This window comes from Betaproteobacteria bacterium, assembly GCA_016709965.1.
Taxonomy (GTDB): Bacteria; Pseudomonadota; Gammaproteobacteria; order Burkholderiales; family Rhodocyclaceae; genus Azonexus; species Azonexus amarohabitans.
Window position 1 is genome coordinate 457481 of the sequence record JADJLT010000001.1, and the last position, 115343, is coordinate 572823.

The 115343-nt window shown below is 54.8% G+C and carries 103 protein-coding genes, 6 tRNA genes, 10 pseudogenes and 2 riboswitches (1 of these 121 cut by a window edge); of the genes and pseudogenes, 44 read left to right on the forward strand and 75 right to left on the reverse strand.

Annotated elements, in window-relative coordinates; translation table 11 throughout:
• The 3 genes from IPJ12_02260 to IPJ12_02270 all read left to right on the forward strand — a co-directional run.
• On the forward strand, window positions 1–236 hold the 3' end of the coding sequence (locus tag IPJ12_02260; protein MBK7646014.1) for a polysaccharide deacetylase family protein. Its footprint begins 724 nt before the window's first position; the window shows 236 of its 960 coding nt (coding positions 725–960); the start codon falls outside the window, past its left edge; it ends in the stop codon at window positions 234–236.
• Between the two features lie 87 nt (window positions 237–323).
• A complete protein-coding gene (locus IPJ12_02265) occupies window positions 324–1301 on the forward strand; it encodes a GNAT family N-acetyltransferase (protein ID MBK7646015.1) in 978 nt (325 codons plus the stop codon).
• Between the two features lie 41 nt (window positions 1302–1342).
• On the forward strand, window positions 1343–2206 hold the full coding sequence (locus tag IPJ12_02270; GenBank protein MBK7646016.1) for a GNAT family N-acetyltransferase: 864 nt from the start codon (window positions 1343–1345) through the stop codon (window positions 2204–2206).
• Between the two features lie 11 nt (window positions 2207–2217).
• On the opposite strand, the gene IPJ12_02275 is transcribed toward IPJ12_02270, so the two are convergent.
• The 20 genes and pseudogenes from IPJ12_02275 to IPJ12_02370 all read right to left on the reverse strand — a co-directional run bounded on the left by IPJ12_02275 (window position 2218) and on the right by IPJ12_02370 (window position 23573).
• Window positions 2218–2514 carry a polysaccharide biosynthesis C-terminal domain-containing protein gene (locus tag IPJ12_02275; GenBank protein MBK7646017.1) on the reverse strand — a complete coding sequence of 99 codons (297 nt, stop codon included), beginning with the start codon at window positions 2512–2514 and terminating at the stop codon, window positions 2218–2220.
• Window position 2515: 1 nt separating this feature from the next.
• Window positions 2516–3205, reverse strand: a complete 690-nt coding sequence (locus IPJ12_02280) for an oligosaccharide flippase family protein (GenBank protein ID MBK7646018.1) — start codon at window positions 3203–3205, stop codon at window positions 2516–2518.
• Window positions 3097–4326, reverse strand: a complete 1230-nt coding sequence (locus tag IPJ12_02285; protein ID MBK7646019.1) for an oligosaccharide flippase family protein — start codon at window positions 4324–4326, stop codon at window positions 3097–3099. The genes IPJ12_02280 and IPJ12_02285 overlap by 109 nt, the downstream gene beginning before the upstream one ends.
• Window positions 4327–4392: 66 nt before the next feature.
• A complete protein-coding gene (locus tag IPJ12_02290) occupies window positions 4393–5574 on the reverse strand; it encodes a hypothetical protein (GenBank protein ID MBK7646020.1) in 1182 nt (393 codons plus the stop codon).
• 14 nt (window positions 5575–5588) lie between these two features.
• Window positions 5589–6842, reverse strand: a complete 1254-nt coding sequence (locus tag IPJ12_02295; protein ID MBK7646021.1) for a glycosyltransferase — start codon at window positions 6840–6842, stop codon at window positions 5589–5591.
• A 279-nt stretch (window positions 6843–7121) separates the two neighbouring features.
• Entirely contained in the window at window positions 7122–8342 is a 1221-nt protein-coding gene (locus IPJ12_02300; GenBank protein MBK7646022.1) for a hypothetical protein, read from the reverse strand.
• On the reverse strand, window positions 8342–9886 hold the full coding sequence (locus IPJ12_02305; protein MBK7646023.1) for an MBOAT family protein: 1545 nt from the start codon (window positions 9884–9886) through the stop codon (window positions 8342–8344). Before IPJ12_02305 ends, IPJ12_02300 begins: the two co-directional genes overlap by 1 nt.
• Before the next feature lie 106 nt (window positions 9887–9992).
• Window positions 9993–11671: pseudogene (locus tag IPJ12_02310) on the reverse strand (asparagine synthase).
• 121 nt (window positions 11672–11792) lie between these two features.
• A complete protein-coding gene (locus IPJ12_02315) occupies window positions 11793–12191 on the reverse strand; it encodes a hypothetical protein (GenBank protein MBK7646024.1) in 399 nt (132 codons plus the stop codon).
• A gap of 249 nt (window positions 12192–12440) precedes the next feature.
• Window positions 12441–13175, reverse strand: a complete 735-nt coding sequence (locus IPJ12_02320; GenBank protein ID MBK7646025.1) for a hypothetical protein — start codon at window positions 13173–13175, stop codon at window positions 12441–12443.
• Between the two features lie 8 nt (window positions 13176–13183).
• On the reverse strand, window positions 13184–15652 hold the full coding sequence (locus tag IPJ12_02325) for a VanZ family protein (GenBank protein MBK7646026.1): 2469 nt from the start codon (window positions 15650–15652) through the stop codon (window positions 13184–13186).
• A gap of 210 nt (window positions 15653–15862) precedes the next feature.
• Window positions 15863–16714 carry a methyltransferase domain-containing protein gene (locus IPJ12_02330; GenBank protein MBK7646027.1) on the reverse strand — a complete coding sequence of 284 codons (852 nt, stop codon included), beginning with the start codon at window positions 16712–16714 and terminating at the stop codon, window positions 15863–15865.
• 171 nt (window positions 16715–16885) lie between these two features.
• Window positions 16886–17146, reverse strand: coding sequence for an acyl carrier protein (locus IPJ12_02335; protein ID MBK7646028.1), 261 nt, complete (start codon window positions 17144–17146; stop codon window positions 16886–16888).
• A gap of 53 nt (window positions 17147–17199) precedes the next feature.
• Window positions 17200–18048 carry a hypothetical protein gene (locus IPJ12_02340; GenBank protein ID MBK7646029.1) on the reverse strand — a complete coding sequence of 283 codons (849 nt, stop codon included), beginning with the start codon at window positions 18046–18048 and terminating at the stop codon, window positions 17200–17202.
• Between the two features lie 13 nt (window positions 18049–18061).
• Window positions 18062–18970, reverse strand: coding sequence for a hydrolase 1, exosortase A system-associated (locus IPJ12_02345; GenBank protein ID MBK7646030.1), 909 nt, complete (start codon window positions 18968–18970; stop codon window positions 18062–18064).
• Window positions 18967–19818, reverse strand: a complete 852-nt coding sequence (locus tag IPJ12_02350) for a hydrolase 2, exosortase A system-associated (protein MBK7646031.1) — start codon at window positions 19816–19818, stop codon at window positions 18967–18969. Before IPJ12_02350 ends, IPJ12_02345 begins: the two co-directional genes overlap by 4 nt.
• A 24-nt stretch (window positions 19819–19842) precedes the next feature.
• Window positions 19843–20112, reverse strand: a complete 270-nt coding sequence (locus tag IPJ12_02355) for an acyl carrier protein (GenBank protein MBK7646032.1) — start codon at window positions 20110–20112, stop codon at window positions 19843–19845.
• 15 nt (window positions 20113–20127) lie between these two features.
• Window positions 20128–21237 (reverse strand): 2-oxo acid dehydrogenase subunit E2, encoded by a 1110-nt coding sequence (locus IPJ12_02360; GenBank protein ID MBK7646033.1) that lies wholly within the window; start codon window positions 21235–21237, stop codon window positions 20128–20130.
• Between the two features lie 17 nt (window positions 21238–21254).
• Window positions 21255–23240: a 2-oxoglutarate dehydrogenase gene (locus tag IPJ12_02365; protein ID MBK7646034.1), complete on the reverse strand. Its 1986-nt coding sequence runs from the start codon at window positions 23238–23240 to the stop codon at window positions 21255–21257.
• A 78-nt stretch (window positions 23241–23318) separates the two neighbouring features.
• Entirely contained in the window at window positions 23319–23573 is a 255-nt protein-coding gene (locus tag IPJ12_02370; protein MBK7646035.1) for an acyl carrier protein, read from the reverse strand.
• Between the two features lie 138 nt (window positions 23574–23711).
• On the opposite strand from IPJ12_02370, the gene IPJ12_02375 reads away from it, so the two are divergent.
• Window positions 23712–25310 carry an acyl-CoA ligase (AMP-forming), exosortase A system-associated gene (locus IPJ12_02375; protein MBK7646036.1) on the forward strand — a complete coding sequence of 533 codons (1599 nt, stop codon included), beginning with the start codon at window positions 23712–23714 and terminating at the stop codon, window positions 25308–25310.
• 26 nt (window positions 25311–25336) lie between these two features.
• The gene (locus tag IPJ12_02380; GenBank protein MBK7646037.1) at window positions 25337–26581 is read left to right on the forward strand and encodes a pyridoxal-dependent decarboxylase, exosortase A system-associated; all 1245 of its coding nucleotides are present in this window, start codon (window positions 25337–25339) and stop codon (window positions 26579–26581) included.
• Window positions 26582–26589: 8 nt separating this feature from the next.
• Here the strand turns inward: IPJ12_02380 and IPJ12_02385 are convergent.
• Window positions 26590–26745 (reverse strand): annotated as a pseudogene (locus IPJ12_02385) (transposase).
• A 90-nt stretch (window positions 26746–26835) separates the two neighbouring features.
• Here IPJ12_02385 and IPJ12_02390 point away from each other — a divergent pair.
• Window positions 26836–27964: pseudogene (locus IPJ12_02390) on the forward strand (IS3 family transposase).
• Between the two features lie 305 nt (window positions 27965–28269).
• Here the strand turns inward: IPJ12_02390 and IPJ12_02395 are convergent.
• A pseudogene (locus IPJ12_02395) lies at window positions 28270–28539 on the reverse strand (IS3 family transposase).
• 86 nt (window positions 28540–28625) lie between these two features.
• On the opposite strand from IPJ12_02395, the gene IPJ12_02400 reads away from it, so the two are divergent.
• The 3 genes from IPJ12_02400 to IPJ12_02410 all read left to right on the forward strand — a co-directional run bounded on the left by IPJ12_02400 (window position 28626) and on the right by IPJ12_02410 (window position 30891).
• Window positions 28626–29000, forward strand: a complete 375-nt coding sequence (locus IPJ12_02400; GenBank protein MBK7646038.1) for a transposase — start codon at window positions 28626–28628, stop codon at window positions 28998–29000.
• A complete protein-coding gene (gene tnpB, locus IPJ12_02405) occupies window positions 28967–29326 on the forward strand; it encodes an IS66 family insertion sequence element accessory protein TnpB (protein MBK7646039.1) in 360 nt (119 codons plus the stop codon). Before IPJ12_02400 ends, tnpB begins: the two co-directional genes overlap by 34 nt.
• A gap of 62 nt (window positions 29327–29388) precedes the next feature.
• On the forward strand, window positions 29389–30891 hold the full coding sequence (locus IPJ12_02410; protein MBK7646040.1) for an IS66 family transposase: 1503 nt from the start codon (window positions 29389–29391) through the stop codon (window positions 30889–30891).
• A 24-nt stretch (window positions 30892–30915) separates the two neighbouring features.
• Here the strand turns inward: IPJ12_02410 and IPJ12_02415 are convergent.
• Window positions 30916–31832 (reverse strand): annotated as a pseudogene (locus tag IPJ12_02415) (IS3 family transposase).
• A gap of 378 nt (window positions 31833–32210) precedes the next feature.
• Between IPJ12_02415 and IPJ12_02420 the strand changes: the two are divergent.
• The 6 genes from IPJ12_02420 (at window position 32211) to IPJ12_02445 (ending at window position 41820) form a co-directional block, all read left to right on the forward strand.
• Window positions 32211–33593 carry a TIGR03013 family PEP-CTERM/XrtA system glycosyltransferase gene (locus IPJ12_02420; protein ID MBK7646041.1) on the forward strand — a complete coding sequence of 461 codons (1383 nt, stop codon included), beginning with the start codon at window positions 32211–32213 and terminating at the stop codon, window positions 33591–33593.
• 41 nt (window positions 33594–33634) lie between these two features.
• Complete coding sequence (prsK, locus tag IPJ12_02425) at window positions 33635–35746, forward strand: PEP-CTERM system histidine kinase PrsK (GenBank protein MBK7646042.1); 2112 nt, start codon at window positions 33635–33637, stop codon at window positions 35744–35746.
• Window positions 35743–37101 carry a PEP-CTERM-box response regulator transcription factor gene (prsR, locus tag IPJ12_02430; protein ID MBK7646043.1) on the forward strand — a complete coding sequence of 453 codons (1359 nt, stop codon included), beginning with the start codon at window positions 35743–35745 and terminating at the stop codon, window positions 37099–37101. The genes prsK and prsR overlap by 4 nt, the downstream gene beginning before the upstream one ends.
• 25 nt (window positions 37102–37126) lie before the next feature.
• Complete coding sequence (prsT, locus tag IPJ12_02435) at window positions 37127–39901, forward strand: PEP-CTERM system TPR-repeat protein PrsT (protein ID MBK7646044.1); 2775 nt, start codon at window positions 37127–37129, stop codon at window positions 39899–39901.
• Between the two features lie 234 nt (window positions 39902–40135).
• Window positions 40136–41056: a transglycosylase SLT domain-containing protein gene (locus IPJ12_02440; GenBank protein ID MBK7646045.1), complete on the forward strand. Its 921-nt coding sequence runs from the start codon at window positions 40136–40138 to the stop codon at window positions 41054–41056.
• Entirely contained in the window at window positions 41053–41820 is a 768-nt protein-coding gene (locus IPJ12_02445) for a trypsin-like peptidase domain-containing protein (GenBank protein MBK7646046.1), read from the forward strand. The genes IPJ12_02440 and IPJ12_02445 overlap by 4 nt, the downstream gene beginning before the upstream one ends.
• On the opposite strand, the gene IPJ12_02450 is transcribed toward IPJ12_02445, so the two are convergent.
• From IPJ12_02450 to IPJ12_02475, 6 genes are all read right to left on the reverse strand, one after another.
• Window positions 41817–42902, reverse strand: a complete 1086-nt coding sequence (locus IPJ12_02450; protein ID MBK7646047.1) for a nucleotidyltransferase family protein — start codon at window positions 42900–42902, stop codon at window positions 41817–41819. The two genes, IPJ12_02445 and IPJ12_02450, sit on opposite strands and share 4 nt — an antisense overlap.
• Complete coding sequence (locus IPJ12_02455; protein MBK7646048.1) at window positions 42895–43806, reverse strand: HprK-related kinase A; 912 nt, start codon at window positions 43804–43806, stop codon at window positions 42895–42897. The genes IPJ12_02450 and IPJ12_02455 overlap by 8 nt, the downstream gene beginning before the upstream one ends.
• Window positions 43803–44066 carry a hypothetical protein gene (locus IPJ12_02460; protein ID MBK7646049.1) on the reverse strand — a complete coding sequence of 88 codons (264 nt, stop codon included), beginning with the start codon at window positions 44064–44066 and terminating at the stop codon, window positions 43803–43805. Before IPJ12_02460 ends, IPJ12_02455 begins: the two co-directional genes overlap by 4 nt.
• Window positions 44067–44089: 23 nt before the next feature.
• Window positions 44090–44617 carry a hypothetical protein gene (locus IPJ12_02465; GenBank protein MBK7646050.1) on the reverse strand — a complete coding sequence of 176 codons (528 nt, stop codon included), beginning with the start codon at window positions 44615–44617 and terminating at the stop codon, window positions 44090–44092.
• Between the two features lie 321 nt (window positions 44618–44938).
• Window positions 44939–45015, reverse strand: a tRNA-Arg gene (locus IPJ12_02470).
• A gap of 23 nt (window positions 45016–45038) precedes the next feature.
• Window positions 45039–45115 (reverse strand) — tRNA-Pro (locus IPJ12_02475).
• A 138-nt stretch (window positions 45116–45253) separates the two neighbouring features.
• Here IPJ12_02475 and dksA point away from each other — a divergent pair.
• Window positions 45254–45679, forward strand: a complete 426-nt coding sequence (gene dksA / locus IPJ12_02480; GenBank protein MBK7646051.1) for an RNA polymerase-binding protein DksA — start codon at window positions 45254–45256, stop codon at window positions 45677–45679.
• Between the two features lie 94 nt (window positions 45680–45773).
• Here the strand turns inward: dksA and pnp are convergent, their stop codons facing one another.
• The 15 genes from pnp to IPJ12_02555 form a co-directional block, all read right to left on the reverse strand.
• Window positions 45774–47912, reverse strand: coding sequence for a polyribonucleotide nucleotidyltransferase (gene pnp, locus IPJ12_02485; protein ID MBK7646052.1), 2139 nt, complete (start codon window positions 47910–47912; stop codon window positions 45774–45776).
• Window positions 47913–48009: 97 nt separating this feature from the next.
• On the reverse strand, window positions 48010–48279 hold the full coding sequence (rpsO, locus tag IPJ12_02490) for a 30S ribosomal protein S15 (GenBank protein ID MBK7646053.1): 270 nt from the start codon (window positions 48277–48279) through the stop codon (window positions 48010–48012).
• Window positions 48280–48381: 102 nt separating this feature from the next.
• Entirely contained in the window at window positions 48382–49281 is a 900-nt protein-coding gene (gene truB / locus IPJ12_02495; protein MBK7646054.1) for a tRNA pseudouridine(55) synthase TruB, read from the reverse strand.
• A gap of 7 nt (window positions 49282–49288) precedes the next feature.
• Entirely contained in the window at window positions 49289–49660 is a 372-nt protein-coding gene (gene rbfA, locus IPJ12_02500) for a 30S ribosome-binding factor RbfA (GenBank protein ID MBK7646055.1), read from the reverse strand.
• Window positions 49660–52392 (reverse strand): translation initiation factor IF-2, encoded by a 2733-nt coding sequence (gene infB, locus IPJ12_02505; protein MBK7646056.1) that lies wholly within the window; start codon window positions 52390–52392, stop codon window positions 49660–49662. Before infB ends, rbfA begins: the two co-directional genes overlap by 1 nt.
• Before the next feature lie 17 nt (window positions 52393–52409).
• Window positions 52410–53882 (reverse strand): transcription termination/antitermination protein NusA, encoded by a 1473-nt coding sequence (nusA, locus tag IPJ12_02510; protein ID MBK7646057.1) that lies wholly within the window; start codon window positions 53880–53882, stop codon window positions 52410–52412.
• Between the two features lie 21 nt (window positions 53883–53903).
• Window positions 53904–54344 (reverse strand): ribosome maturation factor RimP, encoded by a 441-nt coding sequence (rimP, locus tag IPJ12_02515; GenBank protein MBK7646058.1) that lies wholly within the window; start codon window positions 54342–54344, stop codon window positions 53904–53906.
• 116 nt (window positions 54345–54460) lie between these two features.
• A complete protein-coding gene (locus IPJ12_02520; protein ID MBK7646059.1) occupies window positions 54461–55483 on the reverse strand; it encodes an rRNA pseudouridine synthase in 1023 nt (340 codons plus the stop codon).
• Complete coding sequence (gene scpB / locus IPJ12_02525; protein ID MBK7646060.1) at window positions 55473–56015, reverse strand: SMC-Scp complex subunit ScpB; 543 nt, start codon at window positions 56013–56015, stop codon at window positions 55473–55475. The genes IPJ12_02520 and scpB overlap by 11 nt, the downstream gene beginning before the upstream one ends.
• Window positions 55984–56835 carry a segregation/condensation protein A gene (locus IPJ12_02530; GenBank protein ID MBK7646061.1) on the reverse strand — a complete coding sequence of 284 codons (852 nt, stop codon included), beginning with the start codon at window positions 56833–56835 and terminating at the stop codon, window positions 55984–55986. Before IPJ12_02530 ends, scpB begins: the two co-directional genes overlap by 32 nt.
• Before the next feature lie 2 nt (window positions 56836–56837).
• Entirely contained in the window at window positions 56838–57128 is a 291-nt protein-coding gene (locus IPJ12_02535; GenBank protein ID MBK7646062.1) for a lipid-A-disaccharide synthase N-terminal domain-containing protein, read from the reverse strand.
• Window positions 57128–58330, reverse strand: a complete 1203-nt coding sequence (locus IPJ12_02540) for a tryptophan--tRNA ligase (GenBank protein ID MBK7646063.1) — start codon at window positions 58328–58330, stop codon at window positions 57128–57130. The genes IPJ12_02535 and IPJ12_02540 overlap by 1 nt, the downstream gene beginning before the upstream one ends.
• A 7-nt stretch (window positions 58331–58337) precedes the next feature.
• Window positions 58338–58985, reverse strand: a complete 648-nt coding sequence (locus IPJ12_02545; protein MBK7646064.1) for a site-2 protease family protein — start codon at window positions 58983–58985, stop codon at window positions 58338–58340.
• A 12-nt stretch (window positions 58986–58997) separates the two neighbouring features.
• Window positions 58998–59624 (reverse strand): threonylcarbamoyl-AMP synthase, encoded by a 627-nt coding sequence (locus IPJ12_02550; protein ID MBK7646065.1) that lies wholly within the window; start codon window positions 59622–59624, stop codon window positions 58998–59000.
• 2 nt (window positions 59625–59626) lie between these two features.
• Window positions 59627–60466, reverse strand: coding sequence for a PHP domain-containing protein (locus IPJ12_02555; GenBank protein MBK7646066.1), 840 nt, complete (start codon window positions 60464–60466; stop codon window positions 59627–59629).
• A 109-nt stretch (window positions 60467–60575) separates the two neighbouring features.
• Window positions 60576–60664, forward strand: a riboswitch (glycine riboswitch).
• A 6-nt stretch (window positions 60665–60670) separates the two neighbouring features.
• A riboswitch (glycine riboswitch) is annotated at window positions 60671–60758 on the forward strand.
• Window positions 60759–60835: 77 nt separating this feature from the next.
• Between IPJ12_02555 and gcvT the strand changes: the two genes are divergently transcribed.
• Genes gcvT through IPJ12_02575 form a run of 4 tightly spaced genes read left to right on the forward strand, consistent with a single transcriptional unit; the run spans window position 60836 to window position 65799 of the window.
• On the forward strand, window positions 60836–61927 hold the full coding sequence (gene gcvT, locus IPJ12_02560) for a glycine cleavage system aminomethyltransferase GcvT (protein MBK7646067.1): 1092 nt from the start codon (window positions 60836–60838) through the stop codon (window positions 61925–61927).
• Between the two features lie 23 nt (window positions 61928–61950).
• Window positions 61951–62337, forward strand: a complete 387-nt coding sequence (gcvH, locus tag IPJ12_02565; protein MBK7646068.1) for a glycine cleavage system protein GcvH — start codon at window positions 61951–61953, stop codon at window positions 62335–62337.
• Window positions 62338–62350: 13 nt separating this feature from the next.
• The gene (gene gcvP / locus IPJ12_02570; GenBank protein ID MBK7646069.1) at window positions 62351–65260 is read left to right on the forward strand and encodes an aminomethyl-transferring glycine dehydrogenase; all 2910 of its coding nucleotides are present in this window, start codon (window positions 62351–62353) and stop codon (window positions 65258–65260) included.
• Window positions 65257–65799 (forward strand): DUF2946 family protein, encoded by a 543-nt coding sequence (locus IPJ12_02575; GenBank protein MBK7646070.1) that lies wholly within the window; start codon window positions 65257–65259, stop codon window positions 65797–65799. The genes gcvP and IPJ12_02575 overlap by 4 nt, the downstream gene beginning before the upstream one ends.
• Before the next feature lie 7 nt (window positions 65800–65806).
• Here IPJ12_02575 and IPJ12_02580 read toward each other — a convergent pair whose 3' ends face one another.
• The 4 genes and pseudogenes from IPJ12_02580 to IPJ12_02595 all read right to left on the reverse strand — a co-directional run bounded on the left by IPJ12_02580 (window position 65807) and on the right by IPJ12_02595 (window position 69139).
• Window positions 65807–66736 (reverse strand): DnaJ domain-containing protein, encoded by a 930-nt coding sequence (locus IPJ12_02580; GenBank protein ID MBK7646071.1) that lies wholly within the window; start codon window positions 66734–66736, stop codon window positions 65807–65809.
• Window positions 66737–66822: 86 nt separating this feature from the next.
• Window positions 66823–67733, reverse strand: a pseudogene (locus tag IPJ12_02585) (arginase).
• Window positions 67734–67888: 155 nt separating this feature from the next.
• Window positions 67889–68494 (reverse strand): annotated as a pseudogene (locus tag IPJ12_02590) (YceH family protein).
• A 38-nt stretch (window positions 68495–68532) separates the two neighbouring features.
• A pseudogene (locus tag IPJ12_02595) lies at window positions 68533–69139 on the reverse strand (3'-5' exonuclease domain-containing protein 2).
• A gap of 107 nt (window positions 69140–69246) precedes the next feature.
• On the opposite strand from IPJ12_02595, the gene IPJ12_02600 reads away from it, so the two are divergent.
• Window positions 69247–69501, forward strand: a complete 255-nt coding sequence (locus tag IPJ12_02600) for a hypothetical protein (protein MBK7646072.1) — start codon at window positions 69247–69249, stop codon at window positions 69499–69501.
• A complete protein-coding gene (locus tag IPJ12_02605; GenBank protein ID MBK7646073.1) occupies window positions 69494–69757 on the forward strand; it encodes a GIY-YIG nuclease family protein in 264 nt (87 codons plus the stop codon). Before IPJ12_02600 ends, IPJ12_02605 begins: the two co-directional genes overlap by 8 nt.
• A gap of 52 nt (window positions 69758–69809) precedes the next feature.
• Here IPJ12_02605 and IPJ12_02610 read toward each other — a convergent pair whose 3' ends face one another.
• From IPJ12_02610 to IPJ12_02630, 5 genes are all read right to left on the reverse strand, one after another.
• On the reverse strand, window positions 69810–70250 hold the full coding sequence (locus IPJ12_02610; GenBank protein MBK7646074.1) for a YeeE/YedE family protein: 441 nt from the start codon (window positions 70248–70250) through the stop codon (window positions 69810–69812).
• Window positions 70251–70252: 2 nt separating this feature from the next.
• Window positions 70253–70714 carry a YeeE/YedE family protein gene (locus tag IPJ12_02615; GenBank protein MBK7646075.1) on the reverse strand — a complete coding sequence of 154 codons (462 nt, stop codon included), beginning with the start codon at window positions 70712–70714 and terminating at the stop codon, window positions 70253–70255.
• Between the two features lie 521 nt (window positions 70715–71235).
• Window positions 71236–71328: transfer RNA gene (locus IPJ12_02620), tRNA-Ser, on the reverse strand.
• A gap of 55 nt (window positions 71329–71383) precedes the next feature.
• Window positions 71384–72604 carry an aspartate kinase gene (locus IPJ12_02625; GenBank protein ID MBK7646076.1) on the reverse strand — a complete coding sequence of 407 codons (1221 nt, stop codon included), beginning with the start codon at window positions 72602–72604 and terminating at the stop codon, window positions 71384–71386.
• Between the two features lie 85 nt (window positions 72605–72689).
• Window positions 72690–73616 carry a histone deacetylase family protein gene (locus IPJ12_02630; protein ID MBK7646077.1) on the reverse strand — a complete coding sequence of 309 codons (927 nt, stop codon included), beginning with the start codon at window positions 73614–73616 and terminating at the stop codon, window positions 72690–72692.
• A 141-nt stretch (window positions 73617–73757) separates the two neighbouring features.
• Here IPJ12_02630 and IPJ12_02635 point away from each other — a divergent pair, with 141 nt between their 5' ends.
• The 4 genes from IPJ12_02635 to mltB are packed head-to-tail and all read left to right on the forward strand — an operon-like array spanning window position 73758 to window position 78641.
• Window positions 73758–74705, forward strand: coding sequence for an AAA family ATPase (locus tag IPJ12_02635; GenBank protein MBK7646078.1), 948 nt, complete (start codon window positions 73758–73760; stop codon window positions 74703–74705).
• A 5-nt stretch (window positions 74706–74710) separates the two neighbouring features.
• The gene (locus IPJ12_02640) at window positions 74711–75664 is read left to right on the forward strand and encodes a DUF58 domain-containing protein (protein ID MBK7646079.1); all 954 of its coding nucleotides are present in this window, start codon (window positions 74711–74713) and stop codon (window positions 75662–75664) included.
• Complete coding sequence (locus IPJ12_02645) at window positions 75661–77592, forward strand: DUF3488 domain-containing transglutaminase family protein (protein ID MBK7646080.1); 1932 nt, start codon at window positions 75661–75663, stop codon at window positions 77590–77592. Before IPJ12_02640 ends, IPJ12_02645 begins: the two co-directional genes overlap by 4 nt.
• Window positions 77592–78641, forward strand: a complete 1050-nt coding sequence (gene mltB / locus IPJ12_02650; protein MBK7646081.1) for a lytic murein transglycosylase B — start codon at window positions 77592–77594, stop codon at window positions 78639–78641. Before IPJ12_02645 ends, mltB begins: the two co-directional genes overlap by 1 nt.
• Here the strand turns inward: mltB and rpoS are convergent.
• From rpoS to IPJ12_02705, 11 genes are all read right to left on the reverse strand, one after another.
• Window positions 78604–79533: an RNA polymerase sigma factor RpoS gene (gene rpoS, locus IPJ12_02655; GenBank protein ID MBK7646082.1), complete on the reverse strand. Its 930-nt coding sequence runs from the start codon at window positions 79531–79533 to the stop codon at window positions 78604–78606. The genes mltB and rpoS overlap by 38 nt on opposite strands.
• Complete coding sequence (locus IPJ12_02660) at window positions 79530–80444, reverse strand: peptidoglycan DD-metalloendopeptidase family protein (GenBank protein MBK7646083.1); 915 nt, start codon at window positions 80442–80444, stop codon at window positions 79530–79532. Before IPJ12_02660 ends, rpoS begins: the two co-directional genes overlap by 4 nt.
• Complete coding sequence (locus tag IPJ12_02665) at window positions 80441–81073, reverse strand: protein-L-isoaspartate(D-aspartate) O-methyltransferase (GenBank protein ID MBK7646084.1); 633 nt, start codon at window positions 81071–81073, stop codon at window positions 80441–80443. The genes IPJ12_02660 and IPJ12_02665 overlap by 4 nt, the downstream gene beginning before the upstream one ends.
• 25 nt (window positions 81074–81098) lie before the next feature.
• Window positions 81099–81839 carry a 5'/3'-nucleotidase SurE gene (gene surE, locus IPJ12_02670; GenBank protein ID MBK7646085.1) on the reverse strand — a complete coding sequence of 247 codons (741 nt, stop codon included), beginning with the start codon at window positions 81837–81839 and terminating at the stop codon, window positions 81099–81101.
• A gap of 3 nt (window positions 81840–81842) precedes the next feature.
• Window positions 81843–82160 (reverse strand): H-NS histone family protein, encoded by a 318-nt coding sequence (locus IPJ12_02675; GenBank protein ID MBK7646086.1) that lies wholly within the window; start codon window positions 82158–82160, stop codon window positions 81843–81845.
• Window positions 82161–82449: 289 nt separating this feature from the next.
• Entirely contained in the window at window positions 82450–82764 is a 315-nt protein-coding gene (locus IPJ12_02680; GenBank protein MBK7646087.1) for a hypothetical protein, read from the reverse strand.
• Window positions 82748–83488, reverse strand: a complete 741-nt coding sequence (locus IPJ12_02685; GenBank protein MBK7646088.1) for a hypothetical protein — start codon at window positions 83486–83488, stop codon at window positions 82748–82750. Before IPJ12_02685 ends, IPJ12_02680 begins: the two co-directional genes overlap by 17 nt.
• Before the next feature lie 97 nt (window positions 83489–83585).
• The gene (locus IPJ12_02690; GenBank protein ID MBK7646089.1) at window positions 83586–85160 is read right to left on the reverse strand and encodes an alkaline phosphatase; all 1575 of its coding nucleotides are present in this window, start codon (window positions 85158–85160) and stop codon (window positions 83586–83588) included.
• A 358-nt stretch (window positions 85161–85518) separates the two neighbouring features.
• Window positions 85519–87027, reverse strand: coding sequence for a hypothetical protein (locus tag IPJ12_02695; protein ID MBK7646090.1), 1509 nt, complete (start codon window positions 87025–87027; stop codon window positions 85519–85521).
• A 238-nt stretch (window positions 87028–87265) separates the two neighbouring features.
• Entirely contained in the window at window positions 87266–88111 is an 846-nt protein-coding gene (locus IPJ12_02700; protein ID MBK7646091.1) for a D-hexose-6-phosphate mutarotase, read from the reverse strand.
• Window positions 88095–88436 carry a DUF3301 domain-containing protein gene (locus IPJ12_02705; protein ID MBK7646092.1) on the reverse strand — a complete coding sequence of 114 codons (342 nt, stop codon included), beginning with the start codon at window positions 88434–88436 and terminating at the stop codon, window positions 88095–88097. Before IPJ12_02705 ends, IPJ12_02700 begins: the two co-directional genes overlap by 17 nt.
• 88 nt (window positions 88437–88524) lie before the next feature.
• Here IPJ12_02705 and IPJ12_02710 point away from each other — a divergent pair, with 88 nt between their 5' ends.
• On the forward strand, window positions 88525–90051 hold the full coding sequence (locus IPJ12_02710) for a hypothetical protein (GenBank protein MBK7646093.1): 1527 nt from the start codon (window positions 88525–88527) through the stop codon (window positions 90049–90051).
• An 8-nt stretch (window positions 90052–90059) separates the two neighbouring features.
• Window positions 90060–90905 carry a 23S rRNA (adenine(2030)-N(6))-methyltransferase RlmJ gene (locus IPJ12_02715; GenBank protein ID MBK7646094.1) on the forward strand — a complete coding sequence of 282 codons (846 nt, stop codon included), beginning with the start codon at window positions 90060–90062 and terminating at the stop codon, window positions 90903–90905.
• A gap of 4 nt (window positions 90906–90909) precedes the next feature.
• Here IPJ12_02715 and IPJ12_02720 read toward each other — a convergent pair whose 3' ends face one another.
• Window positions 90910–91266, reverse strand: a complete 357-nt coding sequence (locus tag IPJ12_02720) for a nucleotide pyrophosphohydrolase (GenBank protein MBK7646095.1) — start codon at window positions 91264–91266, stop codon at window positions 90910–90912.
• A 254-nt stretch (window positions 91267–91520) separates the two neighbouring features.
• Between IPJ12_02720 and IPJ12_02725 the strand changes: the two genes are divergently transcribed.
• The gene (locus tag IPJ12_02725) at window positions 91521–92042 is read left to right on the forward strand and encodes a gamma carbonic anhydrase family protein (GenBank protein ID MBK7646096.1); all 522 of its coding nucleotides are present in this window, start codon (window positions 91521–91523) and stop codon (window positions 92040–92042) included.
• Window positions 92043–92091: 49 nt separating this feature from the next.
• Here IPJ12_02725 and fliW read toward each other — a convergent pair whose 3' ends face one another.
• Window positions 92092–92535 (reverse strand): flagellar assembly protein FliW, encoded by a 444-nt coding sequence (gene fliW, locus IPJ12_02730; GenBank protein MBK7646097.1) that lies wholly within the window; start codon window positions 92533–92535, stop codon window positions 92092–92094.
• 118 nt (window positions 92536–92653) lie between these two features.
• Here fliW and IPJ12_02735 point away from each other — a divergent pair, with 118 nt between their 5' ends.
• The 4 genes from IPJ12_02735 to IPJ12_02750 all read left to right on the forward strand — a co-directional run bounded on the left by IPJ12_02735 (window position 92654) and on the right by IPJ12_02750 (window position 97829).
• Window positions 92654–94975, forward strand: coding sequence for an RNA-binding transcriptional accessory protein (locus IPJ12_02735; GenBank protein ID MBK7646098.1), 2322 nt, complete (start codon window positions 92654–92656; stop codon window positions 94973–94975).
• A 261-nt stretch (window positions 94976–95236) separates the two neighbouring features.
• Window positions 95237–95581, forward strand: coding sequence for an arsenate reductase (locus IPJ12_02740; GenBank protein MBK7646099.1), 345 nt, complete (start codon window positions 95237–95239; stop codon window positions 95579–95581).
• Entirely contained in the window at window positions 95578–96459 is an 882-nt protein-coding gene (locus IPJ12_02745) for an Hsp33 family molecular chaperone HslO (protein MBK7646100.1), read from the forward strand. The genes IPJ12_02740 and IPJ12_02745 overlap by 4 nt, the downstream gene beginning before the upstream one ends.
• Window positions 96456–97829 (forward strand): hypothetical protein, encoded by a 1374-nt coding sequence (locus IPJ12_02750; GenBank protein MBK7646101.1) that lies wholly within the window; start codon window positions 96456–96458, stop codon window positions 97827–97829. The genes IPJ12_02745 and IPJ12_02750 overlap by 4 nt, the downstream gene beginning before the upstream one ends.
• A 20-nt stretch (window positions 97830–97849) precedes the next feature.
• On the opposite strand, the gene IPJ12_02755 is transcribed toward IPJ12_02750, so the two are convergent.
• From IPJ12_02755 to IPJ12_02765, 3 genes are read right to left on the reverse strand one after another with little or no spacing between them, the layout of a single operon-like run.
• Window positions 97850–99256, reverse strand: a complete 1407-nt coding sequence (locus IPJ12_02755) for an FAD-binding oxidoreductase (GenBank protein ID MBK7646102.1) — start codon at window positions 99254–99256, stop codon at window positions 97850–97852.
• The gene (rimO, locus tag IPJ12_02760; GenBank protein ID MBK7646103.1) at window positions 99231–100553 is read right to left on the reverse strand and encodes a 30S ribosomal protein S12 methylthiotransferase RimO; all 1323 of its coding nucleotides are present in this window, start codon (window positions 100551–100553) and stop codon (window positions 99231–99233) included. Before rimO ends, IPJ12_02755 begins: the two co-directional genes overlap by 26 nt.
• A gap of 57 nt (window positions 100554–100610) precedes the next feature.
• Entirely contained in the window at window positions 100611–101984 is a 1374-nt protein-coding gene (locus tag IPJ12_02765; protein MBK7646104.1) for an HD-GYP domain-containing protein, read from the reverse strand.
• Between the two features lie 192 nt (window positions 101985–102176).
• Between IPJ12_02765 and IPJ12_02770 the strand changes: the two genes are divergently transcribed.
• The 5 genes from IPJ12_02770 to IPJ12_02790 all read left to right on the forward strand — a co-directional run bounded on the left by IPJ12_02770 (window position 102177) and on the right by IPJ12_02790 (window position 105484).
• Window positions 102177–102252 (forward strand) — tRNA-Val (locus tag IPJ12_02770).
• Between the two features lie 186 nt (window positions 102253–102438).
• Complete coding sequence (locus tag IPJ12_02775) at window positions 102439–103653, forward strand: tyrosine-type recombinase/integrase (protein ID MBK7646105.1); 1215 nt, start codon at window positions 102439–102441, stop codon at window positions 103651–103653.
• A gap of 448 nt (window positions 103654–104101) precedes the next feature.
• Window positions 104102–104314: an AlpA family phage regulatory protein gene (locus IPJ12_02780; protein ID MBK7646106.1), complete on the forward strand. Its 213-nt coding sequence runs from the start codon at window positions 104102–104104 to the stop codon at window positions 104312–104314.
• 163 nt (window positions 104315–104477) lie between these two features.
• On the forward strand, window positions 104478–104789 hold the full coding sequence (locus tag IPJ12_02785) for a hypothetical protein (GenBank protein ID MBK7646107.1): 312 nt from the start codon (window positions 104478–104480) through the stop codon (window positions 104787–104789).
• 68 nt (window positions 104790–104857) lie between these two features.
• On the forward strand, window positions 104858–105484 hold the full coding sequence (locus IPJ12_02790) for a hypothetical protein (GenBank protein ID MBK7646108.1): 627 nt from the start codon (window positions 104858–104860) through the stop codon (window positions 105482–105484).
• On the opposite strand, the gene IPJ12_02795 is transcribed toward IPJ12_02790, so the two are convergent.
• The 4 genes from IPJ12_02795 to IPJ12_02810 form a co-directional block, all read right to left on the reverse strand.
• Entirely contained in the window at window positions 105435–106355 is a 921-nt protein-coding gene (locus IPJ12_02795; GenBank protein ID MBK7646109.1) for a hydrolase or metal-binding protein, read from the reverse strand. The genes IPJ12_02790 and IPJ12_02795 overlap by 50 nt on opposite strands.
• 106 nt (window positions 106356–106461) lie before the next feature.
• Window positions 106462–107469, reverse strand: coding sequence for a YqaJ viral recombinase family protein (locus tag IPJ12_02800; GenBank protein ID MBK7646110.1), 1008 nt, complete (start codon window positions 107467–107469; stop codon window positions 106462–106464).
• Between the two features lie 130 nt (window positions 107470–107599).
• On the reverse strand, window positions 107600–108568 hold the full coding sequence (locus tag IPJ12_02805) for a DUF932 domain-containing protein (GenBank protein MBK7646111.1): 969 nt from the start codon (window positions 108566–108568) through the stop codon (window positions 107600–107602).
• A 38-nt stretch (window positions 108569–108606) separates the two neighbouring features.
• Entirely contained in the window at window positions 108607–108933 is a 327-nt protein-coding gene (locus IPJ12_02810; protein MBK7646112.1) for a hypothetical protein, read from the reverse strand.
• Window positions 108934–109395: 462 nt separating this feature from the next.
• Between IPJ12_02810 and IPJ12_02815 the strand changes: the two genes are divergently transcribed.
• Window positions 109396–109470: transfer RNA gene (locus IPJ12_02815), tRNA-Thr, on the forward strand.
• Between the two features lie 23 nt (window positions 109471–109493).
• Here IPJ12_02815 and IPJ12_02820 read toward each other — a convergent pair.
• Window positions 109494–109691 (reverse strand): hypothetical protein, encoded by a 198-nt coding sequence (locus IPJ12_02820; protein ID MBK7646113.1) that lies wholly within the window; start codon window positions 109689–109691, stop codon window positions 109494–109496.
• Between the two features lie 214 nt (window positions 109692–109905).
• Here IPJ12_02820 and modB point away from each other — a divergent pair, with 214 nt between their 5' ends.
• The 5 genes and pseudogenes from modB to IPJ12_02845 all read left to right on the forward strand — a co-directional run bounded on the left by modB (window position 109906) and on the right by IPJ12_02845 (window position 114953).
• Complete coding sequence (gene modB, locus IPJ12_02825) at window positions 109906–110580, forward strand: molybdate ABC transporter permease subunit (protein MBK7646114.1); 675 nt, start codon at window positions 109906–109908, stop codon at window positions 110578–110580.
• On the forward strand, window positions 110577–111656 hold the full coding sequence (modC, locus tag IPJ12_02830; protein MBK7646115.1) for a molybdenum ABC transporter ATP-binding protein: 1080 nt from the start codon (window positions 110577–110579) through the stop codon (window positions 111654–111656). The genes modB and modC overlap by 4 nt, the downstream gene beginning before the upstream one ends.
• Window positions 111657–112057: 401 nt before the next feature.
• Window positions 112058–113555: pseudogene (locus IPJ12_02835) on the forward strand (IS21 family transposase).
• Window positions 113548–114345: pseudogene (locus IPJ12_02840) on the forward strand (ATP-binding protein). The pseudogenes IPJ12_02835 and IPJ12_02840 overlap by 8 nt, the downstream one beginning before the upstream one ends.
• Window positions 114346–114713: 368 nt before the next feature.
• The gene (locus IPJ12_02845; GenBank protein ID MBK7646116.1) at window positions 114714–114953 is read left to right on the forward strand and encodes a helix-turn-helix transcriptional regulator; all 240 of its coding nucleotides are present in this window, start codon (window positions 114714–114716) and stop codon (window positions 114951–114953) included.
• 203 nt (window positions 114954–115156) lie between these two features.
• On the opposite strand, the gene IPJ12_02850 is transcribed toward IPJ12_02845, so the two are convergent.
• Window positions 115157–115231: transfer RNA gene (locus IPJ12_02850), tRNA-Val, on the reverse strand.
• Window positions 115232–115343 lie beyond the last annotated feature (112 nt).

Sequence of the window (115343 nt, forward strand, 5' to 3'; positions counted from 1 at the left end):
TCCTGGCCGAACCCGTCAAGGTATTCGCCTATCCAAATGGCAATACACAACTTGACCTATCGTCTCAGCATATCGAAATGCTCCGTCAAGCAGGCTTTATTGCGGCAGCAACAACCCAACAAGCCATCGCAACGGTCCAAACCGATCCTTTCATGATGCCTCGCTTTACGCCATGGGATCGTACCCCCGCAAGATTCGGTATCCGTTGTGCTCTTGCCTTGGCAGGCAGAACCTAGGTGGGATCAAATTTGAAACAAATATCAGTACTAAGTACCGTTGATTCGACCCGCTGGAACCAGCGGATAGCATCGCAAAACGGTCCGATGCAATTGACTACCGAGTGGGCAGCCTTCGCCTGCAGCCAGAACAACTTGCGTCCCTTGTTTCTGGAAAGCAGCCAAGGAGACAATTCCTTTGCAGCCATCGTTTACCTCCCTGCATCAGGCAAATGGCCTATGTCTCGCTGGCCTAGCGCGTCGGCTGATTGCATTCCGCTCGCCATTGACCGGGCAGCGGCGATTGCCGAAATCGAAGAGGTCTTACACCGCCAGGGTGTCAGCGAGTTTCAACTCAACTCATTTGCCTATGACGGTGCCTCCCCAATCCAACTGGCACCGTTGGGATATGCTGAGAATGCAAGATTCGAGTTTGCCTTGTCGCTTGAACAGGGCCTGGAAGCAACCTGGAATGGCATGCGACCCACACTACGCAACGACATTCGACGTTTCGAGCGTTCGGGTGTCGAATGCCGGGTCAGATCAGATGACGGAGTAGTCTCCGCGCTGCATGGCATTGAACAGGAAACAGCATTACGACACAGGGCTCAGGGAAAACCGGGGAATCCGATGCGTGAGTCTACCTATAGAGCGCTCTGGGAACACCTTGTCAAATCGGGTCGTGCTCGCGTCTATCTGGCTGAAAAAAATGGCGCTGCCATTGCATCCGTGGTGATCGGCGTATTTGGCGCCAATTCTTACTATCTTTACGGTGGAGCAACACCTGATGGGCTATCACTGAACGCTCCGAAGGGTTTGCTCTGGTTCGCCATCCAGCAGGAATTTGCGGAAGGCGTTCGTGAATTCAATCTGGGAGGAATGTCAGCCACAGCAGCGCAACCGGATTCTGCTGATCACGGTCTTTATAAATTCAAGACTGGTTTCGGTGCTATCGAACGATCGTGCATCAGTGGGCAGAAATCGTTGCGACCGGGCTTGGTTGCAGCAAAAGTAGGATTGCGGACCCTCGCCCACCGTGTGCGGAATGTCGTACTCAGCGCCAGAGATGGACGCGACACACGTTGATGGTAGCCCCCCTCCATGATTTGAGTGTCAGGCGCCTTTCCTTGTCGTTTCGACGGGATTATTGGACGCGAAACGCTGATGAGCCTGATGCGCCCATTTTATGGTCAGGCATCCGGCAGGAAGTAGGGCGCTGGCTCGCTGGCGAGTCTACGATTGTGATTGGTGCGCTCGCAAATTCTGATAACGAAATCGTTGCATCGCGTTCGCTCTTCTCCCGGTCTCCTACTTGCAGCGATCTTTGGTACTACGGCTATTTCTACACCCTTCCGAATTTTCGCAGAATGGGTCTTGGCGAGCGTGTCATGCACGAGGGCTTGGCTGAAATCGCCAAGCTAGGGGCACGCAACTGTAGTTGCTACGTGGCCGAAAACAATCACGCTTCTGCCGATCTCGCAATCAAACTTGGTTTTAAGAAACTACCTTTCGTTCGAGTAGTATTCCGCGGCACTGAGGAGGGCATACCGAATACTGTTCATCATGAATTGGTGGAAACAAGTGACGTAAGGTTGTTGGCGGAGGCGATGACCTTGATTGATCAGGTTATTGATAGAACAGAAGGTGCTCCGGTGATCACGGACGAGTTATTTATTCGCCCCCCATGGCTTCCGTGGAAAATCGCCGATAGTCAGCTCATCAAGCTTGAGCATAATCAGATCGGAACACTTGGTATTGCAAGAATCGGACGCCACAAGGCGGTATTCTTGCCAAATCGAGACGTACTGACGAACGACCCAGCGACCCTGTTACTTTCTGCGGCATCCGCATTGAACGACAAGAAACAACGCCCCGTCTTTGCTTTTCTTTCTCGCCGGATTGCCAACTCGCTGCGAAAAACTAAGCATACCGGTCAGTATGAAATATTCAACATCTTTTGGCATGCCCGCTTGCAACAAAAAGGCTCCTAAAGTTGAGCATTTCAGCTTGCCTTGTACTTCAGCAACCCTCGTACTTCTTCTATTCCTTGACGATTAAAGATAAAGGTAAAAGTAATATAGGCGATAGCGCCGGCAATAATTAGTACGATCAGGTTACTGACCCCTCCTGACCAAGGAAATATCTGACGAACAAAAGCCACGACAGCATACATAAGCCCACATGACAAGGCTGGCTTACTTAAAGTTTTTGCAAGCTCTCTCGCCTTAAGATCCATGTGGTTACAGGATCTAAGCAAGTTGAATAAGAACGCGCAAGGGAAGACTAAAAGCCATGCCAAACTAAGTCCAATCAATCCAAATTGAGCCCCCACTACAAAAAGCGCTGCACATGGCTATTGCTGTTATGCAGGTGATCCGGAAACTGATATCAGCACGCCCCACTGCATGCAGGCCAGCATGTAATAATGGCGAAAGGACTCGCAATGGCATAATCAGGCAAAGAAGTGCGAGTGGAAGCACAGCCTCTGCCCATTTTTCACCCAACAGCACCTGAACCAGTTCGGGGGCAACACTCGAAATACCCCACATAACAGGGAACGACAGCAAGCTTACGCTCCTCACTCCTTTGAGAAGGTAAGGCCCAACCGAACCACCATCTCTTTTTACCTTTGACAGCGATGGAAAAACGATCTGATTCAGAATTGCCGAAACTCGTGAGGCCGGCAACGAGGCCAAGTCCATCGAAACAGAATAAATTCCCAGATCGTGCTTGCCAAGCAATTTGCCAACGATAAATGAATCGGCTTGAGAATAGAAAAACCAGACCAACTGAGCCGCTGCAACATTACGGCCAAAATTGAACATTTTGCCGCAACCGGCGAAGCTAAAAAGCGGGCGCCCCGGATACTTGCCAACAATATTCAAGCCGATGGACCGGAAAGTGACTGTGATATAACCCCACGCCAGAGCGAATACCCCATACCCCGGTAGGCCAAAAAGAGGGTTATAAATGCTCCTCCCACAGTTGATACAAGATCAGTAACGGCCCTGCCGCGAAATTTCATCTCACGTTCCAGCAAGGCGCCTGGCACCACAGCAAACGCGGCTGGAATAAATTGAAGCGCGATAACCTGAATGACCAACTCCAGACGAGCATCGCCAAAAAACAAAGCTGCAGCAGGAGCGACGAGCAGGGCCATCATCAGGCACACTGCGCCATTTGATAAAAGGATAAGTCCAAATATCTGTTGAAGTCGTTGCGGTGCCAAGTCCTTGCTCTGTACCAAGGTGGGACCGAGCCCAATTTCAGCAACCAAGGCAAACAGCGCACTAAATATGGTGGCAAGTGCCATCAGCCCGTAGTCCTCGGGGCTGAGCAAGCGAATGACGTAGATTGTAATTGTCCAAGTAACTACTTGCGAACTCAATCGCCCCAAGACAGTCCACTTTAGCCCGGCAAGAACTTGACTGCGAAGACTCACTAATGCGGTCCTTTTAGCTGATTTGCGTGCGTGGCCGAACAAAATCGACATCGCAAAATTGGCACCCTTGATGATATCTACAGAAACATCATCGAAATGTCGTTTGAGAAATAACTCAAAAGTCTTCCGGTTGTACTTGATGACATGTTCGGGCTCGTCAATCGGGCCAAGACAATCATTGGGGACGAAGATAAAGGCTTGCCCCCCCGGATTCATAATTCGTGAAATTTCGGACGCAAAAGTATTTCTCCGGATGATATGTTCGAGCACTTGGGATGCAATTACCGTGTCGAAACTCTGATTCGGCGCCGGAATGCGCGGTAAGATACCATGAAACATGGTAAAGCCTTCTTCTCGCAATCGATTGACGGCGTACTTGGAAATTTCAAGACCTGAAAGATTCTGGAACCCCAGCCCACGAAGATCCCTGAGAATGCTTCCGTTGCCGCAGGCGATATCGATGAGTGCCCCGGCCGGATCGCATCGCTCTGAGATAATTTTGGCCTTGGTTGGCCAGCGACGAACATCGTGCTCCCACCATTCAGCAAGATTTTTGTCCCAATATTCCTCGCCTTCACGTTTTCGGAACAGGTTTGATGTGAGGTGATATGCCAGCGGAAAGTGTTCTGAAATTGCAGCTCTCATACGCCAAGGAATAATATTCATCATTAAGCCCTCCGGAAATATAGTCCACAATATTGATATGCTATCCGACACCAAGACTAACGGTCTGTTCTAGACAACTGCTATTTCCATGAGTTGAGAATCTACGCAAAACTTCGCGGCCCAATTCAGGTACTCATACCGACCATATTCTCCATTGACGGGATAAGCTCCACGAACTCCGCCTATAACGTCTGGGCTGCCCGTCAAATAGACGGTCCGCCTGACATATCGGTTGGCAAGCTTTGCAGCTTTCAGATATTCGGTTTTCCCGGTAATCGAATACAGGATAAACCAGCAGGCGGCGATCTGAACGCTACCGGTCAGGCAAACCCATTCGACTGCGGGTTTCCATTCATGGTCAAGACGCCCGGCAATGCGGCCGTCTGGTTCAATCACCGTGAGCAGTGCATCGGCGGCTCGTTGAGCTGCCACTAGCAGATTGGCATCCCCGGAAAACTTGTAGGCCTCAATCACTCCGCGCAGTACATAGCCGATCGTGTGCGTGAGCGGCATGTCCGGTAATTCGAGGCAATTGCTGGCAAACCAGCCATTTTTTTGTTGCTTGGTCAGCGCCCAGCCAACCTGCTTTAGGCCAGCTTCGCCAAAACCTTGATCAGGCGTCAAACGTGCAGCTTCAAAAAGCCCCCAGGAGACATGCGTTTCATAAGCCTTTTCGCCAGGAGCCGCAAATGGCGTTGCGTACTTGCGCCAGCAACCATCTGCATCTAGGGTATCGCGTAGCCACGCCGCCGCCAAATTCATTGGGGCGCGATAGGCATCGCCAAATGTGCGAACACCTGCCGCCAAACCCATCAGGATCTGTCCCGTATTAAAGGTGACCGGAACATGCGGGTTGGCATCTACTTTTCCTCCCTGAAATCCACCCTCGGGGAATTGAATGGAAACCAACCAGTCGAGCATTCGTTTGGCTCGCTCCAGCAGTTCCTGATCGTTAGTCCTGTCGGCATAATCGATGAGCGTCGGGACGATATAGCCAGAAGTCTCGGGATATGAGCTAGCCCAGCCTTTGACCAGGCTGTAATCCCGCGCCGAACCTCCATCTTGGTACTGAGATTTATCTTGTGAGCGTTTCAGCCATTGGATGCCTGCAGCGGCGACTGCTTCAGGCCCGGCATCGCTCTCAGGCAAGCCTGAGCGATCTAGTTCCAGTTGTTGTTTGGCCTCATTTGGCAGCTGCCGTTCGTCGATGTAACGCTCTTTGAGGCGTGATGCAATATTCATGAGTCCCATGTTTGCTCCTGGCTTCAGGCTGTGAGTTTGTTCAATAGATTTGCAAGCTCCGCACTTCTTGACTTGCGTGAATTCTTGGCCGCCGCATCTCTTGCCACACCAACTCGCCGGCCCTCTTTCAGGGCTGCCATCAGGCCAAGCAGCGTGTCTGCGATATTTTCCGCACTGGCAATATCGGCAATATCCGGCACACCAACTTCTCTAAGCATGCTAGCCGAGATGCCCGCTGGGTCAACAAGCGCAAAAATCGGCTTGCCGGCGCGATAATATTCATAGATCTTGGCAGGAATTTGATGGTTGCATACACTCCCCTGCAACAAGAGTAAGCCATCGGCTCGCAACATTTCGCGTAGCGCATCCCGATAGGCAACGACCGGCTCAAGGCGAACAATATCGGCAATCCCCAATTCGGCAATCATTGGCTGGTAAAGTCCATCGCTACCCGTCGCTCGCAAAATGATCTGAAGATTCTGAGCGCCAATTTTTCCGGCACGCTTTAGCTTTGCAAGTGCAGCAAAAAATGGCCGGGGATCTCGCTCCTGAGGATATAGCACACCGCTATGGACGAGCGTTATCTGCCCATCTGCCCCGAGTGGGTTTGAATCGAGTTCTGTCTCTGCGTCGAGAAAATTCTCTTCATCGAAACCGTTCTCGATAACTGCCCAGCGTGCATTGTCGTACTCCGGGTAACGTTCCGCATACATCTGCCGAGTTGGCTCTGTGGTAAACACAGCTTTTGCACAGTGTTTTACCACCTGCTCTTCAAGTTTCCGCTGAATTTTCCACGTCACAGGGTCGCGCGGATAGCCAGGCTCTGTCATCGAGTCACGGAAATCAGCAACCCACGGAAGCCCACTTCGTTTCTGCAGGCTTAAGCCAATCCGATGTGCAGTAGCAATCGGGAATGTGGACATGATGGCCGCCGGTTTGTAGCGCTTGATCATTCGCATGCCAGTCCATACCGCACCGGGCCACCAACTGATCCAGCGATCTGGTTGGGCCATCCAATGGAAATATTTGCCTGCAATGGACAACTGGCGTGATGTATCTAAGCCAAATGCGCGTTCTACGATTACGTCATTCGGAATTTCTTGCAGTTGATCATAGCTGGTCATTTCATATGCAGAAGGTGCAATCGTAAGGACCAATGGGTCCCAGCCATACTCTCGCAGGTAGGTGCAAAACTTTAGGGTTCGCTGGATTCCGCTACTGACTTTGACTGGCGGAAAATGATACGCAACAATTAATACTCGCTTGTTTTTATGCATAATTCAGCAATTTATCCCTTGGCGTAAATAGGTCGCCACATTATCGATAACTTCAGCTTATTTAACGAAAGTAACGTTTATGACGAAATACAACCCAAAGTCATTGCTTTCCTACAATCCGTAATAAACCTATGAGTCATATATTTTATCTGTTCACAGACAAACTCTCTGTGCAATAGTTGTCACTTCTCAAAATTAACTGGTGGTAGCAAACCACCAGAAGGCGATGATGCCGAGATCGAGACGCGTCATTTGCCCTTGGATGGGCCCAACGCTCAGCTATTTTCTTTCGCGGTGCGCGAGCAGGTCGTCAACTTCTCCGGCAATGGGCGAGGGGCTGTCGAGAAGGGTTTGAACGCGACGGCGATCTTCAGCTAACCAGCTTTCAATATTTCCCTTGTCCAGTTTGATGCCAAAGTTGTTTTGCTTGCCAAGCAGGCGTTGGATCACCATGTCGCCGAGTTCCTTCTTGAAGTGGCCCGCTTCCCAATAATGGGTAAGATGGGTTTTTCGATCCCCCTTCACAGGAATGGCTTCGAGGGTTTCAGGCGCCACGCCGCTGAAGTCCCATACCTGTACTTTGCCGCCTCGATCCTTGTTTTTTTCGGCAATGCCAACGACGAGTCGCTTCCAGTCTGCGAATAGTTGCCCCATTCCAAGGCGTTCGATCATCATGCGAATCTCTGCATGGTAGGGGTAAATGATCAAGTACGTCATACTGCCGCCATCGGTTGCTTGCGTGAGAATGGCCTCGAGCATGGCCTCGTCATCAGAAATGCCACCTTGTTTTGGCCTGAGTTGCATCGGTTTTCGCATCCAATTCCGGACGTTTTCTTCAGCTCGTTGACGAAACAGGGCGTAGTGCCCGCTTTGTTCCACTTCAGGGATGTAGTTGTACAGCGGGTTGAATCCATGATCGGTCGAAGTCTCGGGATAGCGGGATCGCTGCAGGAATAGTGTGGTGAGTGAGTCGCGGAGGCCGGTTATGGAAAACACGGACTCGGCATAAAAGCGGGCATCACGTTGTGGCGCCGACTCAGTTCCAATCGTAGGGGAGCTGAGCGGCGGTGATCCGCCGAGAAAATCAAAAAAATCAACACCTAAAAAGATGGTTTTTGGCAAACAGTTTGCATTTTTGAGCCAGATAATCTGACGTAACGAGGTGCCTGCTCCGGTGCCAGGAATGGCGTGGTTGAATGCTGAAAGCCCCTGCGCTGCCAATGCTGGGTTTTCTGGATCAAAGCCAATTTCTGCACGGGAATTTCCGAAGATACCAGTATTGGGACATAAGCGGTATGCCCCTTGGTAACGAGCGAGTTCACGGTGGTGATCCAGGTGCGGCTTTATCGCATTGACCTGAGCGATACGCGGCGAGCCAAATACACCAAGCGGGTCAATAAACGAGTTGAACAAGCCAACTATGGCGATGGCAATTACGACGGTCGACAGCATCCAGCGCAAATAACTTGCCCAAGCTGACGTTGATGGTGGGGTGTGCATCAGAACTGGAAGTAAAGGAATTCTGTCGGGCGACTTAGCGCGAGCACTCCAAGTGCAAATACTAGCCCCATGGCGACAGCGTGTCCTCGTTGGGGAGACCAAGCGAGAATGGGTGTGGAAGAACGTTTAGCACGGCTTTCTTCTGGCAATGCAGGCTCAAAATGCCCCATGATTTGTTGGGTGTTTGGTGCAACAAAAGCGATCAGGGAACTTGCCGTAACCCAACACCAGGTTTCAACAAAATTTGCACCGCCTCCCAGATAGCTGACTATACCCAGCCCTTCGACAAAGGCTTTGAGGGGGCCGAGGCGTGACAGGATCGGATCGGGCAGCGCAGCGCCAAATCCTCCCAGCATGCCGGTAATTAGGCGATTCGCTGTAGAGAGATCAGGGGCACGGAAGTATACCCATGCAAAGACAACACAGAGAAAGGTAAGGGCAACGCCAAGAAAGCGGCCAAGGCGAGGTGGCAGGCTGACAGGAATTCGTCGACAGAGATTTTGCCAAAGCTGGTTGATTACCAGGAAACCGCCGTGGAGGGCGCCCCATATGACGAAGTTCCATCCGGCACCGTGCCAAAGGCCGCCCAGTACCATCGTGGTCATGAGGTTGGTTTGACGACGAAAGGCACCGTGACGATTGCCGCCAAGCGGGATGTAAAGGTAGTCGCGCAGAAAGCGCGACAGGGTCATATGCCAACGCCGCCAGAATTCAGCAATGTTGTGAGATTTATAGGGCGAACTAAAGTTGAGGGGCAAACGGATGCCGAACAGTCTAGACAGGCCGATGGCCATATCAGAGTAGCCGGAGAAGTCGAAGTACAGTTGGAAGGTGTACGCCAAGGCGCCACCCCAAGCGATAAATAACGAAGGGGAGTCGATGCTTGAGGAAAATACAGGTGCCGCATAGCTCGCAAGGTTGTCCGCTATCAGTACTTTTTTGGCCAAGCCAATGGCGAAAATGGTGAGGCCGATGGCGAAGTTTGCTGCATCCGGCCGATAATTTTTATCCTCATCGAATTGCGGCATCATCTCCTTGTGGTGCAAGACAGGACCAGCAATCAGGTGAGGAAAGTAGGTTACGAACAGGACGTAGTAGATAAAGCGGTATTCGGTGACCTTGCCGGCATAGGCATCGGCTAGAAAGGCAATCTGGGTAAAGGTAAAGAAGGAGATGCCGATCGGAAGGATGATCCCAAGTATCGGCCAGTCTGTGCCCAGAATGGCATTGGACGAGGATAGAAAGAAATCGGCGTATTTGTAGTAGCCGAGAAGCAATAAATTGGCGGTAATGGCGACGGCCAGCGCCAGGCGACCTTTGGCGCTGGCGGTGTGTCGGGCGATATAGCGACCGACGAAATAGTTGGCGCAGATGGAGGCGACCAACAAAGCCAGATAACGATAATCCCACCAGGCATAGAAAAATAGGGAGCAGGCGGCCAACCAGGCGGCACCTGCTATCTTGCCCAAGCGCCCGACGATAAAAAATCCCAGGATGGTAATCGGCAGAAAAGCTAAAAGGAATGAGTAGGAGTTAAAAAGCACAAGTTACCAAATGATGAACCCAGAAGATCTATTGGCAGGCAGCCATACAAAATGCCCTGCCAGTAGAAGAACACTGAAGGCAGCCTGGACCCCATAAATTATTCCTCTAGCGATTGGGGATTAAAAATCCGGACGATCGAGCCTGCAACCACTGTTCCAGCATCATCGATATCCAGATCATTTCTCCGAAATACCCAGGATGCTCGTAAAGACGTTTGGTCAGCAGGTCATCGACAAAGTCGGCGCGTAGAATGCCACGGTCTACCAAGCCACGAACCGATTCAGAAGCCAGTTTTCGTAATGCTTGATCACGGGTAACCCAGACCCCGAACGGCAGCCCGAAGCCCTGTTTTTTCTTAGTGATGATTTCATCCGGCAGGAAACCACGCAGTGCTTCCTTGAAAAACCAGCGCAGTTTCAGGCCTTTGAGTTTGTGGTCGACTGGCAAACGCAACGAGAAAGCCAGAAGGTCGTCATCAAGCATGGGAAAGCCGACATCCAGCCCGGCGAGACGGGTGGTGCCGCAGACTTTTGGCAGATCGCTTTCGGCCAGGGTGTAGCGCCAATCGAATGACAATTCACGGTTGGTGTTGTTAGTGGTTTGCGCACCAGCCCACACTTTGCGTTGATGCTGCAACGGCGAGGAAATATCGACTTGTCCCAAAAATCCCTTGGTTAGCGCCTGATCGATACCCAAACGAGTAATCAGGTTGTACATTTGCAAGCGGTCAGGCATCGGGACGCTGGCTTGCTCAATGTAGCTGGATGCCTTGCTCACCAATGGCAGACTGCCAGCGAGACGGGTGTTCAGAAGAGGCTCCATCAGGCCTGTGCGAATAGGCTTTGGAATGTATTGATACCAATCGAACATGCGTTGCTTGGCGTAGCGTGAGTTGCCGCCGAAGAGTTCGTCGCCACCATCGCCCGCCAGGATGCGTGTAACACCATCATCCTTTGCCATTTTTGCGCAGTAATAGGCAGGCAGCGCCGAAGAGTTGCCAAACGGCTGGTCATAGCTTGCTGCGACCATGGGGATGCTACGTACCAGGTCCGCGGGTGTTACGTAATACTCATGATGCTCGGTATTGAATCGCTTGGAGGCTATATGGGCAAACTCCATTTCATCGTAACCTTCGGCTTCAAAGCCGATGGAGTACGTTGCTGCCGGTGTGCCGTGCGCCAAGCCGATCATACCGGCAACCGTGGAGCTGTCCGTGCCGCCACTTAAGAAGCACCCTGCTTTGCCACCGTTCAGTTGGCGGGCGGTTGCTTGTTGCAGAAGCGTTCGGAATTCGTCGCGTAACTGATCAAAGGAAGGTGGTGACACCTCTTCAAAGGCCGGTGTCCAATAGGGTGTTACGGTCAACCGGGAATTTTTGAATAAAACGTAATGCGCTGGCGGAACTCGGTAGATACCTTTGTAGATGGTTCTCGGCGAAGAGATAGCGTGCGAGTAGAGATAGTCAAAAATTGCTTGCGGATCAATCTCGGTGCTTGCATCTGCCAGTTGGTCGGCACGTTCGGCGAATAGAAGCTGGTTACCAACTTGACGGTAACAGAGCGAACGGATCGCGAAACGGTCTACTGCGAGAAAAGCACCGCCATCTGGTAAACGAAACGCGACGGAAAAATCCCTAAAACCTGTTCAGGAGCCTGGCTTCCAAAACGCTGGAAGGCTTCGCGCCAAGCGGCTTCTTCTCCCTCTCGCTTGACTGTGTTTGCCAATGAAGAATCATTGAAGCGTGGCTTGCCGAATACAAGGCTATCCGTGTTGCAACTTGTCATGAATGGAACCAATTTACTTTGAAAATTTGCACGAACAAAAACAAAACGTTGAACGTCATACGTGCCTAAAACCAACGGCCATGCTAAGGTGGCCGTTGGCGTTCAAAAACTCACTTTGGCATCAACAACGGCCAGCTTTAACCGAAAACGTGAATTCTACGTTAGCTCCACAAAAGGAGTAATTTCCAGCGCCATTGTCATTGACGGAATAATCGAAGCTCCCACCTGTCCCATAATCATGAGTAATCACCCCTGTATTACCTGCAATACGCCACCTCCCTACCGTTTCAGCAGGATCCGCAACAGTCCCAGCGTGTTGCTCAACTAACGAGCCACCAGCTTGATGATTCTCTTGCCACTGGCAGTTTGCACCACTACAGTTGGCAGGCGAGCAAGCCGTTAGCCCGGTCAGCAGAGCCCTTACCTGAGCCCCCGACAAGTAGCCATTACCTGGACAAGCCGCAATCGCAGCACCCGCACCGATCAGCATCATTGCAAACATAAGCACATGTTTTTTCATTTTATTTCCTTTTCTTAATGGAATAACCACTGCAACATTTTTCTGCTCGCAACAACAAGCACTGGGTGCTTATCGTGACGGCAGGGTCGCTAGTCTCGGGTAACTCAACCTTCCCATCGAAGCACATTTCACACCTTGAAAAATAAAAACAACAATATATCGTTAAAACAACGAGCTAATAAGCATACTATTCAAGCCATTAGCATTGATGTAAAGAATCCCGACACTAACCGCCAAGAAAAATCAGGATTAGGTCTGCGCCCCCCGCCCTTCAATGCTTTTGCTGGCGTTCGAGTCCTTCTTGCGAGTAATAAAATCGCCTTTTAGCTTAGGCGGACTTGCACAACTCCAACATAGCCATATAACAAGCAAAAACAACAGAAGCAGGCGTGGGCTATCAATCAGGCTATCCATGGCCCCAATCACAACAAACCCTGTTCCGGCAGCCATGAAGACGCCAGCCTCGGCACTTCCTCGCCAAGCTTGTCGCCCAGCGCGCCAAAGACCGAAGATTACAAACAAGCCGAAGGCAACCACGCCAAACCAGCCCTGATCGAACAATACTTGAATTGGGAAGTTCCAGATATGCCAAGGAAGGTCGTTGTCTACAGAGAAAAACCAATGATCAAATTGTTGTGAGAAGTTACCGTTGGCCAAAAGATTCGCGCCCAAGACATCGATCATCCTGATGTTGTCCAAATCGACGGTTGCACTCTTGCTGGAGTTGTAGAGCGAAAACTTGACTGGTCGGCTTTCGTGCCAAGACCCCTGTCCCAGACTCCCGGACCCAATGTGCATTTTGACTGGCTGCCAGCTACCATCTCCGTTGAAATTGATAATTTCGGAACTGCATCGGGCCGAGGTCAGCAGCCATTTTTCACAGATTGATAGCGTCAGTTGAGCATTTTGCGACGGGCTCCGTACGTTCAATTCAACTACATAATCATTGCCTGGTTGTAGCGAAATGAACTGCTCGACATACATTGCGCTACCTACACCGAGTTTGAGAAATGTGTTTTCGGGCTCTGTTCCAAGCCAATAAGGCGCTGCTTTCTTTTCATTACTGCGCCAAAAGTGAATATCTGGATACCGGCCGACCCCATTCCCAGAAGGGCCGTGGCCCAGTCTGAGTCACGCATCCTCAGAGCAGCTTCCCAATGACTTTGGCGAGCCGTAAGGTCAGTGCTGATCAGGCCGAGCCGTTCCTGTGCAAACTGACTGTAGAAAATTGGGGTACCGACACCTAGAACAGCCAGGAAAAGCATTAGTGGAATGGCTGCGCGATTAAATAGCTGAATAGGTTTGTTGTCTGAGCGCTTGATTATTACAGCAAGCAGTGCGAGTGTGAATGCCACACCAAAACCGAGATACCCAACTCTGGAAAATGTGACCATGACACCATAGGTAGTGACCAATAGCAGCAAAGCACAAGCAATTCGAAGCCAAAGAGAAGATTTATCAAAAAGCAGCATGACCAGAAACGGCGTACCAATTGTTAAATAGGTTTCGACATCCGCCCCCCCGACATGCATTTGCGAGAACGGTCCCGTGACACGATAGACATCGTTAAAGTTTAGGAGTCCAGGGAAAGTAATACGCTCCCAAACAACCACGAGCAGCGTCCCCGCTACGCCAAGCACCATGCCTAAGGCAAATAGCTTAGGTACATTGTGACCAGCAAACACGATGCGCGCGAGGAGACCATACAGCAAGAAAGCCCAGAGTGCCGCCTTGGTGATTCTCAATGTATTAAACGGACTGTAGTAGTTTGAAAACGTATTGGCATCAAGCATGTGCCAAGGGGTCAACCCGCGGATGGCACTAATTGTGAAACTGATGAAGAGCAGGCCAGCTACGATTCTGAAGAGTGTCTCAGTGCGTCGAGCTTTGCGGGGTATCTGTCGCACCCGGACGTACCCAACGGCAAGGCAGACGATAACGAGCAGGTCAAACTCGTCAAAAAAGAAACGCCCACTCCAAGGAGCAAGATCAAGAAGCGGCAGGGCCGCTGGGAGAATGATGACTAACGAGGCAGGCCGAGACCAAATAGTTGCAGCAGATAATAAAAGAAAAAGGCTGAGAAATACTGGCTGGGCCGGAAAGGTTGCTGCCCAGTATGCAGCAAATGCCAGCACGGCAAACATGACCGGATACGGCAATCGGTGATCAGCCTTACTACGACCTTTCAGGCGTTGTTTTCCTGCTGGCATAGGATGCTGTTCGGCTTGGGCTCCCAGCAATTGAACTGGCGCCGTTGCTTTGGAAAGTTCACGCGCCAAATAAACGACGCCAGAGCTTGCTAACGCGCCAAGCACAAGATTGGTCGGGTCGGGGTGCAAATCTTGCAGAAATAGCTTGCCCGCTTCAACAATACTGCTGGCGAAGAAGGCATAACAAAAAGCTTGAGACGGTGATCCGTCTTTTGACCATCTGAGTAGCCCAATCGGTAGATACATCAAGCACACGCTGGCGAGACTGAAAAGCGCCTTCGCTTCTGTCGTAAAGTAATGATAATAAAAGGGTAAAAAATGCAAATCGATGAGTTGGGAAACTGCATAATCTGCTCCTTTCCATCCGTGGGTAAACCACCCGTTCACTTGTAGAAGGACAAAAACATAAATTACGGTAATTGGAATTACATAGCGATTTACAAGTGCCGCGACTCGTTCCGGCGACCAGCTTGTGCGATGGTTCCACAGCACCACTCCTCCAAACACCCCTAGAATGCGGGTTAGTATGGAGAGTCCCTGACTAACGCCACTGGCAGTAAAGAACTGTGCGACTTCGATGCAGCAGCCAAGCCCAAAGCCCCACCAGGCAGCCTGTTTTAACTTAGCAGATGGACCCACCGCCCGGTAACCGAGAAATAAACCAAAAGGAAGAGTCAGAATTATTTCGGCGATCAATTTTAGGGCAACTAGAACATTGCCCTGCGCATCGTCGGCGAGTAGCAGCCCCCAACCTCCCCCCAGGATTTTTTGCTCTAATTCGTTGCGTGAAAGCAGTATGTCAAAAGGGAAAAGGCTGAAGGCAACATACCCGGCAAGATAGGCCTCTACAAGCCGTAATGCTAGCCACCCAGGATTGCTGAACACAGCATGTAGGAGAGCTTTGAACCAGTCTGAGTAACGTACGACAAGTATCAGACCAATCAGACTCCCAACACACTCGGCTAAAATATCATTTAGAGAGACAGTCCGCGGCGGGAAAAACAACTGCGTGAACTCAACACCGAATGCGAGTGCAAATGAAAATAGCGCACCAAGAAATAAAAGAGAAACACGCCAAGCGTCGGAAAATTTTTGTATCAGCAGATGAGCCGTTAGAAAGCCAACCGGAACATAGAGTACGCCGTTAGATATCCAGTCGGCACGTGATTCCACCCCGAGTTCGTACATTGGTATGAGCTGAAAGGTGGCCCATGCCTGATCAAATGGGAGCGGTTTGAAATCCAGGGGCACCAAACTCCCATAGACCACAAAAAATATATAGCCAAACCAGATCGAGAGAATAAGGGGGTACCGAGATTTCAGAGAGTGCATGCGTCAGGCTTAGTCGTGTTTGACGGCTCAGTGCTTCCCGCTATTTGGATAGCTGCCTAGATCACTCCCTGCCGCAAAGTACGAGAAGCGATGAACAAAGCAAAGGAGCGGTAAGTCCCCGTGCCCAATTCAAGGCAAAGGATGGTTTGATGGCTCGCTAAGCTTGAGGCGCAGAATCCGCGGCCGCTGCGCTCCCTCCTCCGGGCGATTAGCATCGTCCTTCCGTCCGCCGAGAAACAGCACATTTCGCAACAGAAAGAGGCGTCCGTCGTGCTGCTCGAAGACGCTTGAAAGTTTTGCATCCCCCAAACCCTTTTCGATCAGTATCTCTACTTCCGTCTGCATCTCTTCCGACTGAACGGCATGTCCCACGTAGTTGACCAAGTCCAGGCGGATGCGAAATTCGACGCCATGAATACCTCCCAGACCGACCTCTGTGAAAAGTTCGGTGAACTCATCCCTCTGTAGAGTCCGTGCATGGGAGTTGTCGATAGCGATCTCCAGTTCTTCCACGTAGGCATCGATCTCCGGATCGCCGTAGCCGATGATGTCCTGGATAAAAAGTCGCCCTCCGGAGCAACAGCAACGCAGCATCTCATCGATCACCTTTCGGGGATCGGCAAAGTGATGGAATGCAGCACGGCTCATCACCACGGTATGACCGCCGTCCGCAAAAGGTAGAGACTCCACCGGTCCTACTGAGAAACGGACATTGCCGACTTGCCTGCGCTCGGCCTCGACCTGCGCCAATGCGATCATGCGTTCCGCAATGTCGACACCATCCACTGAAGCAACGCTAGGGGCGCAATAGTTCACCATATGCCCGGTTCCACAGGCCGCCTCTAATACTCTGTCATCTGCTTGCAGTTTACAGAAGCGGGAAAACTGATGCAGGTTCACTTCGTTACCTGTAACTTCCCATGTAGCAAAGCGCTCTGCCTGTTGATTAAACTGCCGCTGAACTTTTTCTGCCTGTTTCATGACGACCTCCATCAAAGCTAGCTAACGTTCAATAAGCATACGAAGAGAAAAGAAGCTCAACTTACCGGATTCAGCGCAATCCCGCTACGAGTGATATGGCATGGGTCGCCCATATAAAGCCAAGCAAAGCCATGGCTCAGTTATCCAAATCACATCAAGCATGACAGACCGCTAGGCATTGTCCGTAGCAAGTAATCGAGTTACGCAGTCCACAAGCGATCCGACCGATTCAAATATCGCACCATCAAGTTGATCTTCTGAAAACTCAAAACCCAGTTGCTCTTCCATTGCTGTTATGACAGAGACGATTGCCATAGAGTCAAGTTGAGGCAGACTACCTCGCAACTTCGTATCCTCGGTAAAAGCCAAGGCTTTTCCCTTGAGATTCAGCTCATTATCAAGGATTGTTAGTACAGACTGCAGAATACTCATATTTCGCCCTCCAACATGACAACACAATGTGTCGATAGTATCCACAGATAAGCTTACAAGTCCATAGCGACAGTTTCAGAGTACAAATAATCAATATCTGAAGCTTCAAGCGTGTGACTGAGGAACTGTTTGTGATTAAAACCTGTTCTTAGTCGTGCCAGCTTTGGCAGGCACCCCAACATTCTTCTCTCAATGTGAGTTGTCATTATGCCTTGCCAGAAAAAATGCCAACTCAGGCGGGTCAGATATTTAGCAAATACGCTCCCGTCACTCACATAGACAATGTTTGCACAAGCCATGCCCTTGAATCTCCCTTGCTTGTATATAACATGACAACAATCTTTCGGCCCACTAACCACCAAATGCTTCAGCCAAGGAAAAGATGAATGATCCCGCCAGATATTTGCCATCGAGGCTGGTAGCGCCCTTTCGATCTTAACTGGGTCAGTAACTACACGCCCATGAAAGGGAACTACGGGCAAATTGGGGATTACCGCAACGCCCTCATCCAGCGCCTTGAATTTGAGGAACTGTAGGACGCCTGCAACGATCTTGGTTGGGGAAAAATCAGTAAAGTGATAGCCCGCCTGCCCAACGACACTCATTGCCAGTTGCATGCTGTACTTGCGATGACTATCTAGAACACACCAACTGGTAATGTTACAAAAGCTTTCTTTCTTGCCACGGATAATCCGGTCAGCATAGAACGCCCCGATTCCTCCAACAACTCTTCCTTCATTTCGCATCAGGAAACCGTAGTTGGGGCGCTCCCTCCCCCAACTGGTCCTCAATCCCGAGGCCCAGTCTTTAGCCATCCGCCTCACTGGCATATTAGCTTCAAGGAAGACTGCAAACTCGGGCAGCGTTGCATCAGTAATCGGTTCGATAATTGGTTTTGCCATGATATTCAATCCGCTACTTGCTGTCCTTGACGATGCCTTCACTTGGCGCAAAACTGAGAAGCCATTCGATTCCCCACTCCGCAATTTGATCACGCCATTCTCTACATGAAAATGTATGGTCAGCGTATTTAAGATCGTGGCGAACCAAGGAGCGCGCAGCAAGATGTTTGCGCCATGCAGGCGCTGCTTGAAGCAGATCATCAAACTCCCTGGAAATCAGGTCCCGCCCGCTCATCACCAGCATGATCCGACCTTTGAACTGCGATAGTCCATCGAGCATCCGGTCGGGCAGCGGCCTGAGGTCTACGCCAGTTTCTGCATTCCGGGTAGCTTTATCCTGATCACCACCCGCTCCCTGTCCGCGGGCGAGGGAGATCATCTGTATAGCAGAGCGAATGGAACCAAGAAAGTCGAATTTCAGGCTAAACACCTTTATCCAGAACGAACGTTGGGTTAGCCTATCCAAGTAGTAATGTTTCACTACAGCTTTTGCCTGCCCCTGCTCGGTTCGAACCCACGGGTTGAGCATGACGATTCCGTTGACGCGTGGATCCTTATGGGCATAGACCAGTGACGCGGAAGAGGCATTGCACTCCCCCCAAAGAACAACCTGTTTTAGCGAAGGTGTTTCTTCAAAAAACCGATTGATGGCAGCACCAATATCTACTTCAGTATTTTCAAAGTCGAGGTATTCCCCGTAGCTGTCTCCCATCCCACTGAAGTCAAATCGAAACACCGGGAAGCCTTGTGCTGATATTTTTCGCGCCCAAAGTACCAGTTGGCGGTGGCCACCGATGCGGTATTGAGGACCACCAGCAACCATTACTAGAACGCCGAGTTCCTGTTTTCCGGATGCCGGATGAAGCATGCCAACCAATGGGTAACCGGCAGCACACTCGATAACAATGGGTTTCTCGTTCATTTCGTTGGCCGCAACAGTTGGACCCAGTCTGACGTTTTTTTCACAAGATCGGGGGCAAGAAACCGTTCATACAGGGCCCAGAATGCGGGGCCGTCAAAAGGTATAACTTCAGTGGTTCTTCCTGCTGGCTGCCAAGCAGCAAGTAGGCATTTGCTGGCCGGAGATATCTCATTTTCTTCCCCTCCACCTTTTTCAAGCCAGGCAATTGACACCGACTCAGGCGGAATCAACTCACTTAGCCGAAGGCTCTCAATGGACATCGCTAGTTCAGGGTGGATCTCGTAACCTGCCACTTCGATGCTCCTGCCTTCCGCTAGTTGTGCCCGCATTCCTGCCGTAGTGTCTTTAGGTATGTCTGTTCGATCCATATTGGCAGCGATACGCATACGCATGAATTGGGTCAGGCAGGACTTACCGTCAACAATAGGTTGCCAGGCAATTAGCGCTCGTTTCTTATGGTCCTGTTGCAGTGCGGCGAGAGCCAGCGCAACCCCTAACCGAATGCCCAGAAGACCCGTACCCCCCCCCGGCTTTTCGTCAAGCCATTCAATTCCTTGACGCACATTTTCAATCCAGATGCCCCAGCGCGCATCGCCATACTCCCCATCGCTCTCGCCGGTACCAAACAAATCGATGGCCAGGGTTCCAACGCCAAGTTTCGCCAATGCCTGAGCTTGCGTGGTGACCATGCTGCGGCAGCGATTCATCTCCTCATTGAACGCTGGAACAACGAGTACATTGCCCCATGGCTTGGTAGCGCCGACAGGGGCATGATAAACAGCGAAAATCCGCCCAAGGCTACTTGGCAGAAAGAAGGGGTGCGGCAAAGATGAGGTGGTTCCCAACAAAATACCGTCTCGAGTTGCGGCTGATTAAATCAGCCCTTTTTTTCGGAGCACAAACTCAGCCATTCGCGCCAGCGTACCGAGGTTGTCAATATTAATTTCCTCTTGCGCCAAAGGAATTTCGTATGTTTTCTCGTACCAAGTGATCAATTCGAGCAAGCCGGTCGAGTCAATGAGGCCTGTTGCCGGGATGATGTCATCCAAAGCCAACTCAGAAGCATCATCTCCCGTTTGGGCCGCGATCTCTACTACCTTGGCCTTGATTTCGGCTTCAATCGATTCTTTATTCAGTGCCATCTGTATTCCATTGAATCAGTTTTTTTTGGGCAATGCGAGTTTCTTGAGCACTGCGACGACCTGCCCACCATTCAAGACACGATGGTCATAACTCGCCCCAAGCACTCCTTTTCCATCTTTTCCTGCCGCATGGGCAACCATTAACGCGGTATGCGGAGGCAAGATTGGAATATGTCGGGTTACTTTCCAGCGTTCCATGCTGGAAAAACCAATCGTTGCCCCAGAAGCTTCGGACTCACGCAAGTTGTGTCCAGCAGCACGTCGAAGCACATCACCTAGGACATTGACGAAGCCGAACTCGTCTTGGCCTTGAGCATCCCGGACCACAGCCAGATAGAGGGCATCCCCTGCCTGAATGGTGAACCCCAGATTGACCGGTGAATACTCAAAACGCTTGTTGCCAACCATGGTGGCGTTGAGTCGCGGGATTTCTTGCACCACTTCCACCAGTCGCCATGCCATCAGTGGCAGCAAGGGCGGCATTAGCAAGCCTTTCGCATCCTGAAACTGCTTGGCATACTCAGCCCACGGCGCAAGGTCGTAGTCGATCTCGATATAACCGGGCACCGCAAAATCGCGATGCCAACTGACCGTGGCCGCCATGCCTTTCTCTTCGCGGGTGAGATTGACCGGGCTGCCTTGGACATTGGGCAGCAAATCGATAGACTGCATCGCGCCAGCCTGTTTTGGCTCAGTTTTTGCGCCACCATGTGCCGATAAATAGCGCTCGACAGCCTCGACGGTCACTCTTCCATCAATCGGCGAAATGACGTCAGATTGCAACCCATTTTTTTGCAGGAGCAAAAGAGCCTTGGCTGTAATTTGAGAGCCGCGAGAGGTGGATTGCCCGGTCGACACGTCCTCAAGCTCCGGAATTGGCTCGTCCTTAGTTGCTCCCAGCCAGAGCATGATGCTGCCGACTCGAACAACTTCCTCAGCCTTTGCGACAAAGCCAAGGACAAAGCCATCCGAGGGGGCTGTCACATCGAGAACTGCTTTGTCAGTCTCGACCTGACCAACAATCTGGTCGGCCTTAATTTTGTCACCAATGCTCACGTCAAAAGAGAGTACTTTGACGTCGTCATCGTTATTGTTGATTCGCGGTATGTAAATTGCGGTTGCCATCGTTTTGTTTCCAGAAACTACAGGATATCCATGACCGCCAAGACGATTGCTTCCTCGTCCGGCAGTTGTGCGCTTTCCATGCTACGTGCTGAGGCAATCGGTACCGGCGCACTACCTAGGCGAGCAACCTTGCCCGCGTAGCCGTTCTCGGCAAGCGTTGCCAATACTTCGGCGCTGAAACCAAATTGATGATGCGCCTCTTCAACAACAAGAATACGCGGCCGATTCAGCAAGGCCTTCAGCAAAGAATAGCGTGGCAATGGAGCCAGCAGGGCTGGTGCAATTATTTCCACAGTCAACTCTTCGTTTTCTTCCAAAATTCGCGCCGCTTTTTCAGCAATCGGCAACATGCCACCGTAAGATAACAAGGTAATATCAGGATCGAGGCTCCCGCTACGAAGCGTCGGAAACAGTTCTCCACCAAGATCAGCCGCATCACAGGGAATTGCCTCATACAGCTGCGCATCGAGCTTTTCCCCGTATAGAAGTTTGTGCTCAAGGAATAGGGTTGGATTGGGCCAACGAGTCGATGCGTCGATCAGCAACTGACCAATATTATGCCGATGGCTGCCGAAGAGCACAGTCAATCCAGGTACTGAGACAAAAATGTTTTCAGGGCTTTGGCTATGTGTTGGGCCATAGCCGCGGCGCCCACCGCACGGTGCTCGAATGATGATGGGTACCGGGGACTCGGCGAACATGCCGGGAAACTTGACGGCATGGTTGTAGATCTGATCCATGCACAGCGTCAGGAAATCCGCAAACATAATTTCGACAATCGGCTTTTTTCCTGCCAAGGCCAAACCGATACCAGCCCCCGTAATGCCTGCCTCGCTAATCGGCGTGGAAATAACTCTACCATTGAACTTCTCCGATAGCCCTGCGGTAACCTTGAAGGCCCCGCCATATGGATCATGCAAATCCTCGCCAAGGAGTACGACATTTTCGTCATGCTCAAGAAGCTTGTGGAGTGCATCATTGAGAGCCATTCGAACGTTCGACGAACTTGAGTCGGCTCTGGGAAAGTCGACACTGACTGACGGCATGAATGAATGCTCTGGCACCTGATCGAAACTTGCCACACTTGATGCAAGGGCCTTTTTTTCAACTTCAGCCAAGAACGACTTACACGCAGACTGGATGCATGCGACCTGTTCATCGGAAAGCTGTTTGCCGAATGCCATTAGAGGATCCGCTGCAACGAGCTCTTCTCGCTCGAAAGCATCTCTCAGGTCATCGCCCTTGCTATGCGGCCCTAAACGGCCAGTGTCGATAACCAGCATTCCGGGGCTACGACTGTTGCGAGTATCCTGAACAACGCGTTCGACCTGCGCCGAAAAACTTTCGTCGCGATCACTCAGCCGCCAAGCAGCAAGCCCAAACGCTTTTCCTCGTGCCACGATATCGCCACCAATGGTGTCTCGCGTATAGGTTGTCTGTGCGATGCCATTATGTTCAACGACAAAAAGCACCGGCGCATTCCAGATGGAAGCCAAGTTCATACTCTCATAGAGCATCCCTTCCCCGAGCGTGCCATCACCGATGATGACTGCCACGACTCCCTGGCTAGATCTTGATTTCAGCTCTGTCGCCAAACCAACGCCAATACCCGTCATCCCCGCTTGCACGCCGTTGCTATGAAAATGGCGATATGCCAAATGCTGACTTCCACCATAGCCCGAACACACACCAGCCTGACGTCCCATGATTTCTGCAACCAAGCCCAGAAAATCTCCCGAATACGCCAGAAAATGACCGTGGTTTCTGTGATTGGAAAGGACATAATCATCTGGGTGGTTCAGGGCCCTAACTACCGACATCTGACATATTTCCTGACCCAGGCACGTATGCGTCGTACCGGACACTAGCCCCCGCCCAAACAGATCAAGGATAAGTTTTTCGGTTTCTCGGATCAAATAGCCATATGAAAACAAACCAAGAGGGGACTGATCGATCATGGGCTTTCCCCATGCATCGACACGAATAATTTCGGAAATATCCATCAAGCAATTCCAACGTTGACTACATGAATCAGAGGCAGATTATTAAAGCGTGGGGACGAATTGAGAACCAATAGAAAATCACTTCCCGCCCACCTTTAGCTGAACAAAAGTAATCAATGATCCCAAAGTAGCAAAAACAGCCCCGTCAATCTCATCGTCTTCTACAGAGCACCCAAAGCGCTCTTCAATCGCCGAAATAATCGCTATGACTGCCATCGAATCCAATTCAGGAACACCGCCCAGCAATACCGTATCTTCATCGAATGCAACCGCTCGCCCCTCCAGATGAAGAACATCATCGAGCATAGAAACTACTTCACGCTTAAAATTCATTTTTGTTCCTGATGGAAGTTTAACAATCACTGTATCCGAGTACCCAACAGGACTCCGTGAGATACTTCACAAGACGCCATCCTAGTTGTGTGTCATCGTGACCAAGGGGTGAAGTTTAACATTTGACACGAGTTAATGATGACTGAATCTACTCTTCTACATGAACTGATTTTCAATGCAAGAGATCGATCAGAAGAGGCACAGGCACTCAGCGATGGGAATGTCACCATATGCTATGGGGAACTTGCCGCTTTAACGTCGCGCTTCTCTTCAGCGCTGAGCAGCGTAGGACTTGCACGCGGAGAACGCGTTGCTATCTATCTGGAAAAACGAATTGAAACCGTTGTCACCAGTTTTGGAGCACCGGCTGCAGGCGGGGTATTTGTACCGATCAATCCTATTCTGAAACAAGAACAGGTGAGCTACATCCTCCGTGATTGTAACGTTCGCATATTAGTTACCTCCATTGAGCGTTTAAACTTGCTGCAACACGCGCTAGCAGACTGTCACGACCTACGTCTTGTAGTGGTTCTTGATAGCAACGGATCATTACCAACGCAGCCCCCCATGAATCTTTGCTGGTGGAGGGACTTTTTGGAGCATGACTCCCCAGTAAAAAACCGCGTAATTGACATTGATCCAGCCAGCATCCTCTACACCTCAGGCAGCACCGGCAAGCCAAAGGGAGTCGTGCTCTCGCATAGGAACATGGTTGCGGGTGCAAAAAGCGTGGCGAGCTACCTTGAAAATCGACCGGATGACACGCTGTTGGCCGCCCTGCCCCTGTCTTTCGATGCAGGTTTCAGCCAGTTAACGACCGCCTTCCATGCCGGCGCGCGGGTTGTCTTATTGAACTATCTACTACCCAGAGATGTGCTCAAGGCAATCGAGCGCGAAAAAGTGACCGGCCTGACTGCTGTTCCACCGTTGTATATCCAACTGACGCAGTTGAACTGGCCCGAGAGCATCACCGAGCACTTGCGCTACTTCGCCAACACCGGCGGCCGCATGCCGCGCGAAACGCTGGAGGCACTGCGCCGTCATCTGCCAAAAACCAAGCCCTTCCTGATGTATGGACTGACCGAGGCATTCCGCTCTACGTTTCTGCCGCCGAAAGAGGTCGACCGCAGGCCGGACTCAATTGGCAAGGCGATTCCGAACGCCGAAATTCTAGTGTTGCGCGAGGACGGCTCTCCCTGTGCACCGAACGAGCCTGGCGAATTGGTGCACCGTGGCGCCCTGGTTGGTATGGGCTATTGGAACGATCCGGAAAAAACGGCCGAGCGCTACAAACCCCTACCGGTTCACGCCCCCGGGCGCGAAGCAGGACTAGTCTTACCGGAAATCGCCGTATTCTCGGGCGATACCGTCCGCATGGACGAAGAAGGTTTCTTGTATTTCATTGGCCGTCGCGACGAAATGATGAAGACCTCCGGTTATCGGGTCAGCCCGACCGAGGTTGAAGAAGTTCTTTACGCCACTAAACTGGTCGGCGAATGCGTCGCCTTTGGAGTGGACGACGACCGCTTGGGCCATGCCATTCAAGTGATCGCAACACCGCCTGCGGGTGGAGCCCTTGACCCGAATGCATTGCTCACTGAATGCCGAGTCCGCATGCCCGCCTACATGGTGCCCAGCGGCATCGAAGTTCGCGAAGGCCCCTTGCCTCGCAACCCAAATGGCAAAATTGACCGAAAAACCCTGTCGACTGCATGGATCGAGCAGAAAAATCAGTAACCTACCTCATTTCGCTAGAACACAGAATGACAACACTAATACCAGTTGCCCCCACCCATACGCCGATGAATCAGTTTGCCTCTGCCGGCAACCAATTATTAATCGGCGGCCTGCCCCTCTCTCGATTAGCTGAGCAAGTTGGGCAAACGCCGTTTTATGCCTACGATCGAGACTTGCTATGTTCACGTGTCTCTGAATTGCGTGCCGCATTGCCAAACAACGTAGAGTTACATTTCGCCATGAAAGCAAACCCGATGCCAGCTGTCGTCGGCTTCATGGCTAGCCTAGTCGACGGAATTGATGTTGCTTCAGCCGGGGAATTGAAGGTAGCCTTGGATGCTGGCGCCAACCCGAGCGATATCAGCTTCGCTGGCCCCGGGAAGCGCAATTCCGAACTTCGGCAAGCGGTTGCTGCAGGCGTACTGATCAACATAGAATCGTTTCGTGAAGTTGATATCCTCGCAGATATTTCGCTGGCCCTTGAACTACCGGCTAGGGTGGCCGTTCGCGTCAATCCTAATTTCGAACTCAAGGGGTCCGGGATGAAAATGGGCGGCGGCCCCAAACAATTTGGCGTTGATGCAGAGCTGGTTCCTGAACTACTGGCAAGAATCGGCGAGAAAAAGCTGGCATTCGAAGGCTTTCATCTGTTTGCCGGCTCACAAAACCTCAAGCCGGAATCGATCTGTGAGGCGCAGCAAAAATCATATGATCTGGCGCTGGCACTCTCACGCCACGCCCCCTCTCATGTATGTTTCTTGAACCTAGGCGGCGGATTTGGCATTCCCTACTTTCCCGGTGAAAAACGACTCGATCTGGCACCGATCAGTGACAACCTAAAACAACTCAGCAATCGGGCAAAAATAGATTTTCCCGAAGCCAGCATTGTGATCGAGCTTGGGCGCTACCTTGTCGGCGAAGCCGGGATTTATGTATCCAGAATAGTTGATCGCAAGATTTCCCGCGGCCAGACCTTTCTTGTCGTTGATGGCGGGCTCAACCATCACCTCTCCGTATCAGGAAATTTCGGTCAGGTCATCCGAAAAAACTACCCGGTCGCGATCGGCAACCGTATGAACGCCGAACACACTGAAACCGCCAGCGTGGTTGGTCCGCTATGCACCCCGCTGGATATCTTGGCTGACCGCATGACTTTGGCGGCATCGGTGCCTGGTGACTTGGTCGTTGTGTATCAATCGGGGGCTTATGGAGCAAGTGCAAGTCCACAGCGATTTTTAGGGCATCCTGAGGTCATTGAGGTCCTTGTCTAAGAACCTGTTCACGATCTTTTGAGCAAAAGCGCGAGGAAGGCGAGGTGAATGAACTGTAGGCTGGTGTTGAGTTTTCGCTCGCAGTTTTTCCACAAACGGCGGCATTTTTCGATCCAGGCGAATGATCGCTCAACCACCCAGCGCTGAGGCATGACAGCAAAGGTAAGAGCTGGCCCCAGAAATTCGGACATTAAGATAAGTGATAGCCTTGCTCCACCCACGGCCGCGTAGCGGCTTGACTGAGGAGCAAGAGCATGACGAGAAGGAAACGGCGGAATCACTCGCCGGAGTTCAAGGCGAAGGTGGCGATTGCCGCCTTGCGAGGGGACAAGACGCTGGCCGAGTTGGCCCAGCAGTTTGATGTCCATCCCAACCAGATCACCGACTGGAAAACGCAGTTGCTGGAGCGCTCATCGCAAGTCTTCGGTGACAGCGGGGCCAAGGCCGACTCACCCGACACCACAGCGATGCGGTTAAAGATCGCAGATCTGGCACTGGAAAATGATTTTTTAGAAAAAGCGCTCACCAAAGCGGGCATGCTGAGCGCAAGACGATGATCGACCGCAGCCATGATCTTCCGGTTGTCCGGCAATGCCGGGTTCTCGGCATTGCTCGCTCGACGGCGTATTACACGCCCGAACCGGTCTCGCCAGAAGATCTGGCGCTGATGCGCCGGATCGATGAGCTGCACCTGGAGTTCCCCTTTGCCGGCAGCCGGATGCTACGGGACCTGCTGCGCCATGACGGGCATGCCATCGGTCGAAAACGAGTGCAGACGCTGATGAATAAAATGGGCGTCGAGGCAATTTACCGCAAGCCCAACACCAGTCAGCGACATGCCAAGCATCCGATTTACCCGTATCTGCTCAGGAATCGTGTGATCGATCGGGCCACCAGGTCTGGGCCACCGACATCACCTACATTCCGATGCGCCGGGGCTTCATTTATCTGTGTGCCGTCATCGACTGGTATAGCCGTCGGGTGCTGGCCTGGCGGCTCTCCAACACGCTGACCACGGATTTCTGTGTTGAGGCGGTTGAGGAGGCGATCACTCGCTATGGCCGACCGGAAATCTTCAACACGGATCAGGGCAGTCAGTTCACCAGCGCCGAATTCACCGGCCTGCTCAAAGCTAACAGTATCCAGATCAGCATGGATGGCAAAGGCTGCTGGCGCGATAACGTCTTTGTCGAGCGGCTGTGGCGAAGTATCAAATACGAGGAGGTGTATCTCAAAGCCTACGACTGCGTTTCGGCGGCAAAAGCAGGTCTGGGTAACTACATCCAGTTCTACAACACCCGGCGGCCGCATCAGTCATTTGGTGGCAAGACGCCGGATATGATTTACTTCGCTGGCCTGCCGACAAAAGGCTTGGCTGCATGACCCCCGCGTTACCCACCGCGTCGTCAGACTACGGTCTAAAGGGACCTTCGGCAGACGCCACCGTGGATAACGCTACCAGCGCAGGGCTACACTTATCTCCGTGGCAATCCTGTCCAAACAAACGGGGCCAGCTCTGTATGCAGCTCACTGCGTTTGGCGATTTGAACCTGAGCGCCAAGCAGTTCTTCAACGGCATGGGCAAACAGTTGGCCGACATATCCGCCATCAGCCAGAATGCTTTGAACAGCTTGTAAATCAGCCGCACAGCGGCCTGAGGTCGGTTGTAAACGGCAGAGTCCAACGGTTTAAGCGGCCATCTGATCTGCGTAATGCTTCTGCATAAACGCAGCAGGCGACAGATAGCCAAGGCGAGCCTGCTTGCGAATTCTGTTGTAGAAAATTTCGATGTACTCAGTGATTTCCCGTTTGGCTTCGTTGCGAGTAGCAAGGCGACGATGATGGATCAGTTCAGTTTTCAGTGATCCCCAGCAGCTTTCCATCGGCGCGTTATCCCAGCAATTGCCTTTGCGGCTCATGGAGACTTGCATGCCGAACTGGCGTAGCAATCGCTGGTAAGTAAGCGCCCGGCGAACCCATCTGTAAATTGACGCGTTAGACCGCGAAGATCGTGTCCCCTTAAAAACGATGGTGGACACTTTCGATGGAAATCCAGAAGCCAAGTCGCCGGCGGCGGCATCACCCGGAGGAATTCAAGCAGGCGGTGATTGAAGCGTGTTGCGAGCCGGGTGCCTCGGTCGCCGGCATTGCGATGGCCAATGGCGTCAATGCGAACCAAGTTCGGCGGTGGATGCGTGAGCGCGGTATTGAACCGCCGACGCGGCGCCTACCAATGCCCGTGCTCGAAACAGCGCCGGCGATCGCGCCTGCCTTCGTACCGTTGCCGATTGCCCCTGCGACGCCGACATTGGGAGATATCCGGATCGAAGTCCGCCGGGGCAACACCGCAATCAAGGTCGACTGGCCGGTCCAGGCATCCGGAGATTGCGCCGCCTGGTTACGCGACTGGCTGCGATGATTCGGGTGGATGCCTTGTGGCTCTCGACCCGGCCGCTCGACATGCGGGCGGGAACCGAAACGATCCTGTCCCAGGTCGTCCGGATCTTCGGCGAGGCGCAGCCGCACCATGCCTATCTCTTTGCCAACCGACGCGGTAATCGCCTGAAGGTGCTGGTGCATGACGGTTACGGCATCTGGCTGGCGAACCGTCGTCTGAATCAAGGGCGATTTCAACTACGGGCAAGCGAAGGCAGCCTTGGCCTTACCCGCGGGCAATTCGACGCGCTGGTTCTGGGGTTGCCCTGGGAGCGCCTGGCTGATGGCGGGGTGATCCGGGTTCTATGACGGTCCACCATTGGGGAAGTCCACGATAGTCAGTTGGGGTTGTGGGCGGCATCATGTCGGCCATGACACTGCCCGCCAACCTTGATCAACTCAGCGCCGACGAATTGCGCCGTCTGCTCGTCGAGCAAGACCGTGAGCTCAACTGGCGCAAGGTGAAAATCGACAAGCTGACGCATGAAGTGGCGTACTACAAGCGCCATTACTTCGGCGTCAAGGCGGAACGCCTGCCGGTTGAGCAGGGACAACTGTTCGAGGAAACCCTGGCGGCGGACATGGCCGCGATCACCGAAGAGCTGGCGCAGCTTTCGGAAACGAAGCCCAAGGGGCAAGCGAAGCGCAAACCCTTGCCGCCGGAGTTGCCGCGCACCGAGATTCACCACGAGCCGGAATCGACCACCTGCGCCTGCGGCTGCCAGATGAAGCGGATCGGCGAAGATATAGCCGAGAAACTGGACTACACGCCGGGCACCTTTACGGTCGAACGCCACATCCGCGGCAAGTGGGCCTGTAAGCAATGTGAAACGCTGGTCCAGGCTCCGGTGCCCGCCCATGTGATCGATAAGGGCATCCCGACCACCGGCCTGCTCGCCCATGTGCTGATCGCCAAGTATCTCGATCATCTGCCGCTGTATCGTCAGGAAGGCATCTTTGGCCGGGCTGGGTTGCCGATTCCCCAATCGACGCTGGCCGAGTGGGTGGGCCAGATGGGCGTTACCCTGCAACCGCTGGTCGATGCACTCAAAGTCGAGATGCTCACCTACCCGGTACTGCATGCCGACGAAACACCGGTGGCGATGCTTGACCCCGGCGCCGGCAAGACCCATCGGGCTTACCTGTGGTCCTATAGCATCGGCGCCTTCGAGCCGATCAAGGCGGTGATCTATGACTTTACCGACAGCCGGGCGGGCAAACATGCCCGGGAATTCCTCGGCGACTGGCGCGGCACGCTCGTCTGCGACGACTACTCGGGCTACAAGGCCCTGATTGCCGACGGCGTGACCGAAGCGGGTTGCATGGCGCATGCGCGCCGGAAATTCTTCGACCTGCATGCCAACAACCAGAGCCAGATTGCCCAACAGGCACTGACCACCATTCAGAGCCTCTACCAGGTCGAGCGGGAAGTCGCCGACCTGGAGCCGGACGAACGACGACGAATACGGCAGGAACAGGCCAAGCCGATTCTGGAGGAATTCCATGACTGGCTGACTCGGTACCGATTGCAGGTGCCGAATGGATCATCGACGGCCAAAGCGATTGATTACAGCCTTAAACGCTGGACGGCGCTCGCCCATTACATCGACGATGGTCAAGTACCAATCGACAACAACTGGATCGAGAACCGAATCCGGCCCATCGCTACTGGCCGGAAGAACTGGCTATTTGCCGGCAGCCTGCGCGCCGGAAAGCGCGCTGCCGCCATCATGAGCCTGATCCAGTCAGCCAAGCTCAACGGCCACGACCCCTTCACCTATCTGAAGGACATCCTCTCTCGCTTGCCGACTCAGCCCAACAGTCGGATCAGCGAACTGCTGCCGCATCGCTGGCTGCCAAATACCTCACCCTGAAAAACAAGGTGGGTTCGCCGGGCGCTTACGCTGGTAAGCATGGGCGCAATATTGGCTGCCACGATCAGAATGATGAACCAGCCCTCTTTCTGGACGTCTGGCGGCAACCGCCCGGAAGAGTGCCTGCATGACCAGGTTCTGCGTCATCCGTTCATCAAGGGCGTAGCCGACCAGTTCGCCATTGAACAAGTCCTTGATGCCCGCCAGGTAAAGCCAGCCTTCGTCAGTTGTCACGTACGTTATATCGGTGACCCAGGCACGATTCGGCACAGATGCCGCGAATTGCCGGTCGAGCAGATTCGGGGCAATCGGCAGGTTATGGCGGGAATCCGTGGTCACCCTGAATTTCCGTTTCTGCCGACAACGCAGCCCCAGTTCGCGACGTATCCGTTTGATACGATCAACGCCTGCATGAATGCCGTGATCAGCCAATTCCGCTTGCAGCCGCTCAGGGCCATAGGTCTGCCTCGTCCGCTCATGCGCCAGCCTGATTTCAATCGCCAGACGGGCATTCTCCTGGGTTCGCGGTGACGGTGGCCGACGGCGCCAAGCGTAATACCCGGCCTCAGAGACATTGAGCAGGCGGCACAACGTCGCCACAGGGTACAGGGGTCGCAAGCCATCAATTCGGTCGTATCTCACCGCGACTCCTTCGCGAAATACGCCGCAAATTTTTTTAACAGGTCGCGCTCCTGTTTCACCTCGGCCAGTTCCCTGCGTAGTCTTGCCAGTTCAATTTCCTGTTCGTTGGGAACCCGCTGTCCTTGACCTACCGCTGCCAATTGCCCCTTCTTCGCGGCGCGTACCCAGTTGCTCAGGCTGCTTTTCGGTATCGACAACTGCTTCGCAGCCCGATCGATAGACAACCCCGTCTGCTCGACCAATTTGACCGCTTCCGCCCGAAATTCCGGCGAGTACAACCCCTTCGGTAGCCTTTCCATCTTCATCCTCCAGACCGTAAATTACACGATCCGTTGGACTCCACTATTTCCAGCCTACCTCATTCGGTACAATAGTGGGAATGCAACTAGCCTAGCAACAGCAACACCACAGAGTGTGGTTCCTAACATTTCGGTGCTCTCAAGACGACCACAAAATCGGCAATTTAATGCACAAACCAACAAACTGTTATTTTCCGCACAAAATCACAACAAACGCCAAAAAACGGGCACATTGATTCGCAATCAATGTGAAATAGTGCACGGGCACGATATGCTTGAGCAAATAAAATAAATCCATGCAAATAGCCACTTGATGCTTTTCCATCAGGAAATCACGACTCGGCTTGGTAGCAAAGTATTTTTGGGGAGCATTAACAGATGATCAGAATGTTTAATCACTGGTTCACTTGGCGAAGCGTGGCCGGGATTCTGTTCGATTTTTCGTTTCTGATCGTTAGCCTTTTTATTTCGCTAATGTGGATCAACAGCGGCCTTCCGATTAACGTGAAGCAAGTTCTTACATTTGCAGTAATTTTTGGGCTGGTGATTCTGGCCATCAATGCCTTATTGGGCCTATATCAACGCGTTACCGTTCGCTCTTCCGCCGAAACAAGGGCTCGAGCAGTACTTTCTCTTTATCTGGCCATACCGGTTGCTTACGCCCTGTATGCCCTGCTCCCGATTTCTACGGTCAACCGCGATTTGATCCAACTTTCTGCAATGTCGGCTGCCTTCGGTATGCTTGTAACCCGCGTAGGTGCCAGTCACACCACAGCGACAAAAATGTTGCGTCGCCGCATCATGGTGTTCGGTACGGGACTACAAGCGTTGGCAGTTAAACAAGCCTTAGATCACTCCGATCCCTCAGCACAAATCATTGGCTTTTTTCCGGGCAGTAACGAGGACCAGCCACAAATATCGCCAAGCCTGATTCTTAGCCGAGACAACTCCCTAACTGACACAGCTCGCAATTTGAATGTCGACGAAATTGTCGTAGCTCTTAGTGAACGTCGGGGTGGCGCCATGCCCTTGCGCGAACTACTCGACTGCAAACTGCAGGGTGTCCGAGTACTTGATCTGGCGAGCCACTTTGAGCAAACCCTCGGGCAGATACGGCTCGACTCCCTGTACGCAGGCTGGCTTATTTTTGGTGATGGCTTCGGTCAAGGACTTATCCGGACAGTCGTCAAGAGACTTTTCGATATTGTTTGCGCCAGCATCCTGATAGCCCTTTCGCTTCCGGTCATGTTTGTAGTGGCTATTCTCATTGCGCTGGAAGATGGCTTTCCACTACTCTATCGGCAAGAGCGTGTGGGATTTAATGGTCGTCTCTTTAATGTCATTAAGTTTCGCAGCATGCGACGTGATGCTGAAAAGGACGGAAAGCCGATTTGGGCTCAGGCAAAAGATAGTCGCGTAACCCGTCTCGGCCAACTCATCCGCAAACTTCGTGTCGATGAACTCCCACAGCTGTTCAGCGTTTTGAAGGGCGACATGAGTTTGGTTGGCCCCCGCCCGGAGCGCCCCTTTTTCGTAGATCAATTGACGAAGGAAATCCCCTTCTATGCCGTAAGGCACAGCGTAAAGCCAGGAGTAACCGGCTGGGCGCAGGTAAGATACCACTATGGTGCAACAGTCGAAGACTCTGCCGAAAAGCTGCAGTACGATCTCTATTACGTAAAGAATCACTCCTTGTTCCTGGACATCGTGGTTCTCTTTGAAACTGTGGGTGTCGTGCTGACAGGCAAGGGCGCCCATTAATCACTAGCATCACAGTCATTGGTGGCTAAGAACTCCTTTGCATGGATATTACAAATACGTCCTTGATTGCCTGGGGTTTCGGTCTCGCCGCCTTCGGCTATATATCGCTGTCAATTTACCTACTCTCGTTTGGTAGCGATTGGCGGACGGGCACACGTCCACGGAGGATGGTCGTTGTCGCCTCGCTTTCAACTTTATGGGCTTTAGCCAGTCTGCTTTATGCGCTGAATAATCGGGCTTTATTTCTTGTCTCTTCGGCGTTAGCAGACGTCATCAGGTACGGAGCATGGTACGCGTTCGTTATTGCTCTGCTCGGTCCAACCGGCGACTCAAACACAAAACCTTTGCTTCCCCCCTGGTTGACCCTGACCTGCTGGCTATTGGTCACTTCCGGGGTCACGGTTCAGGTTTCACTCGCAACGGGCTGGCTGTCACCACAGGAATGGCTACGCACACTGATCTTTCATGGATTGGCGGAAGCGGTGATCGGGCTGGTACTCGTCGAACAATTGTTCCGAACCGTTTCCGAAGACTCCCGCTGGAATATCAAACCACTGTGTCTCGCTTTACTTTTCCAATTCGTTTTCGACGTCTATCTCTTTTCTGACGCAATGATGTTCAATCGCATTGATGGAGATGCATTAACTGTTCGTGGTTTTGTTCACGCGATAAGCATTCCACTGCTCATGCTCGCAACAGAACGAAGCCAAGACTGGACCTCAAGAATTCGTCTTTCCCAAAAAGCTGCATTTCACTCTGCGACGCTTCTATTGGCTGGGCTATATCTGCTTTTCATGGCAGGAGTTGGCTACTATGTACGTTACTTTGGTGGAGAGTGGGGCCGTGCTTTACAACTTGCTCTGGTATTTGCTGCGATGCTCCTCTTAGCAGTATTGCTAGTTTCCGGTTCTATCCGCGCAAAAATCAAAGTTTTAATAGGCAAGCATTTCTTCAGTTACCGTTATGACTATCGTGAAGAATGGCTGCGCTTCACCCAGGCCTTAAGCCTTGAGAATTCTCCGCAAACAATGGGGCAACAGGTAGTTCGAGGCTTGGCCAACATGGTGGAAAGCCCGAGCGGAACACTATGGCTTCGCGAGGCGGGCGCTGAGACCTATAGGCAACATGCGCGCTGGAATTTTCCGGAATGCGTTGTCGAAGTGCTAAAAGACGCCCCACTCTGCAGCTTTCTCCTAGCCAGCGGATGGGTAATTAATCTAGAAGAATATCGATGTTTTCCCGCTCGATACAGTGATCTGGAGATTCCCGAGTGGCTTTCCGAACTCCCAAATGTATGGTTGATAATTCCGCTAATGGCGGGTAATGAAATGCACGGTTTCGTTATTCTCGCAAGGTCGCGTACACCAATCAATGTCAATTGGGAAGTTAATGATCTTCTACGAACCGCCGGTTGCCAGGCAGCCAGTTTTCTCGCCAGAATGCAGGCAACCGAAGCCTTGCTTGAGGTTAGAAAATTTGAGGCTTTCAACAAGATGTCTGCCTTTGTAGTTCATGACCTCAAGAACATCATTACTCAACTTTCCTTAATGCTAAAGAATGCCGAGCGCCACCATGACAATCCGGAATTCCAGCAGGACATGCTGATGACCGTCAATCACTCCGTTGAGCGCATGCGTCAATTGATGATGCAATTACGGGAAGGAGCAACTCCCCCTGGTGGTATATGCGGTGTTAATCTTACTGATGTCATCCAACGCTTACAGAAAGACAAAATGAATCAAGGGAGATCAATCGAAATTCGCATTCAAGATCGATTGATTGCTCGAGGCCATGAAGAACGGCTCGAAAGAGTCATCGGACATCTAGTTCAAAATGCTTTGGATGCATCCTCTCCGTCCGACATGGTGTGGATTTCGGTCGCACGACACAATGACAAAGCCGCAATCGAGGTCGGAGACACTGGGAATGGGATGACTCAGGAGTTCATCCGTGACCGTCTCTTCAAACCATTTCAAAGCACCAAGGCTGCAGGTATGGGAATCGGCACTTACGAAAGTGCACAATACATTAGTGAATTGGGTGGAGAAATGCTGGTCGACAGCGAAAAACACAAGGGCACGCGAATTACAATAATAATTCCCTTATTTGTCATTCGTACGGATTCTGACCTTCGCGAGCAGGAGGCAGCATGAGCGCTGAAAAGGCCCGCTCGCTATTGATCGTCGAGGATGATCTCGCCCTGCAAAAACAACTTCGATGGTCTTTTGATCAATTTGAGACATTAACGGCTGTGGATCGCGAAAGTGCGCTGGCGCAAATACACCGACACTCACCGCCAGTTGTCACCATGGACCTAGGCCTCCCCCCTGATGCAGACTCGGTATCGGAGGGATTCCGACTACTCGAGCAGATTCTGTCAGCAGCGCCAGATACCAAGATAATCGTTCTAACAGGGCAGAATGACAGAGCCAATGCCCTACGCGCTATTGCCCTTGGCGCGTATGACTTTTTTGCCAAGCCTTTCGAACCAGAATTGTTAGCTCTAACGATAGACCGGGCATTTCGACTTTTTGACCTGCAACAAGAAAACCATCGCCTAGTCGCCACACAACATCCCGCTGCACTCACTGGTTTACTGACGCGTGATGCTGGTATGCAGCGAGTATGTAGAACGATTGAGAAAGTTGCTAATAGCAGTGCTACAGTCCTTCTCCTAGGAGAAAGCGGCACAGGCAAAGAATTGTTGGCGCGTGGACTGCATGAGTCTTCGCCTCGAAAGAGCGAAAGATTTATCGCTATAAATTGTGCCGCTATTCCAGAAAACCTGCTGGAGAGTGAGTTGTTTGGGTATGAGAAGGGCGCCTTTACCGGAGCCTCCAAAACCACTCTTGGAAAAATTGAGACGGCTAACGGCGGCACCCTAATGCTTGATGAAATCGGCGACTTACCCATGCCGCTTCAAGCAAAACTATTGCGTTTTCTTCAAGAGCGGGTCATCGAACGTCTGGGAGGACGCCAAGAAATTCCTGTTGATGTTCGCATCGTCTGCGCTACACATCAGGATTTGAAATCGCAAATCTCCAATGGCAACTTTCGCGAGGACCTCTATTACCGATTGGCAGAAATCGTCATATCGATTCCCCCATTGCGCCAGAGAAATGGTGATGCGGCGTTGATGGCACACGCATTCGTGCATCGGTTCGCGAATGAGCAAAAGCGTGGGAATATGACCTTGGGTGAAGATGCCGTTCGCACCATTGAAGCGTATGGGTGGCCGGGTAATGTGCGAGAACTAGAAAATTGCATCAAACGTGCTGTCATAATGGCCGAAAGTTCTCGAATTACCCGGGAAGATATTGGACTGGATGCAACGGTTCCCGACGAAATTGAATTCATTGACCTACGGAAAGTTCGTGACGAAGCAGAGCGTCAAGCGATCGTCACAGCGCTGGGACGAGCCAATGGCAACCTTCTTCGCACCTCTGAAATTCTTGGTATTAGCCGACCGACCCTATATGACCTGATGCACCGGTTAGGCTTGAAATAAACCCACTTCCACGAAGGCACTAATTATGCAAACTTCCCACCAGACGCTCCCCAAGAGTATTTCGGCACTAGTCCTATCATTGATCCTTACTTCGTGTGGTGGAGAGTCTACTGAGAACCTTATCGCTTCTAGCAAGGCCTATCTGGCCAAGAGCGATACAAAAGCAGCAGTTATTCAATTAAAAAATGCTCTGCAACAAAATCCAAAACTTGGCGAGGCGCGTTTTTTACTGGGATCAGCGCTACTGGATAGTGGTGATATCGCCGGAGCTGAAGTTGAGTTACGCAAAGCGCTGGAGCTAAAGCATCCCGCCGACCAAGTTGTACCAGTGCTCGCACGTACGATGCTAGTTGGGGGAAAAGCGAAAAAATTACTAGAAGAGTTCGGCAAAACAAAGCTAGCAGGGGGGGAGCCTCTTGCGGCATTGAATACTAGTCTCGCTACAGCAAATGCGTCGCTTGGCAATCTAAATGCGGCAAAAGAACTTCTAGCTGAAGCGCTGGCCACACAACCAGACTATCTTCCAGCCCTACTCGCAGATATTCGGGAAACTGCCGCCAATAAGGACCTGCTTGGCGCTCGTTCAAAGATTGATGCTCTTTTGTTGAAAAACCCAAGTAATCCAGAAGCGTTACTAATAAAGGGGGGGTTACTGGGCATTGATGGCAAAACCAACGAGGCTCTTGCAGAATACCAAAAAGCCATTGAAGTAAAACCCAATTATTTGGCTGCCCACTCTGCAGTAATTACATCCTTTCTGCTAGAAAACAAATTAAATGACGCGGCAAATCAGCTAGATGCGCTAAAAAAAGTCGCTCCCAACCACCCCCAAACTATATATTTCGATACACAAATTAACTACCAGCGCAAAGAGTTTAAAGCAGCTAGCGAATCTGCACAGCAACTCCTTAAAATTTCACCCAACAACCCAATGGCTCTGCAATTAGCAGGTGCCATTGAGTATCAGTTAAACTCATATCTGCAAGCTGAAGCTTATTTAGCGAAGGCATTACAAATTGCCCCTGAATTGATGCCAGCCCGACGTTTGCTAATCGCCAGTTATCTGCGAGCTGGGAAACCAGATAAGGCGCTAGATGCCTTACAGCCTGTACTTAGTTACATAGACAAGGACCCGGAGCTACTGGCACTTGCGGGTGAAGCATATTTGCAGAACGGAGAGCCCAATAAAGCTGCAGAGTATCTAGCAAAAGCCAGCAAACTCGAACCAGACAATGCCGCGAAAAAAACCTCTCTTGCCTTGGCGCATATGGCCCAAGGTAATTCAGAAAATGCGCGCCAAGAACTCGAACAGATTTCTGTTTCAGATAAAGGCATTACCGCAGACCTCGCCCTGATCGCCGCGTACCTACGGAGTAACCAACTCGACAAAGCACTGAAAGCCATTGAAAGCGTTGAAAGAAAGCAGCCTGACAACCCAGCAACCTACAACCTTCGTGCCCGTGCACTTCTCGCCAAAAACGATATGGATGGTGCCCGCAAGAGCTTCGAAAAGGCACTGGCCGTTAACCCGACATTCTTTCCCGCAGTTGCTAGTTTGGCAAGACTCGATCTTATTGACAAGAAGCCTGACGAAGCGCGGAAGCGCTTCGAGACTTTACTAACACTTGCCCCCAAAAACTTTCAGGCTCTACTTGCCCTTGCCGAAATGAAAGCAGCCAGCGGTGGCACGCCGGATGAGATAACCGCAGCCATTGGAAAAGCAATAAGTGCCGGCCCAAGCGAAGTCGGGCCTAGGCTTGCGCTGATTCAGTACTACCTGAAAACTAAAGACACCAAAAAAGCGCTGGGAGCTGCCAATGAAGCTGCAACATCAATCCCCGACAAACCAGAAATTCTTGATGCACTTGGAAAAACTCAGCAGTTAGCAGGTGACCTCAATCAGGCGCAAATCACCTATGGAAAATTGTCATCCATTCAACCTACCTCACCTCTCCCTTTGCTCCGTTTGGCTGAAATCCAGTTTTCAAACAAAAATAAAGATGAGGGTATAAAGAGCCTGAAAAAAGTATTGGAGATCAAACCAGACAACCTCGATGCCCAGCGAGCCCTCATTCTAGTGGCAATGGAAAACAAGAATCAGGGCAGCGCGCTTGAGATCGCTCGGATGATACAAAGACAACGCGCGAAAGAAGCAGTTGGCTATCTTCTTGAGAGTGACATCCATGCATCCAGCAAAGCTTGGTCCGAGGCAATCAGCACTCTTCGTAACGGTCTAAAGCAGATACCGACCACTGAGTTGGCAATCAAACTTCACACTTTCCAACGTGCCTCCGGAAATGCCGCAGACGCCGAACAGTTTTCGGTCTCGTGGTTAAAAGATCACCCAAAAGATGTTGGTTTCAGAATGTATATGGGCGATCTGGCGAACTCACAGAAAAACTATTCCCGCGCAGTTATCCACTACCGTAGTGCGCTTAGCTTGCAACCTAACAACGCATTAATTCTTAATAACCTGGCTTGGGCAAGTGGCCAAACAAAAGCACCAGAGGCACTTGAGTACGCTGAAAAAGCTAATCAGCTTGCCCCCAATCAACCAGCATTCATGGACACCTTAGCCATGCTACTTGCAGAAAAAGGCGAATCTTCAAAAGCCATCGAATTACTCAAAAAAGCTATTGTCATGGCCCCACAAGCCAGTGTCCTTCAGCTAAACCTTGCCAAACTTTTCATCGCCACAGGGAAGAAGGATGATGCGAGGAAGGAACTGGAGGCTTTGGCTAAAATCGGCGAAAAATTCTCAGGTCAAGCTGAAGTCAGCCAATTGCTGAAATCGCTTTGATATCGCTTTTTGGAACATTTGCTGAATAAATGCCAACCTAAAATTAAAAACAATAGTAATCATTGATTTAGTTGATGTTGCCGTCAGTCGTCGGCAGCATAAATTCTTTTAATTACCCAATTTCCATCTAGAATAATCGATAAAACGTTATCAATAGTATCTAATGCATGATAAACATCATATGTTTGCCAACGCAGTTAGTTATTGCCGTCAGGCTTTTATAGTGAGTAAACCATGAAGCGCTCAAGGAGCATTCTCAATCGGTACTGCTACCCTTGGGTTCTTTATTTTCTGATCACTACCAGTGCCGTGAGCACATCGGCGTTTGCTTCAGACACCACTGAGCCTAAGCTTAAGGAACGCGCAACGAATTTGCGAGCTGAAGCAAAGGCATTCGAGCACGGCGATGGTGTTCAGCGTGACCCTGAAAAAGCGGTTGAACGCTATTGCGAAGCATCACGCCTCGGAGATGCTGAAGCTCAATATAATTTGGGGTGGATGTATGCCATGGGCCGTGGCATCGCGCGTGACGATGCTACGGCAGCCTATTTTTTTACGATGGCCGCCAAGCAAGGTGATGCCCTTGCCGAACGTATGCTTCGTCAAGTAGGTTCCCCAATTGCCCAACCACCCACCTGCCTGGCAGAACCTGATATCCACGACACGGCAGGTAGCGATATGCTCGCTAGAGCGACACCCGAACATCGCAAGGTGATGGATCTCGTGCGGAAAATCGCGCCTGAATACGGGATCTACCCTCGACTTGCAATGGCAATCATCCGAGCAGAATCTAATTTCAATCCGGGCGCCCTTTCACCTAAAAATGCACAGGGGCTAATGCAACTAATTCCAGAAACGGCTGCGCGCTTCAATGTCCAAAAGCCATTTGATCCGGAACAAAACATCCGTGGGGGGCTGTCCTACTTGCGTTGGCTACTTGCCTATTTTCAGGGAAACATTACCTTGGTTGCAGCAGCCTATAACGCTGGTGAAGGAGCAGTAAATCGCTACGCCGGCATTCCGCCATTCGCAGAAACTCAAGGGTACGTTCGGCGAATCAGAGAGATATTTCAGCGTGATGATCATCCCTTTGATGCGAGGATTACATCTCCCTCACCAGCACTACAAAAAATCAGTTTGCGCAGGACAATGTGAAGACTCTCCGTTGGTTTATTGTTCTAGCTGTCTCGATTCTCGCTTGTGTTCACCACCAAGTAGCAAGAGCAGATTTACCTGATGCCATAGGTCGGACCAAGCCCTCTATCGTCGTTGTTGGGACCTACAAAAAAACTAACAGCCCACAGTTTGTGCTACGTGGCACAGGATTTATTGTCGGCAACGGAAATCAAATAGCAACCAATGCCCACGTTATTCCTGAGGGTTCTGATCCCGATGGTCCAATGCTTGTGGTGCAGGCACGCACCATCAACGGCGAAGTACAAATAAGACCGGCTCAGTTAATCATTCGTGACAAAGAACATGATCTAGCAGTATTGAATATGCCAGGACCACCGCTTCCCACATTAATACTTGCAAACTCCGACGCAGTACAGGAGGGCCAAGAGATCGGATTCACCGGCTTCCCGATCGGCGGAGCACTCGGTTTTTCACCAGTAACCCATCATGGAATTATTTCTTCTATTACTCCAATCGCGTTGCCCAGCGGAAACTCCAAACAACTCAATGGAAAACTAATCCACAAACTGAAAGGAGATGTTTTCAATATATTCCAATTGGATGCAACGGCCTATCCCGGGAATAGTGGTAGCCCGGTTTTCGATAGCCAATCCGGAGAAGTTATCGGAATAATCAATATGGTGTTTATCAAGAGCACCAAGGAGGCTGCCCTGAGCAATCCTTCCGGGATTTCATATGCCATACCGTCAAAATATTTGAAATCCTTGCTTATTCAGCATTAAAGCGGCGTTTGTTCAAGGGGCTTCTTTGCTGAACGGCCGAATAAATTAGCCGTTTTATGAGCCAGATGCACTGCCAATAGCCGATTTGGGAGGCGCAAATATATCTCGCGGTAGCTCAGCAAGGCATCAGCAAACCCTTGCCAAGGTGATCGAGTATCCGAATGCCTAGTCGACGCTGAGCACCCAACAAGACAAACAAATACCCCAAGTTGTTCAGATACGATCCGATCAGGGATTGGCGTTCCAAAAATGCGTTTCGCAAGTGACAATGCCTGTTGAGCAATTTTTTCCAATCCAACTTCTTGGGCTCGCTCTATCAGGGAATCAGCGAAATTTTTCGATTTTTTAGAAAATTGACGAAATAGCAGATCGATATCCCAAAGATCTCGTAGGCCACGTTCAAACTCCGAATTTAGCATCAGATGACTGGCCGCATGAAGGAGCATGTCTTCATCTTTAAGGCGCCACCAAAACCCGCAACCATCAACAGGTATGGCGTCTCTGATCATTTTTTCTGAATCAACGGCAATGCGACATGTTGGCATCACCAGCGAGTGATGAAGGTCAATCGTCGTGCCTCGGCGTCGGTGGGTCATAGGAGGTATCTCATGAGACCACTCGCGATAGTAACGCTGGTCATAAGGTTCGAGTTTACTGCCGACCCAACCGTTGAACATCAAGGCCTGCTCAGCTACGCCAATATATTGTTTTGGCACAAGGACATCAATATCGCTAAAAACTCGCCCTTCCGCGGCAGCATTGCCCATCAAGACATAGGCAGCACCTTTGAGCAAAATAACGGGGGCGCTTAGGCCCGATAAGGCATGCTGTATATGGTCAAGTTCTCGCCGTACATCGCGCTGAAATGCTTCGACATGGACCAACGCCGATTTACTATGGATTTGCAAACTCTCGGGAAAATATTTCCCGAGAGTTTGTGGAGACAGGTACAACGCACTCAGACGACCCAGGAGTCCTGAGCGCCGTGCCTCCGAAATCATTAGACAGTACTCTTCTGCAGTCAGTTGCTCCAGAGCCACGCTCCCGGCCAGCAATCCAATCAATGGAGAAGACCTAGCCACGTTGCTGCACCAACTCTTCGAGTACGTCTCGCGCCTCGTCCAATGAGGAATACTCGATCTCCCAAGCCTCAGCATTTCTTACCAGAGAGACAAGGCGCTCAAAGCCAGTGGTGCCAAGAATTGAATAGTTGAATGCCTGGTCGATGAGTCTTATCGCAGCCTGCCCCGAGGCCACCGGATCGACTCGCAGCGTAGCCCCAGCAGTCCATTTTGGAAAGATAATCAGGCGTGGAGATGCTGCGACATTGTTATAGGCTGGCGACGTCGCTGGCACCTTGAGGTGGGCAACTGTACCCTTGTGCGTATCCTTTGCCAAGGGACCAAAAATGGCCGACGGGTGTCTAGAGCGCATTACCTCAATGGAATTATTTTTTAAGCTAACCGGGCGTGTTAGGGGTACTAACTTAACCTCACTATCGATCAAGGCGAGTTCATCGGATAGTAGTCTCCATCCATTCAGCGCTAACTCCGCCGACAATGTACTCTTCCCGCTGCCGGAAACAGCCGAAAGCAAAACGCCCTTTCCCTCCCATTCAACGACCGCTGAATGAAGAACGAGATAGTTATGAAGGTAGGAGGCGATCGCCCAATTCAAACCCCACTCGAATAAAGCGTGTGAATGGCCGACTTTCATTGGTTGGAATGGCGCCTCCCCAGAGAACTCAAAGGTCACGTTCCGGCGGAACCAACGACGCAATTTCGAAGGAGGAGCGAGTGCGATATCGAAATCGAAGGTACCACCGTCAATTGATACAGGGTGGTCGGCGTAGAGTTGGCGGAACACATCTATGAACTCTGGAACGACGCTCGATATCTTGAGAGAAAGAGTCCCCAAATACAATCTAAACCGTCCGGTTCTCAACGCAAACAAGAGTTCGCGCTCAGTGCAATTGGCGAGAATCAACAGCGAATGACCAGTTTCGAGTTCTCGAGAGAACTCAGAACATCCGAAAAGTCCAAGTTGCCATTAAAGACCGGTGCCACCATCGAACTTAAAGTGGATTCTGAAACCACACCCGCATTGCGCAGCAAATTGAACAGGATAAGGGCACGATCATTGATGAGCGTGGTGGCTCCAGTATTCTGATCAAAAATCAGCGCTGCACCTTCTGCCAGAGGCTCAAGTAACAAATTAGCGACAGGAGCAACGTTATTTGCATTCACCACTTCAACCTTAGGGGACCGGCTTAACTCCATGAGTCTGTCAGATAGTCCATAACCTGAGCAGGGGTCAAAGGCGCACCCACGGGATAAGTTCCCGCCCACATAGCCTTCAAGATATCCAATGTATAACAGGTCTGACCTTGAAAATTATTGAGATTAAGATAAGCAGCCGCGAACGCTTGTTCAGAACTAGTACCTTGGTTCCCACCATCCAGAACATTTTTCATCGTTTTGGACGCTCCGTTTGTAAAAACCGTTGAAAAATTAACCGAGCGACCGACAATATTATTCCATTGGTTATTACTCAACGCATCCCACTGGTCCGGTGACAAGGCTCCCCAAGTCTGTTCGCGATCGCGGCCTGTAGTGTGGCTGGTAGTCAGCGCAATCGAAGCATGCGCTGAAACGGTTGAACAGGTCGCCGCCAAAGCTGAACGCGCGGACACAGTTAGAGAAACAGGAACTGCGATACCCACGCCACGCACAAAGCGCCGGCGTCCGGCATTTCCCTGAGGACTCGCTTTTCCTTCATTATTTAACAAATCGCTCATAGCTATTCCTTTTCGGCTTGATTTACGCCCAGATAAAGCATGCTAAGCAAATATCATGCCGAAATAATTAATCCATATTTTTCAAAATCTTACATCACGCTACTTTGCTTGCAGCGACGAGACACGGCCAATCTGTAAAGTTTTCCGACAACTTTGACTGCTTTTAGCCATGGTAAACCAACGCCACGGAGATTAACGTGGCAATATTTCACAGATCCTAGCCTAAAGTCACCAAAAGATATGGGCGCGTGTTTTTGCTTGCCTATGCCGAGTATCGGTCCGATCAACCTTAGCATTTTCGGATCAATTTAAACCTGAGAGTGGTGTGCCCGGAGGGACTCGAACCCCCGACCTGCTGCTTAGAAGGCAGCTGCTCTATCCAGTTGAGCTACGGGCACTTGAGGGTGATACAAAGAGGAATTGGTCGGGGCGGTGGGATTCGAACTCACGACCCTCTGCTCCCAAAGCAGATGCGCTACCAGACTGCGCTACGCCCCGACACGAGGAGCGCATTTTAGCACCACGCAGAAACCCGCGCCATATCAATAGCCTATCTTTGTGTAATAAAGATTTCTTGCCTCTCAACGGCCTTCATGATATTTAATCGATTTTTACGTCACCGGGACGCACAAGAACATGGCAGAAGAACTGCTCCATAAGCACTTCGCTCCATACCAGCCGAAAGCTGGTGAGGATTACATGAGCGCGAAGCAACTTACTCATTTCCGCAAGATTCTCGAAACGCTCAAAAAGGAGTTGGGCGAAGATATCGACCGCACCGTTCATACGATGCAGGACGAAGCGACAGTATTTGCCGACCCTAATGATCGGGCCAGCCAGGAAACCGACATGGCGATCGAGTTGCGCAATCGCGACCGCGAACGCAAGCTGATCAAGAAGATCGACGAGACACTCGCCAGCATTGAAAGTGGTGATTATGGCTTCTGTAACAAGTGTGGTGTCGAGATCGGCATCAAGCGCCTGGAAGCCCGCCCAACAGCGACGCTTTGCATTGATTGCAAGACGCTGGATGAGCTGAAAGAAAAACAGATGGCAAAGTAACTTGCCGTTTGGCATTACCACGGTCAACCGGGAAAAATGCCAAAAAACAAAGGGCGCCTAGGCGCCCTTTGTGCATCCAGACTAACTTGGAATCTTACTGTTGCTGAGCAGCATCGGCTGCTACCGGTTGGGCGGCCGCAGTACCTTCTTCTGAAGCAGCAGCCTTCATCGACAGCTTGACGCGACCACGGTCGTCGGTTTCAAGAACCTTGACGCGAACGATCTGGCCTTCCTTGACGTAGTCTTCGACCTTGTTGACACGCTCCTGAGCGATCTGCGAGATGTGCAGCAGACCATCCTTGCCCGGCAACACGGAAACGATTGCGCCGAAATCAAGAATCTTCAGCACGGTGCCTTCGTAGATTTTGCCAATCTCAACTTCAGCCGTTATCGCATCGATACGCGAACGAGCAGCAGCGGCGGCTTCACCGCTGGTGGCAGCAATGGTGATCGTGCCATCGTCCTGAATATCGATCGTGGTACCGGTTTCTTCAGTCAAGGCACGGATAACTGCACCGCCCTTGCCGATAACGTCACGGATCTTTTCCGGATTAATCTTGAAGGTGTACAGACGCGGTGCGTAGGCCGACATTTCTTCACGCGGGCCAGCAGCCGATTCCTGCATCAGATTCAGGATATGCAGACGAGCCTCCTTGGCTTGCGCCAAAGCAACCTGCATGATTTCCTTGGTGATGCCCTGGATCTTGATGTCCATCTGCAACGCGGTGATACCACCGGTCGAGCCAGCCACCTTGAAGTCCATGTCACCAAGGTGATCTTCGTCGCCCAGAATATCGGTCAGGACGGCAAAACGATTGCCTTCCTTGATCAACCCCATGGCGATGCCCGCAACGTGCGCCTTGAGCGGCACACCAGCGTCCAGCAGCGCCAGACAGCCGCCGCAAACGGAAGCCATCGAGGACGAACCATTGGATTCGGTAATTTCCGAAACCAGACGCATCGAGTAGGAGAAATCTTCCGGCTTCGGCAGCACGGCGAGCAGCGCGCGCTTGGCCAGACGGCCGTGACCGATTTCGCGACGCTTCGGCGTACCGACACGACCGCATTCGCCGGTGGCGTACGGGGGCATGTTGTAGTGCAGCATGAAGCGGTCGCGGTATTCACCAGCCAAGGCGTCGATGATCTGTTCGTCGCGGTTGGTACCCAGCGTGGCAACAGCCAGCGCCTGGGTTTCACCACGAGTAAACAGAGCTGAACCATGGGTACGCGGCAGCACGCCTGAACGCATGGTGATCGGACGCACGGTGCGCGTGTCGCGACCGTCGATACGCGGTGCACCGCTCAAGATGCGACCACGCACGATGGAAGCTTCAATTTCGTGGAACAGGTTACCGACGGTGTTTTCGTCAGGCGCGCCTTCACCCGAGCACAGCGCAGCAATGGCTTCAGCACGGATGACCTTGACGGCCTGGCTGCGCGTTTGCTTGACGGTGATGCTGTAGGCTTCTTCGAGCTTGGCGCTAACCAGAGCTGACAGACTGGCAACCAGCGCTTCATCCTTAGGTGCAGCTTGCCATTCCCATTCCGGCTTGCCGGCTTCTTCAACCAGTTCGTTGATGGCGTTAATCGCCTTCTGCATTTCAGTGTGGCCAAAAACGACAGCGCCGAGCATGATCTCTTCGGACAACTGGTCAGCTTCGGACTCAACCATCAGCACGGCAGCTTCGGTACCAGCGACGACGAGGTCGAGCTGGCTACCCTTGAGCTGGCTGAGGGTCGGGCACAACACGTACTGACCATCGATGTAACCAACGCGGGCAGCGCCGATCGGGCCGTTGAACGGCACACCGGAAATCGCCAACGCAGCGGAAGCACCGATCAGGGCCGGAATATCGGAATCAACTTCCGGATTCAGCGACATCACCGTGGCAATGACCTGGACTTCGTTATAGAAGCCTTCCGGGAACAACGGGCGGATCGGACGATCGATCAGACGGCAAGTCAGCGTTTCCTTTTCGGAAGGACGGCCTTCGCGCTTGAAGAAGCCACCAGGGATACGGCCGGCAGCGTAAGTTTTTTCCTGATAATCAACGGTCAGCGGGAAGAAATCCTGGCCCGGCTTGGCAGTCTTGGCTGCCACAACAGTTACCAGCACCACGGTCTCTTCCATGGAAACAAGAACGGCACCGCCAGCCTGACGGGCTACTTCGCCGGTTTCAATGGTGACCTGATGGGCACCATAGGCGAAGGTTTTTTTCACAACATTAAACATAGTTTCCTTTCACTCTCATCACAATTAACGACACAACAACAAAACAAAAAAGCGGCCGGGATAATTCCGGGCCGCTCTTTTTTTGCTTTGATCCGGCTTACTTGCGCAGACCAAGGCGGGTAATCAGGGTACGGTAAGAATCAATGTTCTTGCCCTTGAGATAATCCAGCAACTTGCGACGCTGATTGACCATACGCAGCAGGCCACGACGGGAGTGGTGATCCTTCTTGTGCTCTTTGAAGTGCGGGGTCAGATCGTTAATGCGGGCGGTCAGCAAAGCAACCTGGACTTCCGGAGAACCGGTATCGCCCTTGGCGCGCTGGAAATCGGCGACGACGCCGGCTTTGATTTCAGTGGTGAATGCCATTTCAAACTCTCTTTCATGAAAACGACGCCGCCCCGGTTTGATAGAGCCAGCGCCAGTGGATAAAATTTTCCGTTGGCGACGGAAAGCGTAAGATTATATCAGTTAATCAGCCAGTTGAACCAGGCGTTTTGGCCACAAACGCTCCCCAGCACCGGGTTCGCCGATACCGATGAGACGGGTTCCCTCATAGACCCTTATCTTGCCAACCAGACCGGCTGGCAGATCAACGGGATTACCATGGCGAAAACGCTGAGCTGCCTCGCCCTCGACGGCAAGGACAGGCAAAGTGTGCAGCAAGGCATCAACCGGCTGGAGATGGGCTAAGCGCCCAGCCTCATCAAGCGACTCAAGCTCGGCCAACGTCACTGCCCCTTGCAATTCAAGATCACCAACCCGAGTCCGGCGCAACGCTGACAGATGCGCGCCGCAGCCAAGTGCTGCGCCGATATCGGCGGCCAAAACACGAATGTAGGTGCCTTTGCTGCAAGCGACCCGTAGCATCAGGCTGTCTTCGGTAAAATCGATCAGGTCGATGGCATAAATCGTCACCGCCCTCGCCTCGCGTTCGACCACGATGCCTTTTCGGGCAAGCTCGTAGAGCGGACGACCGTCACGCTTCAGTGCCGAATGCATCGGTGGAATTTGCTGAATATGCCCGGTGAAGCGCGGCAAAATTTCGAAAATTGCCTCTTTTTTCACGTTGACCGCAGCAGTTGCCGTCACCTCGCCTTCGGCATCACCAGAATCGGTAGTCACGCCTAGCTTGAGCACCGCCTCGTAGGTTTTGTCAGCATCAAGCAGATCAGCTGAGAATTTCGTTGCCTCACCGAAGCATAATGGCAACAAACCAGTCGCCAAGGGGTCAAGGGTGCCGGTATGCCCCCCTTTGGCCGCAGAAAAAAGACGGCGCACCTTCTGCAAAGCATCGTTTGAGGTAAAACCGATGGGTTTGTCGAGCAACAGAACACCATCGACCTGTTTCCAGGCCTTCTTGACTTGCATGAGCTGATTAGTCTTCTGGTGTTTGATCGCTCAGGGCATTCGCCTGATCGATCAGCAGCGACATGCTGGCGCCATGCTCAATGGAGTTGTCGTAAACAAAATGCAATTCCGGCAAAGTGTGGATATGAATCCGCTTACCGAGTTCACGACGCAAGAAACCGGCTGCCCGCTTCAGGCCACGCTCAATCTCTTCCAGATGATCGGAATTGAGTGTCGTGAAGAACACCTTGGCATGGGCGTAATCCGGTGTCAGCTCGACAGCCGTCAGGCTGATCATGCCAACCCGCGGATCCTTCAGTTCTATCCGAATCAGATCTGCAAGGTCGCGGCGCACCTGCTCCGCGACCCGATCACTACGCTGAAATCCTTTTTTTTTCATTACAGCGAGCGTGCCACTTCCTGGATTTCGTAAGCCTCGAGCTGATCACCCACCTGGATGTCGTTATTGCCGCGTAGCGACAGACCACATTCGAAGTTGGAACGCACTTCCTTGACGTCGTCCTTGAAACGCTTGAGCGAGTCGAGTTCGCCGTCCCACTGCACCACGTTATTACGCAGCAAACGGACACGGGAGTTGCGCTTGACGAGACCTTCCAAGACGTAACAGCCAGCGATGGCGCCAACCTTGGATACGAGGAAGACTTGACGAATTTCGACCATGCCAGTGATTTGCTCACGCTTCTCTGGCGACAACATGCCGGAAAGCGCCGCTTTGACTTCATCAACCGCGTCGTAAATCACGTTGTAATAACGGATATCGACACCAAAATTCTCGGCCAGCTTGCGGGAACCTGCATCGGCACGAATATTAAAGCCGATGATGACCGCACCTGAAGCCTGGGCCAGATTGACATCGGATTCGCTGATTGCACCAACAGCACCGTGGATGATCTGGACGCGGACTTCCTCGTTGGAAAGCTTCGCCAGTGTCTGAACCAGCGCTTCCTGAGAACCCTGCACGTCCGCCTTGACGATCAACGGCAGGGTCTTGACCTCGCCTTCAGTCATCTGAACGAACATATTCTCCAGCTTGGCAGCTTGTTGCTTGGCCAACTTGACGTCACGGAACTTGCCCTGACGGAACAGCGCGATTTCGCGCGCCTTCTTTTCGTCAGTAAGAACAATAGCCTCTTCACCAGCAGCCGGCACATCGGACAGCCCAAGGATTTCGACCGGAATGGACGGGCCGGCTTCGTTGATCGACTTGCCGTTTTCATCCAACATAGCGCGCACACGACCGAAAACCTGGCCAGCCAGCACGACATCACCACGCTTGAGCGTGCCCGACTGAACCAGCATTGTCGCCACCGCACCGCGTCCCTTGTCGAGACGGGCTTCGATGATCAGACCCTTGGCCGGCGCATTCTTCTGCGCGGTGAGTTCAAGCACTTCAGCCTGCAACAGCACCTGCTCAAGGAGTTCGTCGATACCGGTACCCTTCTTGGCGGACACTGGACAGAACGGTGAATCACCACCGTACTCTTCAGGAATAACACCTTCGGCAACCAATTCCTGCTTGACGCGATCCGGGTTCGAATCCGGCTTGTCGATCTTGTTAACAGCAACCACCAACGGCACACCTGCCGCCTTGGCATGGTGGATAGCTTCCTTGGTTTGCGGCATCACGCCGTCATCAGCAGCCACCACCAGAATAACGATGTCGGTCGCCTTGGCACCGCGAGCACGCATGGCCGTAAAGGCTTCGTGACCCGGAGTATCAAGGAAGGTAATCATTCCACGGTCGGTCTCGACGTGGTATGCGCCAATGTGCTGGGTAATGCCACCAGCTTCACCCGCTGCAACCTTGGCTCGGCGAATGTAGTCAAGCAGCGAAGTCTTGCCGTGATCGACGTGACCCATCACGGTAACAACCGGGGCACGCGGCTCAAGAGGCACATCCTTCTGTTCACCACCTTGGGTAACTTCGAGGAAGGCATCCGGATCGTCCAACTTGGCGGCAACGCCCTGATGGCCCATCTCCTCAACCACGATAATGGCTGTTTCCTGATCCAGCACCTGATTGATGGTAACCATGGAGCCCATTTTCATCATGACCTTGATGACCTCAGTGGCTTTTACAGCCATCTTGTGGGCCAACTCGGACACGGTAATGGTTTCCGGCACGTGAATTTCACGGACCAATGGCTCGGTCGGTGCCTGGAAGCTGCCTTGACCATCATCACCCTTGCTGGATTTCTTGTGGCCATGACGACCATCTTTCCAAGAGTTACCAATATCGGAACCGCGGGTCTTGATACCACCTTTTTTCTTGCCATCATCGGCGACACGGCCCTTGTCACCCTTCTTGCCAACAGCATCCGGCTTCTTGTGCAAGGTTCCCTTGTCGGCTGGCGCCGGTGCGGCACCTTCGCCGGATTTGGCGGCAGCGACCACCTGCTGCTTGGCCTGCTCCGCCACCTTGGCAGCAGCCGAGGCGACTTCGGCCTGCTGGCGCATACGAACCAGCTCAGCTTCTTTGGCCTGTTTTTGGCGGAGCTCACGCTCCTGAATTTCACGCAGCGTCGTATAACGACGGGACTCGGCCTCGCGCGCCTTCAATTCTTTTTCGCCGATGATCGCTGCGCGATCAAGGATCACGGGAGCCGGTTTTTCGACGGGCTGCTCGACAACCGGTTCAACCGGCGCCTGAACGACTACCGGTGCTGGCTCCGGTTCAGGTTCCGGCTCCGGAGCAATCTCGACGACCGGCTCGGGTATGGGCTCCGGCTCAGGTACGATCTCAACGACCTGAGGAAGTTCGGCTTCTAGCTCTTCATCAGGGAGGTCAATCTCCGATTCCGGCAAATGTTCGCCGACTTCGCGCTTGACCAGCACGCGCTTTTTGCGCACCTCAACCTGCACGGTCCTGGCACGTCCATGAGAATCTGTTGCCTTGATTTCCGACGTTTGCTTGCGGGTCAAGGTGATTTTCGTCTGCGACTCATCGCCATGGGCGCGGCGCAGATAATCGAGCAATTTTGCCTTGTCTTGATCGGTCAGGGCATCGTTGGCACCCTCTTTACCGACGCCAGCCTTGCCCAATTGCTCGAGCAGGGCCACGACGGGCATTTTGAGTTCAACGGCAAATTGTGAAACTGTTGTTGCGGACATACTTTGCTACCTCCCGCTCACTCGAACCAGTGAGCCCGTGCCTTCAGAATAATTTCCTTGGCACGCTCGTCGTCAATGCCGGTCATTTCGGTCAGTTCATCCACCGCCAGTTCCGCGAGATCGTCGCGGGTCTTGACGTTGTGACTAGCCAATTTGGCAGCCAGCTCCTTGCTCATCCCCTCAAGATCCATCAGATCATCGGAGACACCTTCCAGTTGTTCCTCGGTGGCAATCGCTTCCGTCAGCAGAATATTTCGGGCACGGTTGCGCAATTCATTGACGATACCTTCATCAAGACCGTCAATTTCCAGCATCTCGGCGAGTGGCACATAGGCCACCTCTTCCAGAGACGAGAAACCTTCTTCAATCAGCAGGTCTGCCAGCTCTTCATCAATGTCCAGCTTTTCCATGAAGGTCACGCGGGTCACTGCGTATTCAGCCTCGGAGCGCTTGGCCGATTCGTCCTGGGTCATCAGATTGATGGTCCAGCCGGTGAGTTCAGACGCAAGGCGAACATTCTGGCCATTGCGGCCGATAGCGATGGCCAGGTTATCCTCGTCGACCACCACATCCATGGCATGTTTTTCTTCATCAACAACGATGGAAGATACCTCTGCCGGCGATAGCGCACCGATCACAAACTGCGCAGGATCAGCAGACCAAAGAACGATATCGATATTCTCGCCACCGATTTCGTTGCGCACGGCAGTCACGCGGGAACCACGCAAACCGACGCAGGTACCGATCGGATCGACACGCGGGTCATTGGACTTGACAGCAATCTTGGCGCGCAGACCAGGATCGCGGGCACACGCTTTCAATTCCATCAACCCATCAGAGATTTCCGGCACTTCCATGTCGAAAAGCTTGATGACAAATTCAGGGGCAGTGCGCGACAAAATGATCTGCGGACCACGTGCATTGCGGTCAATGCGCAACAGATAGGCGCGAATGCGATCACCAATACGCAGATTCTCTTTTGGAATCATCTGATCGCGGGGCAGCAGCGCTTCGATCTTGCCGGCCTCAACGATGGCGTTACCGCGCTCCATGCGCTTGATGGTGCCGGAAACGACATGTTCCTTGCGATCAAGGAAGTCAGACAAAATCTGCTCGCGCTCGGCATCGCGAATTTTTTGCAGGATCACCTGCTTGGCTGCCTGCGCACCGATACGGCCAAAGTCGATCGGCTCCAGCCCTTCTTCCAGCGTATCGCCTGACTCGATCTCCGGATCATCCTTCTGGGCTTCGGAGAGCGGCATTTCCAGATATTCGTTGACGTACTCGTTGTCCGGCACGACTTGCCAGCGACGGAAGGAGTCGTAGTTACCCGTATTGCGATCAATCGAGACACGCACTTCAGCCTCGTCATGGATGCGTTTCTTGGTCGCCGAAGCAAGCGCAAGCTCAAGGGCGCCGAAAACGATTTCCTTGGCAACATTCTTTTCGCGGGCCAGTGCATCAACCAGCAGTAACAATTCACGGCTCATGGGCTAAAACCTCCTAGTCCTTCAGTCGAAACGAGGCACCAGACGTGCCTTCTCGATATTATTGAATTCCAGTTCCACATCGTCTTTTTCGAGGTGAAGCCCGACCTTGCCATCCTTGAAACCAAGGAGTTCGCCCTGAAAATTGCGGCGGCCGCCATGCGGAATGCGCAGCTTGATCTGGATATGCTGACCAGCAAAACGCTCGAAGTCTTCGGCTTTCTTGACGACGCGATCCAATCCGGGCGACGAGATCTCCAAGCGATCGAAATCGAAGTTTTCCACTTCGAAAACCCGGGTCAGCTGATTGGAGACCTTGGCGCAATCATCGACATCAATCCCGCTATCTCGTCCGGGTGCATCAATGAAGACGCGAATCGTACGGCCGCGCGGCGACATCTCGACATCAACGAGTTCATACCCCAGACCGACAACTGTCGTTTCAAGCAGTGCGTTTAAATCCATAGCCACAAATAAAAAATGGGCGAAACGCCCACCTCATAGAAAAAGATGCCCGCCAAAAATGACGGGAGGAAAAAACCCATAAATTATAGCGGATTTATTCCCCTCGGTAAATCGCTTTAGGCGCTTTCTGCGCCTTTTCGGTGCGTTGGCAGGTTGTTTTCGAGTTCTCGCATCAACATCTTGATTTCCACCTCTTTCAACTCACGCGCCATGCCGCGTTTCAGTTGCGGCGGCAGGACGAACGGGCCATAGCGGACACGAATCAGGCGGCTAACGGTGCACCCGACTGCTTCGAACATGCGACGAACTTCCCGATTGCGTCCTTCGAAAATCGTGACGCGATACCAGTGATTTGCCCCCTCGCCACCACCATCCTGCAAGGAACCGAAATTGGCCCGGCCATCCTCAAGTTCGACGCCATGCAGCAATTGCTGCTGCGCCTCCAGCGTCACCTCACCCAACACGCGTACAGCGTATTCGCGAACCAGCTCGGAACTCGGATGCATCAGTTTGTTGGCCAGATCGCCCGATGTCGTGAATAACAACAAGCCTGAGGTATTAAAATCCAGACGACCAACGTTGATCCAGCGGCCACCCCGCATACGCGGCAACGCAGAAAATACCGACGGGCGACCATCCGGATCGTCACGCGAGACAATTTCGCCTTCCGGCTTGTGATACATCAGGACGCGGGGGGGACGTGAGCTACCGGTGAAACGGATATTGATCAGACGGCCGCCGATCTTTACCTTGTCGGTCGGCACCACGGACTGACCAATGGTCGCCACAACACCATTGACGCTGACCTTGCCGGCGCTAATCCATTCTTCCATTTCACGCCGCGAACCGACGCCCGCTTGGGCAAGAATCTTCTGCAAACGCTCCGGCTTTGCTTCAACAACCAACTTGCCGTTACGAGCCACCGTGCCGCGACTGGCCCGGCCGGTTGCTGGCAACGCCGGACGGCGCCGCGATTTGGGTGCAGGCGCCGCCTCGGCCTCCGGCACCTCGTCGTGCGCTTCAGCAGTAGCGCGGCCACGCGGGGCCGGCTTACTGCGGTCAACCGGAAATTCGGGCTTTTTTTCAAATCCGCCTGGCTTACTTCCGGAACGAAATGGTGTGCGTTTATTAGTTTTCATAGTTCAGCTCCAATGTCTGGCTGATTTGTTCAAGCGGCGGAAGTTCGCTGACGCTTCTAAGTCCGAGATCGTCAAGAAACTGTTTAGTAGTGGCGAACAACGCAGGGCGACCGGGCGTTTCACGATGGCCAACGACATCGATCCAACCCCTTTCTTCAAGCGTTTTGACGACGTTGGTGTTGACCGCGACGCCACGGATTTCTTCAATATCACCCCGTGTTACCGGCTGGCGATAGGCAATAATCGCCAGCGTTTCAAGTACGGCACGCGAATATTTCGGCGGCCGTTCCGGATTCAGGCGTTCAATGTAGGGCAGATATTCGGCCCGCGTGCGAAAACGCCAGCCAGAAGCTAGCTGGATCAGCTCAACAGGACGTTCCGACCATTCCTCACGCAACTGGTCGAGCAGCTTGCGCAGGGTATCGCTCGACAGTTCCTCGTCGAACATCTTTTTCATGTCGGCAGGAGACATCGGCTCGCGCGCGGCGAGCAACGCTGCTTCAAGCACTTTCTTGACTAGGCTCGGATCCACCTTGATGCACTCTGACGTAAATGGGTTGAAAGGCTTCGGTCTGCGTAATTTCAATCAGTTTTTCGCGACCGAGTTCAAGCATGGCGAGAAAATGGACCACCAGTCCGGGAACACCCATTTCCACATCAAACAGGTTTTCAAACCGGACGAATCCGCCTCTTTCCTGGAGCACACGCAGGATAATGCCCATGTGTTCGCGCACCGACAACTCTTCTCGGCCGATCCGGTGATTCTTGTTCAGGCGGGCCTGCCGCACAACGACCATCCACGCGTTTTTCAGATCGTCGACCGAAACCTCCGGCAGCCGAACATAAAGCGATTTCTCAACCAGCGTCTCCACCCAGAAAAACTCGCGTTCAGCCTGCGGCAGCTGATTGAGATTCTGGCCGGCGATTTTCATCTGCTCGTATTCCATCAGCCGGCGAACCAGCTCGGCACGTGGATCTGCCGCCTCGTCACCCTCGCCCAGCTTTGGCCGCGGCAACAGCATGCGTGACTTGATTTCAATCAGCATGGCTGCCATAACCAGATATTCGGCAGCCAACTCCAGATTGCTGGCGTGCATGCTCTCGATGTAGTCGAGATATTGACGCGTCAGCGGTGCCATCGGGATATCAAGGATATCGACATTGGCCTTGCGTATCAGGTACAGCAACAGATCAAGCGGCCCCTCGAACGCATCGAGCATGATCGCCAGTGCATCCGGGGGAATGTAGAGGTCCTGCGGCAAATGCTCCAGCGGTTCGCCATAGATGCGGGCGACCGGATGAAAAAGCTCCGCCGTTACCCCCGGCTCCGGCGCATCAAGAACGACGTCCATGGTCACGAAGCCGCCGCGCGGCCCTTGCCCTTGTAATGCAGATGCAGATTGCGAACATAGATAAACAGACTTAGCGCCTGGCCGAAAATAAATACCGGATCCTTGCGATGAATAGCATAAATGGTCAGGACAATGCCGCCGGCCAGACTGAAATACCAAAATGAGACAGGAATGACGACCATCTTGGCCTGTTCGCTGCTCCACCATTGAATGACGAAACGCATCATGAACAGTGCCTGGCCACCAAAGCCGATGCCAATCCAGATCAGCGTTTCCCAGTCATAGCCGAACATCAGTTGTATTCCAGACCCATGGATTCACGCACATCGCGCATGGTTTCACGGGCGTATTCGCGCGCCTTTTCACAACCGTCGGCGATGATGTTTTTAACCAACGTCGGATCATCGAGATAAACCTGAGCGCGTTCGCGCATCGGTGCCTGCTCGCGCAGGATGCCGTCGATGACCGGCTGCTTGCATTCGATACAACCGATTCCGGCCGTCTTGCAACCCTGCTGCACCCATGCCTTGCAGGCATCGTCGGAATAGACCTGATGCAGTTGCCAGACCGGGCAGCGTTCAGGATCACCCGGATCGGTGCGACGCACGCGATTAGTGTCGGTCGGCATGCTTTTGACCTTCTTCGCCACTGACTCTTCCGACTCTCGCAAGGTGATCGTGTTGTTATAGGACTTCGACATCTTCTGGCCATCCAGGCCCGGCATTTTGGATGCTTCGGTCAGCAGATAGCCCGGCTCTACCAGAATCATCTTCCCGGTGCCTTCCAGGTAGCCAAACAGTCGCTCGCGGTCGGCCATCGACAAGTGCTGCACTTCGTCGAGCACAGCTTTGGCCTGCTCGATTGCGTCGCGGTCGCCATTCTGCTGAAAGCGGGTACGCATCTCTTCATAGAGACGCGCCTTCTTGCTGCCCAACTTCTTGACGGCCTCGCGCGCCTTGTCTTCGAACCCAGGCTCCCGGCCGTACATGTGATTGAAACGACGCGCCAGTTCTCGGGTGAATTCAACGTGAGGAATCTGGTCTTCGCCAACCGGCACCTTGTCTGCTCGGTAAATCAGGATATCAGCGCTCATCAGCAGCGGATAGCCGAGGAAACCGTAAGTCGAAAGATCCTTGTTGGCGAGCTTCTCTTGCTGGTCCTTGTAGGTCGGCACACGCTCCAGCCAGCCCAAAGGCGTCATCATCGACAGCAGCAAATGCAACTCAGCATGCTCAGGCACCTTCGACTGAATGAACAGAGTCGCCTGATTGGGATCAACGCCAGCCGCCAGCCAGTCAACAACCATGTCCATGGATGCTTTTTCGATGCCCAGCGGATTGTCGTACTGCGTGGTCAACGCATGCCAGTCCGCCACAAAAAACAGGCATGGGTACTCATGCTGGAGGTTGACCCAGTTTTTTAGGACCCCGTGGTAATGGCCAAGATGCAGCGACCCGGTGGGGCGCATGCCTGAGAGAACACGTTCTGCGTACATATATTGTTTAATAGAGACCAAAAATGAGTTCGATAGCCCACGTTGACAGATTGACCAGCGGGGTCATGACTGCGCCTAGCACACCGGTAAACAGAAGCACCAGCAAAATCGGGAATCCCCAGCGCTCAAGCTGGGCGAATTTATATGACATCGCATGCGGCAAGAGACTGACGGCAATTCGACCGCCATCGAGCGGCGGCAACGGAAACAGGTTCAAGACCATCAGCACACAATTGATCTGAATACCCATTTCAGCCATGCGGGCCAACGGCGTACTGAAAAATTGCGGCATCAACCAGGAAAGCTTGAAAGCCAGCGCCCAAGCGCATGCCATCAGCAGGTTGGCCCCTGGACCGGCAGCGGCGACCCAGAACATGTCTTTCTTGGGATTACGTAGGCGACTAAAATCAACGGGCACCGGCTTGGCGTAGCCGAACAGGAAATTTCCGCCGGAAAACAGCAGAATACTGAGCGGAATCAGAATGGTTCCAACCGGATCGATATGGCGCAGTGGATTCAGACTGATTCGCCCGGCCTGCCATGCGGTCGAGTCACCAAAGTAGCGTGCCACGTAGCCGTGGGCGGCCTCATGAAGGGTAATGGCGAAGACCAGAGGCAAGGCAAGAATCGTGATCGTCTGGACGATTGCGTTGATATCCATCATCTCTTAACCCAATCCAAAAGGGTCCAGAGAACCACGACCGGCGCGAATCAATTCAGGCGTGGCGCCGGTCAAATCGATCACCGTCGTCGGCTCGGTTCCGCAATGACCGCCATCGAGGATCAATTCCAGATGATCATCAAGACGATCCTGAATTTCCCAACCTTCGGTTAATGGGAACTCGTCTCCCGGCAATTGCAGCGTCGTCGTCAACAGCGGCTCATTCAATTCCTGCAGCAGCGCCAGCGCGACAGGATGATCCGGAACGCGCAGGCCTATGGTCTTGCGTTTCGGATGCATGACCCGGCGCGGCAACTCCTTGGAGCCCTCGAGAATGAAGGTATAACTGCCTGGCGTGGTTGCCTTGAGCAGTCGGTACTGGGCATTATCGACCCGTGCAAAGTGTGCAATCTCGGAAAGGTCGCGCACCATCAGCGTCAGATGGTGGCGATCATCGATCTGGCGAATCTGGCGAATGCGATCCAGCGCTTCCTTGTCGCCGAGATGGCAGCCAATGGCATAGCAGGAATCGGTAGGCAAAGCGACGATCGCGCCATTACGAATAAACTCAGCTGCCTGAACCAGCAGGCGTTGCTGTGGCGATTCCGGGTGAATATGAACGATACGCGCCACGATCAAGCCACCAGTCGCCAGACCGGCTTCAAGTCTTCCGGCAATGGCGGCGCCTTGCCAAGATCGACATAACTCTCATCAGGACCATGAAAATCCGAGCCGCGTGAGGCATGGAAAGCATAGTGCCGTGCGAGACGGGCAAAGTGCAGGATATGGTCCGGCGAATGGCTGCCACAGGTCACTTCAATGCCCTGTCCGCCCACATCCTTGAAATCATCAAGGAAATGGCGCATTTCAGCACCGGACATCTTGTAGCGGCCGGGATGAGCCACGACCGCGATACCGCCAGCACCATTGATCCACTTGACCGCAGTCTCCAGACTGATCCAGCGATGATCGACATAACCAGGTTTGCCCGGCGTCAGATAATGCTGAAAAACGCTCGACACGTCGCGAGCTATGCCTATCGACACCAGATAGCGGGCAAAGTGTGCGCGGGAGATCAGGCTTGGGTTGGTCACGAAACACAAGGCCCCCTCGTAGACACCGTGGATGCCAATCGCATCAAGCGCGTCGCCCATGCGTCTGGCGCGTTCGACACGACCTGAGCGCAATTCTTCAAGGCCACCGGTCAATGCCGAATTTGCAGCGTCGAAACCAAGGCCAACGATATGTATCGGGACACCGCGCCACTCAATGGATATTTCGACGCCATTCACAAAGCGCATGCCGACTTCTTCAGCCGTTGCTTTGGCTTGCACCAAGCCGCCGATATCATCGTGATCTGTTAACGCCCAAAGATCGACGCCATTCGCCGCGGCGCGCCGAGCGACATCCTGTGGCGGCAAGAATCCGTCAGAAACGATGGAGTGGCAGTGAAAGTCAAAATTGGCTGGCGTCACGGATAAGCAATTGAAGGCAAACGAAGAGTTTAGCACGAAGGCTGCCCGGCTTGACCCTCCTTGTGCAGTGCAGCAGGTTGATTAGACCCGAGCATCCCGCTATAGTGCCTTCCGTTCCATGGGAGAGTGCAGATTCATCTGCCGCCGAAGGCGCAAAACCACCCGAAAACGCTCAGGCAAAAGGACCGCGGAACACGGCGCAAGCCAAAAAACTCTGGAGAGCGATGGCGGCCATTGGTCGACATCCACCGATGGGGCAAATCTCTCAGGTATCGAGGACAGAGGGGTGAAACGCAAGATGTGTGTCTTTCGTTTCACCCCTTTTTCGTTTCTAGAACTGACGTTAGATAACGTCTGTAAAGGATTGATATGCTGAAGAAAACAGTTTTGAATGCCGCTCACCGCGCGATGAATGCCCGGATGGTCGATTTCGGTGGTTGGGACATGCCGGTGAACTACGGTTCGCAGATCGAGGAACACAACGCGGTCCGCAACAACTGCGGCATGTTCGACGTGTCGCACATGTGCCCGGTTGATGTCGTCGGCCCCGATTGCCGAATTTTCCTGTCTCGCCTTGTCGCCAATGACGTGGCCAAGCTGAAGGTTTCCGGCAAAGCACTTTACGCTGCCATGCTCAACGATGCCGGCGGCGTCATTGACGACCTGATCATCTATTTCCTGACCGACACGCGCTTCCGCGTTGTCGTTAATGCCGGCACCGCCGAGAAGGATCTGGCCTGGATGCAGGCCAAGATTTCCGAATGGCAACTGGACGTCACCATTACCCAACGCCGCGATGGCGCAAACAACCTTGGCATCATCGCCGTGCAGGGCCCCAATGCCCGCACCAAGGTCTGGGAAGTGCTGCCGCAAGCCAAGGCTGCGACCGAAGGCCTGAAGGCTTTCTTTGCCGCTGAAATCGATCAGTATTTCATCGCCAGCACCGGCTACACCGGCGAAGACGGCTACGAGATCATGCTGCCGGCCAGTGAAGCCGAAGCGCTATGGAACCAGCTCAACGCCGCCGGCGTGGCCCCTTGCGGCCTCGGTGCTCGCGACACGCTGCGCCTCGAAGCCGGCATGAATCTCTACGGTCAAGATATGGACGAGACGGTTTCGCCGCTCGACGCCGGACTGGCATGGACGGTTTCGCTGAATACCGACCGCGATTTCGTCGGCAAGGCAGCGCTGGTTGCCAATGGCCAGCAAAAGCAGTTCCTCGGCCTGATCCTGCTCGACAAGGGCGTGCTGCGCGGCCACCAGAAGGTCATGACGCCACAGGGCGATGGTGAAATCACATCCGGCAGCTTCTCGCCGACGCTCCAGCAGTCCATCGCCCTCGCCCGCCTGCCGCTCGGCGTGCAAATTGGCGACGAAGTCGAAGTCGACATCCGTGGCAAGGCGCTCAAGGCCAAGGTCACCAAACCCGTATTCGCCCGCAACGGCAAAGCAGTCATCTAATTACCCCCATTCAGGAGAAAACCATGTCCAACGTCCTCGCCAACCTCAAGTACGCCGCCTCCCACGAATGGATGCTGCTCAACGCTGATGGCTCCGTCACCATCGGCATTACCGACCACGCCCAGGAAGCCCTCGGCGACCTCGTTTTCGTCGAACTGCCGGAAGTCGGCACCCATTTCGATGCAGAGAAGGAAATCGCCGTCGTCGAATCCGTCAAGGCCGCTGCTGACGTCTATGCGCCGATCGCCGGTACCGTCACCGAAGTCAATCAGGCCGCTGCCGACGCGCCGGAATCAGTCAACCAGGATGCCTACGCTGCCTGGCTGTTCAAGATGACCCCGGACAATGTCGCCGACCTCGACAAGATGCTCGACGCCGCCGCCTACCAGGCCGTCGCTGACGCCGCCTAAGCAAGGACAGCCCATGCCGCTCAATCAACCGCTCTCCGCCCTGGAGCAGCACGACGAGTTCATCGGTCGTCACATCGGCCCATGCGCCACTGAAATCGCGGCCATGGTGGCCGCCATCGGTGCCGACAGCCTCGAAAACCTGATCGACCAGACCGTTCCCGCCGCCATCCGCCTGCCGGCAGACTTGCCGCTGCCGGCCCCGCGCCGCGAACATGAGGCGCTGGCTGACCTCAAGGCACTGGCCAGCAAGAATGTGGTTAACAAATCCTGCATCGGCATGGGCTACTACGACACGCTGACACCCAAAGTCATCCTGCGCAATGTCATGGAAAACCCGGGCTGGTACACCGCCTACACGCCCTATCAGGCCGAAATCGCCCAAGGCCGCCTTGAAGCGCTGATGAATTTCCAGCAGATGGTGGTCGATCTGACCGGCCTTGAAATCGCCAACGCCTCGCTGCTCGACGAAGCCACTGCCGCCGCGGAAGCGATGACCATGGCCCGCCGCGTCTCCAAGTCGAAATCCAACCGTTTCCTGGTCGATGCCAACTGCTTCCCGCAGACCATCGACGTGGTCAAGACCCGTGCAGCCTATTTTGGCTTCGAATTGGTCATTGCCACGGTCAACCCGGAAAAAGACCCGAAAATCGAAAACGATGAATTCTTCGGCGCGCTACTGCAATACCCCGGCGACAACGGCGAAGTCAGCGACCTGACCAGCCTGATCGGCAAACTGAAAGCCAAGGGCACCACCGTTGCCGTCGCCTCCGACCTGATGGCCCTGCTGCTGCTCAAGTCGCCCGGTGCCATGGGGGCCGACATTTCCCTCGGCTCCAGCCAACGCTTCGGCATCCCGATGGGTTTCGGCGGCCCGCATGCCGCCTTCTTCGCCACCCGCGAAGCCTTCGTTCGCTCGATGCCCGGCCGCATTATCGGTGTCTCCAAGGATGCGCGCGGCAACACCGCCTACCGCATGACGCTGCAAACCCGCGAACAGCATATCCGCCGCGAGAAAGCCAATTCCAACATCTGCACCTCGCAGGTGCTGCTGGCCAATATGGCCGGCATGTACGCCGTCTATCACGGCGCTGAAGGCCTGCGCCTGATTGCCGGCCGCATTCACCGCCTGACCGCGATCCTCGCCGAAGGCCTCAAGCGCGCTGGCGTCAATCTGCTGACCAAGCAGTTCTACGACACCGTCCATTTCGACCTTGGCGCTCGTGCCGAAACGGTCTACCACGACACACTGGCAGCCGGTTATAACCTGCGCCGCGTCTCGGCTGGCGTGCTCGGCATTTCCTTCGATGAAACAACAACGCGCGACGATGTCACCACCCTGTTCAAGCTGATCGCCGAGGTCACGCTCGACATGGAAGCCATCGATGCGCAAGTGGCCGCCGCTGACTCCGCCCTACCCGACGCGCTGATCCGCAGCGATGCCGTCCTGCAGCACCCGGTGTTCAACACGCACCACACCGAACACGAAATGCTGCGCTACCTGAAGTCGCTGCAGAACAAGGATCTGGCGCTCGACCACTCGATGATCTCGCTCGGCTCCTGCACCATGAAGCTGAACGCGACCAGCGAGATGATTCCCGTCACTTGGCCAGAATTCGGCGGCATGCACCCCTTCGCCCCGCGCGATCAGGCGGTCGGCTATCTGGAAATGATCGCTGGCCTGACTGAATGGCTGAAGATCGTTACCGGCTTTGACGCCATTTGCATGCAACCTAACTCCGGTGCGCAGGGCGAATACGCCGGCCTGGTCGCCATCGACCGCTACCATGCCAGCCGCGGCGAAGAACACCGTAACGTCTGCCTGATACCGAAATCGGCCCACGGCACCAACCCGGCAACCGCCCAGATGGCCAACATGAAGGTCGTCGTCGTCGATTGCGACGACAACGGCAACGTCGATTTTGCCGACCTCAAAGCCAAGGCCGAGGCGCACAAGGACGACCTGGCCTGCCTGATGATCACCTACCCGTCCACCCACGGCGTGTTCGAAGAAGCGATCAAGGACATCTGCGCCGTCGTACATGCCAACGGCGGCCAGGTGTATATGGATGGCGCCAACCTCAACGCCCAGGTCGGCCTGACCTCGCCCGGCTTCATCGGTGCCGACGTCAGCCACATGAACCTGCACAAGACCTTCGCCATCCCGCATGGCGGCGGCGGACCGGGCATGGGCCCGATCGGCCTCAAGGCCCATCTGGCGCCGTTCATGGCCGACCACGTCGTCCAGCCAACCGGCGACGCCAACCGCGTCAACGCCGGCCAGGGTGCAGTGTCTGCAGCACCTTTCGGCTCTGCGTCGATCCTGACCATTTCCTGGATGTACCTGGCCATGCTCGGCGGTGAAGGCGTCAGGAAGGCCACACAAGTGGCCATCCTCAACGCCAACTACGTGGCGCGAAAGCTGACTGCGCACTACCCGGTACTCTACGTCGGCAAGAACGGCCGCGTCGCCCACGAGTGCATCCTCGACATCCGCCCGATCAAGACTGCCACCGGTATCGCCGAAATCGACATCGCCAAGCGCCTGATGGACTACGGTTTCCACGCACCGACAGTATCCTTCCCGGTCGCCGGCACGATCATGGTCGAACCGACGGAATCCGAATCGAAGGCTGAACTGGACCGCTTCATCGCAGCCATGATCAGTATTCGCGAAGAAATCCGCCAGATCGAAAACGGTGTTTGGGCTGCCGACAACAATCCACTGAAGAATGCCCCACATTCGCAGGCGGATGTCATCGATACCGACTGGAAGCATCCGTACAGCCGGCAACAAGCTGTCTTCCCGCTGCCCTGGGTGGCTGCCAACAAGTTCTGGCCAAGCGTCAATCGCATCGATGATGTATATGGTGACCGTAACCTGAACTGTGCCTGCCCACCGATGGAGGCTTACGCCGACCTATGACCGTTGATCTCTCTGCCATCGCCAAGTGGCCAAACGTCCCTGCCTGTTACGACTGGTTGTCACTTGACCGACGTGGCGACTGGCGATTGCAGGGAGAACGCGTCACCCATCACGGCTTCATCGCCCTGCTCAACCGGCAATACGGGGTCGATGACCGTGGTTGCTGGTTCGTGCAAAACGGCCCGCAACGTGTTTTTGTGGCGCTCGCGTACACCCCGTGGGTATTCCGGCGCGAGGGTGAATCCTTTGTCTGCCACACCGGCGAGCCAGCCGGTGAAATCCAGGCCATCTACCTCGACGAAGAAGGCAGCATTCTGCTTGAAACAGCGCTCGGTATCGGCCTGCTCGACGATCGTGATCTAGCGCTATTTGTTTCAGAATTCCAGGACCGTAATGGCCAAGCCTGTGCCGATGAAGCCTTGGTCAAGCTGATGGAAAGCGGCGCCGGCGATATTAGTTGGCACAATCACCCACTGCAGTCGATTGCTGCGGTCAACGTCAAAAAACGCTTTAAATTCGAAACAAGCCCGCAGCCTTGAGCAGCGCTCAATCGAGACCGTAAGTAGCCAGCCAATCGGCTATCTCGGGCAAGGCCGTCGACGCATCGTCCAGCAACGCGGTATTAGCCTGCAATAGCAGCTTGCGTTGACGTGCATTGAGCTTGTGCGGGAAGACGGGTTCCAACTTGACAACCAGATCGCCGGCCGCCTTTTTGCCACGTCCAGGATAGCCTTTGCCAGCCAGGCGCAAGCTCCGTTTTTCTGCCGCCCCGGCGTCCAGCGTATGGCAAAGCACCCCCGCCAATGACGGCACATTGATCTCGCTGCCAGCCATCATGGCCAACGCGCTGACCGGCATCTGAAAATGAAGGTCGCGACCACGCAGTTCGTACAATGCATGCGTATGAATAATCAGCGTGAGAAATAGATCACCGGCCTCAAGCTCCTCATCCCCCGGCTCCCCCTGGCCGATCAGGCGCAGTTCATCACCTTGCAGCATTCCGGGCGGAACGCGAATTTCCAGGCTGACCTCGGCCAGCTCCCGACCACTGCCGCCGCAGTCCGCACAAATCCGTTCAGTAAAAAATCCCTTCCCTGCACAATCCTCGCACCGCACCAGATTGCGCCTGGCATCGTGCACCCGACCGCTGCCATGACAGGTATCGCAGAAACGCGTCTTGGTCATGCCGTGCTCGCCGCTACCCTCACAGGTCGGGCAATCGCTGCCACGGGTGTAATGAATCGTCTTGTGGCACCCGGCAGCCGCTTCTTCGAGGCTCACTTCAAGGTTCAAGCGAATATCGGATGCCTTGGCAACGGCCTCCTCTACGTCGGGGGCCGGTGTCTCATTTTCCGAATATTCCGTTTTTGGCTCATTTTCCGGGTCGACCGCAAGAAGTGCTTCGTAAGCAGCATTGATCTCCTTGAAACGCTCGGTTGCCTCGGGACTATCGTTGCGGTCGGGATGCCAGCGCATCGCCAGGCGACGGTAGGCGCGCTTCCATTCAGCGGGCCCGGAATCGGTGGCAACACCAAGAACGGTACGGATCCGGATCTCATTGCCTACTTGTCACCACGGCTGGCTGTATTCGGCAAAACCTGGCCGATCAGGTCTGAGATCAGACGGGCAGTCGCGCCGTAGCGGTCGCGGTCGGGGTTGTATTCGACAATTTCCGGCCCTTGAAGCCCGGCATACCGGCAGACAGATGGATGGCCATGAGCGCATCACGCGCCACCAGGCCATCGGGCTCGGGACTGCCGACACCCGGTGCCAGTTGCGGGTCAATCGCATCCAGATCAAGGGTGACACCAAACCCGGCTGGTGCGGCCGAGACAATCCCGACGGCCTCGTCCAGGCAATCGACAAAACCGCGTTGATGCACCTCTTCGCTATCGATGATGCGAACCCCCATGCGCTGCAAGAACTCGAATTCCTCTGGTTCATAACTGCGTGGTCCCAGCACGACTGTATGCTCGGCACTGATCTGCACGCCGCTCAGGCCAATATCGAGCAAGCGTTTGTCACCGCGACCGAGCAGACAGGCCAGCGGCATGCCATGGATGGCGCCGGAATAGCTGCTTTCCGGCGTGTGACTATCAAGATGGGCATCGATCCACAACAGTCCGAGCGGCTCGCCCAGCACGCGCGCCACCCCGCTCCACGTGCCAATGGCGACGGAGTGATCGCCGCCAATCACGACTGGAAATTCGTCAGCCCGCAGCGTCAATGTGACTTCGTCTGCCAAGTCCTTGCACAATTCTGCGATGCGTCCCGCCGTCGATGAACCATCGTCATCCGGCGCGAACAAGGTCTTTCCCCAGTCAAGCAACGGATGACGCTCAAGCTCGTGCCAAGCCTGCGAGCGGTGAAAGGCCATCGGCCCGTCTTCACACGCCTGATCCTGCGCACCGATACCGCTGGCAGCACCAATAATGCGGATACGCGCGTATTTTTTCAGGTGGAAGGGTTTCATAGCTGAGGTAGCGTGAAAAAACGGGGTGCCGACAACGCTGTCAGCCCTGACGATACCGCCGCGCGGCAAAACGGCAAATTATAGGTCATGCCGATGACCAACGCCTGACATGCATCGACTATTCCCCGGTCTTGCCCAGCAACAAACGCCTTAACTCAGCCACTTCGGCCTCCAGGATCGTCACGCGTTCCCGCAACACTTCTATTTCCTAAGTTCCTACACCAAGCGACCTTCCAGGCAGAGCGGCTTCCAATCGATGGCTGACCACTCAGCACATGCATCCAGCGATTCTCGCGTGACCCCGGCAGGCGCGGCAACTCGACGACCATGGCGCCGTCCGGACGGCTGGCCAACTCTTCCAGAAAAGCCTCGACCGAGGAGATATCCGCGAATTTATGCAAACGTTCGCAATTCAGGCGCAACTCACCCGCGGTCTGCGGCCCGCGCAGCATCAGCACCGTCAGCAAGGCAGACGCCTGCGTTGGCACGCCCAGCCCTTTCTCCAGATGATGCTCGAAGCGGCTGACACGGCTACCGCTGACCTCGCGCACCAGCCCCAGCTCCTTTGAGGACATCAATCGCCTGGAGAATTTCTCCTTCACTGGTCTCGATCACCGGATTCCGGCTTGTTTCTGATTACAGCCCGAAAGCAATGCATTGACCGAGAGCGGATAGGTATCGGGAACCGTGCGCTGTTTTTCCACCAGCGTGCCAAGCACGCGGGTTTCAAGTAGCGACAGTACGGGTAGTGAATCAGCCATGAGAAGGCGCTTTCCTGAAAATATTGTTGGTTTGTTGCCTAGACCGGCGCGAGCTGTGGCGGTTCCACCCGTTCCGGATCACGCAACCAAGCCCGATAAATCTGCAGTGCCACATGGGCATCGTTGGCGGCGTATAACAACTGGCGGTCATTGAGGCGTGGACTGGCCCAGTTACTGGTACCGACTTTTTTCGATTTTTGAAATTTCTGACCGAAATAATGAGCAACAGCCACCTTCGCCCCCACCGTGCCACGATGGCCTGGGCCACGTAGTACTTCACCAAGATCGAGCACATTGGTCAATTCGATGCCCAGTCGCGAACGCAAGGCGGTGCGGTCATTCCCCAAACCGAAACCAACCTTGAGCAGATTCGGCACCGCCAGAACCCGTCTCAGCACCTCGTGGTTCATGGCGAACAGGACCGGAAAAAGAAACACATGGTCATCAGTCGCCAATTGCACCAGATGCGGGCCAGTAGATACCTCCCCCCTTGCGAAAGGTCGGCTTCGACTCGGTATCGAACCCAATCGCTGGCACAGCCAATAGTTCGGCCATTGCCCGCTCGGCGAGCCCGGCATTGTCAACCAGCGTGATCCTGGCCATCGGCACGCCCGAATAAACCGGTAGTTCGCTCGCCGCCAACATGCTCCGGCTGATGGTCACTTCGCTCAAAATGCGATGCTCCAAACATCCCCCATCGTCGTTATCGTCGGCATCGATGTATCCTTGTTCTTTTTAGCAGACGCCAGTGTATGGGATCACGTCGACCTGCGGGCCTTTTCTACCGGCTATTGGCCCTGTTTTTCCGCCCGGCCGCGCCCTTGTCAGATTACGCCCGTGCCCGGCAGCTTATTGCTGCAGTCGACCGCGGCGGTGTCCCGCTCAATCCAGCGAAAGTCAATGCGATCGCCCGCGATCTTGGCCTTGACGTTCAGCGCCAGGCGCCCGTGGAAAATACCCTCGAACGCATCCGCCAGGCGCTTGCTCGCGCCACCGACCATGACTAAGCCCTGGTTCCTGCATACGATCGAGTGCGTCGACGGCAGCATCTACACCGGCATTGCCGTCAACGTAGAAGCCCGCTACCAGGCCCACTGCCAAGGCACCGGCGCCCGCTATACGCGCTCCCATCCACCGGAAAAATTACTGGGCTATGAAAGCCATGCTGACCGTTCGTCAGCCTCCAAGGCAGAGTATCGAATCAAGCAACTGACCGCAGCGGAAAAGCAGCGATATGCAACGATGCTCACTCAGGCAACATGACCCCGCCCCACCGGCAAAGCTGCCCACTACAGGCCGCCTCCGCAGACTTGGATCATCCTGCAGCAGATCGAGTTCTATCTACCCAGAAACCGTGCAACAAAGCACCCGCAAAGATCCCGGCCAGCGCGATCAGGAGATCGAAATTGCCTGCCCCCAGGCCGGCAATCGCGGGCCCAGGACAAACACCACAGATCCCCCAGCCCAATCCAAAGACAACCCCACCCAGAAAGCTGCTGCGGTCCAGCTGAAACGGACGCTGCTGGAAGTCAGCACCCAAGATGGATTTGTCAAAAAAGCGGGGCAACAATTGATAAACAACCAGATTGACGCCTACAGCGCTCAACAGGACGATCAGCAGACCCAGATCGCTGAAACTCAGGAATTCAAGCACTGACTCGGGCCTGATCATCGTTGAGACAGCGAGGCCAAAACCAAATAAGAGCCCGGCGGACAGCGTGCCAAACGTATCGAGAACTACAGAATTTTTAGCCATTCTCACACCCCCAGCAATCTGAAAGCCGAATTCGTGGCAATCGCCATGGCCAGAAAAGTACAAACCATGACCAGCGAACCAGGCGACAGCGAAGCCAGGCCACAAATACCGTGACCCGATGTGCAACCGCCACCCAGACGCGCCCCAAAACCAATCAACAAGCCTCCCAGCGCGAGCTTCCAAGCTGGCAGATGACTCGGCTCCACCGGCAAGCCAAACAAGGAATAAAGCAAACCACCAAGGAGCAAGCCCAGTGCATAGACCAGGCGCCAGTGGCGAGTATCCAGAAATGAGGCCTGCCGGAAAAACGGCGTCCGCACAAACCAGGACCAAGCCGCGCTGAAGAACGTACTCACCCCGCCAGGGCGTCCAGTGGTGGCATAAAGCAGCGCCACGCCAACTCCCATCAAAATACCGCCAATGGCATAGTGGCTCACGCCGTTGGGAAACATTGCAGAAATCATGGCGTCACCAGAAAAATATAAGTCCGACTTTGGCAATCAATCACATCCAACCGAGTTAACGCGGCATCCTGTGAATTCAGGGACTAAAATACCGGTTGATCAAAAAACTGGATTTTAGGCACAGGGTAGATTACTGACAGCCGCGACCATCGCGGCAACCGAATTCTGGAAACCGGCCCTTGGCTTGTTTCGAAGGACGACGCCGAATATTGGGCTGACATTCTCCGTACCATGGGTTACAAGACCCACGTCGAGCGAATGAACGGGGATATTTCGGGTGGTGGTCAATCCACTGATGCCTTGGCCAGCGCCCTTGCATCCATGGCGTAACGCCCTAACAAAATCCCATGGCCAGTATTGCCGGGTCATCAATCAGATTCTGCATGGCGTAAGCCGCCGTTCGGTTAGCCGTGATCCACACCTGCGTTGCAAGCCTGACAACAATTTCAAGCATTTTATTTACTGCCCTGAAGATGGGTCCAACAAAAAAGCGCCCTGAAGGCGCTTGTTTGCTTGATAGTTGGCGGACACGCAGGGATTCGAACCCTGGATCCAGGTTTTGCCCGGATGCACCCTTAGCAGGGGTGTGCCTTCGACCACTCGGCCACGTGTCCATCAAGAGGCGCGGATGATATAGCCTCCGCGCCCTTTGGTCAAACTTCAAATTGATTACTGATCAAGGCCGAAAGTACGATGCAGCACACGAACGGCCAATTCCAGATACTTTTCGTCGAGAACGACGGAAATTTTGATCTCGGAAGTAGAGATCATCTGGATGTTGATGCCTTCATCGGCCAGGGCCTTGAACATCTTGCTGGCCACGCCCGGATGGGAACGCATGCCGACGCCAACTGCGGAAACCTTGCAGATCTTGTTGTCGCCGGTTACTTGACGCGCGCCCAGCTTGACCTTGGTTTCTTCGAGGATGCCTTGCGCCTTGGCGTAGTCGCCGCGATTGACAGTAAAGGAGAAGTCCGTGGTGCCGTCATGGCCAACGTTCTGGATGATCATGTCGACGTCAATGTTGGCGTCTGCGATGGCACCGAGAATTTGATAGGCGATACCCGGGGTGTCCGGAACGCCGAGCATGGTCAGCTTGGCTTCGTCGCGGTTGAAAGCGATACCGGAGATGATCGGTTGTTCCATGTTCTTGTCTTCCTCAACAGTGATCAGCGTGCCTTCCCCTTCATCCTGGAAGCTGGACAGCACGCGCAGTTTGACCTTGTACTTCCCGGCGAATTCGACCGAGCGAATCTGCAGCACCTTGGAGCCGAGGCTGGCCATTTCCAGCATTTCTTCGAAGGTGATGGTGTCGAGCTTCTTGGCTTCGGGCACGACGCGTGGGTCTGTCGTGTACACACCATCGACATCGGTGTAAATCTGGCATTCGTCGGCCTTCAGCGCAGCAGCAAGGGCTACGCCGGAGGTATCGGAACCACCACGGCCAAGCGTGGTGATGTTGCCGTGCTCGTCAACGCCCTGGAAGCCCGCGACAACAATCACGTTGCCGGCATCGAGGTCACGCCGCATGTTGGCTTCTTCGATCGACAGGATGCGCGCCTTGGTATGGGTGCTGTCAGTCAGCACCTTGACCTGGCCGCCGGTATAGCTCTTGGCCTTGCAGCCGATGTCCATCAACGCCATGGAGAGCAGGCCGGTAGTGACCTGTTCGCCGGTGGACATGATGGCATCCAGCTCGCGCGGATCGGGATTGGCCTGAACTTCCTTGGCCAGCGCAATCAACTTGTTGGTTTCGCCGCTCATTGCTGATACGACAACCACCACTTGATGGCCCTGTGCCTGGAACCTGGCAACGCGTTTGGCGACATTCTTGATGCGTTCGGGATTTCCGACCGACGTACCGCCGTATTTTTGAACAATCAACGCCATGGATTTATCCGGTTAAACGTTGGAAACATGAAAAAGAGGGCGGGATTTTACCCCACCCGGTTCTTTTCCCGAAGAAAAACGATGTTCAGAGATCTGCCAATGTACGCAAATGGGCGCCAACGCTACGCGCCAGCGAGGTCATCACGTAACCACCTTCAAGCATGGAGACGATGCGCTTGTTGCACATTTCAGCTGCCAGCTTCTTCAAGTGATCAGTAACCCAGGCGTAGTCCTTTTCGAGGAACTTCAGATTGCCCATGTCGTCCTCGTAGTGGGCGTCGAAGCCAGCCGAGATGAAAATCATCTGAGGTTTGAATTCCTTGAGACGCGGCGTCCAGACTTGCGTCACGGCATCGCGGAATTCCTCGCCGCCACACCCGGCGGCGAGCGGCACGTTGCACATGTTGGCTGCTGGCTTGTCGGTACCGCTATAGGGGTAGAACGGGTGCTGAAAGATGCTGCACATCAACACCTGCTCGTCTCCAGCGAAGCAGTCTTCAGTGCCATTGCCATGATGCACGTCGAAGTCGATGATCGCCACGCGTTCCAAACCATGCGCCTTGATGGCATGGCGGGCAGCAACGCCAACATTATTGAAGAAGCAGAACCCCATCGGGTTGGCTTTTTCAGCATGATGGCCGGGAGGACGCACGGCGCAGAAGGCATTTTCAATCTCCCCCTTCATCACCAGGTCGACCGCGTGACAACCGGAACCGGCAGCACGCAAGGCGGCGTTCCAAGTGTACGGATTCATCGCGGTATCCGGATCAAGGTGCACAACGCCATGTTCCGGCGATGAGCGTTTGATGCGCTCCAGATGCGAGGCGGGGTGAACACGGAGCAACTGTTCGAAGGTGGCGAGTGGCGCGTCGTAATAGACGAAATACGCGTCAATTCCCTGAGCGATCAAGTGATCGTTGATGGCAGTCAGACGTTGCGGGCATTCCGGGTGATGCGAACCCATATCGTGCAATTGGCAATCACGATGGGTAATGATGGCAGTGGTTGTCACTTGTTCTCTCTCTTGGTCTCTCTCTTGGTCTCTCTCTGCGAAACGGCATATAAACGCCGCACGGCGAAATGTCATTATCGTCCCAATCTGTACGCCGCTTCAAGCATTAGAATCAGTTCAAACAGAAACAACGGATGCATGATGCTCAAAAATACAATTTCAGCCCTCGCCGGCCGCTCACAGCCCTTCGATCCAGTACTCGAACAAGCGAACCGGATCATTCTCGGCAAGGCACACGAAATTCGACTGGCCATCGCCTGTCTGCTGGCCAACGGCCATCTGCTGATCGAGGACCTGCCGGGCATGGGCAAGACAACTCTGGCCCACACGCTGGCCCGCCTGCTTGGCTTGCAGTTTTCACGTATCCAGTTCACCAGCGACCTGCTGCCGGCTGACATCACCGGCGTTTCAATTTTCGAGCGCGAAAAAAGTGAATTCCGTTTCCTGCCCGGCCCCGTATTTGCGCAACTGGTGCTCGCCGACGAGATCAACCGCGCCACGCCGAAAACGCAGAGTGCGCTGCTTGAAGCCATGGAAGAAGGCCAGGTCACTGCCGAAGGTCAGACGCGCCAATTGCCCACACCATTCTTCGTCATCGCGACGCAGAATCCGGCGCACCAAATCGGCACCTTCCCGCTTCCCGAATCGCAGCTCGACCGATTTTTGATGCGCATAGAACTTGGCTATCCGGAGCGCAGTGCCGAGCGCGCACTGCTTGCGGCCGGCGGCCAGCGTGCCCGTGTTGACCAGCTAACGCCGCTGATCAATGCCAACGAGATTCCTGCCTTGCTGCAAGTGGCGGCAGCCATCCACGCCGCCGGCCCGTTGATCGATTACGTTCAGATGCTGGTCGAAGCAAGCCGCCAGAACCCGGCTTTCCAGCACGGCCTCTCGCCGCGCGCTGGCCTCGCCCTGCTCGCCGCCGCCCGCGCTTGGGCGTGGCTGGCCGGGCGTGACATGGTTCTGCCAGACGACGTGCAGGCGGTTCTCCCCGCCGTTGCCCGTCATCGCCTGCGCTCGGCGCAAGGGGGTGGTTACGCCACGGCCGAAGACATCGCCGCGCTGATTCGCAGCGTCGCCATTCCCTGATTTCCGTGGGGATTGTCGCCACAATCAAACAGCAACTGTTTCGCTGGCGCAGCGACGGCACGGCGCCGCTACGCCTCGGCCAGCGCCGGATATTCATCATCCCGTCGCGCGGCGGCCTGCTTTACGCATTGGCGCTCGTCGTCATGCTGATCGGCGCCATCAACTACAACCTGGCTCTCGGCCACGCACTGGTCTTCCTGCTCGCTGGACTGGGCATCGTCGGCATGATTCACACCTTCCGCAATCTGCACGGTCTGATCATCACCCCAGGCCGCAGTGCACCGGTATTTGCTGGCGAAACGGCACATTTCGAGCTGACGCTGGAGAATGACAGCTCGTCGCCGCGTCTGGCGCTTGAACTGGCAGCCGAAGCTGGCAATTCGGTGATTGCTGCGGTCAACCGGAAAAAAAGCCTGAAAATCAAAATTCCGCTCAGCACTGAAAAACGCGGCTGGCTCAAGCTGCCACGCGTACACCTGTCAACCCGTTATCCGCTTGGCCTGTTCACCGCCTGGGCCTACCTCCAGCCAGAGATGCGCTGCCTGATTTATCCGCAGCCGATTGCTGCATCTCTGCCAGTTGCCTCGCCCTCCCCGGTGGGCGGCGAGCGACACGGCGATGGTGGACAGAATGACTTCGCCGGCTTTCGGGAACGCCAACCCGCCGACTCGCCCCGCCACGTTGCCTGGAAAGCCAGCGCTCGCAACGCCGGCGAAGGGCCATTGCTGATCAAGCAGTTTTCCGGTGGGGCCGAGGTCGAACTGATCCTCGACTGGCGCCTGACCAACGACGCGTTGCCGGACGAAACCCGCATTGGCATCCTCACTGGCTGGCTACTCACCGCCGATGCTGCCGGCACGCCGTTTGGGCTGAGCCTGCCCGGCCTGCAGATCGCCCCGGCCAGTGGCGACCTTCATCGCCAACATTGCCTCAAAGCCCTCGCGCTCTTCCAGCCATGAGCACGCCCGCCCGTGAAGCCCTCGATCGCCACACCACGCCCTGGCTGTTTGCCACCGCGCTGGCCACCACGGCACCCCACGTCATTCATCAACCGCTCTGGCTGAGCGCACTGGCCACCACCATGCTGCTCTGGGCGACCTGGCTTTGGTGGAAGGACGAACGCCTGCCCGGCCGCTGGCTGCTGATTCTGCTCGTTGTCGCTGGCTGCGCCGGCATCCTGATCGAATTCCACACCCTCTTCGGCCGTGATGCGGGCGTCGCCATGCTGGTGATGTTCATGACCATGAAGCTGCTGGAACTGAAATCCCGACGCGATGCAATGGTCGTCGTTACCCTCGGCTATTTCCTGCTACTTACCCATTACCTGTACTCGCAAAGTATTCCGACCGGGCTATGGCTTCTGGCGGCCATGTGGCTGGTGACGGCCACATTAATCCGCCTGCATGGCGGCCCGGATAGCCCACCGCGCCCCACCCTGCGCCTTGCCGGTGTAATGTGCCTGCAAGCCATCCCGTTCATGCTCGTGCTCTACCTGCTTTTCCCGCGTATCGCCGGCCCGCTCTGGGGCTTGCCGTCCGATGCCCACGCCGGCACGACTGGGCTGTCCGAAACCATGTCGCCGGGCAGCATTGCCCAGCTTGCCCAAAATGCGGATATCGCCTTCCGTGTTCGCTTCGATGGCCCTGTTCCGCCCAAGCAAAAGCTTTACTGGCGCGGCCCGGTCATGGAGCAATTTGATGGCACTACCTGGCGCCCTTATGAAGGACGCCACCCGGCAGCCCACCTCGAAATGCTGTCGCCGCCGATCAGCTACGAAACGACACTGGAAGCCCACAACCAGCGCTGGCTGCTGGCCCTTGATGCGCCCGGTGAATTGCCTGCCGAAACCTTCCTGAACGGCACCCTGGCTGCGACTCGTCGCCAAGCGCTCACCGAGCGGCAACGTTTCCGCTTCTCAGCCAACCTTGATTACCGTTTCAATGCGATTGAAGATCCGAGCGTCCTTCAACGCAACCTCGCCCTTCCCGAGCGCACCAATCCGAAAACACAAGTCCTGGCCAAGCAGTGGCGAATCGACCGCACCCCGGAAGCCATCATCAGGAAGGCACTGACACTATTCACCAGCGAATTCAGCTACACATTGCAACCACCCTTGCTCGGCCGGGACGGCATTGACGAGTTCCTGTTCCAGACCAAACGCGGCTTCTGCGAACACTATGCCGCCGCCTTCGTCGTTCTCATGCGCGCCGCCGGCATTCCGGCCCGGGTCGTCAGCGGCTATCAGGGCGGCGAATACAACCCGTTGGATGGCTACCTGGTCATCCGCCAGTCCGATGCTCACGCCTGGGCCGAAGTCTGGCTTGAAGGCAAAGGCTGGATCCGGGTCGACCCGACTGCGGCGGTTTCACCGGCACGTATTGAGACTGGCATCGCCGATGCACTGCCCTTCGGCGAGCCACTCCCGGCAATGGTCCAGTGGCGAGCTGAATGGGTACGAACGCTGCGTTACCGCTGGGAAGCCATCAACAATGCCTGGAACCAGAACGTACTCGGCTACAACCCGCAACGCCAACGGGAATTGCTCGCCCGCCTTGGCCTGCCGGATACCGACTGGCGCAGCCTGGCCATTGCACTCGGCAGCGCCTGCAGCCTGCTCGTAGCGGTGCTGATGCTCTGGGCACTCTACCAACGGCCGGAACGCGACCCGGTCATTCGCCTTTGGCATAAAGCGCTGCGACATCTGGCCCGAAGAAAGGTAGACTACCAGCCTTGGGAAACGCCACTCGAACTGACCCGACGCATTCGGGAACAGCACCCGGAACTGGCCGAATCCTTTCAACACGTAGTCGATGCCTACCTAGTGGCGCGCTACAGCACCGACAACTCACTCACAGCACTGCGCGATGCCATTGCGCAATTACGATAATGCCCCGCAAACTCACTCACGTCCTCGCCTCGCTACTGTTTTCTGCTCTGGCCGCACTGGCCCAGGCAGCCCCTGCCGATAAACCGACATTTGCGGATGATCAAGCCGCTATCGACTTCGCCCGCGACTTGGAACAACGCCACGGATTCAAGGCCGACGAGCTGATCAGCCAGTTTGCCCAGACTCGACCCAACGCCACTGTCCTCAAACTAATCAAGCCTCCCGTCTCGCCGTTGCAGCGTTCCTGGGAGCGCTATCGTCCTCGCTTCCTGAACGACCGCCGCATCGATGGTGGCGTCCAGTTCTGGCAAGAAAATGGTGCGCAACTGGCCAAGGCGCAGGCAATTTATGGCGTACCGGCCGAGATCATTGTGGCCATCATTGGCGTCGAGACCGAATACGGCCGCAACACGGGCGGATTCCGCGTCTTCGAAGCCCTCGCCACGCTGGCTTTCAACTACCCGCCACGCGCTGAATTCTTCCGCACCGAACTCGAACAATTCCTGCTGCTCGCCCGTGAAAACAATCTCGACCCACTGGCGGTCAAAGGTTCCTTTGCCGGCGCCATAGGCATTCCCCAATTCATGCCGGGTAGCCAGCGTCGTTATGCCGTGGATTTCGACGGTGACCAGCGTGTTGACCTCGGCAACAGTGTGGACGATGCCATCGGCAGCGTTGCCCGCTTCCTGGAACAACATGGTTGGCAGGCCGGGCAACCCGTAGCGGTTCGAGCGATCACCAGCGGCACCCCTGACAACACGTTAATTCAGGCCGGCATTCGACCAACACTCAAAGTGGGCGATCTGGCCGAAAAAGGCATTCGCGCCAACACCGATCCCGAGGCGACGGCAGCCCTGATTGACCTCGTTTCCCCCGGACAGGAAACCGAATACTGGCTCGGTTTTGACAATTTCTACGTCATCACCCGCTACAACCGCTCAAGTTTTTACGCCATGTCCGTCTTCCAGCTTGCCGAGGCAATCCGCAACCGGATGTGCGCCAACCAACAGACTACAGCAGAGAATCGCGAGAAATATTGCCGCGCTTGATGATCTTGCGCAGGCGATCCAGACCTTCCATCTGAATCTGGCGGACCCGTTCGCGGGTCAGCCCGAAATCGTGGGCAATGACGTCAAGCGTCGCTATATCGGCCCCATTCAGCCCATAGCGACGCTCAAGCACCGAACGCTGACGCTCGGTCAGCTGATCCAGCCAGTCATCAACCAGCGTGCCAACCTCGCTCAGTTGCAACAGGGATTCCGGATCATGCCCACCGTCATCGGCGATGACTTCGGCAATGGTGTGATTGGGGTCGATTTCCAGTGGTGCATCCAGCGAGGCGATGTGCTCATTGAGTGACAGGATGCGCCTTACATCGTCGACCGAGCGATCAATCAGCAACGCAACACGCTCGACAGTTGTTTCGCGCTTTTCGGCTGATTCAAGATGCCGCATGGCGCGCAGAACAACGTTGATTTCCTTGACGATATGGACCGGCAAACGAATGGTCCGCGACTGGTTCATGATGCCGCGCTCGATATTCTGGCGTATCCACCACGTCGCGTAGGTCGAAAAGCGGAAACCGCGTTCCGGATCGAATTTCTCCAGCGCGTGGATCAACCCGAGGTTCCCTTCCTCGATCAAGTCGAGCAGAGGAATCCCTCGATTCAGGTAATGCTTGGCAATATTCACGACCAGTCGCAGATTGTGTTCAATCATGCGCTGACGGGCGGCGAAATCGCCTGCCCGCACCAGCCGGGTCGTGGCCAATTCCTCTGCCGGCGTCAGTAGTGGTTTTGCACCGATTTCGCTCAGATAGAGCTGTGTAACATCCTCGAGAAGCTCGATTTCCTGGACGATAAGTTCCGGCTCTGGCAGAAGAACAGAATCATCGGGTTGCCCCTCGAACTCGTCATCCACACGTACGCCGGACTCACTCATCTTTTTGGCAAATGCAAGGCCGGATCAACCGGCTTGCCCTGTTTGCGAATTTCGAAATGCAGCTTGACCGAATCAGCGTCAGTATTTCCCATCTCGGCAATCTTCTGACCCCGGCTGACCCGCTGACCTTCCTTGACGAGAATTTTCCTGTTGTGGGCATAAGCCGAAAGATAGGTCGCGTTATGCTTGACGATGATCAGTTCGCCAAAGCCACGCAAGCCGCTACCGGCATAAACAACCTTGCCATCACCGGCGGCCAGCACGGGATCACCTGCCTTGCCGGCAAAATCCAGCCCTTTGTTGCCACCGTCGCTGTACGGGGCCGTGACCTTGGCCGACGTCGGCCACATCCATGGCACATCGTCCGGCCCGGCGGGCGCTACCGGCGCAGCTGCAGGGGCAACTTCAGGTTTGGCCTCGACCGGCTTGGCTGACTCACCACCCACCTTGGTGTTCAGGCGGGCATATGCCTCTTCCGAATACGGCTCCTTGCCTGCCCGCGGTTCGCGCTTCAGCAAACCGCTTGGCGAAACTTCCGTCGCGGCCGGGACAACCAACTGGTCGAGCGAACGCGACTCAACCACCCCATCGGATACGATTGGGTTGGCAACCGCACCATTTGTTGTTGCTTCAGCCACGCCCGGCGGCGCAACGCGCAAGACCATCCCCTCCTTGATCGCAGAGGGGTTGGTCAGGCTATTCCATACCGCGATATCACGGTGATCCTGACCGGTGCTCTGCGCAATTCGGTACAGCGTATCGCCGCGTTTGACCGTGTAATAACCCGGACCAGCTGGCTGAGCCACGGATTTTGACGCAGAACTGGAGCGATCAACCGCCGGAACGGGTTGTTGGGAAATACAGCCTGCCAAAAGCAGCAGCGGAAAAATGGCAGTGACGATACGAATCATTGCGTTCCTGAAAGTAGCGGGACAAAACGAACAGCATCCAGTCGTGTTTCGATACAACCCTGCGGCGTCCGTTCGATAAAACTAAGATACTGCTCGGCAGTACCAATTGGCAAGACCAAGCGCCCACCGAGCGCAAGCTGCTCAAGCAGAGCCGTCGGTACGCGCGTTCCGGCCGCAGCCACTATGATACTGTCAAATGGTCCGGCTTCCGGCAAACCGAACTGACCATCTGCATGTTTCAGTCGAACGTTGAATTGCTGCAGGGTGCGCATATTGGCCTTGGCCTTCTCCAGCAAGGGCGCGAGGCGCTCGACCGAATAGACCTCTTTGGTCAATTGCGCCAGGACCGCTGCCTGATAGCCGCAGCCGGCACCGATTTCCAGCGTTTTGCCGAGGGTGGTACGCCCGTTGAGCAGCAGTTCGATCATGCGCGCAACGACATAGGGCTGCGAAATGGTCTGCCCCATGCCCAGCGGCAAGGCGGTATCTTCATAAGCGCGCGAGGCAAGTGCCTCTTCGACGAAGACATGCCGGGGAACAGCTGCCATCGCCTTGAGGACGGCTTCACTGCGTATCCCTTTTTCGCGGAGGCGCTCGATCATGCGCGCCCGCGTGCGCTGCGAGGTCATGCCAATACCGTTTAACACCTGAGACTCATTTCATCCATTGGCGAATGGCCGGCAGTTGTGTGGCGTGCGTCAAATCGATCTGCAACGGTGTGATCGAAACGACGCCGCGCTCGATGGCATTGAAATCGGTCCCCGGCCCGGCGTCGGCAGCGGCGCCGGCAGCACCGATCCAATAAACGGTTTCCTTGCGTGGCGACGTCATTTTAATGACCGGCTCTGCCTTGTGCCGACGGCCCAGACGCGTGACTTCCATCCCTTTTAAATCGGCATTCGGAATATCCGGCACGTTGACATTTAAAAGTACCGGCTCCCTGATCGGGTCACGAATAAAACGTTCTACCAATTGACGCGCCACCAATCCCGCCGTTGCGAAATTATTACTTTCAAAACTGGTCAGGGAAATGGCAATCGACGGAATACCGAGCAAATAACCTTCGGTCGCCGCAGCGACTGTTCCCGAATAAATCGTATCGTCACCCATATTGGCGCCGTGATTAATTCCAGACACAATAATGTCGGGCAAATCATCCAGCATGCCGGTTACTGCCAGATGGACACAATCAGTCGGCGTGCCATTAACGAAATAAAAACCGTTGGCCGCCTTTTTCAGATGCAAAGGCCGGTCCAGTGTCAGCGAATTGCTGGCACCGCTGCGGTTCTGCTCGGGAGCGACAACGACCACCTCACCCAGGCCACTCAACGCTTCCGCCAGGGCAGCAAGCCCCGGCGCAAAATAGCCATCATCGTTACTCAGCAGAATGCGCATGAATCAGACCAGAAGATTATCAATATTGCCGCCATTGGCTACCCAGGATTCAACCCATTTCGGCTTCCGACCACGACCAGTCCATTCCAGTTCGGTATTTTGCGGATGACGATATTTAACCCTGACCTTATTGCCGGTAACCGTCTTTGTCTTGACTTCCTTGCCCAGCAAATCCTCGATTGCATAACCGCGGGTTTTGGCAATGGCACGTAATTCATTTAGAACGTTAATCTTTTCTTCAGCTTCGCGACGTTTGATTTCAGCTGGAATTTGCTGCTGCAAATCGCGCAACTGAGGAACGGACAGCGTAGAAAGATCCATGATTATTTCCTTATTAAATGAGTGGCGACAATTTAATTTGTTTTAATCTTTATTTCAACGCCACCAATTTAAAAAACCGGCATAAGCCGGTTTCTTAAATTGGTGAAGATAGACTTTCCAACGCTCTCCACGTTGCAGTCTACTATTGTTCGCAACTAAAGTCTTGGCCTATCCCATACGCTCCAAACCCCGGCTGCTCTCCATTGGCATAAAACATTGAGTGCTACGGTCAACCGGAAAAATCGGCCTATTTTGAAAATCAAGTGCTTGGCGTTTTATTCAAGCGCATTCAATCGTCGGACATAAAGGATTTGCCAGAAGCGATTTCATTGCCCTGCGTCGTCTGATCCGATACTTCCGCCACTTGCCAGGACGGTTGTACATGGATAGCTGACCCGGCCCCATTTGCTCCGCTGGTAACTACCAAGGCTGGGATGCCTGAATTTCCCGCCGGACCACGAGGCAAATTGGAAAAGGCCTCGATCCCATCCGGGCCAGTAGTCACGTAAATTTCCGTCTCCCCGCCGTTAGCATGCAGCGTCAATAAAGCGAAGGCGGCCAACCCAAGACGACGCAGCCACCTTCTCTCAGTGTGAATGGCCATGACCATCCTGCTGCATGACGCGGGCGACAAACGGATCACTTTCCATGTCGCCGAAGTCGGCGGCATCGATCATCCCGTAGTCGGCGATCCGGTCTTCACTAACTCGCGGCCAGGCAGCTGGCGCCTCGGCGTGGATTTCCTTGAGCGCAAGCGTCATGCGTTCGCTACTACGGGTCATTTGCAGACTGGCCGGCAGTTTGGCCTGCTCCAGCCACCATAGATCGATCTGCTGGTCACCCAGTTTGCCGGTGTAACGCACGGCTTTTTGACCAAACATCGTTTTGCTGGCGCCTCGCTTGAGCTCTTCGAGCAAATGGGGTGAGATCACTGAAGCGAGCTTGCCCCAATCCGGCTCGGCGTGACGGGTCTTGATTTCACCCGGCGTGTAGTCAATCACCCGCCTCTCGTGATGAAAGACACGGCGATAGTGATATTCATCGGCACCCACGCGTTGCCATATATCGTTGTGACCGACGGCGACACTGGCCATTTCGACGCTGTCGGCATCGCGCCACAGGTACCAGTCAGTTTGCGTTTTGGTTTGAGACTTGTTGACCTTCAACTCGTAGTGAGCCGCAACAGGAACCAAGTCAGCGCGCTGAATAGCCGGCATGCTGGCAACTGGCTCGCTATGGTCGTGATGCATTTCGTGAGCCACAGCGTGGCCAGAGAGCAAAATAGCCAGCAGGAAGCTGGCAAAAACAGGGCATTTTTTGGCGTTCACCGCAGTAATCCTTGTCAAACGAATGGAGCGCCCGCAGACGCTCCTTTACTTCGCAAAGGTACCCGGACGGCAGCCAGACCGCCGCCGGGGGTGACTATCAGAAGCCGAAAGCTTCCTTCATCACGTGATAAATCCAGTTTTGCTCCATGGAACCATGGACCAGACTGGCTCTCGGACCGGTCGCGTAGATGGCGACATCTTCGCCCGCGTGGGTTTCCGACCCCATCGGCACGACTGCTTGCTGCTGGTAGCCAAGGGCAGATGTATCCACGCTGGTCAGATCTGCGCGAGCACCGCTGACTGCACCCGGGCCATTCTGGTAACCCAGTGTCGTATAGGGCAAGCCGTCACCCGCCTTGCTCGGGGCTGGCGCATTGCCATCGATGGCCGGCACTTCCTTGGCCAGACCGGTGATGTCATTGCCACGATGCGGATAGCCGGCGATGGTGAAGGTATGGCTGTGGTCGGCGGTCACGATGATCAGCGTTTCTTCCGGATCGGTCATCTCGTAGGCCTTTTTAACAGCCCGAGAGAGTTCGATGGCATCGAGCAAAGCGCGCTTGGCATTACCGGCATGGTGAGCGTGGTCGATACGACCGCCTTCAACGTGCAGGAAGAAGCCCTTGTGGCTCTTTTTAAGCATCCGGATGGCCTTTTCGGTCATTTCGGTCAGCGATGGTTCGCCCGCCTTGTCGCCTGCGCGATCAGCTTCATATTGGGCGTGCGACGGCTCGAAGAGTCCGAGCAAATAGTCGGTTGAGGCCGGATCTGCGGCATCGAACTGCGCCTTGTTCCAGGCATATTTGGCCTTGGCACCTCGCGTGCTCACCCATTCAGCGGTCAAGTCGCGGCCATCGCTGCGACGTCCCTTGACCGGCGTGGCATTACCGCCGTATTCCGGGTCCAGCATGGTCTTCGGCAGGAAGTAAGTGCGACCGCCCCCCATGGCAACCTTCAGGCTGCTCTTAACGGCGGGCGACAGTTCGATCAACTGGCGTGCAATGTCCTTGACCAGTGTCACGCCATTGGCCTTGCAGGTGGCCACATTGCTGGCAAAAAAGCTGTTCAGATCGGAATCGGACTCCCAATCACGCACCGGCGTGTGGGCGTAAGTAGCCGCCGGCGTGGCATGCGTAATACGGGCGGTGGACACCACACCGGTCGCCTTGCCGGCAGCAGCAGCCTGTTCAAGCAGCGTCGGCAGACTGTGGGCGGCGACAACCGACGCATCACATTCACCACGCGAGGTCAGGTGGTCAACAGAGAGCATGCCCTCGCGTGCCTTGTAACCCGTAATCATGGCGGTCATGGTCGGGGCGGAATCCGAGGTCTGCTGGTCCCAGGAATACGTCTTGGAAAGACCAACGTTCGGGAAATTTTCGAACGACAGGCGATTCTCTTCGCCCGGTTTGCCATTCAACTGACCTTCCATAATCCGGGCGGCCGTAATCGTGGAAATACCCATGCCATCCCCCACAAACAGAATGACATTCTTGGCCTTGTGGTGGTTGTGGGATATTTTTTTGCTGTCTGCAATGAATTTCTGGCCGTTGGCAAACCACTCTTGAACGGATTCCGGGCCCTGAACCACGGGCGCAGCTGCCAATACAACGGGGGCGGCCATGGTCAGGGCAATGGCGCTGACGATAGTCTTGCGGTAGAACTTGGACATTCGGGGAACTCCTGGTCGGGTTAATACGAATTATCAGCCACGCTGCGACGATGGGCGATAGCACCAAGCCCTGCCGGCATCCGCGCATCGGATATGGGCGCAGATTCAGATTGACTAAAGGCATCTCCAACGAAGAACCAGCGTTTCGGCCAGAGAGACTAGCGAATGCTGATGACGTCCGGATGTCCGAAAGATTTCAGCCATATTTCAGGCAACTACCATCAGATTGCTGGAGTCAACGTCGGGCTATATTGGCCTCAAAACGTGTCGATCTCCCATGAAAAAGGCGCTTCCATCGACTCGATGGAAGCGCCGCCAAGACCAGGTGACCGCGTTTCAGTGCTGGATCAACACCGACTCATGGCGTCAACAATTCGGCGCAATGGCCAGGCTGTTCCGGTACATCGGCAATTGCTGCGCCACGTCCGATACACTGATCGGGTGGCAATGCACTGCCTTTCTCGACATAGCCAACCAGAAGATCGAAGGCGCGCTGGGCATGCGGCTGGATCAATTCAAGTTGCGGCAGGGTCAACTTGTAGGTCTCGATGTGGTTGCCGTTTTGCACCTCGTAAAGGCGATAGGCCGGATTGTGGTTATGGCGATCACGCGCCCGACGCTCGTCACCATCCATCCGTTCATCACCACTATTCATGGCAACCTTGCGGGCGTAGGCACGGGCGTGATGATTGATGGGCAAGAGCGCATCCATGGTCCCGGCCACGGTGATCAGCGGCCGTTGAATGCGGCCGGTGGTGGCGAAATCTGCGATCCGGTCATCTGCACCTGATACGGGCAGGCGAGCGATGTAGTTGTAATTTTCGGGGCCGCTACCATAGGTATCGTAGGTCGGGTCGAGCCGCTTCTGCCACTGGCAGAGCGTCACTTCCCAGAATGAGGCGGAATTCAGCGCCCATAGTGTCGTCGCGCCGTTGCTCAGATCGCCTGGATAGCCCGCCGCACGAATATTTTTGGCAGCCGTGCTATTCGCGTCCATGCCGCTGGCCACGTAATCCGGGTAATTAAGGACTGCAGCCGGAAGATCAGTCAGCAAGTTGGCGGCCGTTTCATCGACGAAGGTACCTTCCCAGTCCACGCCACCATCGAACCATTCCGGCGCCGACTCAACTGCCCGACGTACCTGATAGCCGCCGTTCGAGGTGCCAACCGCATAGGTGTAGCGTGGTGCCTTGCCATAGTTGGCGGCGGCGCCCTTGTGGGCAAGTTTGGACGCCAGCACCATGAAATCGCGCCAGCGGGTGAACTCCTGCCCTGGATCATTATCGAAGAAATGCACCCAGGTCGGCGACGTCGGGTTGAGGCGGCATGCCAGCGGATCGCTTGCATCACTCAGTTTCAGGTTAAGCACGCCCTTGTTCTGCGAAGCGTAGGCATAGCCTTTCTGCACCACGTAATCGCTCCAGGCAAAATCACCATTGAACTCGCTGCGGGTACCGGAAGCTCCGGCGACAACAAGGCGACCATTCCATTTTGCCGGCAGCCGCAACAGGAAGCGGGCCTGCCCCGTCGGGTCGCTGGCAATACGGGCATTGAGCTGAACGCCGGGCACCGGACCACTGATCGGCGTACGGTTCGCGGGATCCGGCGCAATCGTCGCGCGGTCGCTTTGCGGTGTAAAGGCAAATGCCGGCACACCCGGCAATGAATTATTGGCCGGCGTGGTTGCGGCATTGGCCGTCGTCAGATCGGTGCTATCGACGCAAGTGACATCAGCCAGCTGGCTGCCGAATGCCTGAATCAGGTTACTGCAGCGGTCAGCGTGCGCCGCACCGGCACCGAGCAGCATGACCAGGGCAGCGATACAGCGTACGGCAGGCCGGGCAGCCTGATCTTCGTGATGATTCATGGTTTGTCTCCTTTTTGATTTCTAGCTTGAAGTCGGGTTGACCGCAGCACAACGCTCATCGCCGCCGATTGTTGCAATTTGTCTCGGCGGCGATGAGTCGTTCGGCATATATTACCTTCGCCGATGAGACTCAACACTGAATAATTTTCTGCCTTGCTCCGGCAGAAAGCGGCAATCGGTCGACTGCCACCACAACAGGTTTGGAATACCCGCAAACAGCCGGGAAAACCACTATAAATCAGATGATTGCCAGGGTTTGCCGGCCATACCATTCTTCGCCAGCCGGCAGCGTGACCGGCTGCGTCACCGCCGCCTCAACGCAAAGCATGTGGCGCCAGCCATTGGCCGGCATGTCCTTCAGGTCGGCGCAACGATCAACCCAAGGGTTCCAGACAACGACATCCGGAAAACCCTGGCTCTGGATGGCCAGACTTTGCTTGCCGTTATGGAGGACCTGTGGTGCCTTGACGTTGTGATAGACGCGGTCTATCTCGCTCTCGACTACCAGTTCCGTGATTTCTTCGCGGGCAACCAGACCACCATCAATGGCATCGCGGTAATCATGCCCGGCCAGACCTTCCAGCGAAATCTTTTCAACATGCTCGACACGCAGGTAGCTGTGCAATGCCCCGGTAAATTCAAACGGCGTGCCACCCGTGTTGGTGACGCAGAACTCCATATCGACACGATCGCCTTCAAGCATCACCGTCAATTCGGCATGAAATGCGTGCGGCCACTGCGCCAGCATTGCATCGTCGCTACCCAGCTCGAACGTCACCAACGCGTAATCATCCCCCGTCCGCTGGGTGCCCAGCGACCACTCGCGAGTACGCACAAGACCATGCTTGGGCAGATCGCCCAGCTGGGCAAATTGCGGGAAACAGACGGGAACACCACCGCGAATGGCCACACTACCGTCGAAAATGGCTTTCTCGGATAGAAACAGGCGTTCCTTTCCATCCGGCGGAACCCACGACAAAACCTGTGCCCCCAGTTTACTAATGACTGCTGTGGCACCGCGCGGGCCATGCAGGCGTAACGCTTCGATACCGTGGAATTCGATGGATTCAATGGAGGGTTTCATGGTTGTTTGGAATTACGTAAAGGTGGGGACGGACATGCAAAATTTCGACATCATGGCCGAGCATGGTAACGCTACCGGATCGTCGGTCATTGCCCGTGTCGCTGTATTCAAAGGCATAAACACGGCGCAATTTCAGGCGCCCTTCGTCATCGCGCGCGAGGCGCAGCGAATTGCCGACCACGGTTTCGTCAAGAAACTGCAAACCTTCGCCATGACAGGCATCCCGGGCAGCCTGCACGCCGATTTCACGTGCCTTGAGGCTATCAAACCAGAACCAGACGCCAAGGGCTGTCAGAACAAGGAGCAACAATTCAGTCAAATTCATCACCCAAGTATACGGAACAAGGAAATAGAGCACGGAAATTACCTGAAAATTACCGGATAATCCGACTGTCGAAAACCATCAACAGACCATGGACTCACCCCTACAACTGTTACGCGAGCTATTTCCGTTTGGCCAAACCAGTGCCGAACAGAGAAATGCCGCCGCAGTTCGTGATCTGCTCGATACCGCGACCGGACTGTCTCCGCAAGAAACAGTCGCCACACTGGCCAATACCGTCCTGCCGAGCATCGGCAGGCAGCCGAACATGCACATGCGTTTCAAGCTGCTGGAAGATGTTCGCCTTGATGCAGAACAGGCGCTGCCGACGCTTGAATACAATATCAGCCACGCCGTGCTGCCCTTGCCGCTGGCTGCAGCCACCGAAGCACTACACGCGGACAATCTTCTCAAGGGCCTGGCCGCCGCCTACGCGAGCATCGCTCGCAGCATCAATAAAAACCACCTCAATGCGGCACTGAGCCATCTGTTGCACCGGTGCGTCCAGCGCGCCATGTCCATGGTGGCTCGCCGCCAGTTGCTTGCCTATCGTGCCTATGCCACCCCATCGGCCGGGTCGTGGCAAACCTTGCACGAACTTTACCAGATGATTCGCGGCCAGCGTTCGAAACCGCTCAATGGCGAGACAGCCCCGATTGAGCACGAGTATCTTGGTGCCCTGCTCTTTGCCTATCTCGAACCAACCAAACTGCAACGCGCCGAGTTGGAAGTCATCAATATCTGTACACGACAACTGGCTGCCTACGCGCAGGTTGGCGAAGTAACCCCTGACTTGGGCAAAGGCAACGGCACCGAATCCTGTTTTCTCGTACGTCCCGACGAAGGCACCCCCGGCTATCCACTGGCCCGCCTGCCGTCCGGGTCATCGATTTTCGGCAGCCTGCTGATTGACTGCACGCAGGTCCTGGCCGCCCTCGACCGGAATATTACCCGCCGCCCCGGCAAGGTCGTGGAACCCGATCTCGATGCTCCGCCCGCTTTGTTGCAGGCTTTGCGCCTTGCCATTGGGGGCAAGAGTGCTCGCCGCTTCAGCCGCACACGGTTTCGCCCGCGCGGCGACCTGATCAGCGGCTTTGGGCCGGTCATCAATTTTCTGGACGGCAACGCCTTTTCCCGTCGCTCGGTCGACGCCTCCACCCGTTACGACGGCCGAGGTTTTTCATCCAGCGAATGGGCGCTGATCGACGAAAGCCCGGATGGTTTCCGCTTGCGTTACATCAAGGGGGAAAAGAGCAGCATGGGCGCCGGCGAGATCGTTGCCCTGCAACCACGCGAGTCGAGCAAGATTCACGTCTGCCTGGTGCGTCGCATTTCGTCCTCCCACGTTCGCCTTGAAGTGGGGCTGCAGTTGATGTCGCCGCAGGTCACCATCGTCGATATTTTCGCCGAGGGCACGCCGGAACAGCGGGCGGTGTTCATGCATAGCCTACCGGCTTATGGCAAATTTTCCGGTCTGATCACAGCTCCGGGCGCGTATCGAACAGGCCAGAAAATCATGCTCAAATTACCGGGACGGACGCTGCATCGACAAATTGGTTCATGCATGGAAGCCAACGAGGGGCTAGAATTCTTCGCCCTTGACCTGCTTCCTGACTGAATCCCCTAATGCTCAGCTACCGCCACGCTTTTCACGCCGGCAACCACGCCGACGTGCTGAAACACCTCATCCTGATCGAGATCGCCCAATACATGGCCGAAAAGCCGGCGCCGTTCTGGATCGTTGACACCCACGCGGGTGCCGGACGGTATGCGCTGGAATCTGCTCACGCGACCAAACTGGGCGAGTATCGCGACGGCGTCGGCCGTCTTTGGGACGCCAAGGGTTTGCCCAAAGCGGCACTCAACTATCTCGATTTCATCAAGATGCTCAACCCGGATAGCCAGCTGCGCTACTATCCGGGCTCACCGTGGCTGGCCCGGCAGTTGTTGCGCGACAGCGATCGCCTGCGGCTTTATGAAATGCACAGCACCGATGGCAAGCTGTTGATGGAATGCTTCAAGGGAAGCGGCCGCGAAGTGTCAATCACCGACGGCGACGGATTTGCCGGCCTGAAGGCCATCCTGCCACCGCCGCCACGCCGTGCACTGGTGCTGATCGACCCTTCCTATGAAACCAAGAGCGACTACAACGCGGTCGTCAAGGCGCTGCAGGATGCCATGAAACGCTTCGCCACCGGCACTTATGCGCTGTGGTATCCGATGCTTTCCAAGCTGGAATCCCGCCAGTTGCCGGACAAGCTGAAGCGCTTGGGCGCCAGCAACTGGCTGCACGCAACGCTGGAAGTCAAGGCGCCTGCCCGGGATGGTTTCGGCATGAACGGCAGCGGAATGTTCATCATCAATCCGCCATGGACACTGGAAAAGACCTTGCACGATACGCTACCGACGCTGGCCAATCTGCTCGCTCAAGACCAGGGTGCAAAGTACACGCTGGAGAGCGAGTCAAGCTAGCGATTCAATCAAGCTCGGTGTATTTGGCCCGCGAGCCATAGGCTTTTTCCACCGGGTATTTGACGGCATTCTTGGCCAACTTGGACCGGGCTGCCACAGCGAGATCAATGCCGGCCGTGTCGGCAATCAACAGCAAATAAAGCAGGATATCGGCGCATTCATCACGTAATGCTTCTGCGGCTTTCGGGTCGCCGGGCAGCGCATCGATCTCGGCGTCGGTTTTCCACTGGGTCAGTTCCAGTAACTCCGATGCCTCGAGATTGAGTGACGTAATCAAATTGCGCAGCGAGTGGAATTGTCGCCAATCGCGCGCATCGCGGAATTCCAGCAATGCTGCGGTCAACCCGGAAAAATCACTCATTTTCAAATCCTTTAGGTAAGCCGCGCCGATCATGCCAGCCGGCAGATAAAGCGGCAACACAGCGGTCACGGCGAGCCATGTCACTGCCGGAATAACCGCACAGCGATCAACCACACGCTCGGCCCTCCCCCAGCGCAGACTGCAGGGCCAGAAACAGGCGCTACTTAAGCGCTTGGCGCCAACGGGGTAAGATTCACGATTACCGCGGTCAACCCGAAAAAACCGCCAATTTTCAAATATTCCAAGGAGCCCGCATGCCCCGCTACCGCCTCGGCGACAAACAACCTAAAGTCGGCGACAACGCCTGGATCGCCCCCAACGCTACTGTCATCGGCGACGTACACCTTGGCGCCAACGCTTCCATCTGGTGGAACGCCACGCTGCGCGGCGACAATGATCCGATCCACATTGGCGACAACACCAACATTCAGGATGGCTCCGTACTGCATACCGACGAAGGTGTGCCGATGCATATCGGTAACGACGTCACCGTCGGCCATCTGGTCATGTTGCACGGCTGTACGGTCGGCGATGGCAGCCTGATCGGCATCGGTTCGGTCATCCTGAATCGTGCGGTGATCGGCAAGGGCTGTATCGTCGGTGCCAATACACTGATTCCAGAAGGCAAGGTTTTTCCGGATCGCGTCCTGATCGTCGGCTCGCCGGGCAAGGTCGTGCGCGAACTCACTGACGACGATGTCGCCCGCCTGAAAAAATCGGCCGAGCACTATGTCGACAACGCCCGTCGCTACAACGAAAAGCTATCGCTGCTGTAAACGACAACGCGGGGCAAAAGCCCCGCGCACTTGGCCCGGCCGTTGTCCCTCAGACCGGGCTGGTCAGGTTGGACAAAATAATATTCGGACGCAGGTTTTCCATCACTTTCTGAATCCCGACGCGCGTACGAGTATTGATGACCAGCGGCGCACGCAGGTTCGGCGAGATCGATGCCTTTCCACCCTCCTCGTTGCGGAACAGTACCTGCATCACCACCACATCCTCCGGCGCAGGTGACTGCAGAATCGCATTCTCGGCATCGTTAAGCGCCAGCTCATAATCGAATCCCAGGGTGGTCGGATCGACAATCTGAAACGCCAGAGTCGGCTCATCCAGCGATTGCAAGGTATAACTGGCCGGGTGCTCCTTGCTTTCTTCGTGCGCCAGCATGAAACGCTTGCAATGTTCAAAGCCGACCATGCCATTGGGGAAAGTAATGATCTTCTCCGGACTGACTTCAATTGCACCGAACAGATAGGTTTCAACCTTCATTTTTTTGTCTCCTCGCAAATGGGTATATCCGCACAATCCTACACCAAGCGGCAATGGTTGTAATTTCCGGCCGGATTACGCATAGTCCACCCCCCAATTTTGTCAGACCGCCTCGCTCATGCTGCCACCGATTGAACATCGCATCGCCCTCGAACTCGGCGTCCGCCCAGCTCAGGTCAACGCCGCCATCGCACTGCTCGACGAAGGCGCCACCGTGCCCTTCATTTCGCGCTACCGTAAAGAGGCAACCGACGGTCTTGATGACACCCAGTTGCGCAACCTCGAAGAGCGCCTGACCTATCTGCGCGATCTCGAAGAGCGCCGCACGGCGATCCTCTCCAGTATTGAAGAGCAAGGCAAGCTGACACCGGAACTAAAGGCTGAAATCGGCGACGCCGAAACCAAGCAGCGCCTCGAAGACCTGTATCTGCCGTATAAGCAAAAACGCCGCACCAAGGCCCAGATCGCCCGCGAAGCTGGCATTGAGCCGCTGGCGCTTGGCCTGCTGGAAAATCCAAACCTGACGCCCGACGACGAAGCCGAAAAGTTCATCAACATCGATGCCGGTTTCGCCGACACCAAGGCCGTCCTCGACGGCGCCCGCCAGATCCTGATGGAAAAATTCGCCGAAGATGCCGAACTGCTCGGCCAACTGCGCGTGTACATGAAAGAGCACGGCCTGCTGCGCTCAACCGTGGTCGAAGGCAAGGAAACCGAAGGCGCCAAATTCCGTGACTGGTTCGATTTCGCCGAACCTGTGGCCAGTATGCCTTCGCACCGTGCCCTCGCCCTGCTCCGCGGCCGCAACGAAGGCTTCCTTAGCGTAGCACTGGTTCTTGATTCCGAACTCAACGACGAGGCCGTCAAGCCCGGCCCCAACGCTTGCGAACAGCGCATCGCCGTCCGCTTCGGCATCAAGCCGCAAAACCGCCCGGCCGACAAATGGCTGAGCGACACCGTACGCTGGACCTGGAAGGTCAAGGTTTACACCCACCTTGAACTGGAACTGGTCAATGAACTACGCGAACGCGCCGAAGAAGAAGCCATCCGCATCTTCGGCAAGAACCTGAAAGACCTGCTGCTCGCCGCTCCGGCCGGCCAGCACGTCACCATGGGTATCGACCCAGGTATCCGCACCGGTTGCAAGATCGCCATAGTTGATGCCACCGGAAAAATGCTCGACTACGCCACCATCTATCCGCACGAGCCGCGCTGCGACTGGGATGGCTCGATTGCCACCATTGGCCGCCTGGCCGCCAAACACCAGGTCAGCCTGGTCGCCATCGGCAACGGCACGGCCAGCCGCGAAACCGACAAGCTGGTGCAGGACGTCATGAAGCGCTACCCAGAAGCGCGCCTGCAGAAAATCGTCGTCTCCGAAGCCGGCGCCTCGGTCTATTCCGCGTCGGAATTTGCCGCCAAGGAATTCCCGGACCTCGACGTCTCGATCCGTGGCGCGGTGTCAATTGCCCGCCGTCTGCAGGACCCATTGGCAGAACTGGTCAAGATCGACCCCAAGTCCATCGGCGTCGGCCAGTACCAGCACGACGTTTCGCAGACCAAGCTGGCGCGCAACCTTGATGCTGTCGTTGAGGACTGTGTCAATGCCGTTGGCGTCGACGTCAATACGGCCTCGGTGCCGCTCTTGAGCCGCATTTCCGGACTCTCCGCAGGGCTTGCCGCCAACATCGTCAGCTACCGCGATGCCAACGGTGCGTTCAGTTCGCGTGAATCCTTGAAAAAAGTGCCGCGTCTTGGCGACAAGACTTTCGAACAGGCCGCCGGTTTCCTGCGTGTGCCGAATGGCGACAACCCGCTCGACAGCTCGTCGGTCCATCCGGAAGCCTACCCGGTCGTCGAAAAAATCATTGTCGACCTGAAAAAATCGATCAAGGAAATCCTCGGCGACAGCCGCGCCCTGAAAGGCCTCAATCCGTCAAAGTACACCGATGAACGCTTCGGCCTGCCCACTGTGCAGGACATTTTCAAGGAACTCGAAAAACCAGGCCGCGATCCGCGCCCCGAATTCAAGACCGCTACCTTCGCCGATGGCGTTGAAAAGATGGGCGATCTGCGCCCCGGCATGATTTTGGAGGGTGTCGTCACCAACGTCGCCGCCTTTGGTGCCTTCATCGACATCGGCGTCCATCAGGATGGCCTGGTGCACGTGTCGGCGCTGTCCAATACCTTCGTCAAGGACCCACATGAGGTCGTCAAGGCTGGCCAGATCGTCAAGGTCAAGGTGCTGGAAGTTGACCTGCAACGCCAGCGGATCGCCCTGACCATGCGCATGGGCGATGAGCCAACACAAGGCAAACGCCACGATAACGCCCCGGCCGGACGAGGTAATGCCAACCCAGGCCGCACGCAGCAAAGAAGTACCGGTCCTGCCCCGGCAGGCAATGCCATGGCCGCTGCTTTTTCCAAGTTGCGCAAATAATAACTCGGCGATAGCTCTTCTATCGGCATGAAAAAATGGCGGCTATTGAGTCGCCATTTTCTTTGCAATTCAGGCCGGTCATCAACTGGAAGTAACCCATATGAGGACATTGAGCGCCATTTTTAGTATAATCAATTTTAGTATTTATTAAGCAAACGGCGATTTTCTCAAATAGGCATCTCGCTCGCTAATAAAATCCCAAAAGTCATTCCATGAATACGACACTGCTACCATTTATGGCCTGATTTAAAAGGACTCTGGATGATCAAGGTTTTCGGTATCAAAAATTGCGACACGATGAAAAAGGCCTTCGCCTGGTTGGTGGCCAATGACATTGCCTACGAATTTGTCGATTACAAAAAAGCCGGCATAGCCGAAGCCCGTCTGCCTGACTGGGATCAGCGTACGGGCTGGGAAAAACTGCTCAATACACGTGGATTGATGTGGCGAAAACTGACTGACGAAGAGCGTTCCGCGGTCGACCGGGAAAAAGCGCTGAAATTGATGGCGCAGTACCCAAGCCTGATCAAACGTCCAGTACTGGATACCGGTAGCCAGTTGATCGTCGGCTTCTCACCGGAAAATTACGCCGAGCAATTGAAATGAATGACAGCTTCGTTCGCCGATTCATATTCGAAGGTCTCGATATTCGCGGCGCGGTAGTTTACTTGGGTGAAGCTTGGCGGCAGATGCAGGTCGACCGTAACTATCAGCCGACAGTTGCCCAGTTGCTTGGCGAAACTGCCGCCGTTACCGCGCTGATCGCGGGCCAACTCAAGCAGCCCGGGCGCCTGACGCTTCAATTGCGTGGCATCGGACCCATCCAGTTGCTGGTCATGGATTGCAACGAACAACTGCAGATGCGCGGCATGGCGCGCAGCAACCCGGTCGTTCTGCCGGCACCCGTACCTGATTTGCTGGGTGCCGATCAGGGCGGTCAGTTGATGATGAGCCTGGACATGCCGGACGCCCGCCAGCCCTATCAGAGCTATGTCCCGATGGTTGGTGAAAGCATTGCGGCCATCTTCGAGCATTACCTTGAGCAATCCGAGCAGCAACCTTCCCGCCTTTTTGCGACGGCAGCTCCAAAAGCCGCGGCCTGCCTGTTTCTGCAAAAGATGCCTGCAGCTGATCAACACGACGAAGATGGCTGGCAGCGCATCTCGCACCTGGCCAGCACGGTCAAGCCGGCTGAATTACTGGAACTGGACGCAGAAAGCCTGCTCACCCGTCTGTTCCACGAAGACATGGATCAACACGGCATCCGGATTTATGACCCGCGACCGGTTGTCTATCACTGCCCGGAAGACAGATCGAAGGTCAGCGACATGATACGTAGCCTGGGCCGAGCGGATGCCGAGACTATCCTTGCGGAACATGGCGAGATTCTGATCCGTGACGATATCTGCAACCGCGATTACCACTTCAGCCCGAATGACGTCGCCGCGTTGTTTGCCGAAAGTGAAGGTAAGGCGCTCCATTGAGCCACTCAGTCGATCCTTTCACGCTGGGCCGTCGGGTCGAGCTGCTCTACCGAAATCTATTGATGGGGCAGATTTTTTCCGTCATCAATGCCATTACATTGACCTGGATTTCGAATTCGCTGACGGACAATCGAGCAGTTTACGGCTGGTTGCTGGCTACCATTTCGATTGCCGGCTATCGAATCAGGCAGGCAAAGCAGTATCGCGCCGAGGATGAAACCTTCAGAATCAGCAACACCATACTATGGCGGAAGCGAGCCCAATTGGGCGCCATTTTGTCCAGCATCATATGGGCGAGCGGCGCCCTTTTGCTGATGTGGCAAGGAAATACACCACTACAACTATTCACGGCCTTCGTCATGGCAGGCATGGTGGCTGGCGCAGTGCCCGTTCTCGCCGCTGATCGCTTGATATTCCGCAGCTATGCCGTACCGATCGTGCTTGCTGTCTTTGTCGGTTCGCTCGGCAGTGACGCGTTACATATCGCCTTCAGCTTGATGTCGCTGTTCTTTCTGGCGCTGGTTACTCGCAGTGCTGACCTGTTTCACGGCACGCTGGAAGAGACTTTCCGACTCGAACACGAAAAGGATGGGTTACTCGGCAACCTGGAGAAAGCCCGTGCCCTGGCGGAACGCTCGGATCGTGCCAAAACTGAATTCCTGGCCAACATCAGCCATGAGCTGCGGACGCCAATGAACGGCATTCTCGGCCTCTCGGAGCTCCTGAGTTTTGAGCCGCTGACCAATGACCAGAAATCACTGCTCGATCCGCTGCGCGTCTCGGCGCATGAGTTGATGCAGCAAATCGAGCACCTCATTCAATTGTCAGCACTCGAAGCCGGCCATGTCAAATTTCAAGCGGCTCCTTTTGTCGTCAATGAATTGCTTGATGGTTCGCTTGCAGCTCAAATCCGGAATGCCATCGCAAAAGGACTCGATCTTTCGCATTCCGCAGACCCGCATTTGCCAGATGTTCTGGTCGGTGATCTGGCGCATCTGCAACAGGTCTTTGAGCACCTGGTCGGCAATGCCATCAAATTCACCGACCGCGGGACGATCAGTATCAAGACTCGATTGATTGAGCACTCCGCAGACCAGGCCAAGGTTGAATTCAGCATTGTTGATACAGGTCCGGGCATTTCCCCGGAACAGCTCCAGCGCATTGGCGGCATGCTGGTTCAGGGCGATGCCTCAAGTGCGCGTCGATTTGGCGGAATGGGCCTCGGTTTACCGATTGCCCGCCGGCTCATCGAATTGATGGGTGGTGAGTTGGGCATCAAAAGCGAGCTGGGGAGTGGCAGTACATTTCACTTCACACTGCCCTTCGCATTGACTGAATCTGATACGGAAACAGATTCCCTCGGCGCCTGAGCGCCCTCGGAAGCAAGCCCTCAGAGCACCTTGCCCGGGTTCATCAGGCCACGCGGGTCAAGCGCTTGCTTGATTGTTCGCATCAGTGCCATCTCGACTGGACTCTTGTAACGCATTAGCTCGTCACGCTTGAGTTGACCAATGCCATGCTCCGCAGAAATCGAACCGTGCAGTGCAAAAACGATGTCGTGGACAATACGATTCACCGCTGCTTGGCTGGCGATAAAAGTTGCATTTTCCTGCGCATCCCCCCGTGAGAGGTTGTAATGCAGGTTGCCATCACCAACATGGCCGAAGGTGACAACACGGATACCTGGAAAAGCCTTAGTCAGGCTGGCATCTGCCATCGTGAGAAACTCCGGAATGCGTGACACCGGCACCGAGACATCGTGCTTGATGCTGACACCATCAATCTTTTGCGCCTCCGAAATGTTTTCGCGCAGCGCCCACAGCTTGCCGGCCTGCGTTTCAGATTGAGCCACGACACCATCGGTCACGTCGGCACCCGCGAAGCGATCAGCCAGCCAGGCTTCAAGCACAGGCGAATCAACATCCGAGAACTCGGCAAGCACGTACCAAGGGCTGGCTTCGGTCGGCCGCTGTGTATCTGGAATGTTCTTCAGGACGAGCCCAAGCGACGTCTCTGAAACCAGTTCAAAGGCGGTCAACTGCGCATCAAATTTCGATTTTGCCGCATTTAGCAGGTCGACCGCAGCAACTGGTGTGGGGACATTCAACCAGCAGGTCACCTGGGTAGTCGGCATTGGGAACAGTTTGAGCACAGCGCCCGTAATGATGCCCAAAGTACCTTCGGCACCAATGAACAGTTGTTTCAGATCGTAGCCGGTATTGTCCTTGCGCAACCCCCGCAGGCCATCCCATATTTCGCCACTGGGCAGCACGACCTCGAGACCGAGCGCTAAATCGCGGGTATTTCCATAGCGCAGCACCTGCACACCGCCGGCATTTGTGGACAGGTTGCCACCAATCTGGCACGTCCCTTCGGAGGCAAGCGCCAGCGGGAACAGTCGCTCGGCGGCGCGTGCGGCTTCCTGAACAGCGGCCAGCGTGCACCCGGATTCTACTGAAATCGTGTTGTTTTTCCGGTCGACCGCGACAATGCGGTTCAGGCGATTCAGGCTGATGACCACCGCCATGCCGCTACCATCGGGCGTCGCAGCGCCGCAATGGCCGGTGTTTCCACCCTGCGGCACGATCGGCACACCGGCTTCGCCGCAGGCCTTGACCACTGCCGCCACCTCGGCTGTATTGCCGGGGCGGACGATGCATCGCGCCGCACCGTGGTAACGGCCACGCCAGTCGGTCAGAAAAGGGGCCGTGTCGGCCGGATTGGTCAGCACCTGCGCAGTGCCGACGATCCCGGCCAGTACTTCAATCAGATCAGACGACCTGGGCGTAGAGGTCATGGTGGTCGGCATCAATGACCTTGACCTGCAGGAAATCACCCGGCTGGGCATCGAAGTGGCCGTCTAGGTAAACCAGACCGTCGATTTCCGGCGCGTCGGCCTTGGAACGGGCAATGGTGCCTTCTTCGTCGACCTCGTCGACCAGCACCTGAATGACCGTATCTATCTTGGCGGCCAGCTTGTCGGCGGAAATATCTTCCTGTACCTGCATCAGCCAGCGGCGACGGTCTTCACGGATATCCTCCGGCGGCAGGCCTTCAAGTTCGTTGGCCTTGGCGCCTTCCACCGGCGAATAGGCAAAGGCACCAACGCGATCAAGCTTGGCGTCTTCGAGGAACTGGATCAGCTGATCGAAATCTTCCTCCGTCTCGCCGGGGAAGCCGGTAATGAATGTCGAGCGGATGACGATTTCCGGACAGATTTCGCGCCACTTGGCGATGCGCTCCAGCGTGTTCTCAGCCGAGGCCGGGCGCTTCATCGCTTTCAGGATCTTCGGGCTGGCATGTTGGAATGGTACGTCGAGGTAAGGCAGGATCTTGCCCTCGGCCATCAGCGGAATGATGTCATCGACCGACGGGTACGGATAAACGTAGTGCAGGCGAACCCAGATACCGAAGCTGGCCAGCGCATCGCACAATTCCTTCAGGCGCGACTTGACCGGTTTGCCGCCCCAGAAGGCGGTGCGGTATTTGAGATCGACGCCGTAGGCGCTGGTGTCCTGGGAAATAACGAGAATTTCTTTCACCCCGGCGCGGGCAAGGTTTTCGGCTTCGGCCAGCACATCGCCAACCGGGCGCGAAACGAGGCCGCCGCGCAGTGACGGAATGATGCAGAAGGTGCAACTGTGGTTGCAACCTTCGGAAATCTTCAGGTAGGCAAAGTGGTCCGGCGTCAGGCGCACCCCTTGCGGCGGCACCAGATCGGAATATGGATCATGGGGCTTGGGCAGGTGCTGATGCACGATGCCCATGACCTCGTCGGCGGCATGCGGGCCGGTGACGGCAAGCACGGACGGGTGTGTCGATTGCACGATATCGCCCTTGGCGCCAAGGCAACCGGTAACGATGACCTTGCCGTTCTCGTTGAGCGCTTCGCCGATGGCATCGAGCGACTCCTCGACCGCAGCATCGATAAAGCCGCAAGTATTGACGATCACCAGATCGGAATTGTCGTAGCTCGGCGAAATTTCATAGCCTTCGGCGCGCAGCTTGGTCAGGATGCGCTCGGCGTCGGAAGAAGCTTTGGGACAACCAAGGGAAACGAAGCCGACGGTCGGCACTTTTTGCTGAATAGTCATGCGAAGGAAACCTTATCCGGACAGGCCGGCAAACAAAGCGCGTATTTTACGGGGGAATCAGTCCGGCAGGCGGGCAAGTGCCTGTTTCAATGCGTCGAAACATTGCTGATCGATGGCAGTTCCAACATTCGCGGCCATGATTTCCAGCGTCTTGGGGATCGGCACGGCCCCCCGGTAGGGGCGTTCGGCGGTAATCGCATCGAAAATATCGGCCGTGGTGATGACCCGCGTTTCCAGGCAGATATTCTCAGCCATCAGTCCACGTGGATAGCCTTTGCCATCCAGCCGTTCATGATGCGCTGCCGAAACCCTGGCCAGCTCTGAAAATGCATCAATGCGCGACAAAATGGTTTCGGTGTACATGGCGTGCGCCTGCACCGCCACCCACTCGTCCGCATCAAGCTTGCCCGGCTTGTCGAGAATGCTGTTGCTGACACCAAGCTTGCCGACGTCGTGCAACAACGCGCCACGTCTCAACCAGCGACGGCGTTCGTGGGAAAAGCCAAGTTCCTCGGCAATCATATCGGTATAAAGTGCAACGCGCGTGCTGTGGCCACTGGTATAGGGACTTTTGGAGTCAACGACCTGGCCGAAAGCGGCCGCAATGTCATCGAGATAGTCGTCATCAAGACCCACGACATGGCTGGCAGGCTCAAGCCCGAGCACTGCCTCGCTGATATCGGGCGAGGTCAGCGTTGCCCAGAAGGCATCTTCATCCGCGACCGCTTCGACGGCCCGAACCAGGCGCGGATCAAACCAGCCACCGGCACGTTGCCGGATTTCATCCAGCGCAGCCTGCGGCCCGCCCGCCGTGTGAAATACATCAACCACTTGCGCCAGAAGGGCGATCCGCGAATAAAGCGGAATTTCCTCGCCGGCCAATTGCTGCGGCTTGCCCTGCCCGTTGAAATGCTCATCGAGACTGTATATGCCTGCCGCCACCTGCTCGGGGAAGCGGAGGAGTCGGGCTATTTCGGCGCCACGCTGGCAGCGAGTCGCAATCAATTCCTGAGCCACTTGCTCACCAGAGCGGAAAATGGTCAACACACTGCGAAAACGTTCGGCCAGCGGCGCTTTCAGCCCGGTATGCTTGAGCACGAAATTGAGCACCTGGGGCAGACTGTCGCCCACCGTCTTGAAATCACGTTTGAAGGTCAGGTCATCAGTCAGATACAGCGCGCAAATGCGCGCCGCGTTGCTGCTACAACCAAGGTCTTTCAGCAACAGCGTGTAATAGAGATCCCACAATTGCTCATCCGGCATGCCAATACTGCGACCAATATGCATGCCGATCCAGCAGCATCGAACGCAATGACCTTCCGGCTGCCCCTCGGTGATATCCAGCGCATGACTGAGCGCAGAAATCAGTTCGGAAAGCCGCAATGGCGGCAGCTCAATGGAGGGCGAGGTGGGAGAATATTTGACGTGCATTGGTCTGATCAGATTATCAGAAAATACAAAAGTTCTCATTTTTTTAACAAAAATACAAATTCGTAGCTAGCGCACAATACGCCTTATCAATGCACAGATCGCCAGCAGCCCTCAAACACCCAGCAAGCTGGGTAACTTTCTGCGCAAATATCCTTGTCACACGACGGATATTGGTTATAATTCGCGCCCCTTGCGTTCTTAGCTCAGTTGGTAGAGCGTCTGCCTTACACGCAGAATGTCGGCGGTTCGAGCCCGTCAGGACGCACCAGAATTTGATCTATTGTGATACACAATAGTCCGAAGAACCCCGCAAATGCGGGGTTTTTTATTGCCGGTTCGTCCAGTGTCGTCTAAAGTGGTTTGAAGAAATACCATCGTTTTTGTTGGTATCGTTGTTGGTATTTCAAAGGGCTGTTGGTATACGCCCAAAAACCAACCAATTTAGAGGTGTTGCATGGCACTGACTGATCTTGCAATCCGGACAGCGAAACCGGCTGAAAAACCAAGGAAACTGGTCGATGAAAAAGGGATGTACATCCTCATCCAACCGACCGGAGCCAAGCTTTGGCGCATGAATTATCGCTTCGATGGGAAGCAGAAAACCCTCGCGCTTGGCACCTATCCGGAAACCAGCCTTGGCCAAGCCAGAGACAAGCGTGACGAAGCTCGTAAGAAACTCGCACAAGACATCGACCCTGGCGAACAGCGTAAGCTTGAAAAGCAGGAGCGTCGGACATCGCTCGCCAACACTTTTGAAGTCATTGCTCGCGACTGGATGAAGGTCCGTGGCAAAGAATGGAGCGAGGGATACGCTGGTAAGACCCGTGCATGCATGGAGCGACACGCCTTTCCATCGATTGGTAGCAAGCCGATCAAGGACATTACCGCTCCCGAACTCCTTGCCATGCTTCGCGCCATTGAAAAGCGCGGAACAGTCGACATGGCACATCGCATTCAACAGCATTGCGGCGCCGTATTTCGCTACGCAATCAGCACTGGCATAGCAGATGCGGACCCGACCCCCAGCCTTCACGGAGCGCTATCAACGGTCAAAACTGAGCACTATGCAGCGATGACGGACCCCAAGGATTTTGCCGAACTGCTGCGTGCCATTGATGGCTATCGTGGAGAGGTCACCACCAAGATCGCCATGCTGATGCTGGCCTATACCTTCCAACGGACTAAAGAAATTCGCTTTGCCGAATGGTCTCAAATTGACCTGGAAGGAGCCATGTGGCGTATTCCGGCAGAGGTCATGAAAATGCGCCAAGCGCACATCGTCCCATTAAGCAAACAAGTCATCAGCCATCTTGAGGAACTGAAAATCCTGACCGGATCTGGCCGACTTCTCTTCCCATCGACGACAAACAGGGATCGTCCAATTTCAGAAAATACGGTCACTTACGCCATCGCCCGTATGGGTTTCAAAGGCCAAATGACTGGACATGGTTTCCGCTCGGTTGCCTCCACCATTCTGAACGAACAGGGGTACCGACACGACGTCATCGAGCGGCAATTGGCACACGCCGAAAAAAGCCAGGCACGCGCAGCGTACAACCGCGCCGAGTATTTGCCCGAGCGAAAAAAAATGATGCGAGACTGGGCTGAGTTTTTGGACAAACTGAAGGCTGGAGCGACAGTTATTCCATTAAAAGGTAACGCCGCCTGACAATCTGCTCGCTTGCGCCGCGGCATTTCGCGCGGCGCCATTGTCTACGACACCTAATTTACAGATCCGCCATATGCGCAATGGTTGATGCGGATTCAGTTGCAAAAACGTGAAATCTTTAACAGTTGTACCCAGGTGGACCTTTTCAGACTCGAAAAGTTGATATAGGATTCGATCTGTTTCGTGCGCGCGAATCTACGTCATCAGTGGTTTAGTTTCTGCAGTTCCTAAATCCTTTTCCCTAGGCACTGTGAAGCTCTTCACTTGATGAACATACCCCGTCTCGGGGACTTCTGCATATCAGTATGCTTGCACGGCTGGTTCAACGCCAGCCATATAAATTCTACCTCTATCCGAACAACACGGTGTTCTGTCATACCTGAACAGACCCACAGGTACATCTCCAAACACTCCAAAGTGTGATGTGCCAAGGATTCAAGGTGCAAGCATGAACAATCCTCTGCCTACGGGTACTCGCATCCTTCGCTTGAGGGAATGTCTGAAACTGGTTGGTGTTTCCCGCGCAACCTGGTTCGATTGGAACAATCCAGCATCCAATCGGCATGACAAATCATGTCCTCGTCGGGTAAGGCTCGGCTCCAGGTCAGTTGGCTGGTTCGAACACGAGCTGCTTCATTGGCTCGAGTCGAAGCGGACTTAACCCACGCACGAAACACTTGTCCACGGATTTACCGAACCGGCCACTCGCGGGTTCGGTAGCCAGAACACGTGGCACACCGTGGGCGAGCCAACTTAAAGGAATTACACAATGGAAATGAAATCACTTTACGGCGATCTCGCCATCGACCTGCTTTGTGGGCAGGTTGAACGCAAGCTATGTGCTCCAGGAATGGCAAGCAAGTACGAAAGGCGCAGGTCTTGACTACGTATTACCTGACTGTTTCCGTAATGCCGATGAGCTTCTCCACGAAATTAAATGTGCCAAGGCGGCGGCACAGTTTATTCGGCTGATCCCGGACGAGAAGTTCCCCCATTTTGGTTTGAGCGAACTGCCGAGCACTAAATCGCTGTCTGAACTTGAGCATGAGCCGATAACCAACTTTGGAGGCATTGGTGAATTCGGTGGAAATCACATGCAAGCGTCGAACGCGCCTCTGAACAACCGCTTCTCGTAATCATCTTCGATCGATACCGAGCATTACGCTCGGTATCGATATCCCTCAGCGCACTAGGAAACTGAACATTGACGAACCGCGACAACGACATCTTTTGGGAAAAAAAGGTTTGCGAGTGGAGCCACGAGGATCTCGAGGAAGCTCGATGGGAGCCAGGGCAAGTAGTGGTGGATCAACGGAAACGGCAGTATTTTTCTTTCCTGTTTGCAGAACTCCAGAGCTTTCTCGATGAACTGGTAATGGATGCAACGATCCCTTTTGTTCCACGAGTCTGCACGAATCGTGGTGGTGCCTATGACTTCACAACGTTGGCGCAACGTTACTTCACCAAAGTTCCTGAGTTTCTGAAGGTTGCCGAAAGCTTGCCATCGCAGAATCTTTACAGCGAGCACATCGAGGTGTTTATCGCCTGCAGCAAGGAAATGGGACTGTTTGGCCAAACATTGGCCTGGACTGATATCTGGCACGCACCCAGTCTGATCTATCCGCAATTTAGTGGTATTTCTGCGGCAGAGCTATTCAATTTGCTGGTTGCCAAGCTTCGCGACCGCTGCCTGTCGCAACAGACCAAGGCAAGGGCACGAAAGAGGCAGAGCGAGGCTGACGAACGTGCGGTTGAATACCCAAGCAGTGGATCGCGACAAACTATCTCACATCGCTCCCAAGTCTCGCCGCTCGATCATCAAGCTTATTGACCAGACTGGATTGCGCGGCCTTTTCAGCAGGAAGAGTCGAACCGGTTTCACCTTTATCCAGAGCACCATCCCCCTCCGGATAAAACTCCTCAACCACTAAATCACCCTCGTCGTCGCTTTCCTCAAACGCGCCATTGGAGAAGCCCTGCCGAGCAGCCGTTTCCAGCGCAACCTGATCAAACCCGGCTTCCTGGCGATCGGCCTCAAGCCGCTTAGCCTCCGTCAGAGCCTCTTCAACCGAAACACCGCTACGCACCGTGAGATCCACGTAATAGATCGGCGTACCAAGACTCTGCCGAGTCGATTTCCCTCTCAGGCGAAGTTCCAGCGGCAGGTAAGCCAACCGGTTTCCCGAGATCGCCTGAAAGTATGCCAGCCGTGCCGACAATGTCCGGATGCTGTTGAACCCCGTGGTTCGGAATACAAAACTCCCAAGTGGATCATCGTCACCGATAAGCACATTCAAACGGCCATAGGGTTTGCAAGCGCCGTTCTGTGCCAACGAACAACCTTCCGGCGATGGACACGGCAATGACTGAACACCCGACTCCGTCCGTCGCTTGCAGGCCTCACCATTCCCGACACAAACCGGCCGACCACTTCTGCGGTCAAACAAGGCATACTCAGCCCGAAAATTCAGATCAGGATCGTTGAACAGTAACCGGATCGGAATCGAACGAATCTTCCCGCCCTGGGCTTTCCGGAAGCCTTCGTCGAAGGGGTGCGGCACCCAGCCGTCGGTGACCTGAATTTGAGACGTGATCGTAAACTGATCGTCCTTTTCCGGAAGACGCTTGCCGGCTTTCTCGACGACCTTGCCAATGGAAATCCGCCCGAGTACCGGCGGGGTGATGACCAGACCTTTCAACATGATTGTTCCTCTCAAATAAAAAACTCCCCACCGGCACCGGATGACTATCCGGTTATCGATGAGGAGTGATTGGGTTTTATTACGACGTTGGTTTTTCGGGGATGACTCAGGCCAGCACAAACCGCCGCGATCCTTGGCGTTGTTGTCCGTAGTGCTTGAGCAAATCCGGCTGATCAGCCAGCAGTTTTGCCGTATCGAGCACCACACTGTCCTTGGCTTTCTTCCAGGTCACTTCGCCCGTCTCAAAGATGGCGCGTGACGCTTCACCCATGGCCTGCTGCAGAGTCTGCTTCAACTTCGCTTCCAACTTCTCGGTTTCCGCCAGGGACTGACGGACACTGAGCCAATCAGCAAAGGTCGCTGACAGATTACGGTCGGTGCTGAAATCGACTGCGATCCCCTTGTCCTGCGGATACAAACAACGCAAAGCCAGCTCTGCTGATTCCGAACCATCGGCTGGCGGTGGTGTATCCGTCTCGACATAGCGCCAGAATGCAGCTTCCAACTGGATCAGCCGTGCAATCAGCGCTTCATCCCGGTGAATGCGATGAACCTCCAAGTGCTGACCACCGAGCAGAATAGCAACATCCGCCGCAGCTTTACCGGTCACGACGAGTTGATGCTGAACCTGCAACTGAACGTACTCCGGCACACCCTCCTTCCAGAGCCGGCTGCCGTTAATGCCGGCGGTTTTGCATTCGAGGATCTGGACGTCCGTTGCACCAATGACTTCCCGGTCGACATTGGCCAGCATCCAATGCAACTTAGGATCGGGATGTTGAAGGACTGCATTGATACGACGCACTCGATTTCCGGAACGCCGGGTGTAGTGCGCTGCCACGATGGGTTCGAGGATGTTTCCCCAGTATGCTGGGCTTTCCTCATCGAGCGGATCAGTCTTGGGCAACAGGCCATCACGGCCAGTTTTTTCGAGCCAAAGTTCAAGCTGGGATTTGTAGGGATTCAAGCCAACGGCAGCGGCAGCATCGGAACTGCCAATGCCTTGCCGACGAACATTTAGCCAGTCTTCACGCGGCAAAGCCTTGGTGCTTACCAGCCGCAATGCCGGTCGTGTCGATTGGGTAGGGGATAAAGGTACAGAGGGTAGTGCCATGATGTTCTCCAGAGTTTGGATAGGAATGCCAGAATGGGAATCCGCTCACGATCGTCAGACGACAAAAAGCCCGGTCGGCAAACACCGAACCGGGCAATCGAGGGGAAAAGACTGGGAGGCGAGAAGAGAACTACGCGACAAGCTTCAGTGCTGTATCGAGCGCACGCTGCTTGATGACAGCACCTTGGCCGAACCATGCTGAGTCCAAGCGGAATTCCGGGCTGCGTGCCCGTCGCTCGTGATCGACGTACTCGGTGACAGCATTGAGCAATCCCCATGCGGTCCCTTTAGCCGCTTCCAGTTCGGCACCACGACCTTGGCCGTCGTAGAGCGATTGCACCTTCAACAGCGCACGTTCATTGGTCAGATTCGACAGGTCAGAACTGTTGGGATCAACTTCACACAGAACCCGGAGGAAATACGCCATTGCTTCATGGCCCTTCACTTTGCGTGAAGCGAGCGTGCGCATCCGATACATGAAGCCATCCCACTGAGACACCGCGAGGCCGAGCTGTTGTTTCACGGCTTGTGCATCGAATCGGGTGTTGTGCGGTACCTTGATGGCTGAGACGGCACCATTCACGGCGATAGTCAGCGTGTTGTTGCAGACAACCCGTACCGTGGTCGGTGTTGCCGTAGTGGCCAGTGTGCCGTCACAGGACGTGGCGAGCAGCAAGTAGCCCTGGACGACATCGTTGCCCTTCAAGGCGGATGATTGGCCGGTGCGTGCCAGTGCCCAAAACTTTTTCCCGCCTTTCAACACCCCGGCGGTTTCCAGTTCATAGCCTGCCACTTGCGTGAGGTCACGGTAGAACTCCAGCACCTCGCTAGGCTGGACGACCTGGTAACGCTTGGAAACGACGGACAGGGCATCCTGCGTATCGGAACGGTAGAGCACTTTCTGATCGGCGAAGGTTTTGATGGAACCGAGCGGACCGGCGGATTCCGCCATGAAGCGAACCGGGGTTTCGAGAATCTGGAAGGACATGCCGGATTGCTCTGCCCAGATTTCGATGGGCTGCTGCGGAGTGAGTTCGTTGCCGAGGCCATGCCAGGGGGTCTCACCGACATAGGCCATTTGTTGGACTTGGTGTGCCATTTGAGGCTCCTTCAAAGATGAATTGGAATGACTGCAGATCAGCTGTCGCTGAACTCATGGCCGCAATCACCGCACTGGAAATTGCCAAGCAATTTTTCGTCCGCGACGTCGCCCAATTTGGCACCCGCGGCAGCGCCGGCGGCACCACACAACAGGCCACCGAGGATGGCACCAGCCAGACCGCCGAGCAGCATGCCGGCAGGACCACCTACGACCCCCATGGCCACGCCGGTTTTTGCGCCAGCCGCAGCGCCGCTCGCACCCGTTGCGGCAGCACCGACTGCGCCGACCGTGCTGCCAATCCTTCTGGCAGTGTGCAGGCGATGGATGTTGGTCGAATGACAGACGGGACATTTGTTACGCATGATTTTTTCTCCTGGAAATGAAAAAGAGCCAGCCACCTCAGCGGGTGACTGGCTCTTGAATGGGTGAAAAAGGGAACTGAAGGGCTGGGTTGAGTTAGCCCTTAGGTTTTATATGTGTAACCAAAATAGATTCAGATGCAGCTTGCAACCCAATACGGGAGCTACCAGAGTTCAATCCTGCCAATTGATCGAACAAAACCATAGGTCACCGACGATCCTTAGGGATATGCAGTCAGCACTGAACTGGCCACAAAGAGAAATTAAAGTTTAGAAATCCCTGTTACAATGCGCGCCGCTTCGGGATGCGACTAACCATCGCAGCAGCGGTTCTCAAGTGATTGAAACCCCAAGCAATTCGCACCTGATGGTATTTTTGTTGGTATCTTAAAGTTCGAACCAGCAAGAACGTAGAAATGGCGGTATTTTCAAGGCTTAATTCGACCCCGTCAGGAGCACCAGGTCGCCCATGTGGCTCAGTGGTAGAGCACTCCCTTGGTAAGGGAGAGGTCGGCAGTTCGATCCTGCCCATGGGCACCACCCTATCGTTGCAGAGGGTGGTGTCAGGAAGGCTTGGCAGCCTTCATGCCGCACTTTTTCAGCACAGCCAGAAACTCGCTGAAGTTCGCATCGCGAACGGTTATTCCACTCAAGGTATCGCGCAGGCTGAACATCGACTGCTCAAGCTCACCCGAAACGTGCGCGTCCTGTTTGCCGGCAGGCGCAGACTGAGCAACGGGGGGATTCGAGACAGACATCATTCTGATTCCTGTGGTTTCCAAAATTAGACAATTTCATTCTGCGTATCGCCGGCGGTGCTGTCTGTGAACAAATTCACAATGGCGTACTGATTGCCGCAGACGCCAGGGCGCACTCTCCGCTGCACGATGAAGCAAACAATCGTCGATAGCCCGACATCCTCCGCCTGTGTAAACTGAGCACACTTCTTATTCAGCCCCGACCAAGGAAAGCGCTTTGTATTCCGCCGATATTGCTGCCGTCTGGCTGACCCTCAAGCTCGCCACTGTGGTCACCCTGCTGCTGCTCGTCATCGGTACGCCGGTTGCATGGTGGCTGGCTCGTACACGATCATCCTTCAAGGGCGCGATTGGCGCGATCGTCGCACTACCGCTGGTGTTGCCGCCAACGGTACTCGGCTTCTACATGCTGATTGCCATGGGACCCAAGGGGCCGATTGGTCAATTCACGGAGGCGCTCGGGCTCGGCTTGTTGCCTTTCACCTTCCCCGGCTTGGTCATTGCCTCGGTTTTCTATTCGCTGCCCTTCGTCGTGCAGCCAATCCAGAACGCTTTCGAGGCGATCGGTGATCGCCCACTGGAGGTCGCCGCGACGCTGCGCGCAAGCCCCTGGGACGCCTTCTGGTCGGTAGCCGTGCCACTGGCCAAACCTGGCTTTTTGAGTGGCGCCATCCTGGGCTTTGCCCATACGGTGGGTGAATTCGGCATCGTACTGATGATCGGCGGCAATATTCCGGACAAGACCCGCGTCGTTTCGGTTCAGATCTACGACCACGTTGAAGCACTGGAATACGCGCAAGCCCACTGGCTGGCCGGCGGCATGGTGCTGTTCAGTTTTGTCGTGCTGATGACGCTTTATACCTTTAATCCGGCACGGCGGAAGGCGGCATGACTTTTCAAATTTCGGCCAAATTCCGGGTTGACCGCGGGAACTTCAATCTGGACGTGGATCTGAGCCTGCCCGGCCGCGGTATCACCGCGCTGTTCGGTCACTCTGGTTCGGGCAAGACAACCTGTCTGCGCGCCATGGCTGGACTGGAGCGGGCGCCAGATGGCTATTTCACGCTGGGTGACGAAGTGTGGCAAGACGAGGCGCGCCGCCATTTCGTGCCGCCGCACCGACGAGCCATTGGTGTTGTTTTTCAGGAAGCCAGCCTTTTCCCCCATCTTTCGGTGCGTGCCAACATGGAATTCGGCCGAAAAAGAGCCTCGACCACGGTAGCGCGTTTTGCCTTGCCGGAAATCGCCGGACTACTTGGCATCGCCCATTTGCTCGACCGCTCCCCGAAGCAACTATCCGGCGGCGAACGCCAGCGCGTTGCCATCGCCCGCGCCCTGCTTGCCGATCCCAAAATCCTGCTGATGGACGAACCGCTGGCAGCGCTGGACCTCAAGCGCAAGCTGGAAATACTGCCATATCTCGAACGCTTGCACCGCGAACTGGCGATGCCGATCATCTACGTCAGCCACGCGCCGGATGAGGTCGCACGCCTGGCCGACCATCTGGTTTTGCTCGACGAAGGTCGTGTGGTGGCCAGCGGTCCGCTCAATACAGTGTTGAGCCGTATCGACCTGCCGGCGACCTTTGCCGACGATGCCGGCGTCGTCGTTGAAGCCAAGGTTGCCGAACATGAAATCGACGAGCTGACACGCCTCGAATTCCCAGGTGGCAAGATTTACGTCTCCCAGCGCCACGAGCCGGTCGGTACGCCACTTCGCTGCCGCATCCACGCACGCGACGTCAGCCTGGCGCTCACACCGCAATTGCAGAGCAGCATCCTCAACTGCGTCCACGCGGTCGTCGTCGATCTGGCGCCGACCGATACCCCGGGCCATATCCTGGTCAAACTCGATGTCGCAGGCGCCCCCCTGCTCGCTCGCATCACCAAACGCTCTGCCGAAAATCTCGGCATTTGCCCAGGCCTGGCCTTAAGCGCCCAGATCAAGGCCGTCGCCCTGCTCGCCTGAACCCCGACATATTTCGTTTTTGACTGTTTTTTCCGGTTGACCGCGGGTATCGGTCAATTTGACTGACAACATCACCCACCTATTGCAATTGCGCAACAACTGTCCGCAATCCATAATTTGCGAAATATTTCACAACTACCACCCCAAACCAATCGATTATAATTAGAATCATATTAACCAAATATGAAGATATTGCAGCCAAAAACCCCTTGTTTTGCATATCTTTGGCATATTTATCACTCGTTAATTCAGTAAGGAAATGAAATGAAACGAGCGGCCCTCTGGATTGTTGACGCTCGTTGAAAACTGACCAGAAAAGCGAGGTTGTGCGCGCTGAAAATTGACCAGGGTGATTAACTAGTCCGCTCATTTTTTGAGCAGGATTTTAGGAGATGATCACCATGAAGGATCTGGGAAGGATTCGGCGGTTGTTTTACCGGGATGGCGTGTCGCTATCCGAGATTTCGAGGAAGACGGGGTATAGCCGGAACACCGTCAAGCGTTGGTTACGGACGCCGGAAGGCACGGAGCCGAAGTACGAACGGGAGAACCCGAACGTCAAGATTGCGCCCTATGCGGCGCGACTCATCAAGGCGCTGGAAACGGATGCTCGGCGCCCGAAACGGGATCGGCGTACGGCGCTGAAACTCTTTGGGTGAATTGCAGGCGGCCGGATTTACGGGCACCTACTGCCGGGTCACTGAGTTCATCCGGCGCTGGCGTTCCGATGGTGGCGCGGCGGTCAGCAAAGCCTTCGTTCCGCTCCACTTTGAATTAGGCGAAGCCTTCCAGTTCGACTGGAGCGAAGAGCATTTGGTGATCGGTGGTGTCTGGCGCAAGATTCTCGCCTCGCATCTGAAGTTCTGTGCCAGTCGGGCCTTTGTGGTTCAGGCCTACCCGACGCAAGGCCACGAAATGCTGTTTGATGCCCATACCCGTTCGTTTGCGGCCTTGGGCGGCATTCCTCGGCGCGGCATCTACGACAATATGAAGACGGCCGTGGATAAGGTGCAGAAGGGCAAGTCCCGTATCGTCAATGCCCGCTTCTCGGCCATGGCCTCCCACTACCTGTTCGACCCGGATTTCTGCAATGTCGCCAGCGGCTGGGAGAAAGGCGTTGTCGAGAAGAATGTCCAGGATAGCCGGCTGCGGCTCTGGCAGGATGCCGGCAAGGAACGCTTCAGCTCTTTCACCGAACTGAACGTCTGGCTGCTCGAACGCTGCCGTAGCCTGTGGCAGGAATTGCGCCATCCTGAGTACGCGGATCTGACGGTGGCCGAGATGCTGGAACACGAGCAACCGAGCCTGATGCCAATGGTGGCGCCCTTCGATGGGTATGTTGAAACCCTGGGCAAAGTCTCCAGCACCTGCCTAGTCACGCTGGATCGTAATCGCTATTCGGTGCCGTGCGAGTTGGTCGGCCAGGTCGTTAGCCTGCGTCTCTATCCGGAGCGGATTGATATGGTGGCGCACGATCTGCGCATGGCCAGCCATCCACGTAGTTTCACCCGGCAACAAACGCTCTACGACTGGCAGCACTACATTCCGCTGATTGAACGCAAGCCGGGTGCCTTGAGAAATGGCGCGCCATTTGCCGACATGCCGGAAGCTTTGCAGCGCCTGCGCAGTTTGTTGCTGCGTCGAGAAGGTGGTGATCGGGTCATGGCCAAGGTCCTGTCAGCGATTGCGCAGTTCGGTCTGGAGTCTGTGCTGGTGGCGGTCGATCTGGTTCTGGAATCAGGCTTGCCCAGTGCCGAGCACGTCGAGAACATGCTCAATCGACTGAAGTCTGGACCCATGCCACCACCGGTGGAGACCCCGCTGACGATCAGCGAAGCACCGATCGCCGATACGGGTCGCTACGACCAGCTGCGCGTGGAGGTGAGCGACCATGCGTGAGCTGATGAGTGAGTTCAAGGAGCTGCGCCTGCACGGCATGGCTGGTGCCTGGGAAGAGCTATCGGCCAACGGTGGCGCCGGCATCGACACTTCTCGCTGGTTGATCGAGCATCTGCTGCAGGCCGAACATACTGACCGGGTCATGCGCTCGATTGGCTACCAGATGCATGCGGCCCGCTTCCTGTACATCGGGATCTAGCGGGATTCGACTTCGATCAATCGAAGGTAGATCAGAAACTGATTCGGCAACTGGCCGACCTGTCCTTTACCGAGGAAGCGCAGAACGTGGTGTTCATCGGTGGCACGGGAACCGGCAAGACGCACCTGGCCACGGCACTGGGTGTTTCCGGGGATTGGGCACCATAACAAGCGGGTTCGGTTCTTCTCGACGGTGGATCTGGCCAATGCCCTGGAACAAGAGAAGGCGGCCGGCAAAGCTGGCCGGATTGCCTTGGGACTGCTGCGCATGGATCTGGTGATTCTCGATGAGCTGGGCTATCTGCCGTTCAGCCAGGCTGGTGGTGCCTTGCTGTTTCACTTGCTGTCGAAGCTCTACGAGCACACCAGCGTGATGATCACGACCAACCTGACCTTTGCCGAATGGCCGAGCGTCTTCGGCGATGCCAAGATGACGACGGCGCTGCTCGACCGCCTGACGCATCACTGCCACATCGTGGAAACGGGGAATGAGTCATTTCGCTTCCGGCACAGCACGGCAACGGCCAAGTCGAGGATCAAGGCAAGGGAGCAGAGCAAGCGGGGAAATCCACCCGAGGAGGACGCGTTCTGATCAGGCCGCGTTGGAAATCCGTTCCGGACTTCGTCCTCCACGGCTTTCCCAACGCATTCATCGTGGCTCGGAAATCGATTGTTCTGAGCTACACTTATCCACAAGCCAACCTATGTCAGGTGGCTATCACACCTGGTCAAAATTCAACGAGCACAGGTGGTCAAAATTAAACGCGCGCCGACACATGTGGATCAAATTTGGCAGCGCCAAGACCGTTTTGAATTGCAGAATGAGATTGATACATGCTTACCTCGACATGGTTGTTGAACAATGCGTTTATTCATAAATATGAATTAACGTAAATATATATTTACACAACCAAGGTTAAATTGCAAGCATTTTGTTACATGCGTTAAGATATCTAAACAATGATACGTTTTCGAATACAGGAATTACTCGCAGAAAAGCACTTCAAAGAAGGCCGCCGGATTACATTGCTGGAGCTTTCACAAGCAACCGGCATCAACCGAGTTACGCTTTCGAAGATGGTGAATCAGCGTGGGTACAGCACGGTCACAGACAATCTGGACAAGCTGTGTCACTACTTCGACTGCAAAATTGATCAGCTCGCTGAGTACGTAAGTGACGATGGAAATGCTGCTGTCTAGTCACAGTCAGCAGTAGTCCTTTTCATGCAAGGGAAGAATGGTGACTTGATTCTTAGTCACATAATGGCCACGGAATGGTCACGTTTTGGTCACACGCGGCGAAACGGAGACATCGCTTGCCGCAGCGCAGAAAACAAAAAACCCGCTTAGCATTATGCCGAGCGGGTTCTTAATTTTCTATCACAAGCCCTAAGTAGTTGATTTGGTGGGCGGTACTGGGATCGAACCAGTGGCTTCCACCGTGTGAAGGTGGCACTCTACCGCTGAGTTAACCGCCCAAATCAACTACACCTCTGACCTACGACTCCTGCTGTGTGAAGGCAGTGCTCTACCGCTGAGCTAACCGCCCACAACAGAGGCGCGCATTTGACCATAAGTCAGCCGACGAGT

What these genes read in the sequence shown, in the direction of transcription:
- IPJ12_02345 (MBK7646030.1), bottom strand. Translation starts at nt 18,970, where the DNA reads ATGAACGAGAAACCCATTGTTATCGAGTGTGCTGCCGGTTACCCATTG.
- IPJ12_02680 (MBK7646087.1), bottom strand. Translation starts at nt 82,764, where the DNA reads ATGGCCATTCACACTGAGAGAAGGTGGCTGCGTCGTCTTGGGTTGGCC.
- IPJ12_02375 (MBK7646036.1), top strand. Translation starts at nt 23,712, where the DNA reads ATGACTGAATCTACTCTTCTACATGAACTGATTTTCAATGCAAGAGAT.
- IPJ12_02440 (MBK7646045.1), top strand. Translation starts at nt 40,136, where the DNA reads ATGAAGCGCTCAAGGAGCATTCTCAATCGGTACTGCTACCCTTGGGTT.
- IPJ12_02520 (MBK7646059.1), bottom strand. Translation starts at nt 55,483, where the DNA reads ATGAAAACTAATAAACGCACACCATTTCGTTCCGGAAGTAAGCCAGGC.
- IPJ12_02615 (MBK7646075.1), bottom strand. Translation starts at nt 70,714, where the DNA reads ATGATTTCTGCAATGTTTCCCAACGGCGTGAGCCACTATGCCATTGGC.
- IPJ12_02780 (MBK7646106.1), top strand. Translation starts at nt 104,102, where the DNA reads ATGAACAATCCTCTGCCTACGGGTACTCGCATCCTTCGCTTGAGGGAA.
- IPJ12_02625 (MBK7646076.1), bottom strand. Translation starts at nt 72,604, where the DNA reads ATGGCGTTGATTGTTCAAAAATACGGCGGTACGTCGGTCGGAAATCCC.
- rpoS (MBK7646082.1), bottom strand. Translation starts at nt 79,533, where the DNA reads ATGAGTGAGTCCGGCGTACGTGTGGATGACGAGTTCGAGGGGCAACCC.
- IPJ12_02290 (MBK7646020.1), bottom strand. Translation starts at nt 5,574, where the DNA reads ATGGGACTCATGAATATTGCATCACGCCTCAAAGAGCGTTACATCGAC.
- IPJ12_02340 (MBK7646029.1), bottom strand. Translation starts at nt 18,048, where the DNA reads ATGGCAAAACCAATTATCGAACCGATTACTGATGCAACGCTGCCCGAG.
- IPJ12_02845 (MBK7646116.1), top strand. Translation starts at nt 114,714, where the DNA reads ATGATACGTTTTCGAATACAGGAATTACTCGCAGAAAAGCACTTCAAA.
- IPJ12_02775 (MBK7646105.1), top strand. Translation starts at nt 102,439, where the DNA reads ATGGCACTGACTGATCTTGCAATCCGGACAGCGAAACCGGCTGAAAAA.
- IPJ12_02810 (MBK7646112.1), bottom strand. Translation starts at nt 108,933, where the DNA reads ATGCGTAACAAATGTCCCGTCTGTCATTCGACCAACATCCATCGCCTG.
- infB (MBK7646056.1), bottom strand. Translation starts at nt 52,392, where the DNA reads ATGTCCGCAACAACAGTTTCACAATTTGCCGTTGAACTCAAAATGCCC.
- rbfA (MBK7646055.1), bottom strand. Translation starts at nt 49,660, where the DNA reads ATGAAAAAAAAAGGATTTCAGCGTAGTGATCGGGTCGCGGAGCAGGTG.
- IPJ12_02755 (MBK7646102.1), bottom strand. Translation starts at nt 99,256, where the DNA reads ATGACCTCTACGCCCAGGTCGTCTGATCTGATTGAAGTACTGGCCGGG.
- nusA (MBK7646057.1), bottom strand. Translation starts at nt 53,882, where the DNA reads ATGAGCCGTGAATTGTTACTGCTGGTTGATGCACTGGCCCGCGAAAAG.
- IPJ12_02370 (MBK7646035.1), bottom strand. Translation starts at nt 23,573, where the DNA reads ATGAATTTTAAGCGTGAAGTAGTTTCTATGCTCGATGATGTTCTTCAT.
- IPJ12_02535 (MBK7646062.1), bottom strand. Translation starts at nt 57,128, where the DNA reads ATGTTCGGCTATGACTGGGAAACGCTGATCTGGATTGGCATCGGCTTT.
- IPJ12_02285 (MBK7646019.1), bottom strand. Translation starts at nt 4,326, where the DNA reads ATGATGAATATTATTCCTTGGCGTATGAGAGCTGCAATTTCAGAACAC.
- IPJ12_02675 (MBK7646086.1), bottom strand. Translation starts at nt 82,160, where the DNA reads ATGGATCTTTCTACGCTGTCCGTTCCTCAGTTGCGCGATTTGCAGCAG.
- IPJ12_02605 (MBK7646073.1), top strand. Translation starts at nt 69,494, where the DNA reads ATGACTAAGCCCTGGTTCCTGCATACGATCGAGTGCGTCGACGGCAGC.
- IPJ12_02580 (MBK7646071.1), bottom strand. Translation starts at nt 66,736, where the DNA reads ATGCGCTGGCATCCCGACCGCAACGATAGTCCCGAGGCAACCGAGCGT.
- mltB (MBK7646081.1), top strand. Translation starts at nt 77,592, where the DNA reads ATGCCCCGCAAACTCACTCACGTCCTCGCCTCGCTACTGTTTTCTGCT.
- IPJ12_02420 (MBK7646041.1), top strand. Translation starts at nt 32,211, where the DNA reads ATGATCAGAATGTTTAATCACTGGTTCACTTGGCGAAGCGTGGCCGGG.
- IPJ12_02725 (MBK7646096.1), top strand. Translation starts at nt 91,521, where the DNA reads ATGCCCCGCTACCGCCTCGGCGACAAACAACCTAAAGTCGGCGACAAC.
- IPJ12_02360 (MBK7646033.1), bottom strand. Translation starts at nt 21,237, where the DNA reads ATGGCAACCGCAATTTACATACCGCGAATCAACAATAACGATGACGAC.
- IPJ12_02600 (MBK7646072.1), top strand. Translation starts at nt 69,247, where the DNA reads ATGGGATCACGTCGACCTGCGGGCCTTTTCTACCGGCTATTGGCCCTG.
- IPJ12_02315 (MBK7646024.1), bottom strand. Translation starts at nt 12,191, where the DNA reads ATGAAAAAACATGTGCTTATGTTTGCAATGATGCTGATCGGTGCGGGT.
- IPJ12_02320 (MBK7646025.1), bottom strand. Translation starts at nt 13,175, where the DNA reads ATGTATGTCGAGCAGTTCATTTCGCTACAACCAGGCAATGATTATGTA.
- IPJ12_02530 (MBK7646061.1), bottom strand. Translation starts at nt 56,835, where the DNA reads ATGGACGTCGTTCTTGATGCGCCGGAGCCGGGGGTAACGGCGGAGCTT.
- dksA (MBK7646051.1), top strand. Translation starts at nt 45,254, where the DNA reads ATGGCAGAAGAACTGCTCCATAAGCACTTCGCTCCATACCAGCCGAAA.
- IPJ12_02265 (MBK7646015.1), top strand. Translation starts at nt 324, where the DNA reads ATGCAATTGACTACCGAGTGGGCAGCCTTCGCCTGCAGCCAGAACAAC.
- IPJ12_02745 (MBK7646100.1), top strand. Translation starts at nt 95,578, where the DNA reads ATGAATGACAGCTTCGTTCGCCGATTCATATTCGAAGGTCTCGATATT.
- IPJ12_02410 (MBK7646040.1), top strand. Translation starts at nt 29,389, where the DNA reads ATGACACTGCCCGCCAACCTTGATCAACTCAGCGCCGACGAATTGCGC.
- prsK (MBK7646042.1), top strand. Translation starts at nt 33,635, where the DNA reads ATGGATATTACAAATACGTCCTTGATTGCCTGGGGTTTCGGTCTCGCC.
- IPJ12_02700 (MBK7646091.1), bottom strand. Translation starts at nt 88,111, where the DNA reads ATGAAACCCTCCATTGAATCCATCGAATTCCACGGTATCGAAGCGTTA.
- IPJ12_02365 (MBK7646034.1), bottom strand. Translation starts at nt 23,240, where the DNA reads ATGGATATTTCCGAAATTATTCGTGTCGATGCATGGGGAAAGCCCATG.
- fliW (MBK7646097.1), bottom strand. Translation starts at nt 92,535, where the DNA reads ATGAAGGTTGAAACCTATCTGTTCGGTGCAATTGAAGTCAGTCCGGAG.
- IPJ12_02465 (MBK7646050.1), bottom strand. Translation starts at nt 44,617, where the DNA reads ATGAGCGATTTGTTAAATAATGAAGGAAAAGCGAGTCCTCAGGGAAAT.
- IPJ12_02540 (MBK7646063.1), bottom strand. Translation starts at nt 58,330, where the DNA reads ATGTACGCAGAACGTGTTCTCTCAGGCATGCGCCCCACCGGGTCGCTG.
- truB (MBK7646054.1), bottom strand. Translation starts at nt 49,281, where the DNA reads ATGCAAGTCAAGAAGGCCTGGAAACAGGTCGATGGTGTTCTGTTGCTC.
- IPJ12_02805 (MBK7646111.1), bottom strand. Translation starts at nt 108,568, where the DNA reads ATGGCACACCAAGTCCAACAAATGGCCTATGTCGGTGAGACCCCCTGG.
- gcvT (MBK7646067.1), top strand. Translation starts at nt 60,836, where the DNA reads ATGCTGAAGAAAACAGTTTTGAATGCCGCTCACCGCGCGATGAATGCC.
- rimO (MBK7646103.1), bottom strand. Translation starts at nt 100,553, where the DNA reads ATGACTATTCAGCAAAAAGTGCCGACCGTCGGCTTCGTTTCCCTTGGT.
- prsT (MBK7646044.1), top strand. Translation starts at nt 37,127, where the DNA reads ATGCAAACTTCCCACCAGACGCTCCCCAAGAGTATTTCGGCACTAGTC.
- prsR (MBK7646043.1), top strand. Translation starts at nt 35,743, where the DNA reads ATGAGCGCTGAAAAGGCCCGCTCGCTATTGATCGTCGAGGATGATCTC.
- IPJ12_02400 (MBK7646038.1), top strand. Translation starts at nt 28,626, where the DNA reads ATGGAAATCCAGAAGCCAAGTCGCCGGCGGCGGCATCACCCGGAGGAA.
- IPJ12_02380 (MBK7646037.1), top strand. Translation starts at nt 25,337, where the DNA reads ATGACAACACTAATACCAGTTGCCCCCACCCATACGCCGATGAATCAG.
- rpsO (MBK7646053.1), bottom strand. Translation starts at nt 48,279, where the DNA reads ATGGCATTCACCACTGAAATCAAAGCCGGCGTCGTCGCCGATTTCCAG.
- IPJ12_02660 (MBK7646083.1), bottom strand. Translation starts at nt 80,444, where the DNA reads ATGATTCGTATCGTCACTGCCATTTTTCCGCTGCTGCTTTTGGCAGGC.
- IPJ12_02710 (MBK7646093.1), top strand. Translation starts at nt 88,525, where the DNA reads ATGGACTCACCCCTACAACTGTTACGCGAGCTATTTCCGTTTGGCCAA.
- IPJ12_02705 (MBK7646092.1), bottom strand. Translation starts at nt 88,436, where the DNA reads ATGAATTTGACTGAATTGTTGCTCCTTGTTCTGACAGCCCTTGGCGTC.
- IPJ12_02690 (MBK7646089.1), bottom strand. Translation starts at nt 85,160, where the DNA reads ATGTCCAAGTTCTACCGCAAGACTATCGTCAGCGCCATTGCCCTGACC.
- IPJ12_02765 (MBK7646104.1), bottom strand. Translation starts at nt 101,984, where the DNA reads ATGCACGTCAAATATTCTCCCACCTCGCCCTCCATTGAGCTGCCGCCA.
- modC (MBK7646115.1), top strand. Translation starts at nt 110,577, where the DNA reads ATGACTTTTCAAATTTCGGCCAAATTCCGGGTTGACCGCGGGAACTTC.
- IPJ12_02800 (MBK7646110.1), bottom strand. Translation starts at nt 107,469, where the DNA reads ATGGCACTACCCTCTGTACCTTTATCCCCTACCCAATCGACACGACCG.
- IPJ12_02330 (MBK7646027.1), bottom strand. Translation starts at nt 16,714, where the DNA reads ATGAAACAGGCAGAAAAAGTTCAGCGGCAGTTTAATCAACAGGCAGAG.
- IPJ12_02645 (MBK7646080.1), top strand. Translation starts at nt 75,661, where the DNA reads ATGAGCACGCCCGCCCGTGAAGCCCTCGATCGCCACACCACGCCCTGG.
- IPJ12_02355 (MBK7646032.1), bottom strand. Translation starts at nt 20,112, where the DNA reads ATGGCACTGAATAAAGAATCGATTGAAGCCGAAATCAAGGCCAAGGTA.
- IPJ12_02665 (MBK7646084.1), bottom strand. Translation starts at nt 81,073, where the DNA reads ATGACCTCGCAGCGCACGCGGGCGCGCATGATCGAGCGCCTCCGCGAA.
- IPJ12_02575 (MBK7646070.1), top strand. Translation starts at nt 65,257, where the DNA reads ATGACCGTTGATCTCTCTGCCATCGCCAAGTGGCCAAACGTCCCTGCC.
- IPJ12_02720 (MBK7646095.1), bottom strand. Translation starts at nt 91,266, where the DNA reads ATGAGTGATTTTTCCGGGTTGACCGCAGCATTGCTGGAATTCCGCGAT.
- IPJ12_02300 (MBK7646022.1), bottom strand. Translation starts at nt 8,342, where the DNA reads ATGCACACCCCACCATCAACGTCAGCTTGGGCAAGTTATTTGCGCTGG.
- IPJ12_02635 (MBK7646078.1), top strand. Translation starts at nt 73,758, where the DNA reads ATGCTCAAAAATACAATTTCAGCCCTCGCCGGCCGCTCACAGCCCTTC.
- IPJ12_02795 (MBK7646109.1), bottom strand. Translation starts at nt 106,355, where the DNA reads ATGTTGAAAGGTCTGGTCATCACCCCGCCGGTACTCGGGCGGATTTCC.
- IPJ12_02740 (MBK7646099.1), top strand. Translation starts at nt 95,237, where the DNA reads ATGATCAAGGTTTTCGGTATCAAAAATTGCGACACGATGAAAAAGGCC.
- IPJ12_02715 (MBK7646094.1), top strand. Translation starts at nt 90,060, where the DNA reads ATGCTCAGCTACCGCCACGCTTTTCACGCCGGCAACCACGCCGACGTG.
- IPJ12_02335 (MBK7646028.1), bottom strand. Translation starts at nt 17,146, where the DNA reads ATGAGTATTCTGCAGTCTGTACTAACAATCCTTGATAATGAGCTGAAT.
- gcvH (MBK7646068.1), top strand. Translation starts at nt 61,951, where the DNA reads ATGTCCAACGTCCTCGCCAACCTCAAGTACGCCGCCTCCCACGAATGG.
- rimP (MBK7646058.1), bottom strand. Translation starts at nt 54,344, where the DNA reads ATGGATTTAAACGCACTGCTTGAAACGACAGTTGTCGGTCTGGGGTAT.
- pnp (MBK7646052.1), bottom strand. Translation starts at nt 47,912, where the DNA reads ATGTTTAATGTTGTGAAAAAAACCTTCGCCTATGGTGCCCATCAGGTC.
- IPJ12_02610 (MBK7646074.1), bottom strand. Translation starts at nt 70,250, where the DNA reads ATGGCTAAAAATTCTGTAGTTCTCGATACGTTTGGCACGCTGTCCGCC.
- gcvP (MBK7646069.1), top strand. Translation starts at nt 62,351, where the DNA reads ATGCCGCTCAATCAACCGCTCTCCGCCCTGGAGCAGCACGACGAGTTC.
- IPJ12_02735 (MBK7646098.1), top strand. Translation starts at nt 92,654, where the DNA reads ATGCTGCCACCGATTGAACATCGCATCGCCCTCGAACTCGGCGTCCGC.
- IPJ12_02295 (MBK7646021.1), bottom strand. Translation starts at nt 6,842, where the DNA reads ATGCATAAAAACAAGCGAGTATTAATTGTTGCGTATCATTTTCCGCCA.
- IPJ12_02820 (MBK7646113.1), bottom strand. Translation starts at nt 109,691, where the DNA reads ATGATGTCTGTCTCGAATCCCCCCGTTGCTCAGTCTGCGCCTGCCGGC.
- surE (MBK7646085.1), bottom strand. Translation starts at nt 81,839, where the DNA reads ATGCGCATTCTGCTGAGTAACGATGATGGCTATTTTGCGCCGGGGCTT.
- IPJ12_02695 (MBK7646090.1), bottom strand. Translation starts at nt 87,027, where the DNA reads ATGAATCATCACGAAGATCAGGCTGCCCGGCCTGCCGTACGCTGTATC.